General features: G+C 70.6%; 59 protein-coding genes and 2 pseudogenes (1 of these 61 only partly in view). 44 read left to right on the forward strand and 17 right to left on the reverse strand.

Annotated features, from left to right (window positions below):
• The 13 genes from AC0699_RS23435 to AC0699_RS23495 form a co-directional block, all read left to right on the forward strand.
• Positions 1–70: the 3' end of an AAA family ATPase gene (locus AC0699_RS23435; protein WP_478663422.1), read on the forward strand. Its footprint begins 1,058 nt before the window's first position; 70 of the gene's 1,128 nt are visible here — the last part of the coding sequence; the start codon falls outside the window, past its left edge; the stop codon is at positions 68–70.
• On the forward strand, positions 67–438 hold the full coding sequence (locus tag AC0699_RS23440) for a nucleotide pyrophosphohydrolase (RefSeq protein WP_478663425.1): 372 nt from the start codon (positions 67–69) through the stop codon (positions 436–438). Before AC0699_RS23435 ends, AC0699_RS23440 begins: the two co-directional genes overlap by 4 nt.
• A gap of 125 nt (positions 439–563) precedes the next feature.
• On the forward strand, positions 564–1,097 hold the full coding sequence (locus AC0699_RS23445; RefSeq protein WP_478663427.1) for a DUF6099 family protein: 534 nt from the start codon (positions 564–566) through the stop codon (positions 1,095–1,097).
• Positions 1,098–1,294: 197 nt separating this feature from the next.
• On the forward strand, positions 1,295–2,218 hold the full coding sequence (locus AC0699_RS23450; protein ID WP_478663429.1) for an LLM class F420-dependent oxidoreductase: 924 nt from the start codon (positions 1,295–1,297) through the stop codon (positions 2,216–2,218).
• Positions 2,219–2,294: 76 nt separating this feature from the next.
• Entirely contained in the window at positions 2,295–3,206 is a 912-nt protein-coding gene (gene mmuM, locus AC0699_RS23455) for a homocysteine S-methyltransferase (protein WP_478663432.1), read from the forward strand.
• 46 nt (positions 3,207–3,252) lie between these two features.
• Positions 3,253–4,713 (forward strand): 3' terminal RNA ribose 2'-O-methyltransferase Hen1, encoded by a 1,461-nt coding sequence (locus tag AC0699_RS23460; RefSeq protein ID WP_478663434.1) that lies wholly within the window; start codon positions 3,253–3,255, stop codon positions 4,711–4,713.
• A complete protein-coding gene (locus AC0699_RS23465; protein ID WP_478663435.1) occupies positions 4,710–7,277 on the forward strand; it encodes a polynucleotide kinase-phosphatase in 2,568 nt (855 codons plus the stop codon). Before AC0699_RS23460 ends, AC0699_RS23465 begins: the two co-directional genes overlap by 4 nt.
• A 285-nt stretch (positions 7,278–7,562) precedes the next feature.
• Positions 7,563–8,813, forward strand: coding sequence for an arginine deiminase (locus AC0699_RS23470; protein WP_478663436.1), 1,251 nt, complete (start codon positions 7,563–7,565; stop codon positions 8,811–8,813).
• Between the two features lie 61 nt (positions 8,814–8,874).
• A complete protein-coding gene (gene argF, locus AC0699_RS23475; RefSeq protein ID WP_478663437.1) occupies positions 8,875–9,924 on the forward strand; it encodes an ornithine carbamoyltransferase in 1,050 nt (349 codons plus the stop codon).
• A gap of 144 nt (positions 9,925–10,068) precedes the next feature.
• Positions 10,069–11,523 (forward strand): amino acid permease, encoded by a 1,455-nt coding sequence (locus AC0699_RS23480; RefSeq protein ID WP_478663440.1) that lies wholly within the window; start codon positions 10,069–10,071, stop codon positions 11,521–11,523.
• Positions 11,524–11,572: 49 nt separating this feature from the next.
• Positions 11,573–15,754, forward strand: a complete 4,182-nt coding sequence (locus AC0699_RS23485) for a trypsin-like peptidase domain-containing protein (protein ID WP_478663443.1) — start codon at positions 11,573–11,575, stop codon at positions 15,752–15,754.
• A gap of 253 nt (positions 15,755–16,007) precedes the next feature.
• Positions 16,008–16,835, forward strand: a complete 828-nt coding sequence (locus AC0699_RS23490; RefSeq protein ID WP_478663445.1) for an enoyl-CoA hydratase family protein — start codon at positions 16,008–16,010, stop codon at positions 16,833–16,835.
• Positions 16,832–19,204 carry a bifunctional salicylyl-CoA 5-hydroxylase/oxidoreductase gene (locus tag AC0699_RS23495; RefSeq protein ID WP_478663448.1) on the forward strand — a complete coding sequence of 791 codons (2,373 nt, stop codon included), beginning with the start codon at positions 16,832–16,834 and terminating at the stop codon, positions 19,202–19,204. The genes AC0699_RS23490 and AC0699_RS23495 overlap by 4 nt, the downstream gene beginning before the upstream one ends.
• On the opposite strand, the gene AC0699_RS23500 is transcribed toward AC0699_RS23495, so the two are convergent.
• Positions 19,188–20,012, reverse strand: coding sequence for a PaaX family transcriptional regulator (locus tag AC0699_RS23500; RefSeq protein ID WP_478663449.1), 825 nt, complete (start codon positions 20,010–20,012; stop codon positions 19,188–19,190). The two genes, AC0699_RS23495 and AC0699_RS23500, sit on opposite strands and share 17 nt — an antisense overlap.
• 4 nt (positions 20,013–20,016) lie before the next feature.
• On the reverse strand, positions 20,017–21,642 hold the full coding sequence (locus AC0699_RS23505) for an AMP-binding protein (RefSeq protein ID WP_478663452.1): 1,626 nt from the start codon (positions 21,640–21,642) through the stop codon (positions 20,017–20,019).
• A gap of 156 nt (positions 21,643–21,798) precedes the next feature.
• Here AC0699_RS23505 and AC0699_RS23510 point away from each other — a divergent pair, with 156 nt between their 5' ends.
• Entirely contained in the window at positions 21,799–22,965 is a 1,167-nt protein-coding gene (locus tag AC0699_RS23510; protein ID WP_478663454.1) for an acyl-CoA dehydrogenase family protein, read from the forward strand.
• The gene (locus AC0699_RS23515; protein WP_469771379.1) at positions 22,962–23,360 is read left to right on the forward strand and encodes a RidA family protein; all 399 of its coding nucleotides are present in this window, start codon (positions 22,962–22,964) and stop codon (positions 23,358–23,360) included. Before AC0699_RS23510 ends, AC0699_RS23515 begins: the two co-directional genes overlap by 4 nt.
• 101 nt (positions 23,361–23,461) lie before the next feature.
• On the opposite strand, the gene AC0699_RS23520 is transcribed toward AC0699_RS23515, so the two are convergent.
• On the reverse strand, positions 23,462–24,838 hold the full coding sequence (locus AC0699_RS23520) for an aminopeptidase P family protein (protein WP_478663458.1): 1,377 nt from the start codon (positions 24,836–24,838) through the stop codon (positions 23,462–23,464).
• A gap of 187 nt (positions 24,839–25,025) precedes the next feature.
• Between AC0699_RS23520 and AC0699_RS23525 the strand changes: the two genes are divergently transcribed.
• From AC0699_RS23525 to AC0699_RS23590, 14 genes and pseudogenes are all read left to right on the forward strand, one after another.
• Positions 25,026–27,416 (forward strand): collagenase, encoded by a 2,391-nt coding sequence (locus AC0699_RS23525; protein WP_478663462.1) that lies wholly within the window; start codon positions 25,026–25,028, stop codon positions 27,414–27,416.
• 57 nt (positions 27,417–27,473) lie between these two features.
• Entirely contained in the window at positions 27,474–28,670 is a 1,197-nt protein-coding gene (locus AC0699_RS23530) for an NAD(P)/FAD-dependent oxidoreductase (RefSeq protein WP_478663465.1), read from the forward strand.
• Positions 28,667–28,981: a (2Fe-2S)-binding protein gene (locus tag AC0699_RS23535; protein WP_478663467.1), complete on the forward strand. Its 315-nt coding sequence runs from the start codon at positions 28,667–28,669 to the stop codon at positions 28,979–28,981. The genes AC0699_RS23530 and AC0699_RS23535 overlap by 4 nt, the downstream gene beginning before the upstream one ends.
• Positions 28,962–30,473 carry an FAD/NAD(P)-dependent oxidoreductase gene (locus AC0699_RS23540; protein WP_478663470.1) on the forward strand — a complete coding sequence of 504 codons (1,512 nt, stop codon included), beginning with the start codon at positions 28,962–28,964 and terminating at the stop codon, positions 30,471–30,473. The genes AC0699_RS23535 and AC0699_RS23540 overlap by 20 nt, the downstream gene beginning before the upstream one ends.
• Before the next feature lie 128 nt (positions 30,474–30,601).
• Positions 30,602–31,504 (forward strand): dihydrodipicolinate synthase family protein, encoded by a 903-nt coding sequence (locus tag AC0699_RS23545; RefSeq protein WP_478663472.1) that lies wholly within the window; start codon positions 30,602–30,604, stop codon positions 31,502–31,504.
• Between the two features lie 123 nt (positions 31,505–31,627).
• The gene (locus AC0699_RS23550; RefSeq protein WP_478663475.1) at positions 31,628–32,629 is read left to right on the forward strand and encodes a proline racemase family protein; all 1,002 of its coding nucleotides are present in this window, start codon (positions 31,628–31,630) and stop codon (positions 32,627–32,629) included.
• A gap of 92 nt (positions 32,630–32,721) precedes the next feature.
• A complete protein-coding gene (locus tag AC0699_RS23555) occupies positions 32,722–33,765 on the forward strand; it encodes a proline racemase family protein (protein WP_478663478.1) in 1,044 nt (347 codons plus the stop codon).
• Positions 33,762–34,721 carry an ornithine cyclodeaminase family protein gene (locus AC0699_RS23560; protein ID WP_478663480.1) on the forward strand — a complete coding sequence of 320 codons (960 nt, stop codon included), beginning with the start codon at positions 33,762–33,764 and terminating at the stop codon, positions 34,719–34,721. Before AC0699_RS23555 ends, AC0699_RS23560 begins: the two co-directional genes overlap by 4 nt.
• Before the next feature lie 41 nt (positions 34,722–34,762).
• Positions 34,763–35,473, forward strand: coding sequence for a GntR family transcriptional regulator (locus AC0699_RS23565; protein WP_478663482.1), 711 nt, complete (start codon positions 34,763–34,765; stop codon positions 35,471–35,473).
• Positions 35,474–35,711: 238 nt separating this feature from the next.
• Positions 35,712–36,566 carry an alpha/beta fold hydrolase gene (locus AC0699_RS23570; protein ID WP_478663483.1) on the forward strand — a complete coding sequence of 285 codons (855 nt, stop codon included), beginning with the start codon at positions 35,712–35,714 and terminating at the stop codon, positions 36,564–36,566.
• Positions 36,567–36,935: 369 nt separating this feature from the next.
• Positions 36,936–38,486, forward strand: a complete 1,551-nt coding sequence (locus AC0699_RS23575) for an MFS transporter (protein ID WP_478663486.1) — start codon at positions 36,936–36,938, stop codon at positions 38,484–38,486.
• Positions 38,487–38,769: 283 nt separating this feature from the next.
• Positions 38,770–39,753: an SAM-dependent methyltransferase gene (locus tag AC0699_RS23580; protein WP_478663553.1), complete on the forward strand. Its 984-nt coding sequence runs from the start codon at positions 38,770–38,772 to the stop codon at positions 39,751–39,753.
• Between the two features lie 171 nt (positions 39,754–39,924).
• Positions 39,925–42,327, forward strand: coding sequence for an ATP-binding SpoIIE family protein phosphatase (locus AC0699_RS23585; protein WP_478663490.1), 2,403 nt, complete (start codon positions 39,925–39,927; stop codon positions 42,325–42,327).
• Positions 42,328–42,370: 43 nt separating this feature from the next.
• A pseudogene (locus AC0699_RS23590) lies at positions 42,371–42,571 on the forward strand (hypothetical protein); the annotation flags it as partial.
• A gap of 328 nt (positions 42,572–42,899) precedes the next feature.
• On the opposite strand, the gene AC0699_RS23595 reads toward AC0699_RS23590, so the two are convergent.
• On the reverse strand, positions 42,900–44,429 hold the full coding sequence (locus AC0699_RS23595) for a helix-turn-helix domain-containing protein (protein ID WP_469771394.1): 1,530 nt from the start codon (positions 44,427–44,429) through the stop codon (positions 42,900–42,902).
• 418 nt (positions 44,430–44,847) lie between these two features.
• On the opposite strand from AC0699_RS23595, the gene acnA reads away from it, so the two are divergent.
• Positions 44,848–47,562 (forward strand): aconitate hydratase AcnA, encoded by a 2,715-nt coding sequence (gene acnA / locus AC0699_RS23600; RefSeq protein ID WP_478663494.1) that lies wholly within the window; start codon positions 44,848–44,850, stop codon positions 47,560–47,562.
• Positions 47,563–47,649: 87 nt separating this feature from the next.
• Here the strand turns inward: acnA and AC0699_RS23605 are convergent, their stop codons facing one another.
• The 4 genes from AC0699_RS23605 to AC0699_RS23620 all read right to left on the reverse strand — a co-directional run bounded on the left by AC0699_RS23605 (position 47,650) and on the right by AC0699_RS23620 (position 54,838).
• A complete protein-coding gene (locus AC0699_RS23605) occupies positions 47,650–47,856 on the reverse strand; it encodes a DUF397 domain-containing protein (RefSeq protein WP_478663496.1) in 207 nt (68 codons plus the stop codon).
• Complete coding sequence (locus tag AC0699_RS23610; RefSeq protein ID WP_478663499.1) at positions 47,853–48,932, reverse strand: helix-turn-helix domain-containing protein; 1,080 nt, start codon at positions 48,930–48,932, stop codon at positions 47,853–47,855. The genes AC0699_RS23605 and AC0699_RS23610 overlap by 4 nt, the downstream gene beginning before the upstream one ends.
• Positions 48,933–49,077: 145 nt before the next feature.
• A complete protein-coding gene (locus AC0699_RS23615; protein ID WP_478663501.1) occupies positions 49,078–50,847 on the reverse strand; it encodes an NlpC/P60 family protein in 1,770 nt (589 codons plus the stop codon).
• Positions 50,848–51,010: 163 nt separating this feature from the next.
• Positions 51,011–54,838 (reverse strand): GH92 family glycosyl hydrolase, encoded by a 3,828-nt coding sequence (locus tag AC0699_RS23620; protein ID WP_478663503.1) that lies wholly within the window; start codon positions 54,836–54,838, stop codon positions 51,011–51,013.
• Positions 54,839–55,322: 484 nt separating this feature from the next.
• Between AC0699_RS23620 and ngcE the strand changes: the two genes are divergently transcribed.
• The 9 genes from ngcE to AC0699_RS23665 all read left to right on the forward strand — a co-directional run bounded on the left by ngcE (position 55,323) and on the right by AC0699_RS23665 (position 67,361).
• Positions 55,323–56,774 carry an N-acetylglucosamine/diacetylchitobiose ABC transporter substrate-binding protein gene (gene ngcE / locus AC0699_RS23625; protein ID WP_478663506.1) on the forward strand — a complete coding sequence of 484 codons (1,452 nt, stop codon included), beginning with the start codon at positions 55,323–55,325 and terminating at the stop codon, positions 56,772–56,774.
• Between the two features lie 82 nt (positions 56,775–56,856).
• Positions 56,857–57,780: a carbohydrate ABC transporter permease gene (locus tag AC0699_RS23630; protein WP_478663508.1), complete on the forward strand. Its 924-nt coding sequence runs from the start codon at positions 56,857–56,859 to the stop codon at positions 57,778–57,780.
• 1 nt (position 57,781) lies between these two features.
• Positions 57,782–58,723 (forward strand): carbohydrate ABC transporter permease, encoded by a 942-nt coding sequence (locus AC0699_RS23635; protein WP_478663510.1) that lies wholly within the window; start codon positions 57,782–57,784, stop codon positions 58,721–58,723.
• Between the two features lie 182 nt (positions 58,724–58,905).
• Positions 58,906–60,105 (forward strand): ROK family transcriptional regulator, encoded by a 1,200-nt coding sequence (locus AC0699_RS23640; protein ID WP_478663513.1) that lies wholly within the window; start codon positions 58,906–58,908, stop codon positions 60,103–60,105.
• A 120-nt stretch (positions 60,106–60,225) separates the two neighbouring features.
• Positions 60,226–61,338 (forward strand): substrate-binding domain-containing protein, encoded by a 1,113-nt coding sequence (locus AC0699_RS23645; RefSeq protein ID WP_478663516.1) that lies wholly within the window; start codon positions 60,226–60,228, stop codon positions 61,336–61,338.
• A gap of 186 nt (positions 61,339–61,524) precedes the next feature.
• Positions 61,525–62,313 carry an ATP-binding cassette domain-containing protein gene (locus tag AC0699_RS23650; protein ID WP_478663519.1) on the forward strand — a complete coding sequence of 263 codons (789 nt, stop codon included), beginning with the start codon at positions 61,525–61,527 and terminating at the stop codon, positions 62,311–62,313.
• A complete protein-coding gene (locus tag AC0699_RS23655) occupies positions 62,310–63,605 on the forward strand; it encodes a sugar ABC transporter permease (RefSeq protein ID WP_478663521.1) in 1,296 nt (431 codons plus the stop codon). Before AC0699_RS23650 ends, AC0699_RS23655 begins: the two co-directional genes overlap by 4 nt.
• 165 nt (positions 63,606–63,770) lie before the next feature.
• Positions 63,771–65,693: a 1-deoxy-D-xylulose-5-phosphate synthase gene (dxs, locus tag AC0699_RS23660; RefSeq protein ID WP_478663524.1), complete on the forward strand. Its 1,923-nt coding sequence runs from the start codon at positions 63,771–63,773 to the stop codon at positions 65,691–65,693.
• A 153-nt stretch (positions 65,694–65,846) separates the two neighbouring features.
• Complete coding sequence (locus AC0699_RS23665; protein WP_478663526.1) at positions 65,847–67,361, forward strand: amino acid permease; 1,515 nt, start codon at positions 65,847–65,849, stop codon at positions 67,359–67,361.
• 157 nt (positions 67,362–67,518) lie between these two features.
• On the opposite strand, the gene AC0699_RS23670 is transcribed toward AC0699_RS23665, so the two are convergent.
• Positions 67,519–67,890: an NTP pyrophosphohydrolase gene (locus AC0699_RS23670; RefSeq protein WP_478663528.1), complete on the reverse strand. Its 372-nt coding sequence runs from the start codon at positions 67,888–67,890 to the stop codon at positions 67,519–67,521.
• A 235-nt stretch (positions 67,891–68,125) separates the two neighbouring features.
• On the opposite strand from AC0699_RS23670, the gene AC0699_RS23675 reads away from it, so the two are divergent.
• Positions 68,126–69,184, forward strand: a complete 1,059-nt coding sequence (locus AC0699_RS23675) for a PLL family lectin (RefSeq protein ID WP_478663530.1) — start codon at positions 68,126–68,128, stop codon at positions 69,182–69,184.
• 121 nt (positions 69,185–69,305) lie between these two features.
• Here AC0699_RS23675 and AC0699_RS23680 read toward each other — a convergent pair whose 3' ends face one another.
• Entirely contained in the window at positions 69,306–69,920 is a 615-nt protein-coding gene (locus AC0699_RS23680; RefSeq protein WP_478663532.1) for a TetR/AcrR family transcriptional regulator, read from the reverse strand.
• Between the two features lie 158 nt (positions 69,921–70,078).
• Here AC0699_RS23680 and AC0699_RS23685 point away from each other — a divergent pair, with 158 nt between their 5' ends.
• A complete protein-coding gene (locus AC0699_RS23685) occupies positions 70,079–71,038 on the forward strand; it encodes an alpha/beta hydrolase family protein (protein ID WP_478663534.1) in 960 nt (319 codons plus the stop codon).
• Between the two features lie 200 nt (positions 71,039–71,238).
• Here AC0699_RS23685 and AC0699_RS23690 read toward each other — a convergent pair whose 3' ends face one another.
• The 3 genes from AC0699_RS23690 to AC0699_RS23700 form a co-directional block, all read right to left on the reverse strand.
• Positions 71,239–73,368, reverse strand: a complete 2,130-nt coding sequence (locus AC0699_RS23690) for a 3-hydroxyacyl-CoA dehydrogenase NAD-binding domain-containing protein (RefSeq protein ID WP_478663536.1) — start codon at positions 73,366–73,368, stop codon at positions 71,239–71,241.
• Positions 73,365–74,591, reverse strand: coding sequence for a thiolase family protein (locus tag AC0699_RS23695; RefSeq protein WP_478663538.1), 1,227 nt, complete (start codon positions 74,589–74,591; stop codon positions 73,365–73,367). Before AC0699_RS23695 ends, AC0699_RS23690 begins: the two co-directional genes overlap by 4 nt.
• Positions 74,592–74,792: 201 nt before the next feature.
• Positions 74,793–78,467: an NACHT N-terminal helical domain 7-containing protein gene (locus AC0699_RS23700; RefSeq protein ID WP_478663539.1), complete on the reverse strand. Its 3,675-nt coding sequence runs from the start codon at positions 78,465–78,467 to the stop codon at positions 74,793–74,795.
• A 197-nt stretch (positions 78,468–78,664) separates the two neighbouring features.
• Between AC0699_RS23700 and AC0699_RS23705 the strand changes: the two genes are divergently transcribed.
• A complete protein-coding gene (locus AC0699_RS23705; RefSeq protein WP_478663542.1) occupies positions 78,665–78,832 on the forward strand; it encodes a hypothetical protein in 168 nt (55 codons plus the stop codon).
• Positions 78,833–78,970: 138 nt separating this feature from the next.
• Here the strand turns inward: AC0699_RS23705 and AC0699_RS23710 are convergent, their stop codons facing one another.
• The 3 genes from AC0699_RS23710 to AC0699_RS23720 all read right to left on the reverse strand — a co-directional run bounded on the left by AC0699_RS23710 (position 78,971) and on the right by AC0699_RS23720 (position 82,183).
• Positions 78,971–80,254 (reverse strand): HRDC domain-containing protein, encoded by a 1,284-nt coding sequence (locus AC0699_RS23710; protein WP_478663544.1) that lies wholly within the window; start codon positions 80,252–80,254, stop codon positions 78,971–78,973.
• Positions 80,255–80,332: 78 nt separating this feature from the next.
• Positions 80,333–80,995, reverse strand: a complete 663-nt coding sequence (locus AC0699_RS23715; protein WP_093651875.1) for a helix-turn-helix transcriptional regulator — start codon at positions 80,993–80,995, stop codon at positions 80,333–80,335.
• Between the two features lie 513 nt (positions 80,996–81,508).
• Positions 81,509–82,183 carry a DUF3000 domain-containing protein gene (locus AC0699_RS23720; RefSeq protein WP_478663548.1) on the reverse strand — a complete coding sequence of 225 codons (675 nt, stop codon included), beginning with the start codon at positions 82,181–82,183 and terminating at the stop codon, positions 81,509–81,511.
• Positions 82,184–82,273: 90 nt separating this feature from the next.
• Here AC0699_RS23720 and hemE point away from each other — a divergent pair, with 90 nt between their 5' ends.
• Positions 82,274–83,386, forward strand: coding sequence for a uroporphyrinogen decarboxylase (gene hemE / locus AC0699_RS23725; RefSeq protein WP_478663549.1), 1,113 nt, complete (start codon positions 82,274–82,276; stop codon positions 83,384–83,386).
• Positions 83,387–83,408: 22 nt separating this feature from the next.
• Positions 83,409–84,569, forward strand: coding sequence for an acyltransferase family protein (locus tag AC0699_RS23730; protein ID WP_478663551.1), 1,161 nt, complete (start codon positions 83,409–83,411; stop codon positions 84,567–84,569).
• 63 nt (positions 84,570–84,632) lie between these two features.
• Here the strand turns inward: AC0699_RS23730 and AC0699_RS23735 are convergent.
• Positions 84,633–85,952, reverse strand: a pseudogene (locus tag AC0699_RS23735) (FAD-dependent oxidoreductase); the annotation flags it as partial.
• Positions 85,953–86,045: the final 93 nt, after the last annotated feature.

Genomic DNA, 86,045 nt, shown 5'->3' on the forward strand with positions numbered 1-86,045 from the left:
GGGTGCGGTGAGCGACGGCGAAACCGCGCGCGGGATCGAGGGAGTGACGGTGGTAGACCTGGTGCCGTGACAGAACTGGACGTCAAGGCACTGCAGCGCAGACTGGCCGAGTTCGCGGCGGCCCGGAACTGGGAGCCGTACCACACGCCGAAGAATCTCGCGGTGGCGCTGACCGTCGAGGCGGCGGAACTGGTCGAGATCTTCCAATGGCTGACCCCGGAGGAGTCCGCGCGCGTCATGGACGACCCGGCGAAGGCTCACCGGGTGGCCGACGAGGTCGCCGACGTCCTCGCGTATCTGCTGCAGTTCTGCGAGGTGCTCGGCGTCGACGCGCTCACCGCGCTCTCCGAGAAGATCGACCGGAACGAGCTGCGCTTCCCGCCGGCCGAGAGGCCGTCGGACGGACCGTCACGACCGCATCGTCACTCTACGGAGTGACTGATCTTTCCCCAACCGGCTTCCTGTCCACAGATTTCCGAATTCCCCTGGCTTTTCGTCTGGGGGGCCTTCACTCTGGGTAGTGAGTCAGTGGGCAGAAAGTCGTATGAACGGGGGCGGCATACATGGATGCGGAGCGGCTCATCGCGGTCGGCAGGCGGGCACTGGCGGAGTGCCGCGCCGCGCTGGACGTCGTGGCGGAAGCCTGGCAGGCGCAGGCCCTCGCACAGGCGGTGGGAAGCCACCTGGCGGTCCGCGGCCCACAGGAGCTGAGAGGCGAGGCCCGCGGCCTCAGCGAGGCCGGCGGGCGCAGCGGCGCGATGGTCGATCCTCAGGTACTGCGCACCGGCTGCCTGAGAGCCTCCCAGCTCAGCGAAGTCGCCGACCCGCGAAGGGCGTTGACAGCCCTGAGCACCCTCCTCGGAGAGGTGGGCATGGCGCTCGTCGGCGTCGCATGCGCCACGGACGAGGAAGGCCTGTACTGGCAGTGCATCGAGGCGATCGACGCCGCGGACGAATCGAGCGACCGCGTGCGTGCGATGCTCCGCCGCCTCTCCCTGCGCGACCGCGACCTTGCTCCCGACCGTGACCGTGACCGCGAGCGCGTGCGCGACCCCGGCCGTCCGGACCCGGCGGACTCGGCGACGAGCCCGCCCTGAGCAGCTGCGCGGGGCCTGGCCGCCCCTGGCGCCGCCGGGGCGGTCCGGTCCCGCGAGACCGACGACCAGCGCCCGGGCCCGGCCACCGGCGGGACGACCCGCCCGCCCGGTCGACGGCCGTCCGGCCGTGCCGTGTCCGCGCCGCACCCACAGCGCACCGCGAGGTTGACGCACGAACGACGGTGCAGGATGGATGTATGGATCTTCGAATCTTCACCGAGCCCCAGCAAGGGGCGAGCTACGACACCCTGCTCACCGTCGCCAAAGCCACCGAAGACCTTGGCTTCGACGCGTTCTTCCGGTCGGACCACTATGTGTCCATGGGCTCCGCCGACGGCCTGCCCGGCCCCACCGACGCCTGGATCACCCTGGCCGGGCTGGCCCGGGAGACCAAGCGGATCAGGCTCGGCACGCTCATGACCGCCGGCACCTTCCGGCTCCCCGGCGTGCTCGCCATCCAGGTCGCCCAGGTCGACCAGATGTCGGGCGGCCGCGTCGAGCTCGGCCTCGGCGCGGGCTGGTTCGAGGAGGAGCACAAGGCCTACGGCATCCCGTTCCCGAAGGAGAGGTCCGCCCGGCTGGAGGAGCAGCTGGCCGTCGTGACCGGCCTGTGGGGCACGCCGGCCGGCAGCACGTTCACCTACGACGGGACGTACTACCAACTGGAGGAATCGCCCGCGCTGCCCAAGCCCGCGCAGAAGAAGGTCCCGGTGCTCATCGGCGGGCACGGGGCGATCCGCACTCCCCGGCTGGCCGCCCGGTACGCCGACGAGTTCAACATTCCCTTCGCATCGCTGGAGGACAGCGACCGGCAGTTCAACCGGGTCCGGGCCGCCGCCGAGCAGGCCGGACGCAAGGCCGACGACCTCGTCTACTCCAACGCCCTCGTCGTCTGCGTCGGCAAGAACGACGCGGAGGTCGCCCGCCGGGCCGCCGCCATCGGACGCGACGTCGAGGAGCTGAAGGCCAACGGCCTGGCAGGCTCGCCGGCCGAGGTCGCCGAAAAGATCGGCCGCTACGGCGAGATCGGCTCCTCCCGTATCTATCTGCAGGTCCTCGACCTCGCAGACCTCGACCACCTGGAGCTCATCTCCTCCCAGGTCCAGTCCCAGCTGAACTGACGCACCGGTCCGGCAAGATCCAAAGCCAGGTCCAAAGCCAGGTCCCAGGTCGCGTCCTCGAAGTCCCGGAGCCTCTGTGAAGCCCGCCCGCAGCCTCGCCGCCGCCCTCGCCGAAGGGCCGCTCGTCCTCGACGGCGGCCTCTCCAACCAGCTGGAGGCGCAGGGCTGCGACCTGTCCGACGACCTCTGGTCGGCGCGGCTGCTCGCCGACGGCCCCGACCGGATCGAGGCCGCCCACACCGCGTACGTGCGGGCGGGCGCACAGGTGCTCATCACCTCCAGCTACCAGGCGACGTTCGAAGGCTTCGCCCGGCGCGGCCTGGGCCCCGACGAGGCCGCGGCACTGCTGGCCCGCAGCGTGGAGCTCGCCCGCGCCGCGGCGGAGCACTCGGACCGGGAGGTATGGGTCGCCGCCTCGGTGGGACCGTACGGGGCGATGCTCGCGGACGGCAGCGAGTACCGCGGGCAGTACGGGCTGACCGTGCGTGAGCTGGAGGCCTTCCACCGGCCCGGCATCGAGGCGCTCGCGGCGGCCCGCCCCGACGCGCTCGCCCTGGAGACCGTGCCGGACACCGACGAGGCCGTGGCGCTGCTGCGGGCCGCGGAGGACTGCGGGCTGCCCGTGTGGCTCTCGTACACCATCGCGGGCCAGCGCACCCGGGCCGGCCAGGACCTGACGGCGGCCTTCGCCCTCACCGCGGCCGACGACCAGGTGATCGCCGTCGGCGTCAACTGCTGCGAGCCCGCGGACGCGGACCGCGCCGTGGCGCTCGCGGCCCGCACGACGGGCAAGCCCGTCGTCGTCTACCCGAACAGCGGCGAGCGGTGGGACGCCACGGCGGGGACCTGGCGCGGCGGCGCCACCTTCGACCCGGCCAGGGCGCCCGACTGGACTGCCGCGGGGGCACGGCTGGTGGGCGGATGCTGCCGCGTCGGACCGGACCGCATCGCCGCGCTGTCGGCGGTCCTCACCGGCACTGGCGCATAACGAAAACGCCTGGTCGCAAGGGCGCAGGTGGGCAATACTCGGACGTGTGTTCCTGACGATCAGTACGACCGGCACCCCCGAGCGCCCCGCCACGGATCTGGGCTTCCTGCTGCACAAGCACCCCGACAAGGCGCAGACGTTCCCGACCTCCCACGGCACGGCGCATGTCCTCTACCCCGAGGCCTCCGTCGAACGCTGCACGGCCGCGCTGCTGCTGGAGGTGGACCCGGTGGCGCTGGTGCGGCGCGGCAAGGGCAAGGGCCGCGGCGGAGCACCCGACTCCGCGCTCGCGCAATACGTCAACGACCGGCCGTACGCCGCGTCCTCACTGCTCTCGGTCGCGATGAGCACCGTCTTCAAGAGCGCCCTGCGCGGCGTGTGCACCGCGATGCCGGAGCGGGCACAGAGCCCACTGCCACTGCGGATCGAAGTGCCGGCGCTGCCCGCCCGCGGCGGGGCCGAACTGGTGCGGAAGCTGTTCGGGCCGCTGGGGTGGACCTCGGTCGACGCCGAGCCCGTGGCACTGGACGAACAGTTCCCGGAATGGGGCGACTCGCGCTACGTGCGCCTGGTGCTGGAAGGCGAGCTCCGGCTCGCCGACGCGCTGCGCCAGCTCTATGTCCTCCTGCCCGTCCTCGACGACGCCAAGCACTACTGGGTCGCGCCGGACGAGGTCGACAAACTGCTGCGGGCCGGCGAGGGCTGGCTGTCCGAGCACCCCGAGCAGAAGCTGATCACCAGCCGCTATCTGTCCCGCCGCTGGAGCCTGACCCGCCAGGCCATGGAACGCCTCGAACTCCTACGGCTCGCCGAGAGCGACGACCTCGAGGTCGAGGACGTCGACAACGCCGTGGACGAGACCACCGACACCGACGAGCGGCCGGTGCCGCTGGCCGAGCAGCGCCGCGACGCCGTCCTCGCCGCACTGCGCACCGCCGGCGCGGCCACCGTGCTCGACCTGGGCTGCGGACAGGGCCAGTTGGTCCAGGCACTCCTCAAGGACGTGCGGTTCACCGACATCGTCGGCGTCGACGTGTCCGTACGGGCGCTGGCCATCGCCGCCCGCCGGCTGCGGCTGGAGCGCATGGGCGAGCGGCAGTCCGACCGGATCACCCTGCTCCAGGGCTCGCTCACCTACACCGACAAGCGGCTCGCCGGCTACGACGCCGCCGTACTCAGCGAAGTCATCGAACATCTCGACCTGCCGCGGCTGCCCGCCCTGGAGTACGCGGTGTTCGGCTCCGCCCGCCCCCGGACGGTGATCGTGACCACGCCCAACGTCGAGTACAACGTGCGCTGGGAGACCCTGCCCGCCGGGCACGTGCGCCACAGCGACCACCGCTTCGAGTGGAACCGCGAGGAGTTCCGCACCTGGGCCGAGTCGGTCGCCGCACGGCACGGATACGCAGTGGAGTTCACGCCCGTCGGCGACGACGACCCCGAAGTGGGCCCGCCGACCCAGATGGCCGTATTCACCATGACCACGAAGGAGGTGGAGGCGGCATGACCACCACCACCCGCACACTGCCCGTCCCCGACCTCTCCCTCGTGGTCCTCATCGGCGCCACCGGCTCCGGCAAGTCCACCTTCGCCCACCGGCACTTCAAACCCACCGAAGTGATCTCCTCGGACTTCTGCCGCGGACTGGTCGCCGACGACGAGAACGACCAGAGCGCCAGCAGTGACGCCTTCGACGTGCTCCACTACATCGTCGGCAAACGCCTTGCCGCCGGCCGCCTCACCGTCGTCGACGCCACCAGCGTCCAGCAGGAGAGCCGCCGCCAGCTCGTCCAGCTCGCCCGCCAGTACGACGTGCTGCCGGTCGCGATCGTCCTCGACATGCCCGAAGAGGTGTGCGCCGAACGCAACGCGGCACGACCCGACCGGGCCGGCATGCCCCGCCACGTCATCCAGCGCCACCGGCGCGAGCTGCGCCGTTCCCTGCGTGGACTGGAGCGCGAGGGCTTCCGCAAGGTCCACGTCCTGCGCAGCGTCGAGGAGACCGACGCGGCCGAGGTCGTCCTGGAGAAGCGCTTCAACGACCTGCGGCACCTCACCGGACCGTTCGACATCATCGGCGACATCCACGGCTGCCGCTCCGAGCTGGACACCCTGCTCGGCCGGCTGGGATATGTGGACGGCGCACACCCCGAGGGCCGCACCGCCGTCTTCGTCGGCGACCTGGTCGACCGCGGCCCGGACAGCCCCGGTGTGCTGCGCCGCGTCATGAGCATGGTGGCCTCCGGCAACGCCCTGTGCGTGCCCGGGAACCACGAGAACAAGCTCGGACGCTGGCTCAAGGGCAGGCAGGTCCAGCACACCCACGGACTCTCCGAGACCATCGAACAGCTGGAGCGGGAGGACACCGACGACCCGTCGTTCCGCGAACAGGTACGGGAGTTCATCGACGGACTCGTCAGCCACTACGTCCTCGACGACGGCAAGCTGGTGGTCTGCCACGCCGGACTGCCCGAGAAGTACCACGGCCGCACCTCCGGCCGGGTCCGCTCGCACGCCCTGTACGGCGACACGACCGGGGAGACCGACGAGTTCGGGCTGCCCGTGCGCTACCCGTGGGCCGAGGACTACCGCGGCCGGGCCGCAGTGGTGTACGGCCACACACCCGTGCCCACCGCCTCCTGGCTCAACAACACCATCTGCCTGGACACCGGAGCCGTCTTCGGCGGAAAGCTGACCGCGCTGCGCTGGCCCGAGCGTGAACTCGTCGACGTACCCGCCGAAAAGGTCTGGTACGAGCCCGCCAAGCCGCTCACCACCGAGGCACCCGGCGGACACCAGGGCCGCCCCCTGGACCTCGCCGACGTCCACGGCCGCCGCATCGTGGAGACCCGCCACATGGGGCGCGTCGCGGTGCGCGAGGAGAACGCCGCGGCGGCACTGGAGGTCATGAGCCGCTTCGCGGTCGACCCGCGGCTGCTCGCCTACCTGCCGCCGACAATGGCACCGACCGCGACCTCACAGGAAGAGGGCTACCTGGAGCATCCGGCCGAGGCGTTCGCCCAGTACAAGGCGGACGGCGTCGAACGGGTCGTGTGCGAGGAGAAGCACATGGGCTCCCGCGCCATCGCCCTGGTCTGCCGCGACGCGGACGTGGCGCGCGAACGCTTCGGTGCGGACGGCGCCACGGGATCCCTGCACACCCGCACCGGCCGGCCCTTCTTCGACGAGCCCGACGTCACCGAGCAGATCCTCCAGCGGCTGCGCGCCGCCGTCACCGCAGCGGGACTGTGGGAGGAACTGCAGACCGACTGGCTGCTCCTGGACGCCGAACTGATGCCCTGGTCCCTCAAGGCATCCGGGCTGCTCCGCAAGCAGTACGCGGCCGTGGGCGCCGCCTCCGGCGCGGTCTTCCCCGGCGCCACGGCCGCCCTCGAAGCAGCCGCCGCGCGCGGCCTCGACGTCGACGCACTGCTTCAGCGACAGCGCGAACGGGCCGCGGACGCGGCCGCGTTCACCGACGCGTACCGCAGGTACTGCTGGACCACCGAAGGCCTGGACGGGGTGCGTCTCGCGCCGTTCCAGATCCTCGCCGTCCAGGGCCGCTCCCTCGCCGCCGTGCCCCACGACGAACAACTGGCCTGGCTGGACCGGCTGGTGGAGGCGGACGCCACCACGGCAGCAGCTGCCACCGGATCCGCGTTGCTGCGGACCACCCGCCGCCTCGTCGTCGACACGGGCGACGAGGAGTCGGTGCGCGCCGGCGTCGACTGGTGGCTGGAGATGACAGCCACCGGCGGCGAGGGCATGGTCGTCAAGCCCCTGCAGGCGCTCGTACGGGACGACAAGGGCCGGCTCGTCCAGCCGGGCATCAAGGTCCGCGGCCGGGAATACCTGCGGATCATCTACGGCCCCGAGTACACCCGCCCGGACAACCTGACCCGGCTTCGCAGCCGGTTCCTCGGGCACAAGCGGTCGTTGGCGCTGCGCGAGTACGCGCTGGGCCTGGAGGCGCTCGACCGGCTCGCCGACGGCGAGCCGCTGTGGCGGGTCCACGAGGCGGTGTTCGCGGTGCTCGCGCTGGAGTCCGAGCCGGTCGACCCCCGGCTGTAGCCCCCTGTGCCTGTCCCTGTCCCTGCCTTACGGGGAGGCGTTGTCAGTGCCTCCTCGTAAGGTGTGATCACTCGCCCGGACAGCAGGATCCGGGAGCCTCGCCAAGCATGTGACCGAGCCGCTGAAGGAAGCCGCCGCGGGGCCGGCCCGTCCTCCCGGCTCGCCCTCCGCCTCGCCGCCGCCTGCGCCATCAGCGGCATCATGCCCGAGCGGGCGGGGGCCATGAATGGAGACGGTACAGCCGTTCGCCGGGTGAAGAGGCGTCCGGACGGTGAGGATGGGGGCATGGGATTCCATGTCGACTCCGAGACCGGGCGCCTGCGCCGGGTCATACTGCACCGGCCCGATCTGGAGCTGAAGCGGCTCACCCCCACCAACAAGGACGCGCTGCTCTTCGACGACCTGCTCTGGGTGCGGCGTGCCCGCCAGGAGCACGACGGCTTCGCCGACGTCCTGCGCGACCGCGGCGTCCAGGTGCATCTCTTCGGTGATCTGCTGCGCGAGGCGCTGGAGATCCCGGCCGCCAGGAAGCTCGTCCTGGACCGGGTCTTCGACGAGAAGGAGTACGGCCCGCTCGCCACCGACCATCTGCGGGCCGCCTTCGACGAGATGGACACCGGCGTGCTGGTCGAGGCGCTGGTCGGCGGGATGACCAAGCGGGAGTTCCTCGCCGGTCACTCCGAGCCGTCGTCCGTGCGCTTCCATGTCATGGACCTGGACGACTTCCTGCTCGGCCCGCTCCCCAACCACATCTTCACCCGCGACACCTCCGCCTGGATCTACGACGGCGTCTCCATCAACGCCATGCGCTGGCCCGCCCGACGGCGCGAGACCGTGCACTTCGAAGCGATCTACAAGCACCATCCGCTGTTCACCGGCCCCGAGGCGGGCGGCTTCCACCACTGGTCGGAGGGTCAGGACGACTATCCCTCCACCATCGAAGGCGGCGACGTCCTGGTCCTCGGCAACGGCGCGGTACTGATCGGCATGAGCGAGCGCACCACCCCGCAGGCCGTGGAGATGCTCGCCCGAGGGCTGTTCGCGGCCGGCTCCGCGCGGACCATCGTGGCGCTCGACATGCCCAAGCGGCGGGCGTTCATGCACCTGGACACCGTGATGACGATGGTGGACCACGACACCTTCACCCAGTACGCCGGCCTGGGCATGCTGCGCTCGTACACGATCGAGCCGGCCGCCGGTGAGCGGGCCCTGTCCCTGCGGGTCACCGACCATCCGCCCGAGCACATGCACAGCGCGATCGCCGCCGCCCTTGGGCTGCAGGACATCCGGGTCCTCACGGCGACACAGGACGTGCACTCGGCGGAGCGCGAGCAGTGGGACGACGGCTGCAACGTCCTCGCCGTCGAGCCGGGCGTCGTCGTGGCGTACGAACGCAACGTCACGACCAACACCCACCTGCGCAAGCAGGGCATCGAGGTCATCGAGATCCCGGGCAGCGAACTCGGCCGGGGCCGCGGCGGCCCCCGCTGCATGAGCTGTCCCGTGGAGCGGGACGCCGCCCACCCGAGCGTATAGCAATACGGGAGTGTGTATAGAATTCCATAGTCCCCGCATTCGCGACCCAGGAGCAGCCACCATGGCGACACATCTCGAAGGCCGCCACTTCCTCAAGGAGCTCGACTTCACGGCGGAGGAGTTCCGCGGTCTGGTCGACCTGGCCGCCGAGCTCAAGGCCGCCAAGCGTGCCGGCACCGAGGTCCAGCGGCTGCGTGGCAAGAACATCGCGCTGATCTTCGAGAAGACCTCGACCCGCACCCGCTGCGCGTTCGAAGTCGCCGCCGCCGACCAGGGTGCCTCGACGACCTACCTCGACCCCTCCGGCTCCCAGATGGGCCACAAGGAGTCGGTCAAGGACACCGCCCGCGTGCTCGGCCGGATGTTCGACGGGATCGAGTACCGCGGGGACAGCCAGGCCGCCGTCGAAGAGCTCGCCGCACACGCCGGCGTACCGGTCTTCAACGGCCTCACCGACGACTGGCACCCCACCCAGATGCTCGCCGACGTGCTCACCATGACCGAGCACAGCGGCAAGGGCATCGGCAAGGGCGTCGGTGAGGGCGGTGAGGGCATCGACAACGACGACGCAATCGCTTTCGCCTACCTCGGCGACGCCCGGTTCAACATGGGCAACTCCTACCTGGTCACCGGCGCCCTGCTCGGCATGGACGTAAGGATCGTCGCCCCCAAGGCCTACTGGCCCTCCCAGGAGGTCGTCACGCAGGCCCACCGGCTCGCCGAGGCGAGCGGCGCCACGATCACGCTCACCGAGGACATCGCCGAAGGCGTCGACGGCTGCGACTTCATCGCCACCGACGTCTGGGTCTCCATGGGCGAACCCAAGGAGGTCTGGGACGAGCGCATCAAGGCCCTCGCCCCCTACCGGGTGACCATGGACGTCCTGCGCGCCACCAACAACCCCGAGGTCAAGTTCCTGCACTGCCTGCCCGCCTTCCACGACCTGGGCACCAAGGTCGCCCGCGAGATCCACGAGCGCCACGGCCTGACCGAACTCGAAGTCAGCGACGAGGTCTTCGAATCCGCCCACTCGGTCGTCTTCGACGAGGCCGAGAACCGTATGCACACCATCAAGGCCGTCCTGGTGGCAACACTCGCCACTGCCGAATAGTCATACGCCCGATTGGGTGCTTATGTGAATCAGCGGCTACGATAACCGCCGATCAGTGGGGTCCGGGCTCGCACGCCCGGACCCCACTTCGTTGTGTGCACGACCTGACCAACCTGGCAAGACCCCGAAAAGAGAACCACCCCCATGCGCATCAAAAGCCCAGCCCAGCTCGTCGCCGAAGCCGGCGCAGACCGCGAGGGCCACGGCCTCAAACGCACCATGGGCCTCTTCCAGCTGGTCTGCTTCGGCGTCGGCGCCATCGTCGGCACCGGCATCTTCGTCGGCCTCTCCGACAGCGTCGCCGAAGCCGGCCCGGCCGTCGTCGTCTCCTTCGTCCTCGCCGCGATCACCTGCGTCTTCACCGCGTTCTCCTTCGCCGAGCTGGGTAGCGCGATCCCGGTGTCCGGCTCCTCCTACTCCTTCGCCTACGCCACCCTCGGCGAACGCGTCGCCTTCCTCACCGGCTGGTGCCTGCTGCTGGAGTACGGCGTGTCCGTCTCCGCCGTCTCCGTCGGCTGGGGCCAGTACCTCAACGAACTCCTCGGCAGCCTCACCGGCCATCAGCTGCCCGCCGCCCTCTCCAGCCCGCCCGGCGACGGCGGCATCGTCAACATCCCCGCCGTCGTCGTGATCCTGCTCGCCGCCCTGCTCCTGGTCCGCGGCATCCGCGAGTCCGCCCGCGCCACCGCCGTGATGGCCGTCGTCAAACTCGCGGTCCTCGTCCTCTTCTGCGCCGTCGCGTTCACCGCGTACCGGTCGGACAACCTCTCCCCGTTCGCCCCGCACGAGCTGACCGGCATCACCTCCGGCGCCTCCCTCGCCTTCTTCTCCTACATCGGCTTCGACGCCATCACCACCGCCGGCGAAGAGGTGAAGAACCCGCGCCGCACCATCCCCCTCGCGATCATGACCTGCATCGGCATCGTCACCCTGCTCTACTGCACGGTCGCGCTCGCCGCCATCGGCGCCATGTCCGCCGACGACGTCGCCGACAAGCCCGCCGCCCTCTCCCTCATCGTCGACAAGGTCACCGGCTCTGCCGTCGGCGGCGCAGCCGTCGCCTTCGGCGCGGTCGTCGCCATCGCCTCGGTCGTCCTCGCCGTGATGTACGGGCAGACCCGGATCCTGATGTCGATGTCCCGCGACGGACTCATCCCGCGCACCTTCCAGCGGATCTCCCCGCGCACCGCGACCCCCGTCGCCAACACCTGGATCGTCGCCGCCGTCTTCGCCGTCCCGGCCGCCGTCGTCCCCCTCGACGTCGTGATGAACCTGACGACCATCGGCACGCTCGCCGTCATGGCCGTCGTCAACATCGCCGTGATCGCCCTGCGCCGCCGCCACCCCGGCACCAGGACCGCGTTCCGCGTGCCGCTGTTCCCCGTCAGCCCCGTCCTGGGCGTGCTGTTCTGCCTCTACCTGATGTGGGGCACGGGGTGGACGACATGGGTCCAGTTCGCGGTCTTCCTGACCGCCGGCGCCGCCGTGTACGCGCTCTACGGCCGCCGCAATTCGCGCCTCGCCGACGCGGACGGCACGGGCAGCCCGCAGACACCTCCCGCGACACCGTCGCCGAACTTGTACGCTGACATTTCCTGACGGGCCAAGGCCCTTCGACGGAACTGCCCAGGGGGGGAGCAGAAGCGTCATGCACGGCCGGGGTGGTCTGGCCGCCGGACGCGTCGCGGAGATCATCGTGACGCAGCGGACCGGCGGCCGGCAGCGGGGGAGCGGCTACCTCGTACGCAGCGGAGTCGTCCTCACAGCGGCACACGTCATCGACGACGCTGCCGACGTCCTCGTACGCTTCGACGCCGACCAGCCGGGCGAGCGGACCCGCACAGCCCGCATCCTCCGGTCCCATACCCCGTCGGACATGGCGCTGCTCGGTGTCGCGGGCGAAGACACCGACGAGACGGTCCTCCTGGGCCGGATCGCGGAGCGCGACGCGGTCCTGCGCTGCACGACACTGGGATTTCCCCGGTTCAAGCTCCGCGACGACACCGACGGCAGCGGCACCACGTACCGCGACACCTGCCACGCCGAGGGCACGGCACCCGTGCTGTCCAACCGGCGCGAGGGCACCCTCGAACTCATCGTGGCGCCACCCGAGCACGACCCGGACACCGCACACTCACCGTGGGAGGGCATGTCCGGAGCACCCGTGTGCAGCGGTGGCCGGCTCATCGGCATCGTCGGCCTCCACCACGCCTGCGACGGCCCCGGCCGGCTCGCCGTGCTCCGCGCCGACCGCTGGGCGGACGGGCTCGGCGAGGACGACCTGAACCGGCTCCAGGAGCTGCTGGGGCAGCCCGTCCGGCCCCAGGCCCTCCACGACGTACTCCCCACAGGACCGGGCGACCTCGTCCGCAACGCCTACCGGGCGCAGGTCAAGGACATCGCCCCTCCCGAACTGATCGGAAGGGAGGACGAGTTCGCCGAGATCGTCGCGTTCTGCGCCGGGGACGACCCCTACCAGTGGTGGCAGGCCCCACCGTGGGCGGGGAAGACCGCACTCTCCGCATGGCTCGCCCTGCATCCCCCGGCCGGCGTCGTCCCCGTGTCGTTCTTCGTCACCCGCCGGCTCGCCGGCCAAGCCGACAGCGACGCCTTCTCCGACGCGCTGATCGACCAGCTGGCGCCGCTGGCCGAATCGCCCGCCACCACCGTCGGCAACCGTGACACCTATCGCCGCCTGCTGATCGAGGAAGCCGCCCAGCGGCTCGACGAACGCGGCGAGCGGCTGCTGCTCGTCGTCGACGGACTCGACGAGGACGAGTCGGCCTCGACCGGCAGCGGCCGCCCCAGCATCGCCTCACTCCTGCCCCCTCGGCCCCCGGACAACCTCCGCGTACTGGTGACGAGCCGCCCGCACCCCGGTGTGCCGTCCGACGTCCCGGCCTCGCACCCACTGCGCCACTGCACCACCCGCGTCCTGGAGACCAGCGCGTTCGCCCAGCACACGCGCAACGAGGCCCGTGAAGAGCTGTACCGGGCGCTGCGCGGCGGCGACGACGTCCAGCGCGAGATCGTCGGCTTCGTCACGGCCGCGCAGGGCGGTCTGACCCTGCGTGACCTGGAAGAGCTCACCCGACGCCTCCCGTACGAACTGCAGATGTGCCTCGGCGGCACCTTCGGCAGAAGTCTCGCCACGCGGTCCAGAGGCCTGAGCGCCGCCGACGGATCCGACCGGGACGACCGCGGCTATCTCTTCGCCCACGAGACGCTGCGCGAGGAGGCCGACCAGGCTCTCGGGACGGGAGTCGACGAGTACCTGGAGCGGCTGCACACCTGGGCCGACGGCTACCGCGACCGGGGATGGCCGCGGGAGACGCCCCGGTATCTGCTCCAGGCGTACGGGCGGGTCGTGGAGCAGAAGTGCCCGGGCGCCCGCCGGCATGTGGACCTCGTCGTCGACACCCGGCGCCAGGCACGACTGCGCGAAGCCACCGGCGCCGACGGAGCCGCCCTCAGGGAGATCACCTCGGCCCGTGCCGCGGTGGCCGGCTCGGACCGGGACGACGACCTGTGGTCCGCCGCGCTGCTCGCCTTCTCCGACACCTGCCTGACGGCCCGCAACGCCGCGCTGCCGGCCGGATTACCGGTGCTGTGGGCCGCACTGGGCAAGAGCGGCAAGGCCGTCGCGCAGGCCCGGTGCATCCCGGACGACCACGACCGGGGCCGGGCGCTGGCGGGTATCGCCCGGCAATTGCTGAGTACCGACCTCGATCGCGCGCTCGAACTCGCCGATGAGGCCGGCCGGCTCCTCGGCGAAGCGGACCCGCCCGGCCGCGGATCACCGGCGGAGTACCGGGACTTGGCGGTGGTCCGGGCCGTCGCCGGTGAGCACGTCCAGGCACTCAACACGGTCCTCGGGATTCCGGACCCCCGAGAACGGGCCGTCGCCCTGATCGAGGCACTCAGGCATGTGCCGTTGGACGAACGAGGCACCTTCGCGGAGGTGGCGGAGCGGCTCGCAGCGGCCCAGACCGGGGACGGAGCCGACCGGGCCGCACTCCTGGCGATCAGTGGTCTCGCCTGGTGGGGGACCGACCGAGTGCGCTGCGACGCACTGCTGGGACGGGCAGTCCGGTGGAACGGCCAAGGCGATCCGGTGCTCGCACCTGCCGCGGCCATGGTCGCCCTGCTGCTTGCGAGAGTGCGGCCGAAGTACGCCCGGAACCTGGCGAAACGTGCGGCGGCCGCGGCGACAGCGGGGTGGTTCGCCGCCAGGGACGAACTCATGGCCGCGCAGGCGCTCGCGCGCTGCGGGGCGTTCGACGACGCGTGGGCGGTCGCCAGGCGCATGAACTACTTCACACAGGCGGCAGTGCAAGGGGCGCTGGTCAGGGAGTCGGCAGCGCAAGGCAGAGCATTCCTCGGCCCCGTGACGGCTGCGCTCGCGTACGACGTGATGAACATGGAGCGGACCCGCGGGCTTGTCGAGCACGGAAAACCGGAGGAAGCCCTGGCAGCGCTCGCCGTCCTCCCGCGGCCGTTGCGGCGTGAAGCGGAGGCATTGTGCGGTCTCGCCCTGGTGCACCGGGACCCCGAGGCGGCCGAGGGCATCGCCCTGGAGCTGGAGCGCAGCACGTACGCCAGCTCCGACCTGCCCGACAAGGAGCACGCGGTGGCCGCCATCTCCATGATGCTGGCGGACAGCGGCGACCTGACCCCGGCGGAGCGGCTCGCTCACTCGCTGCCGGCCAGGGACGCCAAAGCCGCCGTGCTGAACCACTTGGCACTGGCGGTGGCCGGCAGCGATCCGCGGCGAGCCGTGGCGCTCGCGCAGGACGCCCGGCGCACGATCGAATACGGCGCAGAACGCGATGTGGACGGAACGGTCTCGCACTACGACACGGGGTACTGGCACCGGCTCATCGGGGCCGTCCAGGCGCTGACCTGTGCGGGGGACGTCCAGTCCGCGTGGGACATCGCCCACGCCTTCCAGGACAGGAGGCACCGGGCCGACGCGTTCTCCGTGCTGGCGGCGGTGGCGGCGGTGGCGGCGGTGGCAGGCGGCAGCGGGCCGGACGGGCGGCAATGGCATGACCGGGCCATGCTCCAGATCCAGGACCTGGCTGAGGAGATCAAACGGGACGACGACCCCTGGCTGACGTACCACTACGAGGACCTCGCCGATCTCGGCAGCCCCGACGGGCTGTTCCTTCAGCTCTCGGAGGCGATCGCACACCGTGGGCGACTGCCGGACGCCGAGCGCGAGGCGCTGGCGGAGGTTGCCGTGCCGCTCGCCGACGAGGGCCTGCTGGAGGCCGAACTCGGGGCCGCGGCCCTGGCGGCTCTGCGAGACGGCGATCCGGGCGCCTCGGCCGGCCTGCAGGCGTCCATCGTGAAGTGGGAGGGCGAGTGCGCCGAACTGGCCTGCGCGTTCGCCGCGCTCGGGGATCTCGGTGAAGGCATGCGACTGGCCCGGGGAGAGGGCGGGCCGGGGGCTCGTGACGGCAAGCGGCGCAAGGCGGTCGCCCAGGACGCGGCTGTTGCGGTGATCGCCTCGCTTGCCGCGGGAGTCGATCTGTCGAGAACGGAAGTCCTCGGCAGCGCTCCGGGCGAGCAGGAACTCCAGGGACTGCGTCGCATTCTGGCCTGCGGGCCGGGCCGGTGGGATCCGCGGCAGACGTGCGCTCAGGACCGTCCCACCGCCCGGGCCGCCGTGCGCGAGGTACTGGGAACCGGTGCCTGGTTCCTCGTCCTGCGCGCCCTGGCCGTACTCGCCCCGGACGGCGCGAGCCGGCTGGGGAGGCTGGCCCTGACCCAGGTGGAGGCCGAGCAGCCCGTCAGCGCCGCCCAGGACGTCGCACGGGAAGCGTGAACCGGACCGCCATGCCGTGAGCGGTGGGCCGGTGGCCACAAGCGGAGCCGACGACGCGGATCAGCAGCCGGGGCGCGGATCAGCAGCAGTCCGCGGCCGTGCTCCCGCCGCGGGACCGGTTCGCCGCCGGGCAGCGGGCGCACAGCGCCCGCACGGCCACACCACCCGTATCGCGCACTCATGACGGAAGTCACGTACAAGTGATAACTTCGTAGGGCAGGCAGTAGCCGGCAGGCTGAAGGAGGCCGCGCCCATGAGCCCCTTTACCAGCTCCGCACCCCATACCGAGCAATGGCGCCACATCCGCCTGACCAGGCAGGACGGCGTCGCCACGGTCACCCTCGACCGGCCGGAGAAACTCAACGCGCTCACCTTCGGCGCCTACGCCGACCTGCGCGACCTGCTCGCCGAACTGTCCCGGGAACGGTCCGTACGGGCACTCGTCCTCGGCGGCGAAGGCCGCGGCTTCTGCTCCGGCGGCGACGTCGACGACATCATCGGCGCCACACTCGCCATGGACACCGCCCAGCTCCTCGACTTCAACCGGATGACCGGACAGGTCGTACGCGCCCTGCGCGAATGCCCCTTCCCGGTGATCGCCGCCGTACACGGCGTCGCCGCCGGAGCCGGCGCCGTACTCGCCCTCGCGGCCGACTTCCGCGTCGCCGACCCCTCCGCCCGGTTCGCGTTCCTCTTCACCAAAGTGGGACTCTCCGGCGGCGACATGGGCGCGGCATACCTGCTGCCGCGCGTCGTCGGCCTCGGCCACGCCACCCGGCTGCTCATGCTCGGCGAACCCGTCCGGGCCACCGAAGCCGAACGCATCGGCCTCATCAGCGAACTGGCCGAGGAAGGCCAGGCCCACACCGCGGCCGCCGCCCTCGCCCGCCGCCTCGCCGAAGGCCCCGCCCTCGCCTACGCCCAGACAAAGGCACTGCTCACCGCCGAACTGGACATGCCGCTCGCCGCCTCCGTCGAACTCGACGCCGCGACGCAGGCCCTGCTCATGAACGGCGAGGACTACGCGGAATTCCACGCCGCGTTCACCGAAAAGCGCACCCCGAAATGGCAAGGGCGATGACCATGCCCGCCCATCCCGGAGAGTCCCCCGGCCCGCTCCAGCCCCCGCCCGCACAGGCCCCCCGCACTCCCCGCACCGCCCGCAGCCCCCGCACCCCCCTCCGTATTGCCGTCATCGGCGGCGGCCCCGGCGGCCTGTACGCCGCCGCGCTGCTCAAACGGCTCGACCCCACACGTGACATTGCACTGTGGGAGCGCAATGCCCCGGACGACACCTTCGGCTTCGGAGTCGTCCTCTCCGACGAAACCCTCGGCGGCATCGAGCACGCCGACCCCACCGTGTACCGCGCCCTCCAGGACGAGTTCGTCCGCTGGGACGACATCGACATCGTCCACCGCGGCCACACCCTCACCTCCGGCGGCCACGGCTTCGCCGCACTCGGCCGCCGCCGTCTCCTGGAAATCCTCCACGACCGCTGCGCCTCCCTCGGCGTACGGCTCCACTTCCGCACACCGGCCCCGCCCGCCGCCGAACTCGCCGCCACCCACGACCTCGTCATCGCCGCCGACGGCGTACACAGCGCCACCCGCGCCGCACACGCCGACGTCTTCGCGCCCCGCATCACCACCCACCGCTGCCGCTACATCTGGCTGGCCGCCGACTTCGCCTTCGACGCCTTCCGCTTCGAGATCGCCGAAACCGAGCACGGCGTGATGCAACTCCACGGCTACCCCTACTCACCCGGCGCCTCCACCGTCATCGTCGAAATGCGCGAAGAGGTCTGGCAGGCCGCAGGCCTCGACGAATGCGACGAACAGCAGTCCGCCGAACGCTGCGCCAAGATCTTCGCCGACGCCCTCGGCGGCCGGCCGCTGCGCGGCAACACCTCCGCCTGGACCGCCTTCCGCACCGTCGTCAACGACCACTGGGCGCACGGGAACACCGTGCTCCTCGGCGACGCCGCGCACACCGCCCACTTCTCCATCGGCTCCGGCACCAAACTCGCCGTCGAAGACGCCCTCGCCCTCGCCGCCTGCATCGAGGAGCAGCCCACGCTCCCCGAGGCCCTCGCGGCGTACGAGACCGAGCGCCGGCCCGTCGTGGAGTCGACGCAGCGCGCCGCGGCGGCCAGCCTGCGCTGGTTCGAGGAACTCGGGACGTATCTCGACCAGCCGCCACGACAGTTCGCGTTCAACCTCCTCACCCGCAGCCGCCGCGTCACCCACGACAATCTGCGGCTGCGCGACCCCGCGTTCACCGACTCCGTCGAACAGGACTTCGGCTGCCCGGCCGGCACCCCGCCGATGTTCACCCCCCTGAAGCTGCGCGGACTGACCCTGCGCAACCGCGTCGTCGTCTCACCCATGGACATGTACCGCGCCGACGACGGAATCCCCGGCGACTTCCACCTCGTCCACCTCGGCGCCCGCGCCCTCGGCGGAGCCGGGCTCGTCATGACCGAGATGGTCTGCGTCAGCGCCGAAGGCCGCATCACCCCCGGCTGCACCGGCCTCTACACCACCCGACAGGCCGACGCATGGCGCCGCATCACCGACTTCGTCCACACCCAGGCACCCGGCACCGCCATCGGCGTCCAACTCGGCCACTCCGGCCGCAAAGGCTCCACGCGCCTCATGTGGGAAGGCATCGACCAGCCCCTGCCCGACGGCAACTGGCCCCTCGTCGCCGCCTCACCACTCCCGTACCGGCCCGGCATCAACCAGATCCCCCACCAACTCGACCGGGCCGGACTCCGCACCATCCGCGAACAGTTCGCCGCCGCAGCACACCGCGCCGTGCACAGCGGATTCGACCTCCTCGAACTCCACTGCGCCCACGGCTACCTCCTCTCCGGCTTCCTCTCCCCCCTCACCAACCACCGCACCGACGCATACGGAGGCACCCTCAGCGCCCGGCTGCGCTTCCCCCTCGAAGTGTTCGACACCGTCCGCGACATCTGGCCCGCCGACCAACCGATGACCGTCCGGATCTCGGCCACCGACTGGGCCCCCGGCGGCACCACCGCCGACGACGCAATCGACATCGCCCGCGCCTTCGCCGCACACGGCGCCGACGCCATCGACGTCTCCACCGGGCAGGTCGTCCCCGACGAACACCCCGAATACGGCCGCTCCTACCAGACCCCCTACGCCGACCGGATCCGCAACACCGTCCACATCCCCGTCATCGCCGTCGGCGCCATCTCCTCCTGGGACGACGTCAACTCCCTGCTCCTCGCGGGCCGCGCCGACCTCTGCGCCCTCGCCCGCCCCCACCTCTACGACCCCCACTGGACCCTCCACGCCGCCGCCGACCAGAACTACACCGGCCCCGCCGCCCCCTGGCCCCCGCCCTACCGCGCCGGCAGCCGCACACCACCCACCGGCCGCACCGACGCGCCCCGACCACGGCTCACTCTTCCGTCATGAACCCCGCCGTCATGAACCCCGCACCCGCGTCCCGCAGCCGCTTGTGCAGCCCCGCGAACACCGCCGCCGAACGACCGCCCGGCCACCCGGCCGGAAGCAGCTCCTGCGGCAGACCCGGGTCCGCATACGGCAGCCGCCGCCACGAATCCAGCGCCAGCAGATAGTCACGGTAGGCCTCCTCGGCCGGAGTGCCGGCGCGCGACTCCCACGACCGCAGCACCGGTCCGTGCACGTCCAGGAACTCCTCGTGCTGCTTCGCGATCGCCGCCAGATCCCACCAGCGCGCCACCGCCTCCGCCGTCGCGACGAACCCCAGATGCTCACCCCGGAAAAGATCCACATACGGATCCAGCTGCAGCCGCTGCAACGTATGACGGGTCTCCTCGTAGAAACGGGCCGGAGCGATCCACACACCGGGCGCGGCCGTACCGAAACCCAGCCGCCCCAGCCGCGAGCGCAGCAGATGACGCTTGTGCCGCTCCGCCTCCGGCACCGAGAACACCGCCAGCACCCAGCCGTCCGACAGCTTCGACGCCCGGTGGCCGTAGATACGCTCGTCACCGTCGTCGAGGAGCTGACGTGCATCGGCCGACAGGGCATAACCCGCCGCCCCCGACGCCGTACGCTCCGGAACCAGCAGCCCACGACGCTTAAGCCGGGAAACCGAAGAGCGCACCGACGGCGCGTCCACACCGAGCGCACCCAGCAGGCGGATCAGCTCCGCCACCGCAAGCGAACCTGCCCTCTCGCGTCCGTACGCGCCGTACAGGGTGACAATCAGGGAACGGGGAGTGTGCTGCTCGGCCACGTGATCACTCTAGGGCCCGCAACCTGAACCGCTGGAGCTTGCCCGTCGGCGTACGGGGCAGCGCGTCGACGAAGACGATCACCCGCGGGCACTTGTACGGCACCAGACGCGAGGTGACGAAGTCCCGCAGCACCCCGGCCGTCCGCTCACCACGCACCACACCGTCGCGCACCACGACATACGCCACCACGATCTGGCCACGCAGCTCGTCGGGGCGGCCGACCACCGCCGCCTCCACCACATCGGGATGATCCAGCAGCGCGTCCTCCACCTCCGGACCCGCGATGTTGTACCCCGCCGAGATGATCATGTCGTCGGCGCGGGCGACATAACGGAACCACCCGTCCGGCTCGCGCACATACGTGTCACCCGTGAAATTCCAGCCGCCCCGCACATACACGCTCTGCCGCGGATCCGACAGATAGCGGCAGCCCACCGGCCCGCGCACAGCCAGCAGCCCCGGCTCACCGTCGGGCACCGGCTCCCCGGACCCCCCGTCGACCACCCGCGCCTCCCATCCCGGCACCGGCACCCCCGTCGTCCCCGGCCGGATCTCCTCATCAGCCGCCGAGATGAAAATGTGCAGCAGCTCCGTCGCGCCGATGCCGTTGATCAGACGCAGCCCGGTCCGCTCGAACCACGCCCGCCAGGTCGCCGCAGGCAGATTCTCCCCCGCCGAAACACACCGCCGCAGCGACGTCACGTCGTACCCGGCCACATCGTCCAGCATCACCCGGTACGCCGTCGGCGCGGTGAACAGCACCGACACCCGATGCTCGGCGATCGCCGGCAGCAACTGCTTGGGACCGGCCTGCTCCAGCAGCAGCGCCGACGCACCCGCCCGCAACGGAAAGATCACCAGACCGCCCAGCCCGAAAGTGAAACCGAGCGGCGGACTGCCCGCGAACACATCGTCGGGCGTCGGCCGCAGCACCATCGCCGAGAACGTGTCGGCAACGGCCAGCACGTCCCGGTGGAAGTGCATGCACCCCTTCGGCCGCCCCGTCGTACCGCTCGTGAAGGCGATCAGCGCGACATCGTCGGCCGCCGTCTCCACCGCCCGGAACGACGACGGCGCCCCTTCCACGAGCTGCATCAGGTCATCCGGCGCATCCCCGCCGAACACCGTGATCCGCAGCCCGGCCACCTCCGCCTTGACCAGGTCGTCCACCGCGCGGACGTCACACAGAGCATGCGTGACTCGTGCCATGTCACACATGACGGCAAGCTCCCGGGCACGCTGCTGCGCAAGGACGGTCACCGCCACCGCGCCCGCCTTCATCACCGCCAGCCAGCACGCCGCCAGCCACGGCGTGGTCGGCCCACGCAACAGCACCCGATTGCCGGGCACCACACCCAGCTCGCCGGTCAGGACATGCGCGATCCGGTCGACCCGCTCACGCAGCTCGCCGTACGTCCACACACCACCCGACCCGTCACGGAACGCGGTCCGGTCGGGTCCGTACCGCTCGACCGTCCCGTCCAGCAGCTCCGCCCCGCAGTTGAGCCGCTCCGGATAGCGCAGCCCGGGCAGCCCGGACACATCGAAAAGCAGCTCGGGCCACTGGTCCACGGGCGGCAGATGGTCGCGCGTGAACGTGTCGCGGTGAGCCGAAGGTGTCAGCTCCATGTTCGCCCCCTAGTCGTGGTGGGGTCGCGCATCGAGCGTATCGCCAAGGTGACGACAGTCAACACTCCGCGATACTCTGCCTTCCCGGGGACACCTGCACGTGCGGCTCCTCCGTACGACCCCGAACCCCCCGACCGCAGGGAAATGGGGGCACGGATGCCCGTATTCTCGCTCGATCCGGCACAAACCGCCTGGTGCGCCGAACTGCGCACCCTGGCCGCCCAACGGCTGCGCCCTCTCGCGGAAAAGGGCGAACCCGGCCGCGTCAACCGCCCCCTCGTCGCCGCCCTCGGCGAACTCGGCCTGCTCAAACGGCTCTTCGACGCCGGAGCGCTCGACCTGTGCCTGCTACGGGAATCCCTCGCCCACGGCTGCACGGAAGCCGAAACCGCACTCGCACTCCAGGGCCTCGGCACCTACCCGCTCGTCCAGGCGGGCACCGGCGCACAGCGCACCCGATGGCTCCCCGAAGTCATCACCGGCCGCGCCATCGCCGCCTTCGCACTCAGCGAGCCCGACGCCGGCTCCGACGCGGCCGCCCTCACCCTCGAAGCCGCACCGGACGGCAACGGCTGGCGCCTCACCGGCGAGAAACGCTGGATCTCCAACGCCCCCGAAGCCGACTTCTGCACCGTCTTCGCCCGAACGGGTGAGGCGCCCGGAGCCCGGGGCATCACCGCCTTCCTCGTCCCCGCCGACCGACCCGGCCTCACCGGCAGCCCCCTGGAGATGCTCTCCCCGCACCCCATCGGCGCGCTCACCTTCGACTCGGTGCCCGTCACCCGCGACGACGTCCTCGGCGAACCGGGCAGCGGCTTCCGGGTCGCCATGAACACCCTCAACCTCTTCCGCCCCAGCGTCGGCGCCTTCGCGATCGGCATGGCGCAGGCCGCACTCGACGCCACACTCGCCCACACCACCCGCCGCACCGCCTTCGGCGGGCCGCTCAAGAACCTCCAGGCCGTCTCCCACCAGGCCGCCGAAATGGCCACCAGGACCGAGGCCGCACGGCTACTCGTCTATGCCGCGGCCTGCGCCTACGACAACGGCGCCCCGGACGTGCCGCAACGCTCCGCCATGGCCAAGCTGTTCGCCACCGAAACCGCCCAGTACGTCGTCGACGCAGCAGTACAACTGCACGGGGCCCGCGCCCTCCAGCGCGGCCATCTCCTCGAACACCTCTACCGCGAGGTCCGCGCCCCCCGCATCTACGAAGGCGCCAGCGAGGTGCAGCGCAGCATCATCGCCAAGGAGCTCTACGCCCGGACGGGCGCCGACACGCGGAAGGACGCCGACATGCGGAAGGACGCCGACACCCGATGAGCCTCGAACGCATCAACCCGCCCGGACTGTCCCCGGCCAGCGGCTTCTCGCACGCCGTCGCCGCGACCGGATCCAGGCTCGTCTTCCTCGCCGGGCAGACCGCGCTCGACGCCGACGGCAAGGTGACCGGGACCGGGCTCGTCGAACAGTTCGAGACAGCCCTCGCCAATCTCCTCGCCGCCCTCGCCGCGACCGGCGGCACCCCCCACGACCTCGCCCGCGTCACCGTCTACGCCACCGACATCGCCGACTACCGGGCCCACACCGCCGAACTCGGCCGCATCTGGCACCGGCTCGCGGGCCGCGACTACCCCGCGATGGCGGTCATCGGCGCTGTACGCCTCTGGGACGAACAGGCACTCGTCGAACTGGACGGGATCGCCGTACTGCCGTGACACGTCCGCACGGACACGTGACACTGCACGTCTGCACGGACACGTGACATTGCAGGTCTGCACGGACACGTGACATTGCACGGACATGCGGCACCGCACGCTCACCCGTCCAGCAGCGCGCCCATCCACTCCTCGATGGCGTCCGGCGTACGCGGCAGCGCACCCGACATCAACCGCGCGCCGTCCGCCGTGACGACCAGGTCGTCCTCGATCCGTACGCCGATACCGCGCAGCTCCGCGGGGAGCGTCTCGTCGTCGGGCTGGAGGTAGAGGCCCGGCTCGACGGTCAGGACCTGGCCCTCCTCCAGCACACCGTCGAGGTACGTCTCGGCGCGGGCCTTCGCGCAGTCGTGCACGTCGAGGCCGAGCATATGACCGCTGCTGCACAGGGTGTAGCGGCGGTGGAGGTCGCCCTCGGCGTTCTTGAGGACCCCCCAGTCGGCCAGCCCCTCGGCGATCACCCGCATGCCGGCCCGGTGGAAGTCCCGGAAGCTCGCGCCGGGCCTGAGCGCCGCCATCCCCGCCTCCTGGGCGGCGAGCACGAGTTCGTACACCTGGCGCTGCACAGGGGAGAAGCGGCCGGAGAGCGGCAGGGTGCGGGTGATGTCGGCGGTGTAGAGGGTGTCGGTCTCCACGCCGGCGTCGAGCAGCAGCAGCTCCGACGGGTCGAGCCGGCCGTCGTTGCGTATCCAGTGCAGTACGCAGGCGTGCGCGCCGGATGCGGCGATCGTCTCGTAGCCGGTGCCGTTGCCCTCCAGCCGGGCGCGCAGCCCGAAGACGCCCTCGACGCAGCGCTCGCCGCGCGGGTGGGCGAGGGCGCGCGGGAGAGCGCGTACGACGTCCTCGAAGCCGGCGGTGGTGTGGTCGACGGCGAGCTGCAGCTGTTCGACCTCCCAGGAGTCCTTCACCAGGCGCAGTTCGGACAGGGCCGTGGCCAGCTCGGGATCGGACGCCGCATTGCGGCCCGGCGGCAACCGGTCGAGGTCGTCGAGGTGTGCGCAGCGGATGCCGGTCAGCTGCTCCGCCTCGGCAACATCGGGACGGCGGCCCACCCAGAACTCGCCGTAGCGACGGTCCCGGTAGAACTCGTCGTCACCGCCGCTGCCACGGGCCGACCTCGGCCGCAGATAGAGCACGGGCTCATGGCTGACCGGCCCCGACGGCTCCAGGACGAGCACATGGCCCGGCTGGTCCTCGCCGGTCAGCCCCGTCAGCCAGGCATAGGCGCTGTGCGGCCGAAAGCGGTGGTCGCAGTCGTTCGAGCGGACCTTCAACTCCCCGGCGGGGACGAGCAGTCGCTCACCGGGGAAGCGCGCCGACAGACGGGCGCGGCGGGCCGGAGTGACGGCGTGAGCAGGGACGCGGGCATCGGCGGGCAGGGGAGAAGCCGCCCAGCCGCTGCCCATGAACGCGGCCAACTCCGCCGAGACGGGGAGGTCATGACTTCCGGTGTTGAGGCGCGGCAGGGTGCCGGACATCGCGACTCCTTGGTGACGGATATGCGTTGAGGGCTTGTGGCAGTGCAATTTCACATTACTATGTTACGGGTCACATCGCGCCGGCCGATACGGCCAAAAAAAGGCCAATCCCCATATGCGCCACGGCGCTTCGCGATGACCGCACCGCTGCCACACCCCAGCCACCTCCCACACACAGGAGCCTTCGGTGTCCCAGCCCAGATCCGTGCTGTCCAGATCCGCGCGTACACCCCTGCTCGCCGCAGCCGTCGCCGTCACCCTCCTCGCCCCGCTCGGGCAGACCGCCGGGGCGTCCGGTACGCAAGCGACGACACCCGCCTCCTCCACCGTCCCCGCCGCCTTCGCCGCCCGTCCGGGCCAGGCCGCCGCCGCGGCCACGGGTGCTCCGCACGCCGAGAACCCCTTCGACGAGGTCGAGCGCCTCGCCAAGGCCCCCAAGCCGACCGCCGGACCGGCCCCGGCCCCCGGCGAGTTGGCCGAAGGCCGTACCCCCGGCCGGCAGGGCACCGGGAAGAGCAATGCCGCCCGCGGTGCCGCTCTTCGCGCCGCCGGAGTCCCCTGCACCCTCGACGGCATCGCCCGCCTCGGCCCGGAGCAGCTCGCCGACTTCCTCGCCGACCCGGCCGTCACCGCCGACGGCTGTCTCAGCGGCCTCATATGGACCTGGGACGCCCGGCTCGCGCCGGTCATGTCGGACCACCACGTCCAGGCCGTCGGCCGGCGGATCTCCTCGCTCGCCGCCCGCCACGACGGCCGCAACAGCACCCACCTGCTGGAGATGTTCACCTATCTCCACGCCGTCGCCTACCACGACTTCTCACGCCCCGAGATCGACATCACCGACGTTCCGACCACCGAAGTGCTGCGCCGGGCCATCAACGACTTCGGCGCCGCCGCCCGCACCTTCGACGTCACCCGCACCAACGCCGAGACCCTGCGTGAGGCGCTCTACACCGCCAGCGCGCCCGGCCTGCGGCACAGCCAGCTCAGGCTCATCCAGAAGGTCCTGGCCACGATGGACAGGTACCACCCGGGCCAGTACGACAACGCCTCCTGGGGCGGCGCGGCCCTGGCCGCCCTCTCCGTCAACTACCTCGGCATCTATCCCGGCAACCGCGACACCGCGTTCCACAACGTGGTCACGCAGAACGCCTCGTACCGCGCCGCCTTCAGGGCGTTCGCCGGCCACACCCACCTCAAGGGCACCGTCAACGAATGGGTCGTGCGCGACGCGCTCAGCGAGTACGGCCGCTTCGGCCAGATCGACGCCCTCAAGGCGCAGACCGTGCCCGACCTCGGCGCCCTGCTGCCCGTCACGCGCACCAACTTCGGCAACGGCAGCCGCCCCTGGGCCTCACTCGTCTCCTGGCTGAACTTCTACGAGGCCTGCAAGCCGTACGCGGTCTGCAAGGACGACATCGAGCGGCAGATCTTCCCCCACACGTACACCTACGACAACGGCGCCATCAAGGTCCGCACCGGACTCGACCGCGCCACCGTCGACCAGCTCTACTACGCCAGCAAGCAGGTCAAGGCGCAGTTCCACCGGGTACTCGGCGCCGAGCAGCCACTCGCCGGCGACACCAACACCTCACTGAACATCGTGCTGTACGCCTCCCGCGCCGACTACGAGGTCTACCACCCGATCCTCACCGGCATGGGCACCGAGAACGGCGGCATCTACATCGAGCGCGGCGCCACCTTCTACACCTATCAGCGACGCGTCCCGCAGGACTCCTCGCTCACCCTCGAAGAACTCTTCCGGCACGAGTACGTCCACTACCTCAACGGCCGCTGGGCGGTGCCCGGTTACTTCGGCGAAGGTCCCTGGTACACCGGCGACCGCACCACCGCGATGGACGAGGGCACCGCGGAGTTCTTCGACGGCTCCACCCGCGACGACGGCATCGCCGTCCGCAAGTCCCTGGTCAAGGGGATCATCAGGGACACCGCGGGCGGCGGCCCGCGGATGACCGTGAACCAGCTGCTGCACGCCACCTACGACGGGGACGGCTTCCGCTTCTACAACTACGCGGGCACGTTCTTCGAGTTCCTGTGGACGCAGCGGCCCTCCCTGCTCCGCGAGATGTACGGCTATCTGCGGGCCGACGACCCGGCGGGTTTCGACGCCTGGCGCAGCCGGCTCGGCGGCGATGCGGCGCTGCAGCGCGCCTACGACACGTTCCTCGACGCGCAGATCGCCAAGGCCGACGAGCTGTTCGTGCCCAACACGACGTACACACCCAACGGGCAGCTCAGGGACGCCTCGCTGGACGCCGTCCGCTCGTCCTTCTCCTCCGCGACGCACTCCGACCCGGCCTGCGCGGAGGGCGGCGAACCGGGCAAGCGGCGCTTCACCTGCACGGGCAGGATCACCGCGAACCTCTCCGACGCGGGCAGCCCGGACCTCGTCTTCAAGGACATGTCAGAGACGGTCGACTACTTCATCCTCGACCGGGCCGGCGCCGCGTCCAACAACCTCGCCGACATGAACTGCTCCTTCGGGCCGGTCGAGATCTGGACCAACGGCCGGGCCGGCACGTCGTCCTACAGCTGTGAGGGACCGCTGCGCAGCTGATCGTGGTTTCCGGCGATTCCCTTCCCCGGAGACATGGCAATGTGACATATTACTGCCGTGCCCAACAGACACCCCCTGGATGCCGTCATCGTCGGCGCCGGCGTTGTCGGAGCGGCTTGCGCCTACTACGCGAGCCGGGCCGGACTCGCCGTCGCGGTCGTCGACCGCGGCTCCGTCGCCGGCGGCACCACAGGTGCCGGGGAAGGCAATCTGCTCGTCTCCGACAAGGAGGCGGGGCCCGAGCTCGATCTCGCGCTGCTGTCCACCCGACTCTGGCGCGAACTCGCCCAAGCGCTCCCACCGGAGACCGAGTACGAGCCCAAGGGCGGTCTCGTCGTGGCGCCCGACGAGACCGCCCTCACCGCACTGCGCGACTTCGCCGAACGGCAGCGGAAAGCGGGCGTCGAGGCGCACGACATCCCCGCCGACCGGCTCCACGACCTCGAACCCCACCTCGCGCACGGCCTCGCCGGCGGCTTCCACTACCCACAGGACGCCCAGGTCCAGCCCGCCCAGGCGGCCGCCCAGCTACTGCGGGCAGCACAAACGTCGGGCGCCCTCATCAGACTCGGCGAGGAGGTCACCGGCATCCTCACCGCACCGCACGGCGCCGTCCGCGGCATCCGCACCCCCCGCGGCGAACTCCTCGCCCCCGCCGTCGTCAACGCCACCGGCACCTGGGGCGCCGCCCTCGCCCGCCTCGCCGGCACCGAACTGCCCGTCCTCCCGCGCCGCGGCTTCGTCCTGGTCACCGAGCCGCTGCCGCGCGTCGTACGCCACAAGGTGTACGCCGCCGACTACATCGCCGACGTCGCCAGCGGCTCCGCCGCCCTCCAGTCGTCCGCCGTCGTCGAAGGCACACCCTCGGGCCCCGTCCTGATCGGCGCGACCCGCGAACGCGTCGGCTTCGACCGGCGCCTGTCCACCGACGCACTGCGCCGGCTCGCCGGCCAGGCCGCCGCCCTCTTCCCCGCCCTGGCGGACGTACGGGTGATGCGCACCTACCACGGCTTCCGGCCCTACCTTCCCGACCACCTTCCCGCCATCGGGCCCGACCCACGAGTCCCCGGGCTCTTCCACGCCTGCGGCCACGAGGGAGCGGGCATCGGACTCGCCCCGGCCACCGGACTGCTCATCGCCGAAGCGCTGTCCGGTCAGAAGCCGGCCCTGGACCTGCGGCCGTACAGGCCGGAACGCTTCGACACGCCACACCCCGGCGTACCAGGCCCCGACGAGGCAGGAGCAGCGCAGTGACGAGAACACCCGCCTCCCTGGTACGGGCGGAGCCCGGCCCCCCGTACGAGATCACCTTCGACGGACGCCCGGTCAGCGCACTGCCCGGACAGAGCATCGCCGCCGCACTCTGGTCCGCGGGCATCCTCGCCTGGCGCACCACCCGCGACACGGGCGAGCCCCGCGGAGCGTTCTGCGGCATCGGAGCCTGCTACGACTGCCTCGCCACCGTCAACGGCCGCCCCAACCAGCGCGCCTGTATGGTCCCGGCCCGCCCGGGCGACACGATCACCACCCAGAAGGGCACCGGCCATGACGACCTCGCCGTCTGACCCCGCGGCGCCGGCGTGCTCCGAGCTGGCCGTCGTCGGGGCCGGCCCAGCCGGGCTCGCGGCCGCCGTCACCGCCGCGGACCTCGGGCTGTATGTGACATTGCTCGACGCGGGGGAGCAGCCCGGCGGGCAGTACTACCGGCATCCCGCACCCGGCCTCCGGGCCACCCGCCCCGAAGCCCTGCACCACCGCTGGCGGTCCTTCACCGACCGGGTACGCAGGCTCCGCGCCCACCAGGCGACGGGCCGCATCCGGCACCTGCCCGGGCACCACGTCTGGACGGTCCTGCCGCAGGAGGCGCCCGACGCCGGTAAACCGGACGCGACGCCCGGCTTCCGCCTGCACGCCGTCGCGGGAGCCGACGAGCACGCGGTCACCGTCCGGGCCCGCGCGGTGCTCCTGGCCACCGGAGCATACGAGCGCCAACTGCCCTTCCCCGGCTGGACCCTGCCCGGAGTCGTCGGTGCCGGCGGTGCGCAGGCCATGCTCAAGTCCGGTCTCGTGCTCCCCGGCAGCCGGGTCGTCGTCGCGGGCAGCGGCCCCCTGCTGCTCGCCGTCGCCGGATCGCTCGCATCCGCCGGGGCCACGGTGCCCGCAGTCGTCGAAGCCGCCGCCTACACGGCGTACGCGCGTCAACTCCAGGCCCTCGTGAGCAACCCCGGCAAGCTCACCGAGGGCGCCGTGCACGGCGGCACGCTGCTCAGGCACGGCGTACGACTGCTCACCCGGCACGCGGTCACCGCAGCCCACGGCACGAGCCGCGTCGAGGCCGTGACCGTCGCCAGGCTCGACCGGGACTGGCGGCCCGTACCCGGCAGCGGGCGGCGCATCCCGTGCGACGCGCTCGCCGTCGGCCACGGACTCGTCCCGCAGCTGGAACTCGCCACCGGCCTCGGCTGCGCCACCCGCCGGTCGCCCGACGACACCCTCGCCCTCGACCTCGACGGCGAACAGCGCACGTCCGTGCCCGGTGTCTGGTCGGCGGGGGAGACCGGGGGTATCGGTGGGGCCGAACTCGCCCTGGCGGAAGGCGAACTGGCCGCGGCGTCCATCGCGCACACCCTCCTGGGCGCTCCGCCGCCCCGGCGCCGCACGGGGATACTGGCTGCCCGCCGCGACCGGCTGCGCGTCTTCGCCGACGCGATGGCGGCCGCCCACCGCCCGGGACCGGGCTGGACCGACTGGCTCGACGACTCCACTCCCGTGTGCCGTTGCGAGGAGGTACCGGCCGGGCGGATCCGGGAGGCCGTCGGCGAGCTCGGCGCGCACGACGCCCGCACCGTCAAGCTGCTGACCCGCGCCGGAATGGGCTGGTGCCAGGGGCGGATGTGCGGGCCCGCCGTGGCATGCCTGGCCGGCGAGGAGCCCGCCCCGGACCGGCGGCCCCTGTCCTGCCCGGTGCCGCTGAACCACCTCGCCCACCTGCCGGCCCCGGTGCACGGCCCGGCCGGACCGCCCGATGCGGCCGGACCGCACGGCCCGGCCGCATAGCCGCCGGATCGCCGGCCCCCCGAGCAGTCACCGACGATCCGTCAGGCGCCCGCTCCCGCGGCAAGGTCTGCCCTTGTCGCGGCCGCACACCGGCTAGTAAAATGTCACACCGCACTCTAGGAGTCCCTATGGCACCCGCACCCCGCACTCACCCATGGCACGGCATCATGGTCGCCACCGCCCTGCCGCTGCGTGACGACCTCTCCATCGACTACGACGCCTACGCCGGCCATGTCGCCTGGCTCATCGAGAACGGCTGCGACGGCGTCGTCCCCAATGGTTCCCTCGGCGAGTACCAGACCCTCACCGACGAAGAGCGCGCCCGCGTCGTCCGTACCGCCGTCGAGGCCGCGGGGGACGGGGAGCGGGTGATGCCCGGCGTCGCGGCCTACGGCAGCGCCGAAGCCCGCCGCTGGGCCGACCAGGCCGCCGAGGCCGGTGCCGGATCCGTCCTCCTCCTGCCGCCCAACGCCTACCGGGCCGACGACGACACCGTCGCCGCCCACTACGCCGAGGTCGCACGCGCCGGCCTGCCGGTCGTCGCCTACAACAACCCCTACGACACCAAGGTCGACCTCACCCCCGCCCTGCTCGCCCGCCTCCACGGCGAGCACAGCATCGTCGCCGTCAAGGAGTTCAGCGGCGATGTCCGCCGTGCGTACGAGATCGCCGAACTCGCCCCGGGACTGGACCTGCTGATCGGCGCCGACGACGTCCTGCTCGAACTCGCCGTGGCCGGCGCCGTCGGCTGGATCGCCGGCTACCCCAACGCCCTGCCCGAGTCGTGCGCCACGCTCTACCGGGCCGCGGCAGCCGGCGACCTGGAGACGGCGCTGCCGCTCTACAAGTCCCTGCATCCGCTGCTGCGCTGGGACTCGAAGACCGAGTTCGTCCAGGCCATCAAGCTGTCCATGGACCTGGCCGGCCGCCCCGGCGGCCCGACCCGCCCGCCGCGCTCCCCGCTGACCGCGGCCCAGGAGGCAACCGTGCGCGCCGCTACCGAGAAGGCACTCGCCGACGGCCACAAGTAAGGGCACGCGCAACGCAACGGTCATAAGCAGCGGCCAAAGGCAACGGCCACAAGCAGCGGACCACACATCACGAGCCACCAGTGGACCGAGGGCACCAAGTACACAGCAGCGAGAAGGGGAACCATGCGTACCCGCCACGTCTACCACGCCGTCGACTCGCACACCGAAGGCATGCCGACCCGAGTCATCACCGGCGGCGTCGGAGTGATTCCCGGGGCCACCATGGCCGAACGCCGGCTGCACTTCATCGAGCACCTCGACCACATCCGGACCCTGCTGATGTACGAGCCGCGCGGCCACTCCGCCATGAGCGGGGCGATCCTTCAACCGTCCACCCGGCCGGACGCCGACTACGGCGTGCTGTACATCGAGGTGTCCGGGCTGCTGCCGATGTGCGGCCACGGCACGATCGGCGTCGCCACCGTGCTCGTCGAGACCGGCATGGTGCCCGTCACCGAACCCGTGACGAAGGTCCGGCTCGACACCCCGGCCGGGCTGGTGAGCGTGGACGTCCGGGTCGACGACGGTCAGGCCACGTCCGTCACGCTCACCAACGTCCCGTCCTTCTGCCTCGCGCTGGACCGCAAGGCCGAGGTACCCGGACATGGCACGGTCACCTATGACATGGCATACGGCGGCAACTTCTACGCCATCGTCTCCCTGGACGCCCTCGGCCTGCCTTTCGACCGCGCCCGCAAGGACGACCTGCTCACCGCCGGACTCGCCGTCATGGACGCAGTCAACGCCACCGACCTGCCCGTCCACCCCGAGAACCCCGGCATCCGCGGCTGCAAGCACGTCTACCTCACAGCCCCCGGCTCCGACGCCGTACGCTCCCGGCACGCCATGGCCATCCACCCGGGCTGGTTCGACCGCTCCCCGTGCGGCACGGGCACCAGCGCCCGGATGGCCCAGCTCCACGCCCGTGGGGAACTCCCCATCGGCAGGGACTTCGTCAACGAGTCCTTCATCGGTACGGAGTTCACCGGCCGGCTCACCGAGGAGACCACGGTCGGCGGACTGCCCGCCGTCGTCCCCACCGTCACCGGCCGCGCCTGGATCACCGGGACCGCGCAGTACTTCCTGGACCCGTCCGACCCGTTCCCCGGAGGCTTCCTCCTATGACTGCCCCGACTCCCCGGACTCCCCCGACTCCGCCGGCCGCGCAGTCCCCGGCGTCCCCGCCGGGCCTGCCGACACCGCAGGCTCCGCCGGCCGTGCCGGCACCGCCCGCCGCCGACACCCGTATCCGCACCGTCGACTACCACACCGCCGGTGAGCCCTTCCGTATCGTCACCGACGGGCTGCCCGCCGTCCCCGGCGACACCGTGGCCGAGCGCTGCGCCAACGCCATCGGCGCGGGAGGCTCCGCCACCGCACCCCGCCCCGGCCCGCTCGACGACGTCCGGCGGCTCCTCGTCCAGGAACCGCGCGGACACGCCGGCATGTACGGCGGGTTCGTCGTACCGCCCGACGACGACGGTGCCCACCTCGGTGTCCTGTTCTGGCACAAGGACGGCTACTCCACCGCATGCGGCCACGGCACGCTCGCGCTCGGAGCGTGGGCCGTGGACAGCGGCCGCGTCGCCGCGCCCGACGACGGCTCCGTTCAGCTGCGCATCGATGTGCCCTCGGGACGGGTCGCGGCCACGGTCCACCGTGAGCGCGGCCGCACCACCGCCGTCACCTTCCGCAATGTCCCGGCCCGCGTGACCGCCCGCAAGATCCCGGTCGCCACCACCTTCGGCACCGCCGACGTCGATGTCGTACACGCCGGGGCCTGCTACGCATCCGTGCCCGCCGCGCAGCTCGGTCTCGACGTGGACCGCGTCTCACTGCCGCAACTCGTGCGCGCGGGGCGGGAGATCCGTGCCGCCCTGGCCGGGCACCCCGCCACCTGGCATCCCGAGAGCCCGCTGCTGTCCGGCGTCTACGGTGTGATCCTGCACGAGGAACTGCCCGACACCGCCACCGGCCCCGCCCAGGCCAATGTGACCGTCTTCGCCGACGGCCAGATCGACCGCTCGCCGTGCGGGTCCGGAACCTCCGCACGCCTCGCCCTGCTCGCCGAGGACGGCAGGCTGGGCCCCGGCGACACCCTGCACCACGAGTCGGTCGTCGGGACGGTCTTCACCGGCCGCGTCGTCTCCCGTACGGAGGAGGGCATCGTCACGGACGTCACCGGCACCGCGCACCGCACCGGCGAGCACACCTTCGTACGCGACCCGCACGACACCCTGGCGACAGGCTTTCTGCTGTGAACGCACACCCGAAGGACCTGCTCCACCTGGACGCGGACGACATCGCCCGGCTGCTGACGCCGACCGCCGCGGCCGACGCCGTGGCGGCCGTACTCAGGGCCGGACTCGACCCGGAGACCTGCCCGCCGCGCACCGGCACCAGTGTTCCGGCGGGCCAGTTGCTGCTGATGCCCGCCGCGGCCGGAGCGTACGCCGGAGTCAAGATCGCCGGTGTCGCCCCGGACAACCCCCGGCGCGGACTGCCCCGGATCACCGGCAGCTATCTGCTCCTCGACGGCGAGACCCTGGTCCCGCTCGCACTGCTGGACGGGCCGGCGCTGACCGCCCTGCGCACCCCGGCCGTCTCCGCCGTCGCACTGCGGCAGCTGGCGGCGCGCGATGCCCGGCATCTGGTGCTCTTCGGCGCCGGGCCGCAGGCCTACGGCCATCTGCAGGCGGTTCTCGCGGAACGGGCGTTGACCCGCGTGACGGTCGTCGCGCCCCGTCGCGAACCGGCCGAGGCACTCGCCGCCCACGCCCGCACGCACGGCCTCGACGCCCGCACCGGCAGCCCCCAGGACGTGGCCGGCGCCGATCTCGTCGTCTGCTGCACCACGGCACGCGAGCCGCTGTTCGACGGGCGACTGGTCCCCGAGCACGCCACCGTGATCGCGGTCGGCTCGCACGAACCGGACGCGCGTGAGACCGACACCGCGCTCGTCCGCCGCTCCGCCGTGTACGTCGAGTCGCGGGCGGCGGCGCTGCGCGAGGCAGGAGACCTGCTCGTCCCGGAGGCGGAGGGCGCCATCGGGCCGGGACACCTCGCGGGTACGCTCGCCGAATTGGTCACCGGGCAGATCGCCCCGACCGCGGGTTGTCCACAACTCTTCAAGAGTGTGGGCATGGCCTGGGAGGATCTCGCTGTGGCGGCGGCTGTCCACAGGGCGGCGACAGGGGAGCCGGGCAGCGCAACGTGACATTGTACGCTGGCCTCCGGCGGATTCACGGAGGAAGTGCCATGGGTGACCTGAAGCAGATCAACCTGATCACGGCCCAGGAGCGGCTGCGCGACCAGGTCGCCCACGCGCTGCGCGCCGCCCTGGTCGCCGGCGAACTGCGCCCCGGCAACGTCTACTCCGCGCCCGGCCTCGCGGCCGACTTCGGGATCTCGGCCACTCCGGTGCGCGAGGCGATGCTCGACCTCGCCCGCGAAGGTCTCGTCGAGCCGGTCCGTAACAAAGGCTTCCGGGTCACCGAGGTCAGCGAGCGCGACCTCGACCAGTACACCGAACTCCGCGCGCTGATCGAGGTGCCGACCATCGGCCGGGTCACACAGATCGCGACGGCGGAGCAGCTGGAGGAGCTCCGGCCGGTCGCCGAGGAGATCGTGGCGCACGCCAGGGACCACAATCTGATCGGCTATCTGGACGCCGACCGCCGTTTCCACCTCGGCCTGCTCGGGCTGGCCGGCAACGACCGGCTGGTCGAGACGGTCGGGGACCTGCGCAAGCGCTCCCGGCTCTACGGCCTCACCAAGCTCGACGAGCGGGGCCAGCTGATCTCGTCCGCGGAGGAGCACCACGAGCTGCTCGACCTGATGGTGGCCGGCGACGAGTCGGGCGCCGAGGCGTGCATGGCCCGCCATCTCGGCCATGTCCGCTCTCTGTGGGCGCAGGCCAGGGACGAGCCGGTGGAGCCGCGGCCGAAGCGCACGCTCGGCAGCCGCTGAGGGCGCCACCCGCGCCACCGCGCCACGGCGCCAACGGCCGACCGGTCCTGCCCATGCACAGCGTTGCCGTGCGGCCGTGTTGCCGTGCGGCCGAGAGGTCCGTCGGCCGTCGCCGCCGCGCAGCGTCCCCGCGCCCTGCCGCCCTGCCGCCCTGTCACCCTGCCGCCCTGTGACCCTGCCGAATCGACGTCCCGGCGGACCCCCGTCTCATAACATCGTTATGACACGAGGAGGCTCCATGCCCGAGATCGAACTCTCCGCCGGGACCATCGCGTACGAGGACACCGGCGGCCCTGGTCCAGTCGTCGTCCTCCTTCACGGACTGGTCCACGACGCGAGCGTGTGGCGCAAGGTCATCGCCGAACTGGCCCCCGGCCATCGCTGCATCGCCCCGACCCTCCCGTACGGCTCGCACCGCATCCCCATGCGTCCGGACGTACCGCTCGGCCCGGACGCCGTAAACGAGCTCATCGTGGAATTCCTGGAGCGGCTCGACCTCCGCGACGTCACCCTGGTCGAGAACGACTGCGGCCGCGCCCAGACCGTCGCCGCGCGCCACCCGGAGCGGCTCGCCCGCCTCGTCCTCGTCTCCTGCGAGGCCTTCGACAACTACCCGCCGGGTGTGCCCGGAAAGATGATCCTGCTGGCCTGCTGCATCCCCGGCGCCGTCGCGGTCCTGGCCCGCACCCTCGCGCTCAAGCCCCTGCGCCGGCTGCCCGTCGGTGTCGGTGCGCTCACCAAGTACCCCGTGCCGGACGAGATCGTCGACGCCTGGCTGCATCCGCTCCTCAGCGACAAGGCGATCCGCGACGACTTCCGCCGCTACGGCCTCGCCGTGCGGATGACCGAACTCCTCGAAGCGGCCGAAGGGCTGCGGAAGTTCGACCGCCCGGCCCTGGTGGTGTGGGCGGTCGAGGACCGGATGATGCCCCGCGACCACGGCCGTCGGCTCGCCGAACTCCTGCCGCTGGGACGGCTCGTGGAGATCGAGGACAGCCGCACCTTGATCGCCGAGGATCAGCCGCAGCGGCTCTCCGCCGTGCTGCGCGACTTCATCGCCGAGCCCCGGCCGGAGCCGGACACCACCGCCTGACCGACCAGACACCACCGTCTGGCCGACCGCACGCCACCGTCTGACCGACCGGACACCACCGTCCGGCCGACCGCACGCCACCGCCTGACCGACCGGACACCACCGTCTGGCCGACCGCACGCCACCGTCTGACCGACCGGACACCACCGTCTGGCCGACCCGACACCACCGTCCGACCGGCGCACACCATCATGCGACCGTCCGCGGACCATCGTCCTGCCGTCCGCAGATCACCACCTGACCGACCGCACGCCACCGTCCGGTCGACTGGTGACGGCTCCCGTACCCGGCTTACCGTTGAACGGTGGACGGAGCCGTCCACCGACCCTTCGGAGCCGTCCGCCGGCCCTCCGGCGGGGGTGCCGCGCCATGACCACGCCCCAGCCGACTCCCGTACCGCGGACCGCCGCCCCTCTGCCGGGCGGCGGTCACGGGATGGCGCTCCTGGTCATCGCCTCGTGCCAGCTGATGGTGGTTCTCGACGCCACCATCGTGAACATCGCGCTGCCGCACATCCAGAGGTCGCTCAACTTCTCGACCACGAGCCTCTCCTGGGTGGTCAGCGCCTACACCCTCACCTTCGGCGGTCTGCTGCTGCTCGGCGGTCGCGCGGGCGACATCCTGGGCCGGCGCCGGGTGTTCGTCTTCGGTGTCCTGCTGTTCGTCGTCGCCTCACTGCTCGGCGGACTGGCCCAGAACTCGGGACAGCTCCTCGCCGCCCGGGCCCTCCAGGGCGCCGGTGGCGCCGTCGCCTCACCGACCGCCCTCGCCCTCATCAGCACGATGTTCAAGGAAGGCCCCGAACGCAACCGGGCGTTCGGCGTCTTCGCGGCCGTGTCCGCGGGCGGCGGCGCGATCGGTCTGCTCGCGGGCGGCGTGCTCGTCGAATGGCTCGACTGGCGCTGGGTGTTCTTCGTCAATGTGCCGATCGGGCTGCTCATCGTCCTCGCCGCCCCGCGCCGGATCAAGGAGTCCGAGCGGCACCCCGGTCACTTCGACCTCACCGGGGCACTGACCTCGACGCTCGGCATGGTCCTGCTGGTCTACGGCTTCATCCGGGCCGCGCAGGACGGCTGGCGCGACGGGCTCACCGTGGCGTCCTTCGCCGCGGCGGCGGTCGTCCTCGCGGTCTTCCTGATCGTGGAATCCCGCTCCGTACAGCCGATCACGCCCCTGCACATGTTCGCCGACCGCAACCGCGCCGGTACGTACGCGATGATGCTCAGCCTCGCCGCCGCGATGTTCGGCCTGTTCTTCTTCCTGACGCTCTTCGTCCAGAACGTCCTGGACTTCAGCCCGGTGCAGGCCGGCCTCGCGTTCCTGCCCGTCAGCGCGGTCATCGCGACCGGCGCGGGCCTGGCGTCCCGGCTCCTGCCCAGGTACGGGCCCAAGCCCTTCATGGTGACCGGAGCGCTGCTGGCCACCGGCGGCCTGTCCTGGCTGACCCTGACCGATGTCCACTCCACTTATCCGGCCAGCATCCTGGGGCCGATGCTCATGTTCGGCCTCGGCATGGGAATGCAGTTCGTCTCGCTCATCCTGATGGCGCTCTCCCACGTCCCGATCCGTGAATCGGGGGCGGCGTCCGGCCTGCTCAACGTCCACCAGCAGGTCGGCGGCTCGCTCGGACTGTCCATCCTGGTCACGGTGTTCGGCGCGGCCGGCGCCGACGAGGCGGCGCGACAGGTGCCGGACTTCCTCGCCCGGGCGACCCCCCTGGAACGCCTGCGGTTCCGGCGTACCGGAGAGCTGCCGCCGCCATGGGCCGACGAGGTGCTCACCGCCGGGGTGTCCACCGCGTTCGTCATGGCCGCGGTCTTCACCGCGATCGCCGCGCTGATCGCCCTCGTCGTCATCCAGGTACGCCCCTCGGACATCGAACGCCTCAAGGGCGGGGCAGCAGGGCGGGAGCGGCGCTGAGCACGGGCAGCACCGGTGTTCAGGCCGCGGGTCGTCGCTGGACTCGACGATGAGCTCGCCCTGAGCGGGCAGCCGGGAATGCCCCGACCAGGCCTTGAGCAGGCCCCGACCAGGCCCTGAACAGGCCCTGAGTAGCCCTCATCCCACCCGCCCGGAGCCCGCTCACGGGCTGTGACCTCGCTGAACGATTGCACCCGGGCTAGCATGAAATGGTTGTTATGCGCCCTTTGTGCTGTCGGCCGACACCCGGCCGCCCGCTCCGCGCCGAATCGACAGGCAGGTGATGGTGTTGTCCGGATCGAGGAAATCCTCTGCCTACAAAGGCACGTCGTCCCAGGCGATCCGTCACCAGTACGACTTCCTGGGCGACTTCTACCGGCTGACCCTGGGCCCCGAACTCGTCTACTCCTACGGAATGTGGGAGCCCGGTGACACGCTCGAATCCGCCCAGCTGCGCAAACTCGACCACCACGCCGAGGCGGCGCGGGCCGTGGGCGCGGGGCGCGTCCTCGACGTCGGCTGTGGCTGGGGCAGTCTCATGCAGCGACTGGTGGAGACGCACCACGTCCAGCACGTGGTGGGGATCACCATGAGTCCGGGTCAAGCCGCGTGGGTACGCGACCAGGGCTGGCCGCACTGCGAGATCCGGGCCGAGAACTGGTACGACCATGAGCCGGACGCGCCCTACGACGCCATCATCGCCATCGAGGCCATCGAGCATTTCGCGGGCAACACCATGTGGCGGGCGAAGCGTGTGGCCCGCTACCGCGAGTTCTTCGAGCGCAGCCATTCCTGGCTGGTACCCGGTGGGCGGATGTCCTTGCAGGCCAACGCGTGGAACGACCGCGGATGGCTCTCGTCCCTGGTGTTGCCGGCCCGGCGGCTGGACCCGCAGAGCAGCACGGACGGCAACGGCAAGGGGGGGCGGCTCGGCCTCAAGGAAGACATCTACGACGGCGCGAAGAACATCCGGGAGGGTCTGCACGCATCACGCAAGGTGTTTCCCGAGTGCTTCCTTCCGAACCGCGCCGAGCTGACCGAGGCGAGCCGCGGACTGTTCAGGGTTCTCGAGCTGCGCAGCAATCCGGAAGACGGCGTACTGACCGTGCAGAGCTGGCTGGAACGGGGCCGGGCCAACCGGGCCCGGGGCGCCGAACTCATCGGCGAAGACGCAGTTTCCGACATCATCAGAGAGCAACGTGCAGCGCTCAAGTTCCTGCGTGAGCGGCGCACCACCGTTCTCCGGATGGTCCTGGAAAGGGTGTGACCACCCGGTGCCGTGGGCGGCACCGGAGCGGATGAGGGCGATGGCTCAGCCCCTCCGGGTCAGGGGCTCGGCATGGTCACGCGGGCTTGGGCGCACGACCGGTCCGACGGTTGCGCGGGGTCGGCATCAGGCGGATTGTGGAACCTGATGAAGCAGGCCGGTGAGGGCGTCATGAGCTACGCAAGGAAGGCGACCGGGGACGCCGACTTCCGTGGCCCGCTGGACGTCACGAAAGCCGCCACGCTCGTCCTCGACGCCCAGGACATGGTCATCGGCTGGAGTCCTGCGGCCCAGGAGCTCCTCGGCTACCGCCCGGACGAGATCGTCGGACGGCCCGTCGGCACCTTCCTGGTGGCCGCGGCCGAATCCGCGTCGGCCGGACGGACCGCCGGGGGCCCGGACCCGCCCGTCCCGGGGCGCGACGTGCAGGTCGCCGTCCACCGGGACGGTCACCTTCTGCAACTTGTCACTGCGGTCTGTTCCCTCTCCGGTACCGGCCCGGCGGAGCGGGTCCTCGTGGCGGCCGACCGCGAGCAGCTCAGAGACTGGGAATCCCTGCTGGCCATGCTGCACGGTCTGGCCACCCAGTCACCTCTGGGTCTCGCCATCTACGACACCGATCTCCGTCTCGTATGGTGCAACGCCGCGTCCGAGGCGGAGCTCGGGCGGCCGCTCGCGGAAGTCCGGGGCGGGCTCGCCGACGAGCTGTACCCCGAAGGCAGATTCGTGACACGCGGATATCCGGAGACGCTCGACGGGGTCATGCGCCAGGTGCTGGAGGCCGGAGAGCCGATCCTCGACCTGCACTTCCGCGCGGAGCAGCCCAGCGACCCCGGACGGGAACACCTGTGGTCCTGTTCCTACTACCGGCTGCAGGACGCGGACGGCCATGTGATCGGCCTGTGCGAGGACGCGTTCGACATCTCCGACCGCTACGAGGCGCAGCGGCAGGTCAATCTGCTGGTCGAGGCCGGGCGCCGGGTCGGAACCACGCTCGACGTGATCGTCACCGCGGACGAGCTGGCCCAGGTGGCGGTGCCCGGGTTCGCCGACCGTGTCGAGGTCGATCTCGCCCCGGCGGTGCTGGACGGTGAGGTGCCCGGCAGCTCAGGCCAGGCGGGCATCGAACTGGTCCGCGCCTCCTCCCGCTCGGCAGCACCCGGCGGCGCAGCGGACACCACGGGTGCGTGGGGCCGTCCACCGCGTCCGGTGCGGTACCCGGACGGCTCACCCCAGCACCGCAGCCTTGCCTCGGGCGGGCTGGTGGTCGAGGACAACACCCTGGTCGCGCCGCTGCGCGCCGGGGGCAGCGCCCTGGGCCTCGTCACCTTCGTACGCGGCGGCGAGTCGGGCGTCTTCGACAGTGGTGCCGTCGCGGTGGCGGACGAGCTGGTCACCCGTGCCGCGGTGTCCGTCGACAACGCTCGCCGCTTCACCCGCGAACGCGCCGCGGCCCTGGCACTCCAGCGCCAGCTCCTGCCCCAGCATCTGGCGCCGAACTCGGCGGTCGAAGTGGCCCACCGCTATCTGCCCACGGACGATCTGAGCGGCGTCGGCGGCGACTGGTTCGACGTCATCCCGCTGTCCGGGACGCGCGTCGGGCTCGTCGTCGGGGACGTGGTGGGCCATGGGCTCCACGCGGCGGCCACCATGGGACGGCTGCGGACGACGGTACGCGCGCTCGCACCCATGGACATGCCTCCCGACGAACTCCTCAAACGGCTCGACGATCTCGTGGGGCAGTCGTCGGAGCACAGCGCCGACGCCCTCTGCGAGTGTCCCGGCGACGACGCTGTCGTCCTCGGTGCCACCTGCCTCTACGCGGTCTACGACCCCGTGTCGCGGAGCTGCACCGTGGCCCGCGCGGGCCATCTGCCGCCCGCGGTCGTGGCACTCGACGGACACGTCAGCTTCCCGGATCTGCCGGCCGGCCCACCCCTGGGGCTGGGCGGGCTGCCCTTCGAATCCCTCGAGGTCGAACTGCCGGTGGGCAGTCTGGTGGCCCTCTTCACGGACGGTCTGGTCGAGGCCCGTGACCGGGACATCGACAAAGGGCTGGAAACCCTGGGGAGGGTCCTCGGCGAGGGCGCGGATTCCCTGGAGGAACTCTGTGACCGTGTCATCCGCGAACTGCTTCCGGGCGGCACGACCACCGATGACACGGCCCTCCTGCTGGTCCGTACGCGCGAGCTCGACAGCGGCAGGGTCGCCGCCTGGGACCTGCCCGCGGAACCGGTCGCCGCCGGCCGCGCGCGGGAGCTGGTCGCCGGCCGGCTGAGCGACTGGGGCCTGGACGAGCTGGTGTTCTCCACCGAGCTGATCGCCAGCGAGCTGGTCACCAATGCGGTCAGGTATGCCGAGGGGCCGCTGCACCTGAGGCTCATCCACGACCGCACGCTGGTGTGCGAAGTCGCGGACGCCGGGCACACCGCGCCGCACCCGCGCCACAGCGGGGACGACGACGAAGGCGGGCGCGGACTGTTCATCGTCGCCCAGCTCGTCCTGCGCTGGGGGACGCGTTACACCAGCGGCGGCAAGACCGTCTGGACGGAACAGGCACTGCCCTCGGACTGACGGTGTCGCCGCACCCCCGCCGTGCCCGGCTGGTCGGTGGTTGCGGGAGCGGCGCAGCGAGGCCCAGGAGCTGCGGTCCTGCTATGTGGCGCTCAACACCTCGGCCCGGCAGTATCTGACCGCGCTCACCGACCAGTTGCACGCGCTGGGCCGCGACGAGGATCCGCGGTCCGTGCGGCAGCCGCTGAGCGAGGCGCGTGACCAGCACCGGGTCGTGTACGCGGAGGCCCAGATGCGGGTGCCGGGCGCGTGCTCGAACTCGCGAACATCGTGCCCCGTTCCGCCTTGATGCGCTCCAGCCGGTCCTGACAGGCGGCGAGTTCGCGGGAGCGCTCGCTCAGCTCGTGCTCCGTGGTCGCCAGCGCTTCCTGCGCCGCTGCTGCCCGCTCCAGGGTCTGCCGGGTCCGCGGCGCCGGCGCGTCGTCCAGCGCGTACAGGGCGGTCAGGGCGTCGGCCCCGTCGGAGCGGAAGCAGCCCAGTCCGGACGCGAAGTCCCAGAGCAGTCCCACAGCTGCCACCGCACCCTTTCCGGCCGGCGTTCCGCAGGTCAGAAAAGGTGTGGCGGCGTTCCGTCAGATGTCGCGGAAGATCTCGATCTGCGCCCCCACCGAGTTCAGCCGCTCCGCCAGATCCTCGTAGCCGCGGTTGATGACGTACACGTTGCGCAGCACCGACGTACCCTCGGCCGCCATCATCGCCAGCAGGACGACCACGGCGGGGCGCAGTGCCGGCGGGCACATCATCTCGGCGGCGCGCCAGCGGGTCGGGCCCTCGACGAGGACGCGGTGCGGGTCGAGCAGCTGGAGGCGGCCGCCGAGGCGGTTGAGGTCGGTGAGGTAGATCGCGCGGTTGTCGTAGACCCAGTCGTGGATGAGGGTCTGGCCCTGGGCGACGGCGGCGATCGCCGCGAAGAACGGCACGTTGTCGATGTTGAGGCCCGGGAAGGGCATGGGGTGGATCTTGTCGATCGGCGCCTCCAGCTTGGAGGGGCGCACGGTCAGATCCACCAGCCTCGTGCGGCCGTTGTCCGCGGTGTACTCAGCCGAGCGGTCGTGGTCGAGGCCCATCTCCTCCAGGACGGCGAGCTCGATCTCCAGGAACTCGATCGGCACCCGGCGGATGGTCAGCTCGGACTCCGTGACCACGGCGGCGGCGAGCAGGCTCATCGCCTCGACCGGGTCCTCGGAGGGGGAGTAGTCGACGTCCACGTCGATGGTGGCCACGCCGTGCACGGTCAGTGTGGTCGTGCCGATGCCCCCCACGCGTACGCCCAGCGTCTCCAGGAAGAAGCACAGGTCCTGGACCATGTAGTTGGAGGAGGCGTTGCGGATGACGGTGACGCCGTCGTGGCGGGCGGCCGCGAGCAGCGCGTTCTCGGTCACGGTGTCGCCGCGCTCGGTCAGCACGATGGGACGGTCCGGGGTGGTCGACCGCTCGACGACGGCGTGGTACAGACCCTCGGTCGCGGTGATGTCGAGACCGAAGCGGCGCAGCGCGATCATGTGCGGCTCGATGGTGCGGGTACCGAGGTCGCAGCCGCCGGCGTACGGCAGGCGGAACTGGTCCATCCGGTGCAGCAGCGGACCGAGGAACATGATGATCGACCGGGTCCTGCGTGCGGCTTCCGCGTCGATCGCGTCCATGTCGAGGCGGGCCGGCGGGACGATCTCGAGGTCGGTGCCGTCGTTGATCCAGCGGGTCCGTACGCCGATGGAGTTGAGGACCTCCAGCAGCCGGTAGACCTCTTCGATCCGCGCGACACGGCGCAGTACGGTGCGGCCTTTGTTGAGCAGTGCGCCGCACAGCAGGGCGACGCAGGCGTTCTTGCTGGTCTTGACGTCGATGGCCCCGGAGAGCCGGCGCCGGCCGACGACCCGCAGATGCATGGGCCCGGCGTAGCCGAGCGACACGATCTCGCTGTCGAGCGCCTCACCGATCCGGGCAATCATCTCAAGGCTGATGTTCTGATTGCCGCGCTCGATGCGATTGACGGCGCTCTGGCTGGTGCCGAGTGCCTCGGCGAGCTGTGTCTGTGTCCAGCCCCGGTGCTGTCGGGCGTCACGGATGAGCTTGCCGATGCGTACGAGGTAGTCGTCTGCCATAGGGGCAGGCTATCTCAGATATGAGATGAGACGTCCAATGGGATGGACCATCCGGGTGACACCCTGTTTTGATGGTCCATCACTGGACCAACTCGGACAAAAGGTGTGGTCCATTCGGGTGGCTGCCGAGGGTGCGCCGCGCTGTCGCGAAGGCCGGTCGCACCACCATGAAATGGGTGCTTACGGCCGGATTGCGGCATCGTGCGGGCCGCTACCGGGGCGTCCGGGCATGACCGTTCAGCGGTCATGTACTAGAGTTATCTCGACATCGAGATATCTGTACGGAGGCGTACCGCACCGCCGTCCGCCGGGGTCGCTTACTAAGGGTGGCCTAACTAAGCCTTACCTTAGCGGATCGCTGGGAGGACGCAGGCGGCAGGATGCGGTCAGTACGCGCACATTGATGAAGGAGACTGTCGTGTCGGCGAACAGCTTCGACGCCCGCAGCACGCTGCGCGTGGGCGACGAGTCGTACGAGATCTTCAGGCTGGACAAGGTCGAGGGGTCCGCCCGCCTCCCCTACAGCCTCAAGGTCCTGCTGGAGAATCTGCTCCGCACCGAGGACGGCGCGAACATCACCGCCGACCACATCCGGGCGCTCGGCGGCTGGGACTCGCAGGCGCAGCCCAGCCAGGAGATCCAGTTCACGCCGGCCCGCGTGATCATGCAGGACTTCACCGGCGTGCCCTGTGTCGTGGACCTCGCCACCATGCGCGAGGCCGTCAAGGAGCTCGGCGGCGACCCGGCGAAGATCAACCCGCTCGCCCCCGCCGAGCTGGTCATCGACCACTCCGTCATCGCCGACAAGTTCGGCACCCCCGACTCCTTCGCGCAGAACGTGGAGCTGGAGTACGGCCGCAACAAGGAGCGCTACCAGTTCCTGCGCTGGGGCCAGACCGCCTTCGACGAGTTCAAGGTCGTCCCGCCCGGCACCGGCATCGTCCACCAGGTGAACATCGAGCACCTGGCCCGCACGGTCATGGTCCGGAACGGCCAGGCCTACCCCGACACCCTCGTCGGCACCGACTCGCACACCACCATGGTCAACGGCCTCGGCGTGCTGGGCTGGGGCGTCGGCGGCATCGAGGCCGAGGCCGCCATGCTCGGCCAGCCGGTCTCGATGCTCATCCCGCGCGTCGTCGGCTTCAAGCTGACCGGTGAGCTCACCCCGGGCACCACCGCCACCGACCTCGTCCTCACGATCACCGAGATGCTGCGCAAGCACGGCGTCGTCGGCAAGTTCGTCGAGTTCTACGGTGAGGGCGTCGCCGCCACCTCTCTCGCCAACCGCGCCACCATCGGCAACATGTCGCCGGAGTTCGGCTCCACCGCCGCGATCTTCCCGATCGACGACGAGACCCTGAAGTACCTGCGCCTGACGGGCCGCGACGAGCAGCAGGTCGCGCTGGTCGAGGCGTACGCCAAGGAGCAGGGCCTCTGGCTGGACCCGTCCGCCGAGCCCGACTTCTCCGAGAAGCTGGAGCTCGACCTCGCGACGGTCGTCCCCTCCATCGCCGGCCCGAAGCGCCCGCAGGACCGTATCGTCCTCGCCGGCGCCGCCCAGCAGTTCGCGCAGGACGTGCGCAACTACGTCGAGGACGACGACGAGGCGGGCAAGGAGTCCTTCCCGGCCTCCGACGCCCCGGCCGAGCACAACGGCGTCCCGACCCGCCCGACCCTGGTCACGGCCCCCGACGGCACCACGTACGAGATCGACCACGGCGCCGTCACCGTCGCCGCGATCACCTCCTGCACCAACACCTCGAACCCGTACGTCATGGTCGCCGCCGCGCTCGTCGCGAAGAAGGCCGTGGAGAAGGGCCTGACCCGCAAGCCGTGGGTCAAGACCACGCTCGCCCCGGGCTCGAAGGTCGTCACCGACTACTTCGACAAGGCGGGCCTGACCCCGTACCTCGACAAGGTCGGCTTCAACCTCGTCGGCTACGGCTGCACCACCTGCATCGGCAACTCCGGCCCGCTGCCGGAGGAGGTCTCCAAGGCGGTCAACGAGCACGACCTGGCGGTCACCTCGGTCCTCTCCGGCAACCGGAACTTCGAGGGCCGCATCAACCCCGACGTCAAGATGAACTACCTGGCCTCCCCGCCGCTGGTCGTCGCGTACGCCATCGCGGGCTCCATGAAGGTCGACATCACCCGCGACGCGCTCGGCACCGACACCGAGGGCAACCCGGTCTACCTGACCGACATCTGGCCGACCGAGGCCGAGGTCAACGACGTCGTCGCCAACGCCATCGGCGAGGACATGTTCAACAAGTCCTACCAGGACGTCTTCGCGGGCGACGCCCAGTGGCAGGCCCTGCCGATCCCGACCGGCAACACCTTCGAGTGGGACCCGCAGTCCACCTACGTCCGCAAGCCCCCGTACTTCGAGGGCATGACGATGGAGACCACCCCGGTCACCGACATCGCCGGTGCCCGCGTCCTCGCCAAGCTCGGCGACTCGGTCACCACCGACCACATCTCCCCGGCCGGCGCCATCAAGGCCGACACCCCGGCCGGCCAGTACCTCACGGAGCACGGCGTCGAGCGCCGCGACTTCAACAGCTACGGCTCGCGCCGCGGCAACCACGAGGTCATGATCCGCGGTACGTTCGCCAACATCCGCCTGCGCAACCAGATCGCGCCGGGCACCGAGGGCGGCTACACCCGCGACTTCACGCAGGCCGACGGTCCCGTCTCCTTCATCTACGACGCCTCGCGCAACTACATCGAGCAGGGCATCCCGCTGGTCGTCCTGGCCGGCAAGGAGTACGGCTCCGGCTCGTCCCGCGACTGGGCCGCCAAGGGCACCGCGCTGCTCGGCGTCAAGGCCGTCATCGCCGAGTCGTACGAGCGCATCCACCGCTCGAACCTCATCGGCATGGGTGTCCTCCCGCTGCAGTTCCCGGAGGGCGCCTCGGCCCAGTCCCTCGGTCTGACGGGTGAGGAGACCTTCTCCATCGCCGGCGTCACCGAGCTGAACGACGGCACCACCCCGCGTACGGTCAAGGTCACCACCGACACGGGCGTCGAGTTCGACGCGGTCGTCCGTATCGACACCCCCGGTGAGGCCGACTACTACCGCAACGGCGGCATCATGCAGTACGTGCTGCGCAGCCTGATCCGTAAGTAAGCGGTCCGGCCACGTACGAAGGGCCGCACTCCCGTCGCCCGGGGGTGCGGCCCTTCGCCGTGTCCAGCGCCGTACGCAAGCGCGAGGTCAGAGAGCGCCGTTCCGGACCGCCGTGACGAACGACGCCCAGCCCGGGGCCCGGAACACGAGCGCGGGGCCCTTGGGGGCCTTGCTGTCGCGGACGGGGATGACGCCGGGGACGTTGTCGGCGACCTCGACGCAGTTGCCTCCCGTGCCGTCGCTGTAGGACGACGTGCGCCAGACGGCATGAGCCAGATCGTGTGTGGTGGTCATGGGTTCGCGTAGTCCTTCGCCAGCGAGCGGAGCATGTCCAGGGATGCCGCAGGTGACAGCGCGGCGGCCCTTGCGAGATCGTATGACTTCATGCAGTGCTCGACCAGGGCGGGTTCGTCGATGAGTTGGCCGCTGCCCGCGCCTTCTGCGTACACGATGGTGGGTGCGTCGTCGAAGGTCATGATCGAGACCATGCTGTCGATGAACGCCTCGGTCATGTTGGCGAAGGTCAGCACCTGCACCATGATCCGGGTCCGCTGCGCCAACTCCATGATATGAAGCAGCTGTTCCCACATGGCCTCAGGGCCGCCCATGGGTGCTCGGAGCGCGGCCTCGGGGATGATTTCCCACAACACCGGGTGTGCTGGGTCGTCGAGGATCCGCTGGCGGTCCATCCGGGCGCGGACGAGCTGCTCTACGGTGTCCTGCGCGGCGAACGGCTGCGCGGTGCGCGTGACCGTGCGTGCGTAGCGTTCCGTCTGCAAGAGCCCCGGCACCAGCACGGGAACGTACTCACTGATCGTCTTCGCCTGCTGCTCCAGCTCCGCCGCGTCCGCGAAGTAGTCCGCCACCTTCGTCGTACGCGCCAGACGGCACAACCGCTGAAGATGCTCGCCGCTCCCCAGCACTTCATCCAGTTGCTTCGACAGCAGCTGCTGGGGCCGTCTCGCCGCCGACTCGAACTGGCCGATGTACGTACCCGAGCAGAAGACCAGCTCGCCGAGCTTCTCCTGGGAGTAGGGAACGGCCTCCCGCAGACGGCGCAGCTCCGAGCCGTAGAACGCGCGGGGGTCGGTGTACGGGTCCAGATCCTTGGGTGCAGGCACACCACCGAACGTATCCATGCCTGCACACTGTGTGCGGGAGATTCGGGAAACCGGCGGCCCGTCAGCCGTGCCCGGCCCCTGGCTCGCCGGCATGAAGATGACGTCGCCGGCGAAGATCCGCCCACGCTCCAGCCGGTGGAACGCGGGGGACGTGTACGCGCGGGCGGGCAGGGTCTCGCCCCGCTCCAGGGGAAGCTCCGCGACCCGGGTCAGTTCACCGAGCAGCGGGCCGAGGCCGGTGTCGGGCATCGTGCGACCGCCTTCCGTCATTGAAAACGCCAGGCCGCGGGTCCCGCCGGGCGGATCGACGCCAGGGCCGATCCGCCGGCACTTTCCGCTACATCCTTCGGACGACCCACGGCGGCGCCGCCTCGTCCTGCGGCCGGCCGCGGCGTCAGATGCGGTGCACGGTGTGCAGCTTCTTGGCGTAGGTGCCGGTGCCGTCCAGGAGCGAGGCACCGCCCAGGTCGGACATGGTCGGTCCGTTGCTGGTCTTGCGGCTGGACAGGAAGCGGCGTTTGCCGGCCGCGTCCTCGCCCAGGTAGATGCCGACATGGTCGACGGTGACGATCGGCAGGGCGTCGTCGCCCGAGTCGGCGTTGAACAGCACGAGGTCGCCGGGCTGCAGCAGAGTCGCCGTGGGCGGGTTCGTCCCGTCGGTCCGGTCGATACGCACACCGGGCGCGTAGTCGACCATGTGCCGGGACCTGCGCGGGATCCGGTTCCCCGAAGTGTCCTCGTCAGCGGCCATCGGCACGCCCATGTGGTAGCCGTAGACCATGCGGGTGTAGCCCGAGCAGTCGAGGTTGCCGATCTGTTTGCTGGACGGCCCGACGTAGGTCCCGTCGGGGAAAGTCCAGCCGAGGTTCATGTACTCGTGGAAGTCGGCGCCCTCGTAGCGGTAGCCCTGCGGGTCCAGGTAACCGTAGCCCGCCCCGCCCAGCACCTTCTTGCCGTTGGTCTGGCCGGCCCCGCTCGTCACGGCCGGCGCCCCGGCGAGGAACATCGCCGCGTACGCGAGCACGTCCGGCGCCGTCGAACCGGCCCAGCCGCGGATGGTCTGCTCCAGCTCCGGCGTCCAGTTCCCGTCGAACGGCTCGGGCAGCACCCGCACCCAGTCGCCGTGCGTGACGCTGGGGGGCACCGCCCAGTCGGCGGCGTCCACCTGGAAGCGGCTGACGGTCAGTTTCACCGGAAGGCTGGTGCAGCCGGTGCCGGCGAACGCGCGCAGCCCCACCCGGCCCTTGGCGATGGTGGGATCGCTGATGTCGACGGCCCACGCGGACGGCTCGGCGGCGCTCGCACGCCAGGCCTTGACCTGTATGCCCGCGCCCTCGCGACGGACCCGGATCGTCCACGCGGTGCCCGCGGGATTGCCCGTGGCGAGGGTGAGCGCCGAGGTCAACTGGGTGACGGTGTTGGCGACCTCCTTCTCGACCCGCAGCTCGACCGCGCCGGTCGTGAGAAAGGACAGCCGGGCCCGGTAGTTGTCGAACACACCGTCGTAGCCGAAGACAAGGGCGTACGAACAAGCCTGACCGGTGGGCACCTTGTCGAACGTGGCCGTGGTCCGCACGTCCACGTCGCTGATCTCGTCGTCGCGCACCGTCGCCCAGCGGCTCTTGTTCTCGGTGCTGACGTTGATGACGGCGCTGCCCGGCACCAGTGAGTAGTCCGTCGTCTTGGTGTCGGTGGGCCCGAACGTGGACCAACTGCCGCCGCCCGGCGAAGTTCCCCAGAAGTCGGGGTGATCGTCCTGCAGATCGACGTCGGGCGCGAGGCGCTGGAAGTCGTCCACGAAGGGCTTCTTGTTCTCGGTGAACGTACGCTCCGGGCCGGGCAGAACGACGGTCCGGGCCCCGTGGGTCAGCAGCGCGACCCGCTTGCCGCCGGAGGTGACCTCGGTACGCGCCGGGGTGCCCGGCAGCATGGTGGCGGTGAGCGGGGTGGTCAGCGACACCTGGGAGAAGAACGACGCGTCCAGCGGGACCAGGGTCACCGAGGACCGCGCCGAGCCGAGCCCCGCCGGGGCCGCGAGCGGCTGTACGGAGGCGGCGGCGGACTCGGCGGCGCGTGCGGGCGCGGCGGCCAGACCGCTGAGGGGGACGGAGGCGGCAGAAGCCGCGAAAGTGGCAAGCAGACTGCGCCGCGAAGTGTTCGACATGACGGTCATCTTCCGGCAGGCCCTCCGGTCACGATCACCGCCCCCCTGTTCGACGTGGTCCGGGCCCACGGTGTGCCGGACCGCGGCACAGGGACATACGGCAGGGCCGCAGCCTCCTCGGCTGTGGCCCCGCCGCTGTGCGTACCGTCGTGCACCGTCCCGGCTACGAGATCAGCTCGATCTCTGCGAGCGTCGCCGCCCCGGCCGGCACCAGCCGGTACTTCTCGTACGTCCCCGGACGCGCGACCGTGAAGACCCGGGTCTGCTTGTCCCAGGCGAACGACTCACCGGACCGCTTGTCCACATCCGTCCAGGTCGCGCCGTCGCGCGAGCCCTGCAGCACCCAGCCCGTCGGCGCCTTGTCCCGTGCCGACGAGGTCAGCGTGTACTGGACCGCGCGGGTACCGGACGTCACCGGCAGCTCCACGGGAGCGGCGACCTCCACCGCCGCCTCCGTACCGGAGGAGTTGTCGAAGAGCGCGCCCGTCCCGCTGATCGCATCGTGCCGCGGCGACGGAACCTTGTCGTCCGTCGTGACGGACACCGGAGCGGCGTTCCTGCCCGTGCCCCAGTCCGACGGCTTCGCGCCCATGTCGAACTCCAGCGTTCCGCCGCGCGCGAGCAGCGCGTGCGGCAGCGCGGTGGAGTTCCAGGAAGCGCCGTTGACCTTCAGGCCCTGGACATAGATGTTCCGCGCGCTGTTCTTGGGGGCCTTGACCACCAGGGTGCGGCTGTTCTCCAGACGCACGGTGGCCTTGGTGAACAGCGGTGAGCCGATCGCGTACTCCCCGCTGCCCATCACCAGCGGATAGAAGCCGAGCGCCGAGAAGAGGTACCAGGCGGACTGTTCGCCGTTGTCCTCGTCGCCGTGGTAGCCCTGTCCGATCTCGCTGCCGGTGTAGAGGCGGGAGAGGACCTCGCGCACCTTCTCCTGAGTCTTCCAGGGCTGCGAGGCCGCGTTGTACATGTAGGTGACATGGTGGGCGACCTGGTTGGAATGCCCGTACATGCCCATCCGTACGTCGCGGGCCTCCGTCATCTCATGGATGACGCTGCCGTACGAGCCGACGAACTCCGGCGAGGCCGTCTCCGGAGTGCTGAAGTAGGTGTCCAGCTTCTTGCCGAGGGCCGGGCGGCCGCCGTAGAGATTGGCGAGGCCGCGTGAGTCATGCGGGGCGGTGAAGGCGTACCCGAATCCGTTGGTCTCGGTGTAGTCGTAGCCCCAGACGCGCGGGTCGTACTGCGCCGAGGGAACCCGCCAGTCGCCCTTCAGATTCCGGCCCTGGAAGAAACCGGCCTTGGAGTCGAAGAGGGTGACGTAGTTACGGGCCCGGTTGAGGAAGTACGCCGACTCCTCCTTGTAGCGCGCCTTCCTCGTCTTCGCGTACAGGGCGTCGGCCATCTTGGAGAGGCCGTAGTCGTTGAGGTAGCCCTCCAGCGACCACGACAGGCCCTCATGGGTCTCCGTCGAGGCATAGCCGAGGAACGGTGAGGTCTCCATGCCCTTGCGGCCGACACCCTTGCTGGGCGGCGCCACGGTCGCGTTCTTCAGCGCGGCCTCGTACGCCGCCTCCGCGTCGAAGCCGCGCACGCCCTTGACGTACGCGTCGGCGAAGGCGACGTCGGACGAGGTGCCCGCCATCAGATCGGCATAGCCGGGGGAGGACCAGCGGGAGATCCAGCCGCCGTCCTTGTACTGCTGGACGAATCCGTCCACCAGCTCGCCCGCCTTCTTCGGCGTCAGGAAGGAGTACGCCGGCCAGGTCGTCCGGTAGGTGTCCCAGAAGCCGTTGTTGACGTACACCTTGCCGTCGACGATCTTCGCGCCCGTGTGGGTCGGGGTGTCGGGGCCGGTCTGCGCGGAGAACGGGCTCGCGTACTTGTCCTTGCCGTCGACCTTCTCGAAGCCCGAGTTGGGGTACAGGTACAGCCGGTAGAGCGACGAGTAGAGGGTCACCAGCTGGTCGTGGGTCGCTCCCTCGACCTCCACCCGGCCGAGGATGTCGTCCCAGGCGTCCTGCGCGCGGTCCTTGATCCCGCCGAAGCTCGCCGACGCCGGGATCTCGGCGGCGAGGTTCTTCTTCGCCTGGTCGATGCTGATCAGTGACGTTGCAATGCGCAATGTCACCGTACGGTCCGCACCCGCGTCGAAGCGCAGATGGCCCTTGACGCCCTGTGCGGCGGACGAGGTGACGGGCGCGTCGAAGGCGCCGTACACGAACAGCCGGGTGGCGCCCGTGGACAGACCGCTCTTGACGTCCGAGTAGCCGGTGAAGGAGCTCGTCGCCGGGTCGAGCGTGAGCCCGGCCTGGTCGGTGACGTTGTCGAAGAGCACCGCGGCGTTCTCACCGGGATAGGTGAACCGCATCATCGCCGCATGGTCCGTGGGGGCGATCTCCGCCTTCAGCCCGTTCTCGAACGCCACACCGTAGTAGTGCGGACGCGCCGTCTCCTTCTCGTGGCGGAAGGGGAGCGCGCGGGCTGTGCGCGCCGGGTCGGGCGTGCCCTCGGCGATGGACGGCATCAGCTGGAAGGTCTGCCGGTCGCCCATCCAGGGGCTCGGCTCATGGCTGGCGCTGAACGCCTGCACGGTCGGCAGATTGTCGGCGTTGTTGGCGCGCGCGTACTCGTACAGCCAGCTGAGCGAGCCCGCGTTGGTGACCGGGGTCCAGAAGTTGAAGCCGTGCGGCACCGCGGTCGCCGGGAAGGTGTTGCCGCGCGAGAACGAGCCGCTGGAGTTCGTCCCGCGGACGGTCGAGGCGTAGTCCGAAAGATGCGCGAGCCGCTTCTCGGGCGCCTTGGGCGCGAGGCGGATGTCGTCGACCCAGCCCTGGAACTTCGCCGGGCCCCTGGGGGAGTCGTACGCCACCAGGATCCGGTCCACGGTCTTGCCGGCCGCGACCGAGCCGATCCGGGACGCCACCTGGTTCCACTGGTTCACATAGAGCCGCTTGGCGGCGCCCTGTCCCTGCGGCGTCAACAGCCCGCCGTGCGAGTCGGCCGCCCGGAGGTCACTCAGATAGGTGCCGTCGGTGAACGCGAGATCGACGGCCACGTTCGTGGCGGGGTAGTTGAGGTCGGTCTCGGGAAGCGACGGGAAGATCCGGTACGAGAGTTCCGTGTCGCGCCGCACGGCCGTGTCGACATCGAAGATCTTGTTGTACGAGTACGCGCGGCCGTCCGGCTTGTGCGTGCCCGCGTACTTCAGGGCGCGCTTTCCGGTGAAGCCGGCGTTGGCCTTCGCCGTGGGGGAGCCGCCGGGGCCGCGGTCGACCTGGCTGCGCATGTCCTCCGGGGCCGGGGTCTGCGTGTTCCCGTCGGAGAACTGGACATCGGCCAGCTGGGTGATGTCCGAGGCGCCGTTGTTCTTGCTGATCTCCAGCCGGTAGTGCGCGTACGGGGCCGCGTTCGCGGCACTGATGTCGTAGGTCCTGGTCTGGAAGCGCTTCTCGAAGGTCTGCCCCTCGCGACTGTCCAGGACCTTCCATTCCTGGCCGTCCGGCGAGCCCTTGAGGGTCCAGTCCTTGGGGTCGCGGATGTCGAAGTCGTTGGCCGACGTGAGCGCGTAGGTGACGACCTTGACCGGGGCGTCCATGTCGAACTCGACCCAGGCCGTCGGCTCGAACGCCAGCCATTTGGTGGACGGCTGGAGATCGACCAGATTCTCCTTGGTCTCGCCGGCGCCGGAGTTCTCGTCGCTGGCACGCAGTTCGACGACCTTGTCGGTGACATTGCCCGGTATTCCGGAGGAGAATCCCCCGTCGACCCCCGCGGACCGCTTCTTTCCGTCAGGGCCTGTTTCGACGGTATTGCGCCAGTCGGGCTGGGCTTCGTCCGCTTCGAACGAGGTGGAGAATTCCTGGGACGGGGCCGTGGGTGGGGAGGGGAGCGCGGCGGCCGCCGACTGCGCCGTCACCACCAACAGGGAAGCGGCCGCCATCAGGGCGGCCGCGCGGGTGAGTCTGTGCCGAGGGCTGGGTCTGGGCTGCATACTGAGCCTTTCCTCCCGCCGAAGCGATGCTGGACAACGTTGTCAGGCGCAATGCGCAGGCACTAGTAGGGAGGTAAGTGCCCCATGGTGTCAAGGGTGTTGGCGGTGTGGGGGACACGGAATCGGCCGATTCGGTGAGAATCCGCCGGCGGACGGATCCGGGCGGGGATCTCGTGTCCGCGAGGTCTCAACTCGGGAAAGACTGCCGCCCAACCTTGCTTTCGATCTTGCTCACGTGGCGGGAAGTGGACTATACCTGTCGGCGTCCGGACTTGCCGGTGACACGGTGGCGGACAAGGGGGACGGGGGGAGGCGGCCGGACAGCCGAAAGCGCCGGCTGCCGCCTGCACTTCTCCGTTCCCCACGACACCCCTGCACGACCCAGCTTCAGTAATTGACCGCGGTGGCGGGGCCCTTCGCCTCAGGCGAGAAGGACGGGCGACCGGTTCACCGCCTGAGTCCTGGAGAAGGCGAGGACTTGAGCATGGGATCCACCTCCGCGCACACGAACGGCGGTCTCGGCCGTCGCGATCTGATCAAGCGATCGGCGGCAATCGGCCTGGCCGGCATTCCCACGATGAGCTTCCTGTCGGCCTGCGCCAGCGGCGACGGCGGCAGCGGCGGCGACAAGGTCGACAAGGGCAAGGTCACCAAGGAGAACCCGCTCGGCGTCAACGAGACCGCCGCCCTCGAGGTCGTGATCTTCGACGGGGGATTCGGCCAGCAGTACGCGATCGACGCCGAGAAGAAGTTCAACGCGGCCTTCCCGAAGGCCCCGAAGGTCAAGCACAAGGCCACCCAGAAGATCCAGTCGGAGCTCCAGCCGCGCTTCAACGGCGGCACCCCGCCGGACCTCATCGACAACTCCGGTGCCGAGCAGATGGACATGGGCGTCCTCGTCGGCAAGAAGCAGCTCTCCGACCTCACCCCGCTGCTCGACGCCGCCTCCATCGACGACCCGAACAAGAAGGTCCGCGACACGCTCCGTCCGGGCATCGTCGAGATGGGCCAGTTCGACGGCGACCCGGTCTGGATCTTCTACTACGCCTACACGGTCTACGGCGTCTGGTACTCGCAGACCGCGCTCGACAAGCTCGACGCCCAGTACCCCGAGACCTGGGACGAGATGCTCGCCCTGTGCGAGAAGGCGAAGAAGCAGGGCATCGCCGGCTGGACGTACGCGGGCAAGCACCCTTACTACATTCCGTTCTCGCTCTACCCGTTCATTGCCAAGATCGGCGGCGTCGAGGTCCTCGACGCCATCGACAACCTGGAGCCCAACGCCTGGAAGCACCCGGCCGTCAAGGCCGCGTTCGAGGCGTACTACGAGCTCTACAAGAAGGGCTACATCCTCAAGGGCACCCCGGGCCTGGACCACATCCAGTCCCAGACCGCCTGGACCAAGGGCAAGGCCCTGTTCATCCCCAACGGTTCCTGGGTGGAGAACGAGGCGGCCGCCACCATGCCCAAGGACTTCAACCTGGCGGTCTCCGCCCCCTCCGGCCTCGACAAGTCGGACAAGATGCCGTTCGGCACCATCTGGGCGTCCGGTGGCGAGCCCTTCATCGTTCCGGCCAAGGCGAAGAACGTCGAGGGCGGCATGGAGCAGCTGCGCATCATGCTCAGCGAGGAGTCCTCGAAGAACTTCACCAAGCAGGTCAAGTCGCTGACCGCGTTCAACGGCGGCACCGACGGCATCGAGCTGACGCCGGGTCTGAAGTCCGGTGTCGCCGCGCTCGACAAGGCCGGAACGAATGTCGTCAACCCCCGCCTGCAGGACTGGTATGTCAAGCTCCAGAAGGAGCAGATCGGCGTCGCCGGTCTGGGCGAGATGATGGCCGGACGCCTCACCCCGGCCGAGGCCATCAGCAAGATCCAGGGCTTCGCCGACAAGGCGGCCCAGGACTCCTCCATCAAGCACTACAAGCACCAGTGAGCGGCCCGGGGGCCCGGGGGCGGGCTCCCGGGAGTACACGGCACCAGCGGCAGCACACTCCGGAAGGTCGGGATCGGTAACCATGCAACACGGCAAGTACCGGTTCATCGTGGGGTTCCTCGCGGCCCCCTTGGCGTTGTACGCGGTCTTCGTCATCTGGCCGTTCGTCCAGTCCATCTACTACTCCTTCACGGACTGGACCGGCCTGAGTCCCGACTTCACGATGGTCGGCTTCGACAACTACGCGCGGCTTCTGGACGACGACATCTTCTGGAAGTCGCTCCAGCACAGCCTGTTGTTCGCGCTGCTGCTGCCGCTGGTGACGATCGGCCTGGCGCTGTTCTTCTCCTTCATGATCAATGTCGGCGGACGGCACCGGAAGGGAGCCGCGGTCTCCGGAGTGCGCGGCTCCTCCTTCTACAAGATCGCCTACTTCTTCCCGCAGGTGCTCTCGATCGCGATCGTCGCCCTGCTCTTCCAGTTCGCGTACAACCCGGAGAGCGGAGCCATCAACTCCGCCCTCAAGGCCATCGGCCTCGACAGCATCCAGCCGCTCTGGCTGGGCGACCCGGACCTCGCCCTGTGGTGTGTGATGGCGGTCCTCGTCTGGTCGACGGTCGGCTTCTTCGTCGTCCTGTTCTCCGCGGGCATGGCCTCCATCCCCAAGGACTTCTACGAGGCGGCACTGCTGGACGGCGCGAGCCGGATCACCACGTTCTTCCGCATCACGCTGCCGCTGCTCTGGGACACCATCCAGTCCGGCTGGGTCTACATGGGCATCCTCGCGCTCGGCGCCGAGTCCTTCGCGGTGGTGCAGATCATGACCACGGGTCCGGGCGGTCCCGACTACTCGACCACGGTGATGGTTCTGTACGTGTACCAGTCGGCGTTCCGCGACGGTGCGGCGGCCTATGCGACCACGATCGGCGTCGCCCTGCTCATCGTCACGCTGGCCTTCGCGGCCGTCGTGATGAAGCTGGGCCGGCGCGAGCGGCTGGAGTACTGAGATGAAGACGACGGAAACCTCTCCCGCCGGAGGCGCCGGGGGCGCCGGGACCGCCGAGGCGCTGCCGCCCGTGGTGAAGACCGACCTGCCCGGGGCGAAGGCGAAGAAGAAGCGCGGCGAGGGCAAGGTCCTCAACGTCTTCTCGCACGGCATGCTGATCCTCTGGGCCTTCATGGTCGTCATGCCGCTGCTCTGGGCGGTCATGACGTCCTTCAAGGACGACAACGCGATCTTCAGCTCGCCGTGGTCGCTGCCGGACACGCTGCACTTCGAGAACTGGTCGCGCGCCTGGAGCCAGGCGCACATGAGCGACTACTTCCTCAACACGATCCTGGTCGTGGCCGGGTCGCTGGCCGGCACGCTGCTCCTCGGCTCCATGGCGGCGTACGTCCTCGCCCGCTTCGACTTCCCGGGGAACCGCTTCATCTACTTCCTCTTCATCGGAGGAATGAGCTTCCCGATCATGCTCGCGCTGGTCCCGCTGTTCTACGTCATGAACAACATTCAGCTGCTGAACACGATCCACGGCCTGATCCTGGTCTACATCGCCTACTCGCTGCCGTTCACCGTGTTCTTCCTGACCGCCTTCTTCCGTACGCTGCCGACCTCGGTGGCCGAGGCGGCGCTGATCGACGGGGCCTCGCACACCCGGACGTTCTTCCAGGTCATGCTGCCGATGGCCAAGCCGGGGCTGATCAGCGTCGGGATCTTCAACTTCCTGGGGCAGTGGAACCAGTACATGCTGCCGACGGTGCTGAACACCGAGCAGGAGAACAAGGTGCTCTCCCAAGGCCTGGTGCAGCTGGCGGTCAGCCAGGGGTACAAGGGCGACTGGTCCGGGCTGTTCGCCGGACTGGTGATGGCGATGCTGCCCGTGCTGGCGGCGTACGTCATCTTCCAGCGCCAGGTCGTCGCCGGTCTGACGGCAGGAGCTCTGAAGTAGTACCGAAGCAGCCTCCGCAGGAGTACCGAAGCAGCCTCCGCGCCCTTCGCGTGACGCGTACACCGCCCGTCGGCAGCCGCCGGCGGGCGGTTCCGCGCATGCTCAGGTCTTGACGGGAAGCGACCCGAAAGGCTCCCCTTAGAGTTCACATGTTGGAGTAAACAGCGGGAGTGTGTGAGTCGATGGAGACTCCGGGGTCGCAGACATCTCTGCATCGGGCCAATCTCGAGCGGGTCGTACGTGCCGTGCGTATGGCCGGTTCGCTCACCCAGGCCGAGATCGCCAGGAGCACCGGCCTGTCCGCCGCCACGGTCTCCAACATCGTTCGTGAACTGAAGGACGGCGGAACCGTCGAGGTGACGCCCACGTCGGCGGGCGGCCGCCGGGCCCGCAGCGTCTCGCTCAGCGGGGACGCCGGCGTCGTCATCGGTGTCGACTTCGGCCACACCCACCTCCGGGTCGCGGTCGGGAACCTGGCCCACCAGGTGCTCGCCGAGGAGTCCGAGCCGCTCGATGTCGACGCGTCGTCCGCGGAGGGCTTCGGACGGGCGGAACAGCTGGTCACACGGCTCATCGAGGCCACCGGGATCGGCCGGGACAAGGTCATCGGCGTCGGCCTCGGCGTCCCGGGCCCGATCGACGTCGAGTCCGGAACGCTCGGCTCCACCGCGATCCTGCCGGGCTGGACCGGGATCAACCCCAGCGAGGAGCTCTCCGCCCGCCTCGGGGTGCCGGTGTACGTCGACAACGACGCCAACCTCGGCGCGCTCGGCGAGCTGGTCTGGGGGAGCGGCCGCGGGGTCAAGGACCTCGCGTACATCAAGGTCGCCAGCGGTGTCGGCGCCGGTCTGGTCATAGAGGGACAGATCTACCGGGGCCCCGGCGGTACGGCCGGGGAGATCGGCCACATCACGCTGGACGAGTCGGGTCCCGTCTGCCGCTGCGGCAACCGTGGCTGCCTGGAGACCTTCGCGGCCGCCCGGTACGTCCTGCCGCTGCTCCAGCCGAGCCACGGCCCGGATCTGACCATGGAGCGCGTCGTGCAGCTCGCACGGGAGGGCGATCCGGGCTGCCGCCGGGTGATCGCCGACGTGGGACGGCACATCGGGAGCGGCGTGGCCAACCTGTGCAATCTGCTCAATCCCAGCCGGGTCGTGCTCGGCGGGAATCTGGCCGAAGCGGGAGAATTGGTCCTCGCACCGATCCGTGAATCGGTCTCCAGGTACGCGATTCCCAGCGCGGCCCGCCAGCTCTCCGTCCTTCCGGGGGCGCTGGGCGGACGCGCCGAGGTGCTGGGGGCGCTGGCACTCGTACTCAGCGAAATGGGCGATTCGACACTTCTGGACAGTTCAGTACCGGCCGGGACGCCTGCCTTCACTTAGATAACGAACGGCACCGTTGTCATCTCGTTAAGAATTTACTTCTTGACGCTGGCGTTGCGGCCGAGTTGACTTCGAGCCACCTCGGCCGCAAGGACGCGGCCTCGTCAGGGAGGTTTCTGAATGAACACGCAGATGCGTCGTGCCGCCGTGGCTGTGGCCGCCACCGCGATGGCCGTGTCCCTCGCCGCCTGTGGCAGCGCCAAGGAGTCCGGGGACAACGGCTCCAAGACCGGCGCCGCGAAGGGCGACGACATCAAGATCGGTCTCCTTCTCCCCGAGAACCAGACCGCGCGCTACGAGAAGTTCGACAAGCCGCTCATCGAGAAGAAGATCAGCGAGCTCACGAACGGCAAGGCCGAGGTCGTCTACGCCAACGCCAAGCAGGACGCGACGCTGCAGACCCAGCAGGTCGACACGATGATCACCAACAAGGTCGACGCGCTGATCATCGACGCCGTGGACTCCAAGGCGATCGCCGGCAGCGTGAAGAAGGCCAAGGACGAGGGCATCCCCGTCGTCGCCTTCGACCGCCTCGCCGAGGGCCCGATCGACGCCTACACCTCCTTCGACAACGAAGAGGTCGGCCACGTCCAGGGCAAGGCGCTCCTCGCCGCGCTCGGCGCCAAGGCCAAGGACGGCCAGATCGTGATGATGAACGGCGCGATCACCGACCCGAACGCCGCGCTGTTCAAGAAGGGCGCCCACGCCGAGCTCGACGGCAAGGTGAACGTCGGCAAGGAGTACGACACCAAGGAGTGGAAGCCGGAGAACGCCAACGCCAACATGGAGGCGGCGATCTCGGCCATCGGCAAGGACAAGATCATCGGCGTGTACTCCGCCAACGACGGCATGGCGGGCGGCATCATCACCGCCCTGAAGGCCGCCGGCTTCTCCAAGCTCCCGCCGGTCACCGGCCAGGACGCCGAGCTCGCCGGTGTGCAGCGGATCGTCGCGGGTGAGCAGTTCGCCAGCGTCTACAAGCCGTACGCGCCGGAGGCCGCTGCCGCCGCCGAGATGGCCGTGGCGCTCGCCAAGGGCGAGAAGCTCGACTCGATCGCCAAGTCCAAGGTCGACAGCCCCACCCAGAAGGGCGTCCCGTCGGTGCTCGTCCCGGTCGTCTCGCTGACCAAGGACAACATCAAGGACACGGTCCTCAAGGACGGCGTCTACACCGTCGCCGAGATCTGCACCCCGAAGTACAAGGCCGCCTGCGACGCGCTCGGCCTGAAGTAGGCCCCGGGTCCCGAAAGGGACCGCCCTCGAAGCCTGCCGGTGCCCCTGCCCCCTTCCAGCCCCCGCTATCGGGGCGGGGCACCGGACAGAAACGCTTCTCCCATCGACGCAAGTGTCGTTCGCTTCTGCTCAACCTCCGCGCCACCCCTACGGCGCGGCATCCCCGCCGGTCAGGCGGCGAAGGAGATGGTTCACGTGTCCGCTACGCCCGTGCTGGCGTTGCGCGGGGTCTCCAAGCGGTTCGGTGCCGTTCAGGCGCTCACCGACGTAGAGCTTGAGGTCCACGGCGGCGAGGTGGTCGCCCTCGTAGGCGACAACGGCGCCGGAAAGTCCACGCTGGTCAAGACGATCGCCGGAGTGCACCCCATCGATGAGGGCGTCATCGAATGGGAAGGCAGGGCCGTGTCGATCGGCAAGCCGCACGACGCCCAGAACCTGGGCATCGCGACCGTCTACCAGGACCTCGCGCTGTGCGACAACATCGACGTCGTCGGCAACCTCTACCTCGGCCGGGAGCTGCGCAAGCGCGGCGTCCTCGACGAGGTGGAGATGGAGCGCCGCTCCCGTGAGCTGCTCAGCACGCTCTCGATCCGCATCCCCAGCGTCCGTATCCCGATCGCCTCGCTCTCCGGCGGTCAGCGGCAGACCGTGGCCATCGCCCGTTCGATGCTCGGCGAGCCCAAGCTCGTCATCCTCGACGAGCCCACCGCCGCCCTCGGCGTCGAGCAGACCGCGCAGGTGCTCGACCTCGTGGAGCGGCTGCGTGAGCGTGGCCACGCGGTCATCCTCATCAGCCACAACATGGCCGATGTGAAGGCCGTGGCGGACAAGGTGGCGGTGCTCCGGCTCGGCCGGAACAACGGCGTCTTCGACGTCAAGTCCACCTCGCAGGAAGAGATCATCTCCGCCATCACCGGCGCCACGGACAACGCCGTGACCCGTCGTGCGGCGCGCACCTCGGAGGCGCAGAAGTGAGCACCGAAAAGACCTCCGCCCCCATCGGCGGCGGACACGAGGTAGTGAACCCGGACGCCGCCCATGACGCGGTCACCGCGGTCGACCCCCGGCTGCTGGTGCGCGAGCAGGGCTTCGCCGGCTACGTCTCTGAGTTCAAGCGCAAGCTGCACGCCGGTGACCTGGGCTCGATCCCGGTCGTCATCGGCCTGATCCTCATCTGCGTGATCTTCCAGAGCCTGAACTCGAACTTCCTCTCCGCGCAGAACCTCAGCAACATCGCGGTCACGATGGTCGCCACCGGCATGATGGCCGTCGGCATCATCTTCGTGCTGCTGCTGGGCGAGATCGACCTGTCGGTCGGCTCGGTCAGCGGTGTGTCGGGCGCGATCGTCGCCGTACTGACGGTCACTCACGGCATGAACGAGTGGCTCGCCGTCCTCGTCGCCATCGCGAGCGGCGCGGCCATCGGAGCCCTGCACGGATTCTTCTTCGCCCGGATCGGCGCACCCGCGTTCGCCGTCACCCTGGCGGGACTGCTCTTCTGGCTGGGCTTCATGCTCCAGCTCCTCGGCGACCAGGGCACCATCAACCTGGACGGTGAAGGCGTGGTCGGCAAGCTGACCACGTACTACTTCTCGGACGTGGCGGCCGCCTACGGCCTCGCCGCGGTCGCCGTGGCGGGCTTCTTCCTCTCGTCGTTCTTCGACAGCCGCCGCCGCGAGGCCGCCGGAATCCCGTCCCGGCCGGTCGGGGACATCGTCTTCCGCTCGGCCCTGCTCGCGGTCGTGTCCTTCGCCGCCGCGTTCATGTTCAACCAGTACAAGGGACTTCCCCTCGCGCTGGTGCTGTTCCTGGCGGTGCTGGTCATCACGGACTTCGTCCTGCGGCGCACCGCGTACGGGCGGAAGATCTTCGCGCTCGGCGGCAGCGTCGAGGCGTCCCGCCGTGCCGGTATCAACGTGACGGCGGTCCGGGTCTCGGTCTTCGCCATCGCGGGCACCTTCGCCGCCATCGGCGGCCTGTTCTGGGCCTCCAAGATCGCGGCCGCCAACCAGAGCGCCGGCGCCGGTGACCTCCTGATGAACGTCATCGCGGCGGCCGTCATCGGCGGCACCAGCCTCTTCGGCGGCCGCGGGCGCACCTGGAACGCGCTGCTCGGCGTCATGGTGATCGTCTCGATCCAGTACGGACTCGCGCTGGAGGGCATCGCCACGCCGATCCAGTACATGATCACCGGTGGTGTGCTGCTGGCCACCGTCGTGATCGACTCCGTCACCCGCAGGACGCAGAAGACCGCAGGCCGCGCCTGACGGCCCCCTGTCAGTGCCCGGCGCCGGAACCGGCGCCGGGCACTTCTGCGTGTCCTCCGAAGGCGTGACACACAACCCACCGCCCGATGACAGCCGCTGCGAGCGGAACATTAGACTCGACAAATCGTTGCCAAGCTCGATCAGCTCATACGCAAGGAGGCACGGGTGTCGCTGCTGACCCGTATCAGGGGACCGCGCGATCTGGACCGGCTCAGCCCGGAGCAGCTCGATCAGCTGGCCGCAGAGATCCGGACCTTCCTCGTGGACGCCGTGTCCAAGACCGGTGGCCACCTCGGCCCCAACCTCGGCGTGGTCGAGCTGACCATCGCCCTGCACCGCGTCTTCGACTCACCGAAGGACAAGGTGCTCTTCGACACCGGGCACCAGAGCTACGTCCACAAGCTCCTCACCGGCCGGCAGGACTTCGGCAAGCTGCGCGCCAAGGGCGGTTTGTCCGGCTACCCCTCGCGCGCCGAGTCCGAGCACGACGTCATCGAGAACTCGCACGCCTCCACCGTCCTCGGCTGGGCCGACGGCCTCGCCAAGGCCAACGAGGTGCTGAGGAAGGACGACCACGTCGTCGCGGTCATCGGTGACGGCGCGCTCACCGGCGGCATGGCGTGGGAGGCACTGAACAACATCGCGGACGCCAAGGACCGCCCGCTCGTCATCGTCGTCAACGACAACGAGCGCTCCTACGCCCCCACGATCGGCGGCCTCGCCAACCACCTCGCCACACTGCGCACCACCGACGGCTACGAGCGCTTCCTCGCCCGCGGCAAGGACATCCTGGAGCGCACCCCCGTCGTCGGGAAGCCGCTCTACGAGACCCTGCACGGCGCCAAGAAGGGCCTGAAGGACTTCATCGCCCCGCAGGGCATGTTCGAGGACCTCGGCCTCAAGTACGTCGGCCCCATCGACGGCCACGACATCGAGGCGCTGGAGTCCGCGCTGACCCGCGCCAAGCGGTTCGGCGGCCCGGTCATCGTCCACTGCCTCACCGAGAAGGGCCGCGGCTACCAGCACGCGGAGCAGGACGAGGCGGACCGCTTCCACGGCATCGGCCCGATCCACCCCGACACCGGCCTGCCGGTCAAGACCGCCGCGGCGAGCTGGACCTCCGTCTTCGGCGACGAGATGGTCAGGCTCGGCAAGGAGCGCGAGGACATCGTCGCGATCACCGCGGCCATGCTCCAGCCCGTCGGCCTGAAGAAGTTCGCCGAGGCCTTCCCCGAGCGGGTGTACGACGTCGGCATCGCCGAGCAGCACGCCGCGACGTCCGCCGCGGGCCTGGCCACCGGCGGGCTCCACCCGGTCTTCGCCGTCTACGCGACGTTCCTCAACCGCGCCTTCGACCAGGTCCTCATGGATGTGGCCCTGCACAAGTGCGGTGTCACCTTCGTGCTCGACCGCGCCGGTGTCACCGGTGACGACGGCGCTTCCCACAACGGCATGTGGGACATGTCGATCCTCCAGGTCGTCCCGACCCTGCGGATCGCCGCCCCGCGCGACGCCGAGCAGCTGCGCAGCCAGCTCCGCGAGGCCGTCGAGGTCAAGGACGCCCCGACCGTCGTCCGTTACTCGAAGGGCGTGGTCGGCCCCGCCGTCCCGGCCGTCGGCCGTATCGGCGGTATGGACGTCCTGCGGAAGGCGGGCACGGTCAGGCCCGACGTGCTGCTGGTCTCGGTCGGCGCGCTCGCCCCGATGTGCCTGGAGATCGCCGACCTGCTCGACAAGCAGGGCATCTCCACGACCGTCGTGGACCCCCGCTGGGTCAAGCCGGTCGACGAGGCGCTCGCCCCGCTCGCCGAGCAGCACCGCGTCGTCGTCACCGTCGAGGACAACAGCCGCGTCGGCGGTGTCGGCGCCGCCGTCTCCCAGGCACTGCGCGACGCGGGGGTGGACGTACCGATGCGCGACTTCGGCATTCCGCCGCGCTTCCTCGACCATGCCTCCCGCAAGGAGGTCATGGCCGAGATCGGTCTGACCGCACCGGACATCGCGCGGCAGGTCACCGGCCTGGTCTCCCGGCTGGACGGCCGCCTCGACGACGACCCGGCCGCGGCCCCGGAGCCCGCGCGCGACTGACGTACCGCATCATCCGGCGTACACATTGGGCCGGTCGGAGCACCCCAAGGGGGTTTCGACCGGCCCTTTCGTGTGAAAGGCGACAGCAGGACGGGCGCGTTCCCCCACCCCTCTCGATCATGGGTTCATGGCCATGGCTACGGAGGTAAGCCGGTGAGCACAGAGAAGCAGCCCCTTCAGGAGTCCGGGGTGTTCCGCACCAAGACGGTGGAGCAGTCGATCCGTGACACCGAGGAGCCCGAGCACGCGCTGAGGAAGTCCCTGACCGCCTGGGACCTCACCGTCTTCGGCATCGGCGTCATCATCGGTACGGGCATCTTCGTCCTCACGGGCATCGCGGCCAGGGACAACGCCGGACCCGCCACCGCCCTCTCCTTCGTCGCAGCGGGCGTCGTCTGCGCCCTCGCGGCGCTCTGCTACGCCGAGTTCGCGTCCACCGTGCCGGTGGCCGGCTCGGCGTACACCTTCTCGTACGCCTCCATCGGCGAGCTGCCCGCCTGGATCATCGGCTGGGACCTGGTCCTGGAATTCGCCCTCGGCACGGCCGTGGTGGCGGTCGGCTGGTCCGGGTACGCGCGCAGCCTCCTGAGCACCAACCTCGGCTGGGACATGCCGGCCGCGCTGTCCGGGCGCGACGCGGGAGGCGACTTCGACCTGCTGGCCTTCCTGCTGATCCTGCTGCTGACCGCCATCCTGGTCATCGGCATGAAGCTGTCCGCCCGGATCACCGCGGTCGTCGTGGCCATCAAGGTCACCGTCGTGCTGCTGGTGATCGTCGCGGGCCTGTTCTTCATCAAGTCGGCCAACTACTCGCCGTTCATCCCCCCGGCCCAGCCGCAGCCCGGGGGCGGCGAACTCCTCAAGGCACCGCTGGTCCAGGTGCTGTTCGGCTACGCACCGACGAACTTCGGCATCATGGGCATCTTCACCGCGGCCTCCATCGTCTTCTTCGCCTTCATCGGATTCGACGTCGTGGCCACCGCCGCGGAGGAGACCAGGAACCCCCAGCGGGACATGCCGCGCGGCATCCTGGGCTCCCTGTTCGTCTGCACCCTGCTCTACGTCGCGGTGACGCTGGTGGTCACCGGTATGCAGCGCTACACGACGATGTCGGCGACCGCCCCGCTGGCCGACGCCTTCAAATCCGTCGGCCAGCCCTTCTTCGCCGGCGCCATCAGCCTCGGCGCGATCGTCGGCCTCATCACCGTCTGCATGATCCTTCTGCTGGGCCAGACCCGGGTGTTCTTCGCGATGAGCCGCGACGGACTGCTTCCGCGCTTCTTCTCCATCACCCACCCGCGGTTCCGCACCCCTCACCGGGCGACCATCCTGCTCGGTGTGGTCATCGCCTTCATCGCGGGCTTCACCAGTCTCGAGGCCCTTGCGGCGCTGGTGAACATCGGAACGCTCTTCGCGTTCGTCGTCGTGGCCCTCGGCGTCATCATTCTCCGCCGCACCAGGCCCGACCTGCACCGCGCCTTCCGTACCCCGTGGGTGCCGGTGGTCCCCATCCTGTCCATCGCGGCCTCGGTCTGGCTCATGCTCAACCTGCCGACCGAAACGTGGTTGCGGTTCGCCATCTGGATGGCCATCGGCGTCGTCGTCTACTTCCTGTACGGGTACCGGACGAGCCGCCTCGGCAAGGTGGGCAAGGAGGCCACGTACTGAGGGACGCCACGTACCGAAAGGTTCTGCTGCCCGTTCCCCGTGGCCTCGTATGTCCCGCAACAGTGGGATGTACGGGGCCAATATCGTGTGTCCATGAGCGGACCGCCGGGGCGACCGGGCGGGCCGCTGACACCCGGACCACGGCCGCGTACGGCCGTCAGGCAGGGCGTACCGTCCGCGGTCCCGCGCACTGCGCCCCTAGTGCCTCCACGCGCTCCCGCAGCCCGCGGTCGGCCGTGACGACGACGCGGGGGCGGTCCCGCGCCGCCGCGACCAGCGACACGATGTGGTCGTCGCCGCTGCCGGGCGCCGGCTCGACACGTACGCCCGGGACGGACCCAACACCCCGCGCCTGCCCCTCGACCACGAGGACGACCTCTGCCGGACCGGGGTGTCCGGGGATACCCTCCTGGGCGAACGGGACGAGTCCGTCGCGTAGCCGCTCGGTCGCACCGAAGCGGTCGCGCCACCACCCGTCCGGGACCGAACCGACCACGTTCGCGGCATCGACGATCAAGAGAATAGGCATGTCGGGAGCGTGGCACAGAGCAGGGCTCGGGCGGGCGGATCGGGCGCGCCGCCGAGTGTTATCGTCACGTAAATCAAGCGCTTGCACGGCGCTCAGGGAAGGTGGGCAACGGGCCATGTCATTGCGGTCTGCGCGGAGGTCGAAGCGTCGGACGAGCAAGCCTGACGCAGGGGACACCGGGGACACCGGGACCACCGGAAGGCAGCCCCGTCGCGCACTCCGGGCGAACCCGTCGTTGCCTGCGGACCCCTCGCTGCCGCCGACGACCGGCTGGCTGCTGCGCGGCAAGGACGGCCGGCTCTCCGCGTACGCGCCGGGTGCCGACGGCGTGCTGCGGTGGACCGAGACGCGGCCGGGCGGACCCGACTGGACGGGCCCCGAGCTGTTCCCCGCGCCCGGCGTGCTTCCGTATCTGGCCATCGCCCAGGGCACCGACGGCTATGTGCAGCTCGTCGGGCTGCGCCGTACCCCCGTCGCGGGCGGGGAGATCGCCACGGAGGTCGTGCAGACCATCCAGTACCAGTCGGGCCGCCCGATGCGGGACTGGTACTCGCTCGGCACTCCGTACGCGAAGGACCGTGAGCTGGCCGCGAAGACAGGGCTCCCGGCGGCCGTCGTGGACGCGGAGGGCTCACTCCACGTCTTCCTGCGCAACGCGGGCGGTGGCGTCTGCGGCCGCAGCCAGGTCCCGAACGGCAAGTGGAACAAGTGGGCCGACTTCAAGGGCAGCAATATGCAGGGCGTGCCCTCCGCCGCCCTCGCCGACAACGGGCTGATGGAGGTCCTCGCGCCGACGCCGGACGCCGTCATGCGGTGGACCCAGGAGACCCCGGGTGTGAAGTTCCAGCGTGCCGAGGACATCGAGACCTCGGCCGCGGACAGCTCGCTCAGCTCCGAGCGGACCGGCCGTGAGCGGCTCACCCATGTGTGGCGCGAGGCCTCCTCGGGCACCGTCCACGCCTGGCGCGAGGGCAGGGCCCCGGCGGCCCTGGGCGGCGACGGCGGTACGGGCCCGGTCGCCATGCTCCGCACCCCGGTCGACGGACACGACTGCACGATCCTCGCCCAGCGCGGCAAGGACGGCCGGCCGGCGCTCGCGGCGTACCCGACGGAGGACGAGTCGGCGGGCACGGAGTGGACGTCCACGGGGGAGCCGTGCGTCGGTGCCCCGGCCCTCGCGATCGACGGCAACGGCCGGGTGGTGCTGGCCGCGTTCGGCGCGGACGGCACGCTGCGCGTGACCCGGCAGAAGGCGGAGTCGGGGCTGGCGATGGAGGCGTGGAAGGTCGTCTGACCCTCTGCGTCCGAGCGCCTCGGCTCAGCGACACGTCGACACATCGATACGCCGCCACAGTGATACGGCGACACACGGCGGCGCTACGTCCCGGCGGGGGCCGGGGCGAGGCCGAAGGGGGTCATCCGGCCTCGACGGCACCAGACGACTGCGGTTGCCGCAGTCCCTGGAGGAGCAGTTCGATCAGACGGCGGGGGTCGTAGCGGGGGTCGCTGTCGCGTCCGATGCAGAGGTTGCCGATGCCGCGCATCAGTTCGTAGGGCTGTACGCCGGGCCTGATCTCGCCGGCGTCGACCGCGGCGTCGAGCAGCTGGGCGCAGACGGGCATCAGCCGGTCGAGGAAGTGGGTGTGCAGCGCGGCGAAGCGGTCACTGTCGGACTGCAGGGCGTCGGCAAGTCCGTGCTTGGTGACCAGGAAGTCGACGAAGAGGTCGACCCACTGGCGCAGCGCGTCAAACGGGGAGGCGGCATCGGCCAGCAGCTTCGGGCCCGCCACTGCGCAGGCCTCGATCTGGTGGCGGTAGACGGCGGTGACCAGGTCCGCCCGAGTTGGGAAGTGGCGGTAGAGCGTCCCCAGCCCGACACCCGCCCGGGCTGCGATCTGACGGATCGGCGCATCGACACCGGAGGTGACGAACACCTCTGCGGCGGCGTCGAGCAGCGTCTGCTGGTTGCGCACCGCGTCGGCCCGCTTGCTGCGGGCGGACGCCCCTTTGGCCTGGCCTGCAGTGGACACCACGCTCTCCTTCCGACGGCCGTTGACGAAACGGATCAGCGTTCCGTATTCTAAGTGGAACGACGATCCGCTTTCAGGATAGCTGAAGGCGGGCGCTCCGCCTTACCCGCCGCCGCCGTACGCGGCCGACGACGGGGTCATCGAAGGGCATGCTCCTGATGAGTGAACCTGCATACACAGCCGACACCCTCAGCTCGCCCACCCCTGTCCTTTCGGTCAGCCCGGTGGTGCTGCCGGCCCCCGGCCGCGCCGTGGACCTCCAGGTGCGCATCTCCGCCCCGGTGACCGGGAGCGAGCTGCCGGTCATCCTCCTCTCGCACGGTCTCGGCTTCTCCAACAACCTCTCCTCGCTGAACGGCTACGCCCCCCTCGCCAACTTCTGGGCGGCACAGGGCTTCGTCGTGATCCAGCCCACCCACCTGGACTCCAGGACGCTGAGCCTGGATCCCGACACTCCCGGGGCTGCTGCACACTGGCGTACCCGGGCCGAGGACATGACGCGCATCCTCGACCAGCTCGACGCGATCGAGGCCGCCGTCCCGCAGCTCGCCGGCCGCCTCGACCGGAGCCGGGTCGCTGTCGCCGGGCACTCGATGGGCGGGCACACCGCGAGCCTGCTGCTGGGTGCCCGGCTCTCCGATCCGCACGACGGAACGGAAGTGGACCTGGCCGATCCCCGGATCAAGGCGGGCGTGCTGCTCGCCGCGCCCGGCCGGGGCGGTGACGCCCTCACCGAGTTCACGGTCGAGAACTACTCCTTCTTCCTGACCACGGACTTCTCCGAGATGACGACGCCCGCGCTCGTGATCGCCGGCGACAAGGACGACTCCGCCTTCCTGACGGTCAGCGGCCCGGACTGGCACACCGACCCCTACGTCCTCTCTCCGAGCCCCAAGTCCCTGCTCACCCTGTTCGACGCGGAGCACGGGCTCGGAGGGGTCTCCGGTTACGACGTCGCCGAGACCACGGACGAGAACCCCGAGCGGGTCGCCGCCCTCGCCCGGCTCGCCTGGGCCTACCTGCGCAGCGAGCTCTACCCCGGGGACCCCGCCTGGCAGACGGCGTGTGACGCGCTGGCAGCCGACCCCGACCCGATCGGACGGGTCGAATCCAAGTAGGCCAAGAAGACACCGTCTTCCGTGCCGGCCAACGGCACGGAAGAGCCTGCGACATCAGGCGGAGCTCGGCGAAGTCCAGAAGAACGGGCCGTACGGGAGAGATCCCGTACGGCCCGTTCTGTGCTTTTGGCGTTCTCGCGTCTTCGCGTTTTCGCGTTTTCGCGTTTTCGCGTTTTCGCGTTCTCGCCGTGTCGCCGGTGCTACGCGGGGACGCTCGCGACGCCCTGCGCCAGGAACGGCTTGCCGTTCACGCGCTGCGAGACACCCTCGCGGTCCAGGTACGGCGTGATGCCGCCCAGGTGGAAGGGCCAGCCGGCGCCCGTGATCAGGCAGAGGTCGATGTCCTGCGCCTCGGCGACGACACCCTCCTCCAGCATCAGACCGATCTCCTGCGCCACCGCGTCCAGGACACGGTCGCGGACCTGCTCCTCCGTCAGGACGCTGTCGCCCTGCTTGAGGAGAGCGGCGACCTCCGGGTCCAGCTCGGGCTTGCCCGAGTCGTAGACGTAGAAGCCACGCTTGCCGGCCTTGACGACCGCGGCCAGGTTCTCGGAGACCTTGAAGCGCTCCGGGAAGGCGCGGTTGAGGGTCTCGGAGACGTGCAGGCCGATGGCCGGGCCGACCAGCTCCAGCAGGACCAGCGGCGACATCGGCAGACCGAGCGGCTCGATCGCCTTCTCGGCGGTGGCCACGGGGGTGCCCTCGTCGATGACGTTCTGGATCTCGCCCATGAAGCGGGTCAGGATGCGGTTCACGACGAACGCCGGGGCGTCCTTGGTGAGGACCGCGGTCTTCTTCAGCTTCTTCGCGACACCGAAGGCGGTGGCGAGGGAGGCGTCGTCCGTCTTCTCACCGCGGACGATCTCCAGCAGCGGCAGGATCGCGACGGGGTTGAAGAAGTGGAAGCCGACCACGCGCTCCGGGTGCCGGAGCTTGGAGGCCATCTCGGTCACCGACAGCGAGGAGGTGTTGGTGGCGAGGATCGCGTGCGCCGGGGCGACCGCCTCGACCTCCGCGAACACCTTCTGCTTGACCGACATCTCCTCGAACACGGCCTCGATGATGAAGTCCGCGTCCGCGAAGCCCTCGGCCTTGTCCAGGACACCGGAGACCAGGGCCTTGAGGCGGTTGGCCTTGTCCTGGTTGATCCGGCCCTTGCCCAGCAGCTTCTCGATCTCGGCGTGGACGTAGCCCACACCCTTGTCGACGCGCTCCTGGTCGATGTCGGTGAGGACGACCGGCACCTCCAGGCGGCGCAGGAAGAGCAGCGCCAGCTGAGAGGCCATCAGACCGGCGCCGACCACGCCGACCTTGGTGACCGGACGGGCCAGGCTCTTGTCCGGGGCACCGGCGGGACGCTTGCCGCGCTTCTGCACCAGGTTGAAGGCGTAGATGCCGGAGCGCAGTTCGCCACCCATGATCAGGTCGGCGAGCGCGGTGTCCTCGGCGTCGAAGCCCTTCTGCAGGTCGCCGTCCTTGGAGGCCTCGATGATGTCGAGGGCGCGGTACGCGGCCGGGGCCGCGCCGTGCACCTTGGAGTCCGCGATGAACCGGCCGCGGGCGACGGCCTGGTCCCAGGCCTCACCACGGTCGATCTCGGGGCGCTCGACGGTGACGTCGCCCTTCAGCACGTTCGCGGTCCAGATCAGCGACTGCTCCAGGAAGTCGGCGCCCTCGAAGATCGCGTCGGCGATCCCGAGCTCGAAGACCTGCTTGCCCTTGAGCTGCTTGTTCTGGTTGAGCGAGTTCTCGATGATCACCGAGACCGCACGGTCGGCGCCGATCAGGTTCGGCAGGATCGTGCAGCCGCCCCAGCCGGGGACCAGACCGAGGAAGACCTCGGGGAGCGAGAAGGCCGGCAGGGCCTTCGACACGGTCCGGTACGAGCAGTGCAGACCGACCTCGACACCGCCGCCCATCGCCGCGCCGTTGTAGTACGCGAAGGTGGGGACGGCCAGGCCGGCGAGCCGCTTGAAGACGTCGTGGCCGCCCTTGCCGATGGCGAGCGCGTCCGAGTGCTGCTTGAGCAGCTCGACGCCCTTGAGGTCGGCGCCGACGGCGAAGATGAACGGCTTGCCGGTGATGCCGACACCGACGATGGCGCCCTCGGACGCCTCCTTCTCGACCTGGTCGATCGCGGTGTTGAGGTTCGCGAGGGACTGCGGGCCGAAGGTGGTCGGCTTGGTGTGGTCGAAGCCGTTGTCCAGCGTGATGAGGGCGAACTTGCCCGCGCCGCCGGGGAGGTCGAGGTGGCGTACGTGCGCCTGCGTGACGACCTCGTCCGGGAACAGCTCGGCCGCGCCCTTCAGGAGCTCAGCGGTGGTGCTCACTTGGTGCCTCCGGCGTCCTTGTGGTGCGGGTTCTCCCAGATCACGGTGGCGCCCATGCCGAAGCCGACGCACATCGTGGTGAGGCCGTAACGGACCTCCGGCTGCTCCTCGAACTGCCGCGCCAGCTGCGTCATCAGACGCACACCGGAGGAGGCGAGCGGGTGGCCGAAGGCGATCGCGCCGCCGTACTGGTTGACGCGGGCGTCGTCGTCGGCGATGCCGTAGTGGTCGAGGAAGGCCAGGACCTGGACGGCGAACGCCTCGTTGATCTCGAAGAGGTTGATGTCCTCGATCGACAGACCGGCCTTGGCGAGGGCCTTCTCGGTCGCCGGGATCGGGCCGTAGCCCATGACCTCGGGCTCGACGCCGGCGAAGGCGTACGAGACGAGGCGCATCTTGACCGGGAGGTTGTTCTCGCGGGCGAAGTCCTCGGAGGCGATGAGCGAGGCGGTGGCACCGTCGTTCAGACCCGCGGCGTTACCGGCGGTGACGCGGCCGTGGACGCGGAACGGGGTCTTCAGACCGGAGAGGTTCTCCAGGGTGGTGCCCGGGCGCATCGGCTCGTCGGCGGTGACCAGGCCCCAGCCGGTCTCGCCGGCCTCGGGGTTGGTGCGGCGTACCGAGACCGGCACCAGGTCCTGCTGGATCTTGCCGTTGGCGTACGCCTTGGCGGCCTTCTCCTGCGAGCGCACGGCGTACTCGTCGGCGCGCTGCTTGGTGATGTGCGGGTAGCGGTCGTGCAGGTTCTCCGCGGTCATACCCATGAAGAGGGCCGACTCGTCGACGAGCTTCTCCGACACGAAGCGCGGGTTCGGGTCGACGCCCTCACCCATCGGGTGGCGGCCCATGTGCTCGACACCGCCGGCGACGGCGACGTCGTACGCACCGAAGGCGACGCTGCCCGCGACCGAGGTGACGGCGGTCAGCGCGCCGGCGCACATGCGGTCGATCGAGTACCCGGGCACGGACTGCGGCAGACCGGCGAGGATGCCGGCGGTACGGCCGATGGTCAGACCCTGGTCACCGATCTGCGTGGTCGCGGCGATGGCGACCTCGTCGATCTTCGCGGGGTCGAGGTCCGGGTTGCGGCGCAGCAGCTCCCGGATCGCCTTCACGACGAGATCGTCGGCGCGGGTCTCGTGGTAGATGCCCTTCGGGCCCGCCTTGCCGAACGGGGTGCGGACGCCGTCGACGAAGACGACGTCCCTGACGGTACGAGGCACGATGGCTCTCCTCCAGGGTGCGGGATGGCACTGCTGCGGGCACGCGCCTGAGCGCGCGCTTGCTTCCTTCATGCTACTTGCGGGTAACCATGCTGCCCACCCCCCACGGCGGGAGCGGCGAACGTCACACGGGGAGTGCGGTCCCGTGGTCATCCGCTGGGGGTGCCCGGGACGGTGCGCCCTGCCGATGGAGGAGGCCGGTCAGCCTCGCCAGACTGCTTCGACGCGGTCCAGCACCGCCAGCAGCGCGGTGTCCCGGACCAGCGGGCGCAGGAAGTCGGCGTCCGTGGGGCGCAGGCGGCCCAGTGCCCTCAGCTCCAGGCTGAGCAGCAGCCGCTCGGCGTGCTCGGCCAGCCAGTCGTCGCTCCCGAGCTCCCGGGCCAGCCGGAGCAGGCCGAGCACCACTTCCGGCGACCAGGACGCACGAGGCGTCTGCTCCAACAGCTGCAGGGACTCTTCCAGGACGTCCTCCCTCCGGGAGTGCCCCGCCCCGTGCCACACCAGGGTGCTCTCGGCCGCCCGGATCGTGCCCGACAGCGTCTCCTGGGGGCCCTCGTCCTCGGCCCACTCCTGGGCGAAGACCAGAAAGGTGTGGAGCGTTGCGGCCACCGGTCCGAGGTCGCCCTGCGCCACGTCGGCCCGGCCCACCTGGGCCTGTACGCAGCCCAGCAGGGCCAACCAGGTCCGCGCGCCCATCCGCGGGGCGAGATCCCCGAACGAGGGAGTGGTGAGCGCCTTGAGCGCGGCCAGGACCACCCGTCCCGGCAGACGGGGCGCATCGTGCACCAGGTGCCGCGCCAGTGCGTCCGCGACCAGGGGCCCGCTGTCCTCCGGCAGGTGGGGCAGCAAGGACAGGACCGCGGCGTAGCGGTCGGTCCACTGCTCCGGGTTGTCGATGTGCCGGCACACCAGGGAGACCAGCGCGTGTGCGGCCGACCGGCCCTCCCCGTTCTCCCCGGACCGGAATGTGTTCAGAGTCTCGGGCCCCACGTGCAGCAGTGGGCTGAGCGCGTGCAGCAGCTGCCCCGCGTCGGTGTCGCACAGGAACGCGACGCGCCTGATGAGCCCGGCGGTGTCCGCACCCTCCGGATCGTAGAAGGAGCCGCCGGCCCGTGTCCGCAACGGAAGGGACCAGGCCAGGTCCGGCTCGCCGCGGGCCTCGTCGCGCAGGGCGATCCGCACGTCCCGCGTACCGTCGAATTCCCCTCCCGCGGACCGGGTCCGCACGGTCAGTGCCTGGGTGAACGCCTCCCAGGACGCCTCGCTGAACTGCGAGCGCCACAGATGGGCCCAGCGCGACCACTGGCCGACCGGGTCGGCCGCGTCCAGGAACTCCGAGGCGTCCACCGCACCTCCGGTGAGGGCAGCGAGCAGCAGGAGGTTCGCGCCGTACACGGCATCGCGCTCGGTCGCACCCTGGCGAACGGGCCGGTAGGTGCCGTGGTCGCGAGGTGAACCGTCCGCACGGGCCCGCTGGAACAGTTCGCGCAGCGCGCCGAGCGGCTCGTGCGTTCCGGCGACGGCCGGCGCGAGCAACTCCCGTGCATTGCTGAGGACTTCCGTACGGTCGGTGAGCGGGACGGGGGACAGCAGGTCACGCAGCCGGCTGTCGTCGATGCCCGGTCCGTCGTCGGCCTCCCGCCCGGCGACGGCGCGCCGCAGCTCGTCGCGGATCAGCCGGGCCACCAGATACTCGCCGAAGGTGGCGTGCAGGAACTCGTACGATCGCAGCTCCTCCTCGGCGACCACTGCCTGTGCCTCGTGCACGAAGAAGAAGCGGCCGAACAGCAAGGGGGAGCTCTTCTCCCCGAGCAGGGCCGCGAGATCGCTTTCGGCGTCGCTCGCCGTGATGCTCTGGCGGCGCCGGTTGAACATGCCGATGGCGATCACACCGAGACGCCGCATTTCCTCCTCGACGGCGGTCGTCTCGGCCGGCGCCGGGAGCGGGCCCACCTGCTTGACGACCTGGCGGCGCACGAACTCCGCGAGCAGCCGTTCGTACAGGCCGACCCGTCCGATGTCCTCTCCGTCGAGCAGGTGCAGCGGATTGCCCACGGCGTCGTACAGAGCCAGCATGAGCAACAGCAGCGGCTGGCTCGCCAGCTCTCGATGGGGGCGTATGACGTCCCAGGTGACCGGTTCGAGACCCTGGGCGGCGAAGTACCGCCGGTTCGCGGCGTTCCAGGTCGTCAGCCACTGCTCGATGCGGTGGTCGCCGAACGGTTCGAGGCGCACCACGGTGCTCGCGGGCGGCGTGTCCGCCTGATCGGCGACCACGGTGCGGCTCGTCACGACCGCGATCATCGGGCGCCCCAGCTCGGCCTCTCTCTCCTGGAGCCGCTGCACGCTCCTGAGGTAGTCCCACTGCCTGCTCATGTCCAGCTGGTCGGCCCCGGCCTGGAGCAGCTCGTCGAACCCGTCGAGCAGGACGACGCGGGTCGTCCCGGACGTCTCGTCCACGACGTCGGGCCACGGAGTGCGCCGGCCCGTCGCGCGGAACAGGGCGTCCTCGATCTGAGTCTGTACGTCCATGCCCGCGGGAGCGTGCCGGAGTTCGACCCGGAGACAGAAGAACTCGGCTTCCGGGAGCCGGGCTTCGAGCAGCTTCGTCAGCAGGGACTTTCCCGAGCCGGGATGACCGAGCACGAGCAGCGGCGCACGAGTGGCCCGGTGGGTCAGCAGATGCGCCGCCAGGAAGTCCGCGAGGTCGTCCCGCAGGGGCTGACGGTCCCACCACGCGTCGCTCGACAGGTGCTGGTCGACCAGGTGGGAGGCGACGCGGAAAGACGGATCGATGTATCCGTCGCCGAGCGTGGGGATGACCGGGCCTGCGCCCTCGACAGGGGAGCCCTCGGCGGGGGCGAGGGGCGCCGACAGCCGTTCGCGGCAGCGGGCCGGGGCGATCCCTCCCTGGGCGAACTCGCTCAGGATCCGGCCCAGTCTGCACAGGCCCGCGCGGTCCGCGGCACCCGGTGGATCGTCGTCCTCGCCGGACACTTCGTACGTCTCGGACGTGAGCCGGAGCTCCGGGCAGTCCCAGGTGACGCGGGCGAGCAGGCTGTCGTACCGCCGCATCGCGTGCTGGGCGAGATCCTGCGGGGGATGATCGGAGGGATTGCCGAGACCGTGCACGATCTCGGCGGCCGATACGTAGCCGGCGGCTATCTCGGCGCGCAGCTCCTGCGGCGCGCGCACCCTGGCGGATCCCAGGTCGATGTGGCGCAGCTCGGTGAGGACCTCGGTGGTGATGTCGCCCTGCACGCTGCCGAACTCCGCGGTCTGCACGATGCCGCAGACGGCGACGGCCTTGCAGAAGGCCGTCACGTGGATGACCACGTCAGCCGCACATAACAGCGCTGTCCTGGCCGTGCCCCGGGCGGTCCGGACACGCTCCCCGAACCCCTCGAACAGGCCGTACGGGTCCGCCGGGGCGGAGCCGCCGAGCGCCAGCGGCTCCAGCAGGTCCTCCACGAGCCCCTTGAACTCCTCCTTCCGGTGCCCCACGAGGACCTCGACGGCGCCCGCGAAGTCGAACGTGACGCTCTCCGGCCAGGGAAAGGGAAGGGGCTGACCGGGCTCCGCAGAGCGCTGCGCGGGGCGGCGCTGGTGCTCCTCGACGGTGTGTTCCAGCTCCCCGAGACGCGTACGCCACCAGGCGGGCTCCAGCGAAAGACCCGGAATCGAGGAGGAGCCGGCGCGGCCCCGGCAGCAGTCGACGATCTTCAGTACGTCGTCCAGTGGCGGTGGCGTGGTACGCCGCCCGTTGAGGAGAGCGGAGACGGACGACTCGGCGCGGTGCAGAGCCCTCGCGAGTTCGGCCTGCTGCACGCCGCAGGCGCGCACGAGGCGCCGCAGCGTCGTACAGAACTCCGCCACGGCCGTCGATGATTCCTGCGCCAAGAGGCCCCCCGCTTCGCACGACTTCGGATCACCAGCCAGCAGCGTACGGCGTGACCTGCACCGACGGCTCGGGACTTCGGAGTTCTTCGGCGAATCCGCGCGGACGGCGGCCGCCCGGGCACAGTCGGGGCGGTGGCTGCACCGGCCACCGCCCAGCCGAAAGGGAGACCTCCATGTCCTGGCCCACGTCCCACCTGGTGAGCCTGCTGTTCGTGCTGGCGCTGCTCACGGTCCTCGCCGGGGTCGTGCTTCCGGCGGTCTGGTCGGCGCGTCCGGCCCGCCGGAGGGCTGCCGCCGCGGTGCTCGCCCAGCTGCTGGCGGCCCTGCGGCGGAGTCAGTGACCCTCCGTGCCGTCGGGTCAGGGTGCCGGCGGACGCCGCACCCCGCATCCCCCGGAGGGCCCTCGCACCCCCGGAGGGCCCTCGCACCCCCGGAGGGCCCTCGCACCCCCGGAGGGCGCCCGCCCCCGGAGGAAGACGTCAGACCGTGGCCTGGAGGGCCCGGGTCAGCACGGGAGTCACCTGCTCGATCTGCCAGGCGCGCGCGCCCAGCGCGGCGAGGGCCGAGGCGACCGCTTCCGGGGTCGCCTCCTGCGGCGGCTCCCAGCAGAGGCGCCGCACCGTGTCCGGGGTGATCAGGTTCTCCTGCGGAAGGTTCAGCTCCTCCGCGAGCGAGGACACCGCCGCGCGCGCCGCGGACAGCCGCGCCGCGGCCGCCGGGTCCTTGTCCGCCCAGGAGCGCGGCGGCGGCGGACCCGTCACCGGCTGCCCCGGCTGCGGCAGCTCCGGGTCCGGCAGTGCCCGTGCCCGGTCCACCGCGGCCTGCCACTGCTCCAGCTGCCGTCGGCCCATCCGGTGCCCGAAGCCGGGGAGCGCGGTCAGCGCGTGCACGTTGGGCGGCAGTGTCAGCGCCGCCTCGACGATCGCCCCGTCACTGAGCACCTTGCCCGGTGACACGTCCCGCCGCTGTGCCACCTTGTCGCGGGCGTTCCACAGCTCCCGTACGACCGCCATCTGCCGCCGGCGCCGCACCTTGTGCATCCCGGACGTACGCCGCCACGGGTCCTTGCGCGGCGGCGCGGGCGGCGCGGACGCGATCGCGTCGAACTCCTGCCGCGCCCACTCCAGCTTCCCCTGCCGGTCCAGCTCCTTCTCCAGCGCGTCCCGCAGATCGACGAGCAGCTCCACGTCGAGCGCCGCGTAGCGCAGCCAGGGCTCCGGCAGTGGCCGCGTGGACCAGTCCACGGCGGAGTGGCCCTTCTCCAGCGCGTAGCCGAGGACCGACTCGACCATCGCGCCGAGCCCCACCCGCGGGAAGCCCGCGAGCCGCCCGGCAAGCTCGGTGTCGAAGAGCCGGGTCGGCACCATGCCTATTTCGCGCAGGCACGGCAGATCCTGGGTCGCCGCGTGCAGGATCCACTCCGTGCCGGCGAGTGCCTCGCCGAGCCCGGAGAGGTCGGGGCAGCCGACGGGGTCGATCAGCGCGGTGCCCGCGCCTTCGCGGCGCAGCTGCACGAGATACGCGCGTTGCCCGTACCGGTAACCGGACGCACGCTCGGCGTCCACGGCGACGGGGCCGCTTCCGGCGGCGAACGCGGCGATGACGGATTCGAGAGCCTCGGGCGTGGACACCACCGGGGGAATGCCCTCGCGCGGCTCCAGCAGGGGGATCGGCACCCTCTCGACTGCGAGGCCGTCGTCCGGGGGGCCGCCCCCGGGGATTCGCAGGTCTGGCTCTGCTGCGGTCTCTTGGGCGTCGGTCACATGTCAAGGGTATCTGTGAACGGAACGCGTCCGTCGACGGAACGTTCCGTCGACGGACGCGGGTGTGGTGTAAAGCGGTCAGTGGATGATTCCGGTACGCAGCGCGACGGCCACCATTCCGGCCCGGTCGCCCGTGCCGAGCTTCCGTGCGATACGCGCGAGGTGGCTTTTGACCGTCAGCGCGGACAGGCCCATCGAGACGCCGATCGCCTTGTTCGACTGGCCCTCGGCGACGAGCCGGAGCACCTCCACCTCGCGGCCGGAGAGCTCGCGGTAGCCGCCCGGGTGGCTCGGAGCGCCGGGGGGACGGCGGTGCAGCCGGGCAGCCGCGGCGCCGATGGGGGCGGCTCCGGGGCGGGTGGGGTGGCCGAGGTTCGTGCGCGTACCGGTGACGACGTAGCCCTTGACCCCGCCGGCCAGCGCGTTGCGGACCGCGCCGATGTCGTCGGCCGCGGAGAGGGCGAGGCCGTTGGGCCAGCCCGCGGCGCGGGTCTCGGACAGCAGGGTCAGCCCGGAACCGTCGGGCAGGTGGACGTCGGCAACGCAGATGTCACGCGGGTTGCCGACGCGGGGACGGGCCTCCGCGATGGACGACGCCTCGATGACGTCACGCACCCCGAGTGCCCACAGGTGGCGGGTGACGGTGGAGCGGACGCGCGGGTCGGCCACGACGACCATGGCCGTCGGCTTGTTCGGGCGGTAGGCGACCAGGCTTGCGGGCTGCTCGAGGAGAACGGACACCAGGCCTCCTGGGAAGGTGGGGGACGGGGCCGGCTCGGGGGAAAAGCCGGGGCGGACCGTGCTTGAAGGGTCACCACCTCTTCGGCAGCAAACCCGCGCGCCTTTAGAGAAAGATCACGATTTGGTGAGTAACAATTCCGGCAATTCGGACGCGTGATCGATCATCCTATGAGCAAGCGCTCCCGCGTCCCCGGGGGTACTTCCCCCGTGCCGCCGGAAGGCGAGCCGTGGTCGTGGCGGGCCCACAGGCCCGCTCCTCGGGCGAACCGGGGGCGTCGGGCGCGGGCGCGGCCCGTCCCGCATTGTCGTCCCACACCGCCGTCCCTCGCCGCCGTCCTGCCCGCGTCCGGGGGCGGCGCCGACGGCGGTGCCGGTGCCGGTGCCGAGGCGGCATCGGCCCATGGGCGGTGAGGGGCACGGCGACGGCCGGGCTCCCCGCGCCGGGAACGCCCGGGCCGGGCGTCCCCCGCCCCCGCCCCCGCCCCCGGACGCGGGGCGCGCAGGCTGTGGCAGTTACGGGGCCTGGGGGCCGCGGCGCTGCGGGAGGGACACAACGCCCGCGGCGCCGTCCGGGACGCTCGCGGGGCTTGCCGGGGGAAGGCCTGCGATCTGGCAGAGGAGGTCGCACCAGGCCGCGATGTGAGCGGCGGTGTCAGGGACGCCGTCGTGGCCGCAACGCGGGGTCCAGGAGGCGCGGATCTCGATCTGGGTCGCCGGGCGGCGGTTCGCGAGTCCTCCGAAGTAGTGAGAACCCGCGCGGGTCACGGTGCCACTCGCCTCGCCGTACGACAGGCCCCGCGCCTCCAGCGCACCGGTCAGCCAGGACCAGCAGACCTCCGGCAGCAGCGGGTCCGCCGCCATCTCCGGTTCCAGTTCCGCACGTACCAGCGTCACCAGCCGGAACGTGCCCTGCCACGCCTCGTGCCCCGCCGGGTCGTGCAGCAGCACGAGCCGCCCGTCCGCGAGGTCCTCGCCGTCGTCGACGACCGCCGCCTCCACGGCGTACGCGTGCGGCGCCAGGCGCTGCGGCGGGCGGGTCGGATCCACCTCGATCTCCGGCCGCAGCCGTGCCGTGCGCAGCGCCTCGACCGCGAGCCGGAACGCGCGCGGGACGGACTTCCGCTCCGCGCTGTCCGTTTCTTCAGCGCCGTCGGATTGATCGGAAAACTGTCCCTGAGCCGCAGCCATGCCGGGAAGAGTAAGCGGAACGCGCGCCGCGCGCAGGGAGGGACACCCGGGCCGACCGCGCTCCTTGCGCCACATGCGAAGATTCTGGGCGTGAGCGCCAACGACCTTCCCCACTCCCAGGGCTCCGCGCCGGCCGGTGACACCCCGGCCCCGGGCCAGCAGACCACGACCGACGCCCTCAGGGAGTCCGCCTTCCTGAAGGCGTGCCGACGGGAGCCCGTGCCGCACACGCCGGTCTGGTTCATGCGGCAGGCCGGGCGGTCGCTGCCCGAGTACCTGAAGGTGCGCGAGGGCATCCCGATGCTGGAGTCGTGCATGCGGCCGGAGTTGGTCACCGAGATCACACTGCAGCCGGTACGCCGCCACAAGGTCGACGCCGCCATCTACTTCAGCGACATCGTCGTCCCGCTCAAGGCCATCGGCATCGACCTCGAAATCAAGCCCGGCGTGGGCCCGGTCGTCGCCGAGCCGATCCGCCGCCGCGAGGACCTCGCGAGGCTGCGCGATCTGACCCCGGACGACGTCGCGTACGTCACGGAAGCGATCGGCATGCTCACCGGTGAGCTCGGCAGTACCCCGCTGATCGGCTTCGCGGGCGCACCGTTCACCCTCGCCAGTTACCTCGTCGAGGGCGGGCCGTCCCGCAACCACGAGCACACCAAGGCGATGATGTACGGCGACCCGGAGCTCTGGGCCGACCTGCTGGACCGGCTCGCGGTCATCACCGCCGCCTTCCTGAAGGTGCAGATCGAGGCGGGCGCGAGCGCTGTCCAGCTCTTCGACTCCTGGGTGGGGGCGCTGGCCCCCGCGGACTACCGGCGCTCGGTGATGCCCGCGTCGACGAAGGTGTTCCAGGCGGTCGAGGGGTACGGGGTCCCGCGCATCCACTTCGGCGTCGGCACCGGCGAGCTGCTCGGACTGATGGGCGAGGCCGGAGCGGACGTCGTCGGCGTCGACTGGCGCGTCCCGCTCGACGAGGCCGCCCGCAGGGTGGGCCCGGGCAAGGCGCTGCAGGGCAACCTGGACCCGGCGGTCCTCTTCTCCTCGCGCGAGGCGGTCGAGGCCAAGACCCTCGAGGTCCTGGAGGCGGCGAGCGGCCTGGAGGGCCACGTCTTCAACCTCGGCCACGGTGTGCTGCCCACGACCGACCCGGACGCCCTGACCCGGCTCGTGGAGCACGTCCACACCCGGACCGCGCGCTAGACCCGAGGGGGATCGGTCCGACGTGACGCAGGACACGCTGACGCTCACCCTGCCGCGCCGGCGTCAGGAGCCGGTGCCGCCGCACATACCCGTGCCCGCGCCACGGCGCGGGCGGATCACCGCACTGGACGGCCTGCGGCTGCTCGCCGCCCTGATGGTGGTGGCGTACCACTACATGGCGCGGGGAGAGGGCTGGTCGGCCTCCGGTCAAGTCAAGTTCCCCACCGCCTTCCCGTTCGCCGCCTACGGCTGGCTGGGCGTGGAGCTGTTCTTCCTGATCAGTGGCTTCGTCATCTGCATGAGCTGCTGGGGCCGGTCGGCGGGGGACTTCTTCGTCTCCCGGGTGACCCGGCTCTACCCGGCCTACTGGTTCGCCGTGCTCGCCACCACCGCCGTGCTGCTGCTGGTGCCGGGTGGCCAGAAGCCGCTTCCGTGGCCGGACGTCCTGACCAACCTGACCATGCTCCAGGAACCGCTCGGGGTCCGCATGGTCGACGGCGTCTACTGGACCCTCTTCGCGGAGCTCCGTTTCTACCTGCTGTTCGCGCTCGTGGCCTGGTGGGGCCTGACCTACAAGCGTGTCGTGGTCTTCTGCTGCGTCTGGGCCGTGGCGGGACTGGCGTTCAGCAAGTTCGGGGACGACGCCCTGCGGCTCATGATCATGCCGCAGCACTGCTGGTACTTCATCGCCGGAATGGCGTTCTACCTGATGTACCGGTTCCGGCCGACGCTGCTGCTCACCGGGATCGTGCTCGTGTGCTTCGGCGCGGCCGTGCCGTCCGCCCGCGGCACCTGGAGCCGTACGCTCCACTACTTCGACCGCCCGGTTCCGTTCTGGCCGGTCGTGGCGGTCCTCGTGGTCTGCTTCGCCCTCATGGGCCTCGTCGCCACCGGGAAGCTGTCCTGGATGAACTGGCGGTGGCTGGCGTACGCCGGGGCCGCCACCTACCCGCTGTACCTGCTGCACCAGAACATCGGCTGGGAGCTCATCGGCGTACTGGAGCCACATGTACCGGCGTACCCGCTGGTCGGTCTGCTCGTCGGCGGCATGCTGGTGCTCGCCTACCTCGTGCACCGTCTGGTGGAGAAACCTTTGGCCCGCCCGCTGAAGCACCGGCTGCAGCATGCTCTCGCCGAGCCGGGACGGCACGGGGACGACGCCTCCCGGCGGACCGCGCGCTGAGCCCCCGCGGCCCGCCTGCCCCCGTGCCGGGGCCGGCGGGCCGTCGCCGACGTCGGGCCCCGGTCAGCCACCCGCCTTCCGCACCGCTGCCGTCGCCTTCCGCGCCGCCACCAGCACGGGGTCCCACACCGGTGAGAACGGCGGCGCGTAGCCCAGGTCCAGAGTGGTCATCTGCTCCACCGTCATCCCGGCCGTCAGCGCGACCGCCGCGATGTCCACGCGCTTCCCCGCCCCCTCGCGGCCGACGATCTGGACGCCCAGCAGCCGTCCGGTGCGGCGCTCCGCCAGCATCTTGACGGTCATCGGGGCCGCGCCCGGGTAGTAGCCCGCACGGCTCGTCGACTCGATCGTCGCGGTCACGAACCGTAGCCCCACCTCGCGGGCGTCCTTCTCACGCAGCCCGGTACGGGCGATCTCGAGGTCGCAGACCTTGCTCACGGCCGTGCCCACGACACCGGGGAAGGTCGCGTAGCCGCCGCCCACGCCCGCGCCGATGACCTGGCCGTGCTTGTTGGCGTGCGTGCCGAGCGGGACGTGGCGTTCCCGGCCCGAGACCAGGTCCAGCACCTCGACGCAGTCGCCGCCCGCCCAGACGTTGTCGTGGCCGCGTACGCGCATCGCGAGATCGGTGAGCAGACCCCCGTACGCCCCGAGCGGCAGCCCCGCCGCGCCCGCCAGGGCCGTCTCCGGCTCCACACCGATGCCGAGCACGACGACGTCCGCCGGGTACTCGGCGTCCTCCGTGGCGACCGCGCGGACCTGTCCGTCCGGGCCCGTCAGGATCTTGGTGACCTCGGCGTCGCCGACCGTCGTGATGCCGAGCCCGTCCATCGCCGCGTGCACCAGCCGGCCCATGTCCGGGTCGAGGGTGGCCATGGGTTGTGCAGCGCGGTTGACGACGGTCACGTCGAAGCCGTGCTTCAGCAGCGCCTCCGCCATTTCCACACCGATGTAGCCGGCGCCGATGACGACGGCCCGCCGCCCCTCGGTGCGGTCGAGGGTGTCGAGCAGCGCCTGCCCGTCGTCGAGGGTCTGCACCCCGTGGACACCCGGCGCGTCGATCCCCGGCAGCGGAGGCCGCACCGGCCGGGCGCCGGTCGCGACGACGAGCTTGTCGAAGCCCGTCCACGACTCGGCGCCCGACTCCAGATCCCGGGACCGCACCCGCTGCCCCGCGATGTCGATCTCCGTGACCTCGGTGCGCATCCGCAGATCGATCCCGCGTGCCCGGTGCCCTTCGGGCGTACGGGCGATCAGCTCGTCCCGGTCCGTCACATCGCCGCCGACCCAGTAGGGAATGCCGCACGCCGAGTACGACGAGAAGTGGGAGCGCTCGAACGCGACGATCTCCAGCTCCTCCGGGCCCTTGAGCCTGCGGGCCTGGGGGGGGGGGGGGGGGGGGGGGGGGGGGGGGGGGGGGGGGGGGGGGGGGGGGGGGGGGGGGGGGGGGGGGGGGGGGGGGGGGGGGGGGGGGGG

The organism is Streptomyces sp. NPDC043870 (genome assembly GCF_056435785.1).

What these genes read in the sequence shown, in the direction of transcription:
- AC0699_RS23550 (WP_478663475.1), top strand. Translation starts at nt 31,628, where the DNA reads ATGCGTACCCGCCACGTCTACCACGCCGTCGACTCGCACACCGAAGGC.
- AC0699_RS23640 (WP_478663513.1), top strand. Translation starts at nt 58,906, where the DNA reads ATGGAGACTCCGGGGTCGCAGACATCTCTGCATCGGGCCAATCTCGAG.
- AC0699_RS23565 (WP_478663482.1), top strand. Translation starts at nt 34,763, where the DNA reads ATGGGTGACCTGAAGCAGATCAACCTGATCACGGCCCAGGAGCGGCTG.
- AC0699_RS23670 (WP_478663528.1), bottom strand. Translation starts at nt 67,890, where the DNA reads ATGCCTATTCTCTTGATCGTCGATGCCGCGAACGTGGTCGGTTCGGTC.
- AC0699_RS23705 (WP_478663542.1), top strand. Translation starts at nt 78,665, where the DNA reads ATGTCCTGGCCCACGTCCCACCTGGTGAGCCTGCTGTTCGTGCTGGCG.
- AC0699_RS23720 (WP_478663548.1), bottom strand. Translation starts at nt 82,183, where the DNA reads ATGGCTGCGGCTCAGGGACAGTTTTCCGATCAATCCGACGGCGCTGAA.
- AC0699_RS23610 (WP_478663499.1), bottom strand. Translation starts at nt 48,932, where the DNA reads ATGCCCGACACCGGCCTCGGCCCGCTGCTCGGTGAACTGACCCGGGTC.
- AC0699_RS23545 (WP_478663472.1), top strand. Translation starts at nt 30,602, where the DNA reads ATGGCACCCGCACCCCGCACTCACCCATGGCACGGCATCATGGTCGCC.
- AC0699_RS23450 (WP_478663429.1), top strand. Translation starts at nt 1,295, where the DNA reads ATGGATCTTCGAATCTTCACCGAGCCCCAGCAAGGGGCGAGCTACGAC.
- AC0699_RS23585 (WP_478663490.1), top strand. Translation starts at nt 39,925, where the DNA reads ATGAGCTACGCAAGGAAGGCGACCGGGGACGCCGACTTCCGTGGCCCG.
- AC0699_RS23470 (WP_478663436.1), top strand. Translation starts at nt 7,563, where the DNA reads ATGGGATTCCATGTCGACTCCGAGACCGGGCGCCTGCGCCGGGTCATA.
- AC0699_RS23650 (WP_478663519.1), top strand. Translation starts at nt 61,525, where the DNA reads ATGGTTCACGTGTCCGCTACGCCCGTGCTGGCGTTGCGCGGGGTCTCC.
- AC0699_RS23570 (WP_478663483.1), top strand. Translation starts at nt 35,712, where the DNA reads ATGCCCGAGATCGAACTCTCCGCCGGGACCATCGCGTACGAGGACACC.
- AC0699_RS23540 (WP_478663470.1), top strand. Translation starts at nt 28,962, where the DNA reads ATGACGACCTCGCCGTCTGACCCCGCGGCGCCGGCGTGCTCCGAGCTG.
- AC0699_RS23580 (WP_478663553.1), top strand. Translation starts at nt 38,770, where the DNA reads ATGGTGTTGTCCGGATCGAGGAAATCCTCTGCCTACAAAGGCACGTCG.
- AC0699_RS23495 (WP_478663448.1), top strand. Translation starts at nt 16,832, where the DNA reads ATGACCATGCCCGCCCATCCCGGAGAGTCCCCCGGCCCGCTCCAGCCC.
- AC0699_RS23490 (WP_478663445.1), top strand. Translation starts at nt 16,008, where the DNA reads ATGAGCCCCTTTACCAGCTCCGCACCCCATACCGAGCAATGGCGCCAC.
- argF (WP_478663437.1), top strand. Translation starts at nt 8,875, where the DNA reads ATGGCGACACATCTCGAAGGCCGCCACTTCCTCAAGGAGCTCGACTTC.
- ngcE (WP_478663506.1), top strand. Translation starts at nt 55,323, where the DNA reads ATGGGATCCACCTCCGCGCACACGAACGGCGGTCTCGGCCGTCGCGAT.
- AC0699_RS23635 (WP_478663510.1), top strand. Translation starts at nt 57,782, where the DNA reads ATGAAGACGACGGAAACCTCTCCCGCCGGAGGCGCCGGGGGCGCCGGG.
- AC0699_RS23615 (WP_478663501.1), bottom strand. Translation starts at nt 50,847, where the DNA reads ATGTCGAACACTTCGCGGCGCAGTCTGCTTGCCACTTTCGCGGCTTCT.
- AC0699_RS23605 (WP_478663496.1), bottom strand. Translation starts at nt 47,856, where the DNA reads ATGACCACCACACACGATCTGGCTCATGCCGTCTGGCGCACGTCGTCC.
- AC0699_RS23515 (WP_469771379.1), top strand. Translation starts at nt 22,962, where the DNA reads ATGAGCCTCGAACGCATCAACCCGCCCGGACTGTCCCCGGCCAGCGGC.
- AC0699_RS23685 (WP_478663534.1), top strand. Translation starts at nt 70,079, where the DNA reads ATGAGTGAACCTGCATACACAGCCGACACCCTCAGCTCGCCCACCCCT.
- AC0699_RS23630 (WP_478663508.1), top strand. Translation starts at nt 56,857, where the DNA reads ATGCAACACGGCAAGTACCGGTTCATCGTGGGGTTCCTCGCGGCCCCC.
- AC0699_RS23620 (WP_478663503.1), bottom strand. Translation starts at nt 54,838, where the DNA reads ATGCAGCCCAGACCCAGCCCTCGGCACAGACTCACCCGCGCGGCCGCC.
- AC0699_RS23465 (WP_478663435.1), top strand. Translation starts at nt 4,710, where the DNA reads ATGACCACCACCACCCGCACACTGCCCGTCCCCGACCTCTCCCTCGTG.
- AC0699_RS23520 (WP_478663458.1), bottom strand. Translation starts at nt 24,838, where the DNA reads ATGTCCGGCACCCTGCCGCGCCTCAACACCGGAAGTCATGACCTCCCC.
- AC0699_RS23510 (WP_478663454.1), top strand. Translation starts at nt 21,799, where the DNA reads ATGCCCGTATTCTCGCTCGATCCGGCACAAACCGCCTGGTGCGCCGAA.
- AC0699_RS23485 (WP_478663443.1), top strand. Translation starts at nt 11,573, where the DNA reads ATGCACGGCCGGGGTGGTCTGGCCGCCGGACGCGTCGCGGAGATCATC.
- AC0699_RS23575 (WP_478663486.1), top strand. Translation starts at nt 36,936, where the DNA reads ATGACCACGCCCCAGCCGACTCCCGTACCGCGGACCGCCGCCCCTCTG.
- AC0699_RS23595 (WP_469771394.1), bottom strand. Translation starts at nt 44,429, where the DNA reads ATGGCAGACGACTACCTCGTACGCATCGGCAAGCTCATCCGTGACGCC.
- AC0699_RS23445 (WP_478663427.1), top strand. Translation starts at nt 564, where the DNA reads ATGGATGCGGAGCGGCTCATCGCGGTCGGCAGGCGGGCACTGGCGGAG.
- AC0699_RS23480 (WP_478663440.1), top strand. Translation starts at nt 10,069, where the DNA reads ATGCGCATCAAAAGCCCAGCCCAGCTCGTCGCCGAAGCCGGCGCAGAC.
- AC0699_RS23645 (WP_478663516.1), top strand. Translation starts at nt 60,226, where the DNA reads ATGAACACGCAGATGCGTCGTGCCGCCGTGGCTGTGGCCGCCACCGCG.
- AC0699_RS23505 (WP_478663452.1), bottom strand. Translation starts at nt 21,642, where the DNA reads ATGGAGCTGACACCTTCGGCTCACCGCGACACGTTCACGCGCGACCAT.